Source organism: Streptomyces sp. NPDC006923, assembly GCF_040635655.1.
Classification (GTDB): domain Bacteria; phylum Actinomycetota; class Actinomycetes; order Streptomycetales; family Streptomycetaceae; genus Streptomyces.
In genome coordinates, this window is the sequence record NZ_JBEYIF010000008.1 from 327158 (window position 1) to 423634 (window position 96477).

General features: G+C 69.8%; 85 protein-coding genes and 1 pseudogene (1 of these 86 running past the window's edge). 36 read left to right on the top strand and 50 right to left on the bottom strand.

Translation table 11 applies throughout. The features are described 5' to 3' along the window. The 3 genes from ABZ707_RS19005 to ABZ707_RS19015 form a co-directional block, all read right to left on the bottom strand. A protein-coding gene (locus tag ABZ707_RS19005; protein WP_360175743.1) for a hypothetical protein crosses the window boundary here: on the bottom strand, positions 1-516 show its 5' end (the start). 684 nt of this gene lie to the left of the window's left edge; the window shows 516 of its 1200 coding nt (coding positions 1-516); the start codon lies at positions 514-516; the stop codon falls past the left edge of the window. Between the two features lie 248 nt (positions 517-764). Then, complete coding sequence (locus ABZ707_RS19010) at positions 765-1070, bottom strand: MarR family transcriptional regulator (RefSeq protein ID WP_360175746.1); 306 nt, start codon at positions 1068-1070, stop codon at positions 765-767. Between the two features lie 19 nt (positions 1071-1089). Further along, positions 1090-1698, bottom strand: a complete 609-nt coding sequence (locus tag ABZ707_RS19015; RefSeq protein WP_360175749.1) for a TetR/AcrR family transcriptional regulator — start codon at positions 1696-1698, stop codon at positions 1090-1092. A 194-nt stretch (positions 1699-1892) separates the two neighbouring features. Here ABZ707_RS19015 and ABZ707_RS19020 point away from each other — a divergent pair, with 194 nt between their 5' ends. Continuing rightward, positions 1893-3017, top strand: coding sequence for an alkene reductase (locus ABZ707_RS19020; RefSeq protein WP_360175752.1), 1125 nt, complete (start codon positions 1893-1895; stop codon positions 3015-3017). A 100-nt stretch (positions 3018-3117) separates the two neighbouring features. On the opposite strand, the gene ABZ707_RS19025 is transcribed toward ABZ707_RS19020, so the two are convergent. Continuing rightward, a complete protein-coding gene (locus ABZ707_RS19025; protein WP_360175755.1) occupies positions 3118-3978 on the bottom strand; it encodes a DUF427 domain-containing protein in 861 nt (286 codons plus the stop codon). Between the two features lie 211 nt (positions 3979-4189). Between ABZ707_RS19025 and ABZ707_RS19030 the strand changes: the two genes are divergently transcribed. Continuing rightward, the gene (locus ABZ707_RS19030; protein WP_360175758.1) at positions 4190-4789 is read left to right on the top strand and encodes an ABATE domain-containing protein; all 600 of its coding nucleotides are present in this window, start codon (positions 4190-4192) and stop codon (positions 4787-4789) included. Positions 4790-4862: 73 nt separating this feature from the next. Further along, the gene (locus ABZ707_RS19035; RefSeq protein ID WP_360175761.1) at positions 4863-5789 is read left to right on the top strand and encodes a pyridoxamine 5'-phosphate oxidase family protein; all 927 of its coding nucleotides are present in this window, start codon (positions 4863-4865) and stop codon (positions 5787-5789) included. Positions 5790-5835: 46 nt separating this feature from the next. Here the strand turns inward: ABZ707_RS19035 and ABZ707_RS19040 are convergent, their stop codons facing one another. After that, entirely contained in the window at positions 5836-6909 is a 1074-nt protein-coding gene (locus ABZ707_RS19040) for an iron chelate uptake ABC transporter family permease subunit (RefSeq protein WP_360175764.1), read from the bottom strand. Next, a complete protein-coding gene (locus ABZ707_RS19045; protein WP_360175767.1) occupies positions 6906-8006 on the bottom strand; it encodes an iron chelate uptake ABC transporter family permease subunit in 1101 nt (366 codons plus the stop codon). The genes ABZ707_RS19040 and ABZ707_RS19045 overlap by 4 nt, the downstream gene beginning before the upstream one ends. A gap of 24 nt (positions 8007-8030) precedes the next feature. Between ABZ707_RS19045 and ABZ707_RS19050 the strand changes: the two genes are divergently transcribed. Next, positions 8031-9080: an iron-siderophore ABC transporter substrate-binding protein gene (locus ABZ707_RS19050; RefSeq protein ID WP_360175770.1), complete on the top strand. Its 1050-nt coding sequence runs from the start codon at positions 8031-8033 to the stop codon at positions 9078-9080. Positions 9081-9168: 88 nt separating this feature from the next. Here the strand turns inward: ABZ707_RS19050 and ABZ707_RS19055 are convergent, their stop codons facing one another. The 4 genes from ABZ707_RS19055 to ABZ707_RS19070 all read right to left on the bottom strand — a co-directional run bounded on the left by ABZ707_RS19055 (position 9169) and on the right by ABZ707_RS19070 (position 11555). Further along, complete coding sequence (locus ABZ707_RS19055) at positions 9169-9900, bottom strand: 2OG-Fe(II) oxygenase (protein ID WP_360175773.1); 732 nt, start codon at positions 9898-9900, stop codon at positions 9169-9171. Continuing rightward, positions 9897-10517 carry a methylated-DNA--[protein]-cysteine S-methyltransferase gene (locus tag ABZ707_RS19060; RefSeq protein WP_360175776.1) on the bottom strand — a complete coding sequence of 207 codons (621 nt, stop codon included), beginning with the start codon at positions 10515-10517 and terminating at the stop codon, positions 9897-9899. Before ABZ707_RS19060 ends, ABZ707_RS19055 begins: the two co-directional genes overlap by 4 nt. Then, positions 10514-10987, bottom strand: coding sequence for a sigma-70 family RNA polymerase sigma factor (locus ABZ707_RS19065; protein WP_360175779.1), 474 nt, complete (start codon positions 10985-10987; stop codon positions 10514-10516). The genes ABZ707_RS19060 and ABZ707_RS19065 overlap by 4 nt, the downstream gene beginning before the upstream one ends. A 70-nt stretch (positions 10988-11057) precedes the next feature. Beyond that, complete coding sequence (locus ABZ707_RS19070) at positions 11058-11555, bottom strand: methylated-DNA--[protein]-cysteine S-methyltransferase (protein WP_360175782.1); 498 nt, start codon at positions 11553-11555, stop codon at positions 11058-11060. Between the two features lie 282 nt (positions 11556-11837). On the opposite strand from ABZ707_RS19070, the gene ABZ707_RS19075 reads away from it, so the two are divergent. Continuing rightward, positions 11838-12233, top strand: coding sequence for a hypothetical protein (locus ABZ707_RS19075; protein WP_360175785.1), 396 nt, complete (start codon positions 11838-11840; stop codon positions 12231-12233). 61 nt (positions 12234-12294) lie between these two features. Here ABZ707_RS19075 and ABZ707_RS19080 read toward each other — a convergent pair whose 3' ends face one another. Together ABZ707_RS19080 and ABZ707_RS19085 are read right to left on the bottom strand one after the other, a co-directional pair. Then, positions 12295-12933: a maleylpyruvate isomerase family mycothiol-dependent enzyme gene (locus ABZ707_RS19080; protein WP_360175788.1), complete on the bottom strand. Its 639-nt coding sequence runs from the start codon at positions 12931-12933 to the stop codon at positions 12295-12297. Then, a complete protein-coding gene (locus tag ABZ707_RS19085) occupies positions 12926-13840 on the bottom strand; it encodes an alpha/beta fold hydrolase (protein WP_360175791.1) in 915 nt (304 codons plus the stop codon). Before ABZ707_RS19085 ends, ABZ707_RS19080 begins: the two co-directional genes overlap by 8 nt. 87 nt (positions 13841-13927) lie before the next feature. Between ABZ707_RS19085 and ABZ707_RS19090 the strand changes: the two genes are divergently transcribed. The 3 genes from ABZ707_RS19090 to ABZ707_RS19100 all read left to right on the top strand — a co-directional run bounded on the left by ABZ707_RS19090 (position 13928) and on the right by ABZ707_RS19100 (position 15234). Then, the gene (locus ABZ707_RS19090; protein WP_360175794.1) at positions 13928-14566 is read left to right on the top strand and encodes a TetR/AcrR family transcriptional regulator C-terminal domain-containing protein; all 639 of its coding nucleotides are present in this window, start codon (positions 13928-13930) and stop codon (positions 14564-14566) included. Positions 14567-14753: 187 nt separating this feature from the next. After that, a complete protein-coding gene (locus tag ABZ707_RS19095; RefSeq protein WP_360175797.1) occupies positions 14754-15005 on the top strand; it encodes a DUF6400 family protein in 252 nt (83 codons plus the stop codon). Then, the gene (locus ABZ707_RS19100; RefSeq protein WP_360175800.1) at positions 14989-15234 is read left to right on the top strand and encodes a hypothetical protein; all 246 of its coding nucleotides are present in this window, start codon (positions 14989-14991) and stop codon (positions 15232-15234) included. The genes ABZ707_RS19095 and ABZ707_RS19100 overlap by 17 nt, the downstream gene beginning before the upstream one ends. Before the next feature lie 82 nt (positions 15235-15316). Here ABZ707_RS19100 and ABZ707_RS19105 read toward each other — a convergent pair whose 3' ends face one another. After that, entirely contained in the window at positions 15317-16288 is a 972-nt protein-coding gene (locus ABZ707_RS19105; RefSeq protein ID WP_360175803.1) for an SDR family NAD(P)-dependent oxidoreductase, read from the bottom strand. Positions 16289-16407: 119 nt separating this feature from the next. Here ABZ707_RS19105 and ABZ707_RS19110 point away from each other — a divergent pair, with 119 nt between their 5' ends. The 4 genes from ABZ707_RS19110 (at position 16408) to ABZ707_RS19125 (ending at position 21921) form a co-directional block, all read left to right on the top strand. Next, on the top strand, positions 16408-17325 hold the full coding sequence (locus ABZ707_RS19110; protein ID WP_360175806.1) for an AraC family transcriptional regulator: 918 nt from the start codon (positions 16408-16410) through the stop codon (positions 17323-17325). A gap of 213 nt (positions 17326-17538) precedes the next feature. Beyond that, complete coding sequence (locus ABZ707_RS19115; protein WP_360175809.1) at positions 17539-18144, top strand: ABC transporter ATP-binding protein; 606 nt, start codon at positions 17539-17541, stop codon at positions 18142-18144. Positions 18145-18357: 213 nt separating this feature from the next. Continuing rightward, positions 18358-19461: a terpene synthase family protein gene (locus ABZ707_RS19120; RefSeq protein WP_360175812.1), complete on the top strand. Its 1104-nt coding sequence runs from the start codon at positions 18358-18360 to the stop codon at positions 19459-19461. Positions 19462-19806: 345 nt separating this feature from the next. Beyond that, a complete protein-coding gene (locus ABZ707_RS19125; protein WP_360175815.1) occupies positions 19807-21921 on the top strand; it encodes a SpoIIE family protein phosphatase in 2115 nt (704 codons plus the stop codon). A 2-nt stretch (positions 21922-21923) separates the two neighbouring features. Here the strand turns inward: ABZ707_RS19125 and ABZ707_RS19130 are convergent, their stop codons facing one another. Next, the gene (locus tag ABZ707_RS19130) at positions 21924-22631 is read right to left on the bottom strand and encodes an SDR family NAD(P)-dependent oxidoreductase (RefSeq protein ID WP_360175818.1); all 708 of its coding nucleotides are present in this window, start codon (positions 22629-22631) and stop codon (positions 21924-21926) included. Between the two features lie 102 nt (positions 22632-22733). Here ABZ707_RS19130 and ABZ707_RS19135 point away from each other — a divergent pair, with 102 nt between their 5' ends. Then, the gene (locus ABZ707_RS19135; RefSeq protein ID WP_360175821.1) at positions 22734-23573 is read left to right on the top strand and encodes a helix-turn-helix transcriptional regulator; all 840 of its coding nucleotides are present in this window, start codon (positions 22734-22736) and stop codon (positions 23571-23573) included. 34 nt (positions 23574-23607) lie between these two features. On the opposite strand, the gene ABZ707_RS19140 is transcribed toward ABZ707_RS19135, so the two are convergent. After that, positions 23608-25095: a penicillin-binding transpeptidase domain-containing protein gene (locus ABZ707_RS19140; protein WP_360175824.1), complete on the bottom strand. Its 1488-nt coding sequence runs from the start codon at positions 25093-25095 to the stop codon at positions 23608-23610. Positions 25096-25774: 679 nt separating this feature from the next. On the opposite strand from ABZ707_RS19140, the gene ABZ707_RS19145 reads away from it, so the two are divergent. Continuing rightward, positions 25775-26860, top strand: a complete 1086-nt coding sequence (locus ABZ707_RS19145; RefSeq protein ID WP_360175827.1) for an LLM class flavin-dependent oxidoreductase — start codon at positions 25775-25777, stop codon at positions 26858-26860. Continuing rightward, positions 26857-27423 carry an FMN reductase gene (msuE, locus tag ABZ707_RS19150; protein ID WP_360175830.1) on the top strand — a complete coding sequence of 189 codons (567 nt, stop codon included), beginning with the start codon at positions 26857-26859 and terminating at the stop codon, positions 27421-27423. Before ABZ707_RS19145 ends, msuE begins: the two co-directional genes overlap by 4 nt. A gap of 105 nt (positions 27424-27528) precedes the next feature. On the opposite strand, the gene ABZ707_RS19155 is transcribed toward msuE, so the two are convergent. The 4 genes from ABZ707_RS19155 to ABZ707_RS19170 all read right to left on the bottom strand — a co-directional run bounded on the left by ABZ707_RS19155 (position 27529) and on the right by ABZ707_RS19170 (position 31259). Next, complete coding sequence (locus ABZ707_RS19155; protein WP_360175833.1) at positions 27529-28167, bottom strand: hemerythrin domain-containing protein; 639 nt, start codon at positions 28165-28167, stop codon at positions 27529-27531. A gap of 68 nt (positions 28168-28235) precedes the next feature. Next, on the bottom strand, positions 28236-28754 hold the full coding sequence (locus ABZ707_RS19160; protein WP_360175836.1) for a MarR family transcriptional regulator: 519 nt from the start codon (positions 28752-28754) through the stop codon (positions 28236-28238). A 172-nt stretch (positions 28755-28926) separates the two neighbouring features. After that, complete coding sequence (locus tag ABZ707_RS19165; RefSeq protein ID WP_360175839.1) at positions 28927-29997, bottom strand: MBL fold metallo-hydrolase; 1071 nt, start codon at positions 29995-29997, stop codon at positions 28927-28929. Between the two features lie 98 nt (positions 29998-30095). Next, the gene (locus tag ABZ707_RS19170; RefSeq protein WP_360175842.1) at positions 30096-31259 is read right to left on the bottom strand and encodes an NAD(P)-dependent alcohol dehydrogenase; all 1164 of its coding nucleotides are present in this window, start codon (positions 31257-31259) and stop codon (positions 30096-30098) included. Positions 31260-31881: 622 nt separating this feature from the next. Here ABZ707_RS19170 and ABZ707_RS19175 point away from each other — a divergent pair. Next, complete coding sequence (locus ABZ707_RS19175) at positions 31882-33348, top strand: aldehyde dehydrogenase family protein (protein WP_360175845.1); 1467 nt, start codon at positions 31882-31884, stop codon at positions 33346-33348. 137 nt (positions 33349-33485) lie between these two features. Here the strand turns inward: ABZ707_RS19175 and ABZ707_RS19180 are convergent, their stop codons facing one another. From ABZ707_RS19180 to ABZ707_RS19190, 3 genes are all read right to left on the bottom strand, one after another. Further along, on the bottom strand, positions 33486-34697 hold the full coding sequence (locus ABZ707_RS19180) for a S8 family peptidase (RefSeq protein ID WP_360175848.1): 1212 nt from the start codon (positions 34695-34697) through the stop codon (positions 33486-33488). Positions 34698-35069: 372 nt separating this feature from the next. Next, positions 35070-35696: a YceI family protein gene (locus ABZ707_RS19185; protein ID WP_360175851.1), complete on the bottom strand. Its 627-nt coding sequence runs from the start codon at positions 35694-35696 to the stop codon at positions 35070-35072. Next, complete coding sequence (locus tag ABZ707_RS19190; RefSeq protein WP_360175854.1) at positions 35693-36610, bottom strand: LLM class flavin-dependent oxidoreductase; 918 nt, start codon at positions 36608-36610, stop codon at positions 35693-35695. Before ABZ707_RS19190 ends, ABZ707_RS19185 begins: the two co-directional genes overlap by 4 nt. Before the next feature lie 112 nt (positions 36611-36722). Between ABZ707_RS19190 and ABZ707_RS19195 the strand changes: the two genes are divergently transcribed. Beyond that, the gene (locus ABZ707_RS19195; RefSeq protein ID WP_360175857.1) at positions 36723-37175 is read left to right on the top strand and encodes a MarR family transcriptional regulator; all 453 of its coding nucleotides are present in this window, start codon (positions 36723-36725) and stop codon (positions 37173-37175) included. A gap of 69 nt (positions 37176-37244) precedes the next feature. Here ABZ707_RS19195 and ABZ707_RS19200 read toward each other — a convergent pair whose 3' ends face one another. From ABZ707_RS19200 to ABZ707_RS19210, 3 genes are all read right to left on the bottom strand, one after another. After that, entirely contained in the window at positions 37245-38297 is a 1053-nt protein-coding gene (locus ABZ707_RS19200) for an ABC transporter permease (protein ID WP_360175860.1), read from the bottom strand. A 285-nt stretch (positions 38298-38582) separates the two neighbouring features. Beyond that, positions 38583-39482, bottom strand: coding sequence for an alpha/beta hydrolase (locus tag ABZ707_RS19205; RefSeq protein WP_360175863.1), 900 nt, complete (start codon positions 39480-39482; stop codon positions 38583-38585). A gap of 259 nt (positions 39483-39741) precedes the next feature. Beyond that, the gene (locus ABZ707_RS19210) at positions 39742-40695 is read right to left on the bottom strand and encodes a LysR family transcriptional regulator (RefSeq protein WP_360175866.1); all 954 of its coding nucleotides are present in this window, start codon (positions 40693-40695) and stop codon (positions 39742-39744) included. 122 nt (positions 40696-40817) lie between these two features. On the opposite strand from ABZ707_RS19210, the gene ABZ707_RS19215 reads away from it, so the two are divergent. Beyond that, the gene (locus tag ABZ707_RS19215) at positions 40818-42236 is read left to right on the top strand and encodes an MFS transporter (protein WP_360175869.1); all 1419 of its coding nucleotides are present in this window, start codon (positions 40818-40820) and stop codon (positions 42234-42236) included. Positions 42237-42254: 18 nt separating this feature from the next. Next, a complete protein-coding gene (locus tag ABZ707_RS19220) occupies positions 42255-42737 on the top strand; it encodes a pyridoxamine 5'-phosphate oxidase family protein (RefSeq protein ID WP_360175872.1) in 483 nt (160 codons plus the stop codon). Between the two features lie 79 nt (positions 42738-42816). Here the strand turns inward: ABZ707_RS19220 and ABZ707_RS19225 are convergent, their stop codons facing one another. Then, positions 42817-43725, bottom strand: coding sequence for a LysR family transcriptional regulator (locus ABZ707_RS19225; protein WP_360175875.1), 909 nt, complete (start codon positions 43723-43725; stop codon positions 42817-42819). Between the two features lie 138 nt (positions 43726-43863). On the opposite strand from ABZ707_RS19225, the gene ABZ707_RS19230 reads away from it, so the two are divergent. Both ABZ707_RS19230 and ABZ707_RS19235 read left to right on the top strand, forming a co-directional pair. After that, a complete protein-coding gene (locus ABZ707_RS19230) occupies positions 43864-44835 on the top strand; it encodes a DMT family transporter (protein ID WP_360175878.1) in 972 nt (323 codons plus the stop codon). Between the two features lie 7 nt (positions 44836-44842). Continuing rightward, entirely contained in the window at positions 44843-46147 is a 1305-nt protein-coding gene (locus tag ABZ707_RS19235) for an MFS transporter (RefSeq protein WP_360175881.1), read from the top strand. 25 nt (positions 46148-46172) lie between these two features. Here ABZ707_RS19235 and ABZ707_RS19240 read toward each other — a convergent pair whose 3' ends face one another. From ABZ707_RS19240 to ABZ707_RS19250, 3 genes are all read right to left on the bottom strand, one after another. Continuing rightward, positions 46173-47126, bottom strand: a complete 954-nt coding sequence (locus ABZ707_RS19240) for an endonuclease/exonuclease/phosphatase family protein (protein WP_360175884.1) — start codon at positions 47124-47126, stop codon at positions 46173-46175. Between the two features lie 315 nt (positions 47127-47441). Continuing rightward, positions 47442-48038 carry a dihydrofolate reductase family protein gene (locus ABZ707_RS19245; RefSeq protein ID WP_360175887.1) on the bottom strand — a complete coding sequence of 199 codons (597 nt, stop codon included), beginning with the start codon at positions 48036-48038 and terminating at the stop codon, positions 47442-47444. 109 nt (positions 48039-48147) lie between these two features. Further along, on the bottom strand, positions 48148-48837 hold the full coding sequence (locus tag ABZ707_RS19250) for a helix-turn-helix domain-containing protein (RefSeq protein ID WP_360175890.1): 690 nt from the start codon (positions 48835-48837) through the stop codon (positions 48148-48150). Positions 48838-48962: 125 nt separating this feature from the next. Here ABZ707_RS19250 and ABZ707_RS19255 point away from each other — a divergent pair, with 125 nt between their 5' ends. Continuing rightward, positions 48963-49919 carry an NAD(P)-dependent alcohol dehydrogenase gene (locus ABZ707_RS19255; protein WP_360175893.1) on the top strand — a complete coding sequence of 319 codons (957 nt, stop codon included), beginning with the start codon at positions 48963-48965 and terminating at the stop codon, positions 49917-49919. A 78-nt stretch (positions 49920-49997) separates the two neighbouring features. Here the strand turns inward: ABZ707_RS19255 and ABZ707_RS19260 are convergent, their stop codons facing one another. Next, positions 49998-50312 (bottom strand): alpha/beta hydrolase, encoded by a 315-nt coding sequence (locus ABZ707_RS19260; RefSeq protein ID WP_360175896.1) that lies wholly within the window; start codon positions 50310-50312, stop codon positions 49998-50000. An 89-nt stretch (positions 50313-50401) separates the two neighbouring features. On the opposite strand from ABZ707_RS19260, the pseudogene ABZ707_RS19265 reads away from it, so the two are divergent. After that, a pseudogene (locus ABZ707_RS19265) lies at positions 50402-50674 on the top strand (transcriptional regulator); the annotation flags it as partial. Positions 50675-50717: 43 nt separating this feature from the next. On the opposite strand, the gene ABZ707_RS19270 reads toward ABZ707_RS19265, so the two are convergent. From ABZ707_RS19270 to ABZ707_RS19300, 7 genes are all read right to left on the bottom strand, one after another. Beyond that, on the bottom strand, positions 50718-51740 hold the full coding sequence (locus ABZ707_RS19270; RefSeq protein WP_360175899.1) for a LacI family DNA-binding transcriptional regulator: 1023 nt from the start codon (positions 51738-51740) through the stop codon (positions 50718-50720). 58 nt (positions 51741-51798) lie between these two features. After that, positions 51799-52860, bottom strand: a complete 1062-nt coding sequence (locus ABZ707_RS19275; protein WP_360175902.1) for an ABC transporter permease — start codon at positions 52858-52860, stop codon at positions 51799-51801. Further along, positions 52857-53834, bottom strand: coding sequence for an ABC transporter permease (locus tag ABZ707_RS19280; RefSeq protein ID WP_360175905.1), 978 nt, complete (start codon positions 53832-53834; stop codon positions 52857-52859). Before ABZ707_RS19280 ends, ABZ707_RS19275 begins: the two co-directional genes overlap by 4 nt. Next, positions 53831-55441 carry a sugar ABC transporter ATP-binding protein gene (locus ABZ707_RS19285; RefSeq protein WP_360175908.1) on the bottom strand — a complete coding sequence of 537 codons (1611 nt, stop codon included), beginning with the start codon at positions 55439-55441 and terminating at the stop codon, positions 53831-53833. Before ABZ707_RS19285 ends, ABZ707_RS19280 begins: the two co-directional genes overlap by 4 nt. A gap of 97 nt (positions 55442-55538) precedes the next feature. Beyond that, complete coding sequence (locus ABZ707_RS19290; protein ID WP_360175911.1) at positions 55539-56624, bottom strand: ABC transporter substrate-binding protein; 1086 nt, start codon at positions 56622-56624, stop codon at positions 55539-55541. Positions 56625-56931: 307 nt separating this feature from the next. Continuing rightward, positions 56932-60261 (bottom strand): LamG-like jellyroll fold domain-containing protein, encoded by a 3330-nt coding sequence (locus ABZ707_RS19295; protein WP_360175914.1) that lies wholly within the window; start codon positions 60259-60261, stop codon positions 56932-56934. 170 nt (positions 60262-60431) lie between these two features. Next, a complete protein-coding gene (locus ABZ707_RS19300) occupies positions 60432-61028 on the bottom strand; it encodes a DNA starvation/stationary phase protection protein (protein ID WP_360175917.1) in 597 nt (198 codons plus the stop codon). Positions 61029-61291: 263 nt separating this feature from the next. On the opposite strand from ABZ707_RS19300, the gene ABZ707_RS19305 reads away from it, so the two are divergent. After that, positions 61292-62488, top strand: coding sequence for a sialidase family protein (locus tag ABZ707_RS19305; protein ID WP_360175919.1), 1197 nt, complete (start codon positions 61292-61294; stop codon positions 62486-62488). A gap of 78 nt (positions 62489-62566) precedes the next feature. Here ABZ707_RS19305 and ABZ707_RS19310 read toward each other — a convergent pair whose 3' ends face one another. From ABZ707_RS19310 to ABZ707_RS19340, 7 genes are all read right to left on the bottom strand, one after another. Further along, positions 62567-62761 carry a hypothetical protein gene (locus ABZ707_RS19310; protein WP_360175921.1) on the bottom strand — a complete coding sequence of 65 codons (195 nt, stop codon included), beginning with the start codon at positions 62759-62761 and terminating at the stop codon, positions 62567-62569. Positions 62762-63006: 245 nt separating this feature from the next. Continuing rightward, positions 63007-64128, bottom strand: coding sequence for an acyl-CoA dehydrogenase family protein (locus ABZ707_RS19315; protein ID WP_360175924.1), 1122 nt, complete (start codon positions 64126-64128; stop codon positions 63007-63009). After that, positions 64125-65312: an acyl-CoA dehydrogenase family protein gene (locus ABZ707_RS19320; RefSeq protein ID WP_360175927.1), complete on the bottom strand. Its 1188-nt coding sequence runs from the start codon at positions 65310-65312 to the stop codon at positions 64125-64127. Before ABZ707_RS19320 ends, ABZ707_RS19315 begins: the two co-directional genes overlap by 4 nt. Next, positions 65309-66277 carry an NADPH:quinone oxidoreductase family protein gene (locus ABZ707_RS19325; protein WP_360175930.1) on the bottom strand — a complete coding sequence of 323 codons (969 nt, stop codon included), beginning with the start codon at positions 66275-66277 and terminating at the stop codon, positions 65309-65311. Before ABZ707_RS19325 ends, ABZ707_RS19320 begins: the two co-directional genes overlap by 4 nt. Before the next feature lie 330 nt (positions 66278-66607). Continuing rightward, positions 66608-66880, bottom strand: a complete 273-nt coding sequence (locus ABZ707_RS19330; protein WP_360175933.1) for a DUF5133 domain-containing protein — start codon at positions 66878-66880, stop codon at positions 66608-66610. Positions 66881-67094: 214 nt separating this feature from the next. Continuing rightward, complete coding sequence (locus ABZ707_RS19335) at positions 67095-68393, bottom strand: alpha/beta fold hydrolase (RefSeq protein ID WP_360175936.1); 1299 nt, start codon at positions 68391-68393, stop codon at positions 67095-67097. A gap of 193 nt (positions 68394-68586) precedes the next feature. Continuing rightward, the gene (locus tag ABZ707_RS19340) at positions 68587-69558 is read right to left on the bottom strand and encodes a ferric reductase-like transmembrane domain-containing protein (RefSeq protein WP_360175939.1); all 972 of its coding nucleotides are present in this window, start codon (positions 69556-69558) and stop codon (positions 68587-68589) included. A 225-nt stretch (positions 69559-69783) separates the two neighbouring features. Between ABZ707_RS19340 and ABZ707_RS19345 the strand changes: the two genes are divergently transcribed. Continuing rightward, on the top strand, positions 69784-70467 hold the full coding sequence (locus tag ABZ707_RS19345) for a hypothetical protein (protein WP_360175942.1): 684 nt from the start codon (positions 69784-69786) through the stop codon (positions 70465-70467). Between the two features lie 137 nt (positions 70468-70604). Then, a complete protein-coding gene (locus tag ABZ707_RS19350) occupies positions 70605-71270 on the top strand; it encodes a sigma-70 family RNA polymerase sigma factor (protein WP_360175945.1) in 666 nt (221 codons plus the stop codon). Positions 71271-71366: 96 nt separating this feature from the next. On the opposite strand, the gene ABZ707_RS19355 is transcribed toward ABZ707_RS19350, so the two are convergent. The 4 genes from ABZ707_RS19355 to ABZ707_RS19370 all read right to left on the bottom strand — a co-directional run bounded on the left by ABZ707_RS19355 (position 71367) and on the right by ABZ707_RS19370 (position 75805). After that, positions 71367-72587, bottom strand: a complete 1221-nt coding sequence (locus ABZ707_RS19355) for an MFS transporter (RefSeq protein WP_360175948.1) — start codon at positions 72585-72587, stop codon at positions 71367-71369. After that, positions 72577-73854, bottom strand: a complete 1278-nt coding sequence (locus ABZ707_RS19360; RefSeq protein WP_360175951.1) for an ATP-grasp domain-containing protein — start codon at positions 73852-73854, stop codon at positions 72577-72579. Before ABZ707_RS19360 ends, ABZ707_RS19355 begins: the two co-directional genes overlap by 11 nt. Further along, positions 73851-74918 carry a pyridoxal-phosphate dependent enzyme gene (locus ABZ707_RS19365; RefSeq protein WP_360175953.1) on the bottom strand — a complete coding sequence of 356 codons (1068 nt, stop codon included), beginning with the start codon at positions 74916-74918 and terminating at the stop codon, positions 73851-73853. Before ABZ707_RS19365 ends, ABZ707_RS19360 begins: the two co-directional genes overlap by 4 nt. A gap of 146 nt (positions 74919-75064) precedes the next feature. Next, positions 75065-75805: a class I SAM-dependent methyltransferase gene (locus tag ABZ707_RS19370; RefSeq protein WP_360175956.1), complete on the bottom strand. Its 741-nt coding sequence runs from the start codon at positions 75803-75805 to the stop codon at positions 75065-75067. A 266-nt stretch (positions 75806-76071) separates the two neighbouring features. On the opposite strand from ABZ707_RS19370, the gene ABZ707_RS19375 reads away from it, so the two are divergent. Then, positions 76072-78876 carry a BTAD domain-containing putative transcriptional regulator gene (locus ABZ707_RS19375; protein WP_360175959.1) on the top strand — a complete coding sequence of 935 codons (2805 nt, stop codon included), beginning with the start codon at positions 76072-76074 and terminating at the stop codon, positions 78874-78876. Positions 78877-78954: 78 nt separating this feature from the next. Here the strand turns inward: ABZ707_RS19375 and ABZ707_RS19380 are convergent, their stop codons facing one another. After that, a complete protein-coding gene (locus ABZ707_RS19380) occupies positions 78955-79647 on the bottom strand; it encodes an RraA family protein (protein ID WP_360175962.1) in 693 nt (230 codons plus the stop codon). Positions 79648-79962: 315 nt separating this feature from the next. Here ABZ707_RS19380 and ABZ707_RS19385 point away from each other — a divergent pair, with 315 nt between their 5' ends. From ABZ707_RS19385 to ABZ707_RS19395, 3 genes are all read left to right on the top strand, one after another. Then, the gene (locus ABZ707_RS19385; RefSeq protein ID WP_360175965.1) at positions 79963-81396 is read left to right on the top strand and encodes an aldehyde dehydrogenase; all 1434 of its coding nucleotides are present in this window, start codon (positions 79963-79965) and stop codon (positions 81394-81396) included. A 634-nt stretch (positions 81397-82030) separates the two neighbouring features. Beyond that, entirely contained in the window at positions 82031-82798 is a 768-nt protein-coding gene (locus ABZ707_RS19390) for an NPP1 family protein (protein WP_360175968.1), read from the top strand. Between the two features lie 392 nt (positions 82799-83190). Continuing rightward, on the top strand, positions 83191-84375 hold the full coding sequence (locus tag ABZ707_RS19395) for an L-dopachrome tautomerase-related protein (RefSeq protein ID WP_360175971.1): 1185 nt from the start codon (positions 83191-83193) through the stop codon (positions 84373-84375). A 131-nt stretch (positions 84376-84506) separates the two neighbouring features. On the opposite strand, the gene ABZ707_RS19400 is transcribed toward ABZ707_RS19395, so the two are convergent. Further along, entirely contained in the window at positions 84507-86090 is a 1584-nt protein-coding gene (locus ABZ707_RS19400; RefSeq protein WP_360175974.1) for an ATP-binding protein, read from the bottom strand. A gap of 271 nt (positions 86091-86361) precedes the next feature. Here ABZ707_RS19400 and ABZ707_RS19405 point away from each other — a divergent pair, with 271 nt between their 5' ends. The 6 genes from ABZ707_RS19405 (at position 86362) to ABZ707_RS19430 (ending at position 96346) form a co-directional block, all read left to right on the top strand. Next, positions 86362-86799, top strand: a complete 438-nt coding sequence (locus ABZ707_RS19405) for a response regulator (protein ID WP_360175977.1) — start codon at positions 86362-86364, stop codon at positions 86797-86799. Between the two features lie 420 nt (positions 86800-87219). After that, positions 87220-88878 (top strand): ThuA domain-containing protein, encoded by a 1659-nt coding sequence (locus ABZ707_RS19410; protein WP_360176024.1) that lies wholly within the window; start codon positions 87220-87222, stop codon positions 88876-88878. A 184-nt stretch (positions 88879-89062) separates the two neighbouring features. After that, positions 89063-91552, top strand: coding sequence for a PQQ-dependent sugar dehydrogenase (locus ABZ707_RS19415; protein WP_360175980.1), 2490 nt, complete (start codon positions 89063-89065; stop codon positions 91550-91552). Between the two features lie 193 nt (positions 91553-91745). Then, positions 91746-93440: an ABC transporter ATP-binding protein gene (locus ABZ707_RS19420; protein ID WP_360175983.1), complete on the top strand. Its 1695-nt coding sequence runs from the start codon at positions 91746-91748 to the stop codon at positions 93438-93440. After that, complete coding sequence (locus ABZ707_RS19425) at positions 93437-95215, top strand: ABC transporter ATP-binding protein (RefSeq protein ID WP_360175986.1); 1779 nt, start codon at positions 93437-93439, stop codon at positions 95213-95215. Before ABZ707_RS19420 ends, ABZ707_RS19425 begins: the two co-directional genes overlap by 4 nt. A gap of 69 nt (positions 95216-95284) precedes the next feature. Continuing rightward, complete coding sequence (locus ABZ707_RS19430; protein ID WP_360175989.1) at positions 95285-96346, top strand: iron-siderophore ABC transporter substrate-binding protein; 1062 nt, start codon at positions 95285-95287, stop codon at positions 96344-96346. The last annotated feature ends 131 nt before the right edge of the window (positions 96347-96477 follow it).

The following is a 96477-nucleotide window of genomic DNA, read 5'->3' on the forward strand; positions in this document are numbered from 1 at the left end:
GTGGTGGAACTTGGTGGGCCGTCCCGGCATGACCTCAGTCAGTCCGTCGACGATGGACTCCGCCTTGCGGTGTTCGATCATCTCGTAGAGGTTCGCGTAGCGGTACAGGTGGTCGAAGTCCTCCAGCACACCGAACTGGTACGCCTGCTTCAGATACGGGTCCGGCTCCATGCGCGCCACCCAGGCGGTCAGGTCCACTGCCACCTGCTCATACGCGATGGTCGTCTCCAGCACCGACGACACCCCGGGCAGCAGCCAGTTCACCGCCTTCTGCTGCTGTGCCTCGATGTAGCGCGTCCTCGCCAGCTTCCGCTTCACCTCCGGGTCCGGCGTATGCCGCGCCATCTGATGGCTGAAGATGATCGCCTCGACCTCGATACCGTTCATGGTGATGATCCGGCAGCGGGTGTACGGATCGCACCGGTCGGGGTCGATCGGCTGCACGTTCAGTTCACGCCAGTTGCGTACCTGGCGATCCAGCGGAATGCCCCGTTCTTGCAGGGGATTGAAGGTCACGGTGTGTCTCCTTCGAGTGGGTGGGAAAGCCCCACCAAGCACCGCCGACGCATCGCGTCCGGGGGCGTGCACGGGGGTAACCGCATGCTCCGATGTCCCCGCGCGGCGGGCCACTCCTCGCACCCATGCAGGTCGCCGAGTCGCTCCAGCGCACCATCATCCGCCGCCCCGGTCACCCACCGGAGGCGCGCGGCGCCTCCGCGACCTCGGCCGCACCACCGCCGTCGCACCGGCCGCCCGGGGCTATGTCACCGGGAGACGGCCAGCCGTTCAAGAATCGCCAGGACAGCCGCGTGGTCCGCCGCTCCGAGTGGATCCACCAGATGTCGCCGGACGGCAGCCGCGTGGACCGGACGGGCCTTCTCCGCGGCGCGGCGCCCCTCATCCGTGACGACGACGTCCACACCGCCGGCCGCGGGCTCGCGGGTTGTCAAACCGCGTTCTTCCATCCGAGTGAGGTGATGGGACAGCCTGCTGCGATGGAAGCCCATGAGTTCGGCCAAGCGGCTCTGCCGCAGCCGCCCGCCGCCCGTCTCGACCACACGGGTGAGCACGCCGAAGTCGGGGTCCGAATCAGCCGAGGGCGCCGTCGCGGCCGGCCCGCAGGATCTCGTCGGAGAGCTCGGGCCGCACATGACGTACCGCGCGGGCCAGCATCAGCCCGCCGACCAGCTCGCTGAGCAGCCGGACGGCCCTGCGGCGCGCCTCGTCCGGATCGGGCCGCTGCCCCTTCTCCTCCGCTTCACGCAGGAACTCGGCGCTGAAGCCGGCGAGGTAACCCTCGACGCCTTCGGCGTACGCGCTCTGTACGGCGTCGGTGTGCCGTCCGGCGTCGGTGACCAGGGAGGCGGAGGGGCAGCCGCCGTCCTCGGCGTCGCGGTGCGCGGTGGACAGGTATCCGGCGACGACCCGTTCCAGCGGCGAGCCGGCCTCACTCGGACCCTCCTCGACCGCCCGGGCCAGGCTTCCCAGCGAGGCGGCGAAAGAGGCGCCGCACACCTCCATGGCCAGGTCGTTCTTGGAGGCGAAGTGGTTGTAGAAGCCTCCGTGGGTGAGTCCCGCTTCCTTCATCAGCTCAGCGATGCCCACCGCGTCTATGCCCTGCGAACGAAACATGCGGCCCGCCGCTTCGAGGATGTTCTGCCTGTTGCGGGCCTTGTCCTCCTTGGTGATCCGCGGCATGGCCGTCCTCTCGCGTCTCTCGATTTGACCATTTTAATGACGCCTCTCATCATACTTATTATTACAATGATGCCCATCATCAATAGTTCCGGGGCTGCGGGTGCGCTCCCGTCGACCTCGGCGGCCCGAGCCGAGGCGGGCGCCTCATGCCCCCTCGCCCGGACATACCCGGACGCCGTACCAGAAGGATCCGCATGACCACCCAGCCCCAAAAGTCCACCGTCCAGCCCCTGCTGGAGCCCGTCCGCCTGGGCGCGCTGGAGCTGCGCAACCGCGTCGTCATGGCGCCCATGACCCGCGCCCGCGCCCACAACGCGGAACTGGCTCCCACCGATCTGCACGCGACCTACTACGCGCAGCGCGCCGGCGCCGGCCTGATCGTCACCGAGGGCACCTGGGTCAACGACACGGCGATCGGCTACATCAACGTGCCCGGTATCTACACCGACGCGCAGACCGCTGGCTGGGCGAAGGTCACCCGAGCCGTCCACGAGGCGGGCGGACGGATCGTCTCCCAGCTCGGCCATGTCGGCTCGGTCACACACCCCGATCACCTCGGCGGACGCCTGCCCGCCGGACCGTCGGCTGTCAATCCCGGCGAGAAGTCCTTCACCCCGACCGGGATGAAGGACACCGTCACCCCGCGCTCTTTCACCGCCGCCGAGATAGCCGACACCATCGCCGCCTACCGGCACGCCGCCGGGAACGCCCGCCGCGCGGGGTTCGACGGACTGGAGATCCACGCTCAGGGCGCCCACCTGATCCCCCAGTTCCTCAACCCCCGCCTCAACCAGCGCACCGACGCCTACGGAGGCAGCGGCGAGAAGCGGGCCCAGTTCCTCCTTGACGTCCTTGACGCCGTCAGCGGCGTATGGGGCAGCGACCGCGTCGGTGTGAAGCTCTCCCCGTACTGGACCGGCGGAGCCTTCACCGCGGACGAGGAGACGCTCGCCGACTACGACCGGCTGCTCAAGAAACTCAACGACGGCAACCTGGCCTACCTGCACCTCCTGGGCACCGCCGAGGCAGCCACCGGCGGCGCCGAGGAGCGCTTCGCCCCCTTCGCCCGCTACCGCACGCACTATCAGGGGCACATCATCGCGAACCTCGGCTTCACCCAGGCCACCGGTGACGAAATCCTGGCGCACCGGATCGTCGACGCGGTGTCTTTCGGCGCCCCCTTCATCGCCAATCCCGACCTGGTCGAGCGATTCGCCCGGGGGTACCCGCTGGCCGAGGGCGACCGGGACACCTACTACGCCGGTCACACCGAGGGCTACACCGACTACCCCGTTGCCACCGCGACGGGGCGCGAGTAACAGCGGCTGATGGCCTGTCGGCCGCACGGCGGACTCGGTGATGGATCACGCCCGTGCGGCGGAGCCCGGTCGGCCACCCGCACACCGGCCGGACGAGGGATCAGCGGGTGCCGGCCTCGGCGGTGTCCAGGCCCCGGTCGATACCGTGCGCGACGACATGCTGGCCCGGTTCCGGTTCCAGGCGCTTCCCGTCGAGACAGACCTCGACCAGATCAGGCTCGAAGGACACCATGTCGTTGATGCGGCCGACTTCGGTGTAGGCGTCCCGATACGACCATGCCGCGCGGTGCACACCACCGATGTCGTAGTAGTCGCAGAGGCCCTTGTAGGGACAGAACGTCTGCCCTTCCACGAGTTGCGGACGGCTCTCGTCGATGTCCGAACGGGGAACGTACCAGCGCGGCGCGAATCCGGACTCGTACAGCACGACCGGGTGCTCGGAGCGGGCCACCAACTCGCCTTCGGAGCGGACTTCCAGCACCCGGGACGTGTCGCGGATGTCGATGCGGTGGTACTGGTCCGCGGCATGTCCCAGGATCCGCTCGTCCTCCTCGTAGAAGGCGTCCATCGCCCGCCAGGCGAAGGCGATCCTGCCGCTCAGCTCGCGTGCGTGCTCCGGCAGGCCGGTGAACTCCCAGGCCGCACGCTCGGCCGTACCGTCACCGGCCCGCACGGCGTACCAGGAGGTGTCACCGAGGTCCTTGTGGCGGGTGATCCGGTCGCTCGCCATCAGCGCGTCGGCCCGTACACCCGAGCGCGGGAAGTACGCCACCGGGTAGCGCCCCGGCTCGTGCAGCAGGATCACATCCTCGCTGTCCGCGATCCACGCGCCACAGAAAAGCACACGCATCCGCCGGCGCAGCGGCTCGGCGAACAACAGCCGCTCGGGCAGCGGATCAGGTGTCAGAAACCGTCCGATCCGGCTGGAGGACAGCGGGCCCTGCTGCCATGACAGTCCCATGACCGCTCCTTCCATCGGCGGGTCCGAGGCTGCCCGTTGTCCAGGATGCACCCGGTGGGTGGTCTGCGCGACCCGACATGACTAATGCATAAGATGACGCAACAGCCATTACTTTCGAGAGGCAACGCCACCCCGGCGATCGAATCCACCCTGAGACAGCCGCAGGAATGGATCACTGGACGCCACGCCACCTAATGGTTACTATCCCAGAATGGGCATTAAGGTGAGTGTCGAGGAGTTGCAGGCGGCGGGCTTCCCGATGGGAGGTGAGCCATTGGTCGCCCTGGATCTGGCGGACACGGTCATGACCGTCAGGGACCCCCCGGTCGATCTGATCGGCGACCCCGCCGCCAGTACCGCCTGGTGGACCATCCAGGCACGTCGCCTGCCGCTCGGCCCCACCCCCGATCCCATCGCGGTACGGCGGCTGCGTACCGCCGTCCGGGATGTGCTCGACGCCCAGGTGCGAGGCCGCGCGGCCGACCCGGCCTCGGTGGAGGACATCAACGCGACGGCGTCCTCGGTCCCGCGCAGCCCGCGCCTGGTCACTACCGGACAGGGTGCGCGCCAGGAGACCCGCTGGCATGTCGAACACGGCGGGAACGCCGCGCTCGCGGCCATTGCCGGTGAGGTGATCGGGCTCCTGGCCGACCCCGAGCGACTGGGGCTGGTGCGGATCTGCGAGAACCCGGACTGCTCGATGCTGTTCCTCGCCGAGAACAAGCGCCGCAAGTGGTGCGTGGGCACCATCTGCGGGAATCGTGCCCGAGTCGCCCGCCACTACGGACGCACCCACTCCCTGGACACCTGAGCTCGCAAACCGCCGGCCGTCCCGCAAGGCGCACGGCAGAGCGGTATCACTCACGACATCGCGAGGAGAGACGATGACCACCACCGGGTTTCACGAAGGCGAACGGGCGGTCCAGCTCCGGGCCGGAGTCCGGACGGACGCCACACGCTTGGAAGGAATGCTCAGGCCCGCCCGTCTGAGCGGAGGAATGGCCACCTTCCTGTCCCAGCGCGACCTGGCCTTCATCACCGGCCGGGACCGCTCGGGCCGGTTGTGGACCTCCCCCCTCCTGGGCGCGCCCGGCTTCCTCGACGGCCGGAACGACACCCTCCTGAAGACCCATGCCGCACCCGCGGAGGGCGACCCGCTTTTCGATCTTCCCGCCGGTCAGGAAGTGGGCCTGCTGGTCATCGACTTCGCCCTCCGGCGCCGGGTCCGGGTCAATGGCACGCTGACACGGTCCGAGCGGGACGGACTGACGATCGAGGCCGATCAGGCATTCGGCAACTGCCCTTCCTATATCCAGAACCGCACGATCCTCGTGGCGGATGCGGGCGCGGACGCGGTCGCTGAACCCGCGGCCGGCACGGAGACGGATGGGGTGCTCACCGCCGACCAGAGGCATCTGATCACCGGCGCGGACACCTTCATCCTGGGAACCACACACCCCACCCGTGGCGCCGACACCTCCCACAAGGGCGGATCCCCCGGCTTTGTCCGGATCGACGGGGACACCCTGTGGTGGCCCGACTACTCCGGCAACAACATGTTCAACAGCATGGGCAACATCGCGGTCGACCCCACCGCGTCCCTGCTCTTCGTCGACTTCACCACGGGAAGAGCCGTATATCTGTCCGGTACCGCGGAACTGCGGTGGACGGCCCTCGGCTCCCCCGGCGACGACGATGGTACGGGCCGTCAGGTCCGCTTCCACCCGGAGCGGGCCCTCACCGCCACGCTCGCTCTCCGCGCGGACCACGAAATCGGCCGCTCGCCGCACAATCCGCCGCTGAGGGGCTGAGACACCGAGCACGTCCCGCCGTTCCGCGCCGCGCACTGTCGGCGCGCTACCGCTGCCGCGCCACGAGCCACAGCAGATAGAGACCGCCGATCGCGCCGGTCACCAGGCCCACCGGTATCTGGAACGGGGCGAGCAGATGCTGTGCCAGCAGATCGGCGGCGGAGAGCATGGCCGCACCCGTCAGCATCGCCGACGCGATCGGAACACCAGGCACGCGGACAATGCGGCGCGCCAGTTGGGGGGCCGCGAGGGCGAGGAATCCGATGGGGCCGGCGACAGCGATGGCCCATCCGGCGAGAACCACGCCGAGCAGCAGACTCACCGCGCGGACCCGTGCGACATTGATCCCAAGAGCACTCGCGGTGTCGTCGCCCATCTCGATCTGTGTGAGGGGTCGGGTCAGGGGCACGGTGACGGCCGCCAGTAGTGGCAGGGCAAGGGCCAGCGGGAGAACGTACGGCCAGGTGATGGCGTTGAGGCTGCCGAAGGTCCATGCCTTGGCCTCCTCCGCCGACTCGATGTCGGCGCGGGTGATGAGGAAGTCGTTGACGGAGGCCAGCATGGCGCCGACGGCGATGCCCGTGAGCAGCAACCGGTTGCCCGCCACGCCGCGGGAGGCGGTGAGGAGGTAGACGGCTGTCGCGGTCAGAAGCCCGCCGAGCACCGAGCCCGCGCCGATGCCGAGGCTCGCGGAGTCGCCCCCGGTGAGGATGACGACCAGGGCGCCGCTGGCGGAGCCGGTGGTGAAGCCGATGACGTCCGGACTGCCGAGCGGGTTGCGGGACAGACTCTGGAAGAGCGCCCCGGACAGCCCCAGCGCCGCGCCCACCAGCAATGAGGCGCTCACCCGTGGAAGCCGCTGGTCAAGGATGATGAAGCGGTCGGCAGCCGCTCCGTGGCCCAGCAGAACATCGACCACCTGGGACGTCCGGATGGTGTACGTGCCGGTGAAAAGCGCGAGCCCGGCCGCCGCGCCGCAGACCACCACGAGGAGGGCGGCGACGAGGGCCGCCCTGGGCGCGTAACGCAAGGAGATACCACCGGGCAGGCGCAGCACCGCACGCGAACGGGTTGGTACGGCACGGGCATCCGCTGTCGCGCGGCTCTGCCCCGGGCTCACGCGTGCACCGCCTTGCGGCGCGCGACGAGCCACAGCAGCACCGGGGCTCCGACGAAGGAGATGACGATACCGGCCTCGATCTCCCCGGGTGGTGCGATCACTCGGCCCACGATGTCACCGGCGAGCAGAAGCGCCGCCCCGCCCGGTGGCGCGAAGGCCAGGAGCCACCGCAGGTCCGGGCCCAGCATCAGACGCAGGACGTGCGGTACGACCAGGCCGACGAAGCCGATGGGGCCCGCGGCCGCGGTGGCGGCGCCGCACAGCAGCATGATGGCGAGGAAGCCCGCGGCCCGCACCCGGGCCACACGCAGTCCGAGCGCGGCCCCTTTTTCGTCGCCCAGCGCCAGGGCGTTGAACGCGGGCCCGAGTACCAGGGCGATCAGCGCCCCGACCGCGATGAAGGGCGCGATGGCGACCAGGGCCGTCGTACCGCGGTTCTCCAGTGAGCCCACCACCCAGAAGCGGTAGGAGTCGAATGCCTGCGTGTCGAACATCGTCAGAGTGCCGGTGCAGGCGGCAAGCGAGGCCGACAGCGCGGTACCCGCCAGGACGAGCCGGGTGTGCTGGCCGGCGGCGCCGCTCCGTGACGTGAGTGCGTGGACGAGCACTGCCGCCAGGACGGCCCCGACGAAGGAGGAGTAGAGGTAGCCGGTGATCCGGGTGATGTGGAAGACGGAGATGGAGACGACGACGGCGAAGGAGGCACCGGCGTTCACGCCCACAAGTCCGGGCTCCGCGAGGGGGTTGCGGGTGATGGCCTGCATCACCACTCCGGCCACCGCGAGGGCCGAGCCGACCATGACGGCCAGCGCCGTCCGGGGCAGGCGCAGTTGCCATACGATCACGGCGCCGGGGCTGCCGTCGTGGTGTATCAGTACGCGCCACACCTCGGCGAGGGGAACGCTGCGCGCGCCCACGCCGAGACTCACAAAAGCCAGAATCGCCGCTACGGCGCAAGCGAGCACGAGCCCCGCCAAGCGGGCCCTGCAGCGGTTGTGTTGGCCCTTGCCCCGTATACGCGGGGCGTTCCCACGGTGGAGGTGAGCGCCATCCGGAATGTGATCCACCGCATGATGGACCCGCCTGTTTTTCAGCACTTAGGTAAGCCTAAGCTAATAAACGTGAACCGAATCAGTGATCTGCCTCTCAACCGCCTCCTGGGCGGCCTCGCCCTGGCGGGCGCCCTGCTGCTGACCGGCTGCTCGGCCGACGCGACAACCGCCAGGACCACCGGCGCCCCGACCGCCGCCGCCGCGGCCAAGACCACCCATACGGCGCCCCGAACTCTCCCCGCCGGTATGGGCAGCGGCAAGCAGGACAATGTTTTCCCGCGCACGGTCGGGCACTTCGAGGGCAGGACGACACTCAAGGCCCAGCCGAAGAAGGTCGTGGTCATCTCCACCGGCCAGGCAGACGCGCTGCTCACCCTCGGTACCGTGCCCGCCGGTTCGACCCGGGGCGACGGCGCCGATCTCATTCCGCGATATCTCAAGGACGGCTTCCCTCAGGACGCGGCCCAACTGGCTCGCGTCAAGGACGTGGGCTCCCGGTTCGAACCGAGCCTGGAGGCCATCGCGAACGTCAAGCCCGATCTGATCCTGATGAACATCGCGGGCAAGAAGGCCAAGGCGCTCTACGGTTCGCTGTCCGCCCTCGCTCCTACCGTCGCCACCCGGGGAACCGGGCTGTACTGGAAGCAGGACTTCCTGCTCGTGGCCGACAGCCTCGGCAAGACCCAGCAGGCGCAGAAGATCCTGGACACCTTCCAGAGCGACGCCGCACGACTGGGCCAGTCCCTCGACAAGCCCGTCACGGTGTCCTTCCTCCGGCTCAACGGAGACCGGCTGCGTGTGTTCGGCGTCCCCTCCTTCACCGGCACCATCGCGGAGGACGCCGGTCTCGGACGGCCGCGGTCACAGCGGTTCAACGACACCTCACAGGACATCAGCAACGAACAGCTCGACCGGGCGGACGCCGACTGGCTCTTCTACGGAGTCCAGGGCGGCGCGGGCAAGACATCCGCATTGACCGAGGCACCCCTGTGGCCGAGCCTCACCGCCGTCGCGAACAAAACGGCCGTGGCGGTGGACGACGATGTCTTCTACCTCAACACCGGCCCCACCGCTGCCCGCCAGGTCCTCACCACACTCCAGGACCGTCTGCGGCCCTGACGGCGGCCACCACCGTGAACACACCGGCACCTCGGGGCAGGTCTTCCGATCGGCCCCGAGCACGGTGTGACTCCGGGTGTTCATCGGATCAGGCGGCGTCGTGGAAGACGAGGCCGAGGGTGTGACGGCGGCCCGAGCGCACGGCGGACACGCCGTGGCGGACGGGGGCGGCCGACCACCCTCGCTTGGACCTCACCGGCCGGTCGCGGGTGGTGAAGATGAGCCCGTGCCCCTGGGGAACAAGGGTGGCCGTCGCCCGGGACTGTGCCCGAGGGCGCTGCTCGACCAGCAGGAACTCGCCGCCGGTGTGGTCCTCACCGGGCGCGTTCAGGTTGATGACGACCTGGAGCGGGAAGACCTTGTCACCGAAGACATCGCGGTGCAGGGCGTTCCAGCCGCCCGTCTCGTAACGCAGCAGGATGGGTGAGGGCCGTTCCTGGCCGGCCCGGTGGCAGATCTCCAGCCACTCCTCGAGCGAGTCGGGCCATTCCGCTTCGCGGCCGAGTTTGGCGTACCAGTCCCGGGCGATGGGCAGCAGCCGGGGGTAAAGCGCTTCGCGCAGCCGCCGCACCGGGTCGGGGAAAGGCCGGTCGAAGTAGCGGTACTCTCCCTCGCCAAAGCGATGACGCCGCATGTCGACCGTTGCCCGGAACAGATCGGCCCTGTCGTACAGCTGGGTGATGTCCGCGCACTCGCCGGGGGTGAGCAGCCGCGGCAGCAGCGCGCATCCGTAGTCGTTGATCTCGTCAGTGACCGCGGGCCAGTCGGCACCGCCGATCCGCCGGGCGAAGGTGTCCTTCGTGTTCCTCATGGTGGTCATGCCGCTGCCTCCAGGGTGAGCAGGATGTTCTTGGCGTCCTTGCCACCGACGTACTGCCCGGCGGTGCCGTCGGAGCGCACCACCCGATGGCAGGGCACGATCAGCGGCAGGGGGTTGGTGGCGCAGGCGGTACCGACGGCGCGGACCGCCCGGGGGCTGCCGGAGGCAAGAGCGACCTGCGCGTAGCTCTGTGTGCTTCCGTAGCCGATCTGAGGGAGGTGGCTGAGGACTTCGCGCCGGAAACCCCTGCTCAGGCGCCAGTCCAGCGGGAGGTCGAAGCGGGTGCGGCGTCCTGCGAAGTACTCGTCGATCTGCCGGGCCGCTTCGTCGAGTCGTGCGGGTGCCAGCAGGACGCGCGGGCTGATGGTGTCGGAGAGCTGCTGGAGTACCGCGGTGTGGTCCTGGACCGCGTAGGCGATCTTGACAAGTCCCTGCTCGGTGGCTGCCAGCAAGAGGGATCCGACCGGGGTGTCCACGGTGCGGTAGGCGACGTCGAGAATGCCCTCCTGCTGTGCCTTCGAGGCGAGTACCGCTCGCAGGCGCGTCATGGCGTCGTTGTCATAGCGGGGCAGCGCCGCGAAAACGCGCTCGTTCTCGGAGTCCGGTGCGTTCGTCACCTTCGGGTCGCTCCCATCTGATCGTTGCCTGTGGAATATCTGCTGCGCAGAGACTTGATCCCGTCGGCCGCCGCCCGGCGCGCGGCGTCCGTGCTGCCACCCGTCAGGGCGGCGATCTCTTTGTAGGGCAGCCCGGCCACGTAGTGGTAGGCGACCGATTGCCTCTGCCGGTCGGGGAGTTCCTTGAGCGCCTGCCACAGGTCACCGTCCCAGTCCTGTGGCCGGCCGGTGCGGCTCGGGTGCTCGGGCAGTTCCTCGACGGGAAGGGGCCGCCGGGCGTTGGTCCGGGTGATGTCGATCGCCTTGCGGTGGGCGACGGTCACCAGCCATGCCTCCATATGGGTGTCGTCCGGCAGGCCCGGGTATGCCTTCATCGCCGAGAGGAACGTCTCTGACCAGGCGTCGTCCGCGTCGTCCGGCCCGAGAACGGCGCGGACGACACGGAGCACCATGGGTCCGTGGTCAGTCACGATCTGTTGGAAGGGTGGCTTCGTCACATCTGGTAAACGATCCAGCGGCGCCGAATGTGAGACGGACACTTCAGAAAAGCCGGTCGGCCGTGTCCCCGGCGGGCTGCTCCAGATCCAGCAGGCGGCGCTTGCGATCGAGACCGCCCGCGTAGCCCACCAGCTTCCCGTCGGCACCGATCACCCGGTGGCAGGGGATGAGGACACAGAGCGGGTTGCGGCCGTTGGCGGCGCCCACCGCCTGGGCGAGCGACGGATCCCCCAACTGACGGGCCAGATCACCGTAGGACCGTGTCTGCCCATAGGGAATCTGCCGGAGCAGTTCCCATACCCGCCGCTGGAACGCGTCTCCGGCCGGGGCCAGTGGCAGGTCGAAGCCGCGCCGCTCACCGGTGAAGTACTGGCCGAGCTGCCGCCGGGTCTCCTCGAAACGCTCATCGCTTCGTGTGCCGAGGGCTTCGGCCGCCGGACGCCCGCGGTGACGCTCGAAATACAGGCCCGTCAGCGCGTTGTCCTCGGCGACCACGGTGAGACCGCCAAGAGGCGAGTCAATGATCGTATGGGTCCTCATGGCGTTGATTTCCTTTCCTGGATGCCCGATCCACATCAATCGGTGCTCACAGGCCGTAGACGCGTCGGCCGTACGAAACGTGAGATCGAACGGCCCGCAGGCGCGCTTCTCCGGCGCGGCGGCCTCCCCAGATGCACACGGCCCGGCTTCGGAGGAAAGTTGGTGGTCAGGGGCTCATTGAGCCTCCTGCCGGAGTGCGATCCAGGCCACGGCCCGGGGTCTGCTCGGGAACGGCCTTCTCGGGAGGCCTCGCGACCAACGCGACCAACACGAGGTGCAGCCATGCTGATCATCGGGCTTCTACTGGTGGCGGCGACCGCCGCTTTCACAGCACTGCTCATCGCCTTCAACCTGTCCGGAGGGCCCGACTACGCGGTGACGCTCTTCGGTATCCAGCCATTCACGATCAATGTGCTGGGCGCCTTCCTGAGCGGGATCGCCCTGATGCTGATTTTCGGTCTCGGACTCTGGCTGATGCTGGGCGGGGCGGCCCTGATCGTCCGCCGCAGCCGGAGGCGCCGCACAACGCGCCACGCGGTGACCGAGCGCGATGAACTGAGGGACCGGCTCGACCGCCCTCGTCCGGAGGCACCCCCGGCGGATTCCCCGGGGAGCGGCGCCGCGCCGGGCTCGCGTCGTCCGGCACACCGCTTTCACCTCCTGAAACACGGACACTGAGGGCCGTCCCGCACTCACACCTCGTCGCGGGTGGGGTCCGCGCTTGGGCGGCAGTTCGCGGTCACAGCCGGGCCCGCAGAACGGCGGTGCCACTGCCGGTGAGCCGGGGCAGGGCGTGGCGTCGGCCGGCGAGTACGGAGACGAGGTGTTCGGCGGTGCCGGCGATGTCGAGGTCCTGGTCGCCGGGGTGGTGCCAGTCGGTGTCGGTGGTGCGGAGGGTGAGGCCGCGGGCTCGGGCCCGGGCGGGGATGAACGGGTTGGGGATGGTGGTTTCGATCTTCAGGACGGCGTTGCTGACCTCGGGAGCGACACGGGCCGGTCGGCCCAGGGCGAGAGCGATGTCGAGGTGATGGACGGTGTGGTCACCGAGCATGAGCGGGGTGGGCAGGAGCCGTCCGATGCCGCGGGGACGTGCCCGGGCCCGGTCGAAGGCGTCGAGCAGCTCCCGCGGAGTGTGGCGGCCGGCATGGCGGCGGGAGAGGTCCTCGTTGGCGCTGTCGAAGGAGCCCCGGTGGCTGCCCATGGCGACAAGCAGCCTCCGCAGCGGAAGCCGGAGTCCGAGGACGAGGTGGGCAAGGACGTCCTGGTTGGTCCACCCGGCGCACAGACTGGGGCGGCGCCACTCTTCGTCGGTGAGGCTGTGCGCGAACGCCGAGAAGTCGTCGTCCTGGCGGGCCAGGAGCGCGGTGTGATCAGTCACGGCCGGCCTCGCTGAGCGCCGCCGGCCTCAGATGCCGGGTCAGGAAGGCGACTTGGTCGCGGATGATGCCGTCCACGAGCGGCGGGTGGTAGACCTCGAAATGGTCGGCCGGGTAATGCAGGGCGGTGCCCCGGGGCGCGCGCTGTGCCGTCCTTACGGCTATCCGCGGGTCCATCAGGGTCTCGCGGTCGGAGACGCAGACCAGGAGCGGAGCCTGGATCGACGCGGCCCTGCGGGAGGCGTTGAGCCTGATCAGTTGCAAGCCGACGGCGGCGGTGACGCGGTTGTCGAACGACGCACCGGGCGGAACCATGCCGTACCAGCCGTCCTTGGCACCGGGCGCGGTGACGATCGCGGTGGTGCCTGGCTCGTCGACGATGGGAACGTAGCGGCGCGGCAGCCGGAGCGCGGCGCGGACCAGATCGCCGGCGACGGGGACGATGAGCCTCGCCATGGCGGCGAGCCCCGAACTGGTCGCGGCGTTCCTGGTGTCGGCGACGGGACACTGCACGACCGCGGCGGCGAGCTCGGGGTCGTCGGCCGCCGCGAGCAGTACATGGGTGGCACCCAGGGAGGTGCCCCACAGGGCGACACGGGCGGGGTCGACACGCGGGTCGCGGCGGACGAAGTCGAGCGCCGCGTCGATGTCGGCCCGCTGACGGGGGATGGAGATCTGCTGCCGGGGCGTGCCCTCGGAGGCGCCGAGGTGACGGAAGTCGAACGAGAGCGTCACCATCCCGGCGGAGGCGAAAGCCTGCTCGTACTGGTCGAGCCGCATGTCGTGGGTGGCGCCGAAGCCGTGGACGAGGACCACGGCCGGATGAGGACCGTCGCCCGCCGGACGGGTGATCCACGCGGCGCATCGCTGCCCGTGGGAAAGGAACGAGGTGGTGCGGGTTTCGGGCATGGGGGTGTCCTTGAGGAGCGGATACGTACATCGTACGTGTAGTAGATTCAGTCACGTACAACGTACGTGTCAAGCAGGGAGTCGATCATGAAGGCCCGGTTCACCCTGGCGGAGATCCAGCAGCACGCGCTGGCCATCGTCGATCGCGAGGGCCTGGCCGGGCTGACGATGCGCTCCCTGGCGGCGTCGCTGCACACCGGCCCGATGACGCTCTACAACTACGTCAAAGGCCGCGAGGCGCTGGAGGAACTCGTGGTCGACGCCGTCGCCGCCCGCGTGGACACACCGGCCCTCACCGACGACTGGGCCGCTGACACGCGGGCCGCGGCCGGCGCCCTCTGGCGCACGGTTCGTGCGCACCCGGCCGCCGTGCCCCTCGTCCTCACGCGCCGCACCTCCAGTGCGACAGGTCTGGCCCCGGCCGAGGCCCTGGCCTCCGCCCTCACCCGCTCAGGTCTCGCCGACGCCGATCTGCTCGCCGCCTTCCGGGCCGTCATGGCCTTTGTCATGGGGCTCGCCCAGGCCGAAGTCGCCGGCCCGCTCGCGCCCGAGGGCGCCGCGGCCGCCGAGGCAGAGCGCATCGGCGCCCTCACCGAGGGCACACTCCCGGCCCTCTCCCGGCTCAGCTCCGTCAGCGCCGCCCACGCTCACGAGGAATTCGACCGGGGCCTCGCCCTCGTCCTCGCGGGGATCCAGCAGGCCGCGGAGGCGCGCGTCGGCACCTGACCATGAGGTATGTCACAGCGTCGCGAGCGGGCCCTGTCCCCCGGCGGGCCCCGGCGCGGCCAACGGCCCACCACTGCCGGTCGGTTCCCGTCATGCCCTGTCCAGGCGCACGGCCCCGGGCCGCGCGGGGCGGCTCAGGGCCTCTGGTAAGAGTAGGGAGTTCCGTCAGCCCACCGGAAGTCTCGCCATGGACCAGGACCACACCACCGGCCTCATCCCCTTCACGATCGACCTGACCTTCGAGGAGGCCAGGCGACGGGCCGAGTTCGTGACAGCGATCGGTCCCGACTGGGATCCGATGGCCGCCCTGCGGGCCCAGGACGAGGCATACGCGCTCCTCTACTCGGGCCTGGACGCCGAGCAGCAGCACACCTATGACCTGCTGGTGACGGCCGGGGTGCTGCCGGGAGAGGAGCCGGGCCGTGCGGCTGCCGATTGATCCGCGGGCGGACCTCGCCCGCCGCGCCTGGGTGGCCTGCCCCGTCTGCGACGACGCACGCCACTGTGCGGCGTGCGCGAGCCGTCGTAACTGCGCTCAGCACTGGCGCTATCTGATCTCCAACGACGGGCCGGTCATCCACGTCCAGTGCCCGCGATGCGCGCACCTGTGGTCCCTGGACACCCGTCCCGCCGTCACCTGCCGCGACGGCGCGGCCCCCCGCCCCTGACCACCGTCCACGCGGCCTCGGTCGTCCCCGGCGTTCACACCCGTCCCGCCGATGACAAGGTGGGCCCGGTCGGCGGGTGCGGTCAGCGGAGGGCCTTGGTGACCGTTCCGGCGGCGTAGTCCCAGAGTCGGTCCGCCGCCTGGTGGTCCAGCGCGTGAGCGGCGACACCGCCGGGCCGCTCCTGAGGCCCCTCGACGGTCCGCGCTTCCTGATTGTCCTCGAAGTACCGTCCGGTCACACCGTTGAGCAGCGGTGACGCGGCGAGCAGTACGGATGTCGCGGCGCCCTGGGCGGGCTCCTTGTAGTAGGGCTGCGGGATGATGTTGCCCTCGTCGTCAATGGCGCCCAGGGCGCGCATGGTGTCGTCGTCGATGTGGCGCTGGAGATTCGTGCTGATCCAGCCGGGGTTGAGCGCGTTGGCCGTGATCCCGTCCGAGGCCCAGCGCCCGGCCCCCACAGCGAACAGCACGTCCGCGGTCTTGGACTGGCTGTAAGCCGTCCAGCGGTCGTACGGGCGCCGCTCGAACTGCGGGTCCTCGAAATCGAACGCGGCCGTCAGGTGCGCACCGGAGCTGACGATCACGACACGGGCCGAGCCCGCCGAGCGCAGATTGCCGTGCAGCGCGGTGGCCAGGGCGAAGTGGCCGAGGTAATTGGTCGCGAGCTGCAACTCCCAGCCCTGGGCGGTGACCAGGCGCTCCGGGACGGCCATGATCCCCGCGTTGGCGACGAGGATGTCGAGGGGACCCTGCCAGGCGCGCGCGAAGGCGTCGACCGACGAGAGATCCGCCAGGTCGAGCGCCGCCACCCGCACGGACCCGGCCCCGGGCACGGCCGTGAGGTCACGGACGACCTCCTCGGCAGAGGCCGGGTCGCGGGTGGCGACCGTCACCTCTGCTCCGGCGGCGGCCAGGGCCCGGACGGTCTCGACACCGATACCGGAGGCGCCCCCGGTAACGATCGCGCGACGTCCGGTGAGGTCCACACCGTCGATGACTTCGGTGGTCGTGGCGTGCGAGTGGAACGGCGTGGTCAGGAGGTCGTGGTCGTACATGTGACGTCGCTTTCGGAGGGAACTGTTGGGGCTTGTCCTTGACGCTACCGACCACGCGGTGGACGATCTATGGCAGAGAGTCCGACAAACTTGCTCGATCGTCCAGCAGGAGGGCGTCAATGGATCCACTGGAGGATGTGCTGGCGCTGCTGGACACCAGAAGCCATCTCTCCTCGAGCCTGCTGGCGGGAGGAGAGTGGGCCGTGTGTTTCGACGCACCGTCCGGGGTGAAGTTCAACGCCGTCCGGCGAGGCCACTGCCACCTCGAAGTCGAGGGGATCGGCGAGCCGATCGCACTGGCGGCCGGAGACTGCTATCTGCTCACCCAGCCCCGGCGGTTCACACTGCGCAGCGGCCCCGAGGCCGTAGCCGTCGACGCCGAGCGCATCTACGCGGCGGCCGAGGACGGCATCGCGCGGGCGGGCAATGGCGACGGCGACGTGCTGCTCGTGGGCGGCCGTTTCTCCTTCGGTGACCGGGCACGGACACTGCTGCTGGAGGGTCTTCCCCCCGTCATTCACGTACCTGCGGGAACACCACAGGCCGAGACCCTGCAATGGGCGCTCACCCAGATCGACCAGGAGTTGCAGCGCAGGCCGATGGCCTCGACGCTGGTTGCCGAGCATCTGGCAGTCGTGATGCTCATCCACATCCTGCGCCTGCACCTCGCCCGTGAAACGAACGCGGCGTCGGGCTGGCTGGCCGGCCTCGCGGATCCGGTGGTGGCCGCGGCCCTGACCTCCATGCACCACCGGCCCGAGCATCCCTGGACGGTGGCCGAACTGGCGCGGGCCGGTGCGGTGTCCCGGTCCACCCTCGCCGCACGGTTCAAGGACACGGTCGGCAGTGGGCCGCTCGACTACCTCACCCGGTGGCGCGTCGAACTCGCCTCCCGTCATCTGCGGCAGGGCACGGGCACGATCTCCGCCATCGCCCGCGCCGTCGGATACAGCTCCGAAAGCGCGCTCAGCACTGCCTTCAAGCGGGTCACCGGCGTCTCCCCCAGGGACTACCGCAACGCCTGCCAGACGACGTGAGCCCTCGGCACACGCCGCCGCCCGTGCGGGTGCGGAGCCCGGGGCGTTGTGACCCCGGCTGCATCACCACGCCGTGACTCGGCCGTCCCCTGCCGAAACCCCTTCACCGCATCGAGTGATGAAACCGCACGGCCGTTGACGCGCCGTTTCCTTGTCATCGGATTTCCGGTTGAGATGCCGAGCGTACTTACTGGTTCGGCACTGGGGGTCGGAATGGAAGTGAGGGACCTGCATCACGCCTACCGTCGGCGCGAGGTCCTGCGGGGCATCAATCTGGACCTCGCATCCGGCGTGCTGGCCGGGATCGTCGGCGAGAACGGCGCGGGCAAGACAACCCTGTTGAAGATCCTCGCCGGCGAACTGCGTCCGCTTCGCGGCACGGTGCGCCACCAGGGCCGGTTCGGCTACTGCCCCCAGGATGTGGTGCTCAACGACGCCCTCACCGTCCGTCAGCACCTCGACTTCTTCAAGACCGCCTTCGCGCTGCCCGATCTGCGTCACGCCGAGGAGATCATGGAGATTCTGCGGTTCTCCGAGTATGCGGACGCCCGCGCCGGAGTACTCAGCGGCGGCACCCGCCAGAAGCTGAACCTCACTCTCGCCCTGATGCACGACCCCCAGGTGCTGCTGCTCGACGAGCCCTACCAGGGCTTCGACTGGGACACCTACCAGCGGTTCTGGGACCTGGCCGGCCGGCTGCGCGACGCCGGCCGCTCCGTCCTCGTGGTTTCCCATCTCGCCTACGACACCGAACGCCTCGACGAGCTCTGGCGCTTGGACTCGGGCGCTCTGTGTCAGGACACGGCGGGGTCCGCGTGAGAGATCTGACGCCTTCCGGCAACTGGCTCACCCGGATCACCCCCCGCAGAGCAGGAGCGCGGGCAGGACCAGGCACGAAATCGGCCTCGAACCCATACGCGGCCCAAGCCCACCGGTCACCCAATCGGAGGATATTAGTGTTATCTACGACTGGCCGAAGTACGGGTGCCGCATGCTCACCACCAGGATTTCCCCATCCTCGAAGGAGCAGCCATGAGCAGTAGCGCCTCGGAGACGGTCCAGTCCGGTCCCCTGACACGGCCAAGTGGTGCGCCGCGCTTCTACTATCCCCTGCCCATGCCGGAGATTTCCCACATCCCTACGGATGTCGCGACGCGGGTCGCCGCCTGGAAGGAATCTTACGGATTCCGCGAGGAAAGTCCGGCGTCCCACATCCCGGGCACCATCCTGACCTGGTCTCTCGGCAGGTTCTCCACGAAGGAGACCAACAAGGCGGTGCTTTACGGCATTGGCTGCCTGATGGAATGGGCGCTCGCCCTCGACGACGATGTGCTCGATCACGCCGAGGCCCGCAGCCGGCCCAGTGAACTCATCCGCCTCGTATGCGAGATGATGCGCGTTCTGGAATCCCCGGGATACCACGCCCAGGGCGGCCAGAACTTCTTCATCGCGGCAGGACATGACGCCATGGAGCAACTGCGCGCCGAGTGCACGCCGACACAGATGGACCGACTGAGCGCAGGACTGCGGCGGTTGCTCACCAGCGCCGTGCACAAGCTGCATACCGAAGAACCCAGCGAGGACGAGTACCTCTCCCTGCGTTTTCAGGACTTCGGCAGCTCCGTCTACGCCGTTTTGATCGACATGTGCGGACCGGCACCGACGCCGGACGAGGAATGGAACTCACCGGCGGTCCAGGCCGCCGTCGAGTGCGTAACTTTGTTGTGCGCACTGGAGAACGACATTTTCTCCTTCCACAAGGAAAAATCGGAGGGCCAGCCGGCTCCCAACTTTCTGGATGTCCTGCAAACGAATCGCGGACTCTCGTTCGACGAGGCCGTCGCCACGACAGTGGAGATGCGCGACCGCCTGATGCTTCTTTTCCTCCGCCTGCGGGAGCGCCTGATGCCCTCGGCCGGGGCGCCACTGCGGAATCTTGTCGAGCACCTCGGCCATCTCGTCATCGCCAATACCGAAGTCACCCTGTGCGCCCCGCGCTACAACCCGCCGTCCACGCGAACGCTCGCACTGGAAGACGTCATCAAGACGCCCGCGTGCTGGGCACCGTCACCGTCGACCACCGATCCCAGCCCGCTCCCGTACCCGAGCATTTCCTGGTGGTGGGACCACTGCTGAAGGCGCCCCCCAAGGGGTCCCGCAGACGGTCGGCGACGGCGTCCGAAAACCGGTCTCCGCCAGGTCGCGCGGGAAGTCGGCCGTGCCGGAGCGATCACCGCTTCGGGTCTGCCCCGGCCGGCAATCCCAGGATGCCTCTCACCCATTCGGGTATTATGGTCCGCATATGCCTGATGTCCGATGTGGTCGGCTCGACGGCCCTCTGACGGAGCCGGACGGTGACTCGCGGCGCCGCCGACAGGCGCGCACGCGGTCGGAATCGACAGTCCGGCACCACTGGCCGGCCTCCGCAGAGTGCCTCCGCCGACGGAGGCACTCGCTTCTTTCCGCGTCACCTGGGGTGGCATGAGCGTCGGAGACCACGAAGCCCGCACCGCGGCGGAAGTCGATCAAGCCCTGGCGGAGTTGGTACGGGCCACGGGCGCGCACATTGCCGCCGTGTATTTCCTGGTGCCTGAGGACCAAGTACTGCGCATGGCCGTGGTGACGGGCGTGTCCCAGAATGTCGCCAGTCCGTGGTCCCGGGTGGCGCTGGCCGCGCCCGTTCCGGTGGCCGAGGCGGTGCGCGAGAAGCGGCCGGTGTGGGTGGCCACGCACACCGAGCTGGCCCATCGTTTCCCGCGTACGGCGCTCGCGCTGCCCTATCACGTGGCCCTGAGCGTCGTGCCGCTGTTGTCCGGAACCACCTGCTGGGGCGCCGTGCTGCAGATATGGCCCGGTACGCGGGCACCCGAGCCCTCCCCGCAGGAGACACGGGCGACCGACGAGTGCTCCCGCCGCATCAGCCGCCTGCTGCGGCTGGCCTCGGAGGACGGCCATCCGCTGCGGTCCACGGAGCTGCGTACAGTGGGCCCGCCTCCGACCCGGCACGAACAGCCCGGAGCGGAGCTCACAGAGCGCTTCCCGGAAGGCATGTGCGCCCTGGACCTCACGGGCCGCATCACATTCCTCAACAGCAAGGCCGCCGAACTGCTGGGCGGCAGCCTCCGGGATCTGCTGGGAGCCAGGCCCTGGGACGTCCTGCCCTGGCTGCACGATCCCATCTACGAGAATTCCTACCTGGCGGCGCTGTTCAGCCGACTCCCCACATCCTTCATCGCTCTGCGGCCCCCCGACTACTGGCTGGTCTTCACCCTCTATCCCGACGCCACCGGCATCAGTGTGCGCATCACACCCACCGAGGCGCCCAGCGAGGATCACCAGCCGTTTCTCACCCCGCCGACCGCGGCGCAGGCCCGCCCCGGCGCCCTCTTCCATCTGCTGCATCTCTCCTCGGCGCTCACCGAGGCCGTCGGGGTCAGGGATGTGGCCGAGGCGGTCCTCAACCAGATCATGCCCGTCATCAATGTCCAGGGTCTGGCGGTGCTCACAGCTGACGAAGGAAGGCTCCAGGTCATCGACGCCCGCGGTTTCCCGGAAGGAGTCGCGGAGTATTTCGACGGCCTTCCGCTGACCACGGAGGCCGCCAGCCTGCGGGCCATCCGGACCGGTGTTCCCGCGTTCTACGCGAACACCGAGGAACTCCGGTACACCTATCCGCACATCGACCTGTACGCGAACATGGCCGCTTTCGCCTACCTGCCGCTCTTCGCCTCCGGCCGGACCATCGGCTGCTGCGTGCTGGGCTACGACCAGCCGCATCCCTTCTCGCCGGAGGAGCGCGCCGGTCTCACCTCACTGGCCGGTGTGATCGCGCAGGCGCTGGAGCGGGCCCGGCTCTTCGACACCGAGAACCAGATCGCCCGGGGTCTGCAGGCCGCTCTGCTCCCGCACGACCTGCCGCGGATCCCCGGCCTGGAGGTCGCCGCCCACTATCTCCCGGCGACCCGGGGCATGGACATCGGCGGCGACTTCTACGACCTCATCCGCCTGGACGACACCTCGGCCGCCGCCGTCATCGGTGATGTACAGGGCCACAACGTGAATGCCGCCGCTCTGATGGGACAGGTCAGGACCGCCGTCCACGCCCACGCGAGCGCGGGCGCTCCTCCGGACGAGGTGCTCGCGCGCACCAACCGCCTGCTGATCGATCTGAGGTCCAACCTGTTCACGAGCTGTCTCTACGCCCATCTGGACCTGCGGCACAACCGGGCCCGTCTCGCGGCCGCCGGCCACTTGCCACCGGTGCTGTGCCATGGCGACGGCCATACGGAGGTCCTGGACATACCGACCGGACTGCTCCTCGGTATCGAGCCGGAGGCCGAGTACAGCACCGTCGATGTCCCGCTGCCCCCCGGCGCCGTCCTCGCCCTCTACACCGACGGCCTGGTGGAAGTGCCGGGGACAGATCTGGACATGACCATCAAAGAACTCGCTGCCCAGCTCGCGGAAGCACAACCGCAACCGCTGGATCTGCTCGCGAAGAAGCTTGTCCAGCACGCCAGGCGGACCCAGCGATCCTTCCGCGGCAGCGACGACATCGCCCTCCTGCTCATCAAACCGGAGAAGCACGGCGGCTGACGTCACCAGGGGACGGGGCCCTCGGCGTCGAAATGGCCTCCGGTGGGGCCGTCGGGGCCCACCTGTGCCATGCGGACGATGATCGCGGCGCCCTGTTCGACGGTCTGGGTGCCGGTGTTCCCGTTCAGGTCGGTCTTGGTGTAGCCGGGGTCCACCGCGTTGATCCGCATCTCCGGGAACGCCTTCGCGTACTGCACCGTGATCATATTGAGGGCGGCCTTCGACGCCGGGTAGGCGACGCCCGGATAGGCGTAGGTCGGGGTGCCCTGCGCGGTGACCCTGGCCAGTGAGGCCAGACCGCTGCTGACGTTCACCACGACCGGGGCCGCGGAGCGCCGCAGCAACGGCAGGAACGCGTGGGTGACGCGCACCGTGCCGAAAACATTCGTCGCGAACGTCCGCTCTGTGATGTCGGCCGTCACATCGGCGGCGCCGATCACATGGTTGCCGGCGTCCCGGCCCTCGACTCCCGCGTTGTTGATCAGTACGTCCAGGCCGCCGCCGGCCTCGACGACCCGGGCCGCGGCGGCGACGGACGCGTCGTCGGTGACGTCGAGAAGGATGGCACGGGCCCCCAGCCGCTCGGCGGCGAGGCGTCCCCGCTCCGCGTCCCGGCTGCCGATGTAGACGGTGTGGCCCGCGGCGACGAGCTGACGGGCGGTCTCATGGCCCAAGCCCTTGTTCGCTCCGGTGATCAGTGTTGTTGTCATGCCTCCACGATCCGGCGGCAAAAGGGGATCAGCCAGGCGTCTGGCCTTCCTGGGACTACGGGTACCAGGAAGGCGAGCGGCCGGCGAGGCACACTGCTGGGTATGGCAACGGCGGAATTCGGAAAGACGGTACGGCGCTGGCGCGACCGGGTCTCACCCGAGGCGTCGGGCCTGCCCACCGGTGGAAAACGACGCGCTGCGGGACTGCGCCGTGAGGAATTGGCCATGCTGGCCGGGATCTCCGTCGACTACGTCACCCGCCTCGAACAGGGCCGCGCGTCCCACCCGTCGGCACAGGTCGTCGAAGCCCTGGCTCGGGCGCTGCGGCTGTCGGTCGAGGAGCGAACGCACCTGTTCCGGCTGGCCGGGCTGGCGCCGCCGGGCCCGGAGACCATCCCCACCTACATCACGCCGAGCGTCCAGCGGCTGCTGGACCGGCTGACCGGGACCCCGGTCGCGGTGTACGACGCGTCCTGGACGCTCCTGGTGGCGAACCAGCCGTACGCGGCGCTGATGGGCGATCCGTCCGGCTGGCGCGGCATCCAGCGCAATGGCGTGTGGCGCAACTTCCTTGGCCCGGCCGGTCGCGTGCTGCTCACCCCGGAGGCCCGGCGCGCGCTCGAAGCCACGTTGGTGGCCGACCTGCGTGTGGCCGCCGATCACTATCCGGCCGACCAGCGGCTGCGCCGGCTGGTCGCGGAGCTGCGGGCGGGCAGTGACCGGTTCGCCGCGCTGTGGGACGCCGGTGCCGTCGGCCGTCACGAGGCGGCGCGCAAGACCATCGACCATCCCCATGTGGGCACCCTGACGCTGGACTGCGACGTGCTCACCGTGGAGGGCAGCGACCTGCGCGTCATGGTCTACACGGCCGAGCCCGGCACCCGGGAGGCCGATCGTCTGGCCCTGCTCACCGTGCTCGGCACCCAGGCGCTCGTCGGGTAGCCGGGCGCCGGCCCCCTTGCGAGCGCTCGACGTGTCATCCGATGACGTTCTTGAGGAATGTCGCCGCGATGGGCCCCGCGTCGGAACCACCCGACCCACCGTCCTCCAGCAGCACCGCCCAGGCAAGATTCCGGTCACCCTGGTAGCCGATCATCCAGGCGTGCGTGCGCGGCGGGGTCTCGGTGCCGAACTCGGCCGTGCCCGTCTTCGCGTGCGGCTCACCGGGGAGGCCCTTGAGGGCCTCGGCGGCACCCTCGGTGACGGTCGCGCGCATCATGCCGCGCAGCGCGTCGACGACTCCGGCGTCCAGCCGGGAGGGGGCTACGTACCGGTTCTTCACGGCGTCGGGCACCAGGGTGGGTTGCTTGAAGACGCCCTCCTTCACCGTTGCCGCGATCGAGGCCATCACCAGGGGCGACGCCTGCACCCGGGCCTGTCCGACGGTGGCGGCGGCCTTGTCGTTCGCGCTGCCGGCGACCGGGACGCTGCCGTCGTACGTCGTGGTGCCCACGTCCCAGGTGCCGCCGATACCGAACGCCTTCGCGGTGTCGTGCAGGGTGGACTCGGACAGCTTCGCGCCGGAGTTGACGAAGAAGGTGTTGCAGGAGCGCGCGAAAGTGTCCCGGAAGGTCGATCCGGCGGGCAGTGTGAACTGGCCCTGATTTTCGAAGCGCTGACCGTTGACGATGGCGAACTTCGGGCAGTCGGCCCGGTCCGACGGCTTCATCCCCTGCTTCAGCAGAGCGGCGGCCGTCACCACCTTGAAGGTGGAGCCGGGCGGATAGCGGCCCTCCAGCGCACGGTTCATCCCGGGTGGCATGTTCGCGGCGGCGAGGATCCGGCCACTGGAGGGGTCGATGGCGACGATCGCCGCGTTCTTCTCCACTCCGGCCAGGGCCGCGGCGGCGGCTCGCTGGACCCGCGGATCAATGGTCGTCCGCACCGGCCTGCCCCGGCTCGCCCCGGCGCCGGTGAGCGTCTTCACCACATGGCCGGACTTGCGGTCCCTGATGACGACCGACTTCGACAGGCCCGAGCTGCCGATGAGCTGTCTGTCGTAGAACGCCTGGAGGCCCGACACCCCCCTGCCGGTCCTGAAGTCGACAACGCCGACGAGAGAGGCGGCCTCCAGTTCCTCGCCGTTCTTGTCGAGGATGGCGGCGCGGTCTCTCAGCTCAAGAGCGAGCGTCTGCCCCGGCACCATCTCCGGATGGACCGTCTCGGTATGGAATTCGACTTTCCATTTTTCGGCCCGCCCGACGGCCTTCGCCTGTGAGTTCCACGAGTAGTCACCCGCCCCGGGAATAGTCATCTTCACAGTGAATGGAATGTCGACTTCCCCATCCGCCTTCCTTTCACCGGCACCGGCGCTGATCTCGGTCTTCGACGGCTCAAGGTTCGTCATGACGGATGTGATCAGCGCCTCGGCCTGGTCCGGGGTGTTTGTCACCCGGCCGGCCCGCCGTGCGTCGCCCGCCTCCCAGGCATCGAAGAACTTTTCGAACTCGGCTGTCGCGGCCACCACTTGAGGGTCGTCCGGTTCGGCCGTCAGAGTCGAATATCCCCAGTAGGCGATTCCCGACGTCACGGCGAGCGCGGCGGCCCCCCAGACAATCGTTTGGGATCGACGCCCGCGATACGACGAGTAGCCACCATGGCTGCCGGAATGCGTCATGAGCCCCAGGTTATGCCAGGACGCTCTCCCGGCCACTCCCCCGCACGCGGCGCACAGAACAGCCCAGGAGTACGGAGAAATCATTTCCCCCGAAAGGCGCTGACCGGCCGGAGTCGCAGGTAAGCAGCCGGCGGAGGGGATCTCCGGTCCAGGGGTTGTCCCGTAATCCCTGGTGGATCAGCGAGGGATCCCTGAGGGCACAGGCTCCCACCGCGCGAGGGGTGCCCACGCCTCACCCACGCCACCGGCCACCGATCCCTCCCCGCGCCCCAGACCGCCACCGGTCATGCGCCACGAGCGGCCGCAGGACATCCGGAAGCCCGTTCCGGCCGGTGGAAGCGTCTTTGACCAGCCTTCACCGACGACATACAATTCGTTGCACAACGAACTACTATCCGGCGGCTTCGGTCATCCGATGCTCCGGGCCAGGTGCCGGCCGCGGAGGCGGTCCCGTCCGTCGGCCTCGCCGACCGGCCGTGAACCAGCCCTCTCCCCCTCGCACCCCATCCGTAGAAAGGCGGCCACCATGGCCTTCGAACTCGGCATCTTTCACTTCGGTGAACTGACACCGGACCCCACCACGGGCATCCCACCACGACCGGGTGCCCGGCTGCGTGAGCTGATCGAGCAGGCGACGGCGGCCGACGAGGCCGGCCTGGACGTGTTCGCGGTCGGTGAGCACCACCGTTCCGACTTCGCGGTCTCGGCTCCCGCCGTCGTACTGACCGCGATGGCCGAGAGGACCCGGAACATCAAACTGTCCAGCGCGGTGACCGTGCTGAGTTCGGACGATCCCGTCCGGGTCTTCCAGCAGTTCGCCACGCTGGACCTGATATCGGAGGGACGCGCCGAGATCATCGCCGGGCGCGGCTCGTACACCGAGTCGTTCCCCCTCTTCGGCTACGACGTGAGCGACTACGCGCAGCTCTTCGCGGAGAAACTCGATCTGCTGCTGCGGCTGCGCAGCGAGCATCCGGTCACCTGGCGGGGCTCCCTGCGGCCGGCCCTGCGGAACGCGGACATCAGTCCGCGACCGGATCGCGAGCTGCCTGTGTGGGTGGCGGTGGGCGGGACACCGGCCTCGGTCGTACGGGCGGCCAAACTGAACCTGCCGCTGTCGCTCGCGATCATCGGCGGCAGCTACCGCCAGTTCGCCCCCTTCGTCGATCTGTACCGCAAGAGCGCGAAGGACTTCGGTCACGACGCGTCGAAGCTCAAGGTGTCGATCAACTCTCCCGGCTTCGTGGCCGCCACCCGACGTGAGGCCATCGATGTGTCGCACCCGTATTTCCAGGCGGGCTGGATGGCCAACCACCACCAGCGCGGCCAGGGTGTGCCGATGCCGCGACTGGCCTATGAAGCGCAGGCGAGCGGCGCCGGGGCGTTCTTCCTCGGCAGCCCCCAGGAGATCATCGACAAGATCATGGCGCAGTACGAGATCTTCCGTCACGACCGCATGATGATCCAGATGGGATTCGGTGACGTGCCCCAGAAGGAGATGCTCAGGTCCATCGAACTCTACGGCGGCGAGGTGGCACCGGTGGTGCGCAAGGAGATCGCCGCTCTCCAGGAGTCGGCCGCACGGGCTTCGGGACAGGAACCGGTGGCATGAGCGATGCACTGCGCGTCGTCGCCCTGGTCGGCACCGTGCGCTCCCCGTCGAAGACCAAGGCCCTGGTGGAGCTGATCCTCCGGACCATCGCCTCCCGGACCCCGATCGATGCACGGATCATCGAGGTCCACACCCTCGGCCCGGGGTTCAGCGGAGCCCTGGAGCGTGATCAGCTCGACGCGTACGCCGAGGACGCCGTGCGGGCCGTGGAGAGCGCCGACCTCGTCATCGCGGCGACCCCGGTCTTCCGCGGCTCATACACCGGCCTGTTCAAACACTTCGTCGACTTCGTGGACCAGTACGCCCTCGCCGCCAGGCCCGTGATGCTCGCCGCGACGGGTGGCAGCGACAGGCACGCGCTGGTCATCGAGCACGCCCTGCGGCCTCTGTTCGCCTTCCTCCAGGCATGGACGGCACCGGCCGGGATCTATCTGAGCGCCGGTGACTTCGACGGCACCACGATCCTCAATCCCGAGGTGTACGAGCGGGTCGAGATGGCCGTCGACGACGTGGTGCCGGTCGCGAAGGCTCTGGCCGCCGGGCGGCATTCGCTTCCCGGCTGACCCGGCCGGTTCTTCACCGGCCCAGCACGGAAGAGACCCCCGCACAAGCAGGCCGTGCGGGGGCCGCCTCCGGTGCCCGCACGGCCTGCTGAACCCCTGCGGAGTTCAGACGTGGATCCCGAGCCGGTCCAGCGGGCCGACGAGCTCGGCCTCCTCGTAGTCCAGGTGGGAGGTCAGAATCCGGTCGAGGTGATCCGTGCGGCTCCGGACGTCCCCGATCGTGCCGTCACCCCGGACGAGTGCGACCAGGGCCTTGTCCAGTGCGGTCAGCGCGTCGGCGATGATGTCGTGCTCCGCCTCCAGCCGCCGCACCACCGGCCCGAGCGATGCCTGGCGGGCCTCCAGCTCGGGGAACATGACCTGGTCCTCGATGGTGTGGTGGGTTGTGAGAGTGCGGCAGTAGCCCGCGCAGAAGGAGCCCAGCGTCCAGTAGTTCTGCCGCAGGGTGAGGCTGTTGATCAGCGATCGCGTGGCGGCGGGATCGCTCGCGCCGACCGCGATCTGCGCCACCGCGTCCTGGATCTGCGCCATCTCCTGACGGAGCCCGGCGTGGATACGTATCAGCCGTGCCCCGGTCCCACCGGGGTACGGCTCCGAGGGCGCGGTCTCCGCGGCGGAGGCTCTGGGCGCCCGGGGGCGGGTGGCCTCGTCCAGGGACCCGCCCGGCCGCAGTCCGCTGTGTTCGCCGGACGCGGCGGCAACGGCGGCAGGGGCGGGTTCTCTCGGGCTGTCCAGGTCGGTCATGGGTCGGTACGTTCCTTTCACGGGCATGGATGGCGGGCCCGGGAACACACCGCGCGTACCCGGGAAGGTCAGACTTCGGCGCCGGGCTCGTCCACGCCGAGGGTCTTCCAGATCTCACTGAGGGACTGAAGCTGCTCCGCGCTGAGCTTGTCGAGGAACTCCTTGCGCAGGTTGGTCAGATGGACCTTTCGCGCGCGGCGGTAGGCGGTACGGCCGGCCGCGGTCAGCACCGCGTCCATCCCGCGCGCGTCGGTGGGGCACTTCTCGCGTGCCACATAACCCTGGCGTTCGAGGTCGTCGACGATGCGGGTCAGCCCGCTGCGGCTGATCAGCAGGGAGGAGGCGATGTCCTTCATCCGTACCCGGCCCTCGGGAGACTCCGCCAGGCACAGCAGCACCTCGTAGGAGGACATCGCGATGCGCTGGCTGTCCAGGAGCTTCCGGTCGAGGGTGCGAAGCAACTGCAGGTGGGTGCAGAGGAAGCCGAGCCACACGTCCCTTTCGGTCGTGCTCAGCGGCCTGGACGGAGAGAGTGCTGCCGACGGGGACGGCTCGGCCCCTTCCCGCGACGCGCCGTCCGCTTCCACGGTCCCGGCCGGCGCTCCTTCATGGGCAGAAAGATCCACAACCACTCCAATCATTCGTTACTCAACGAATTGTACGGCCGGGGGCAGGTCACTCGGACAGGGCGCGGGAAGGGGCCGCCGGGGCCGGGAGGCCGTGGATTCCGCGCTCTCCCGGCCCCGGCGAGTCCCGGGTTCAGGACTCCTGCGGGATGATCCGCTTCTCGAACCCGGTGACCATGCCGTACTCCAGGCGGAGCGCCTCAAGGATGGAGTAGGCGTGGTACTTCGTCATCACGTCGGCGCCTGCCAGGCGTTCCGCCCAGTTCTGGCCGTTGTCGGTGACCTTCTCCAGGGTCTTCTTGGTGACGTAGTTGGTCATCTCGTTGAAGTAGTTCTCCCACAGCACCCAGGCGTTGCTGAAGCCGTTGCGCTGGATGAACTCCATGTCTTCCGCCTGGTCGAACGCCTCCTTGGCGAACTCGACGATGTCGTTGGTGTACGCGCGGGAGGCGACGGCGTCCTCACGGGTGCCCCAGCGGTTGACGTGTCCGGAGACGACGGCCTTGAAGTCGTAGTCCAGGATCCAGTCGTGGGCCTCGGCCCAGCCGCGGATGTTCTCTGAGGCGTCGCAGTGCTTGAAGGCGCTCCAGCCGGGGCTGATGATGTCGATGGCGGCGAGGACCTTCTGCTTCGGCGCGTAGATGAAGATGTTGCCCGGAGTGTGATTGACACCCTTGTAGTCGAGTTGCAGCTTCACACCGCCCACGTCGAGGGTCTCGTTGGTGGAGAACGTCTCGGTCGGCACGGGCAGCCCCCGGCCGCCGCCCAGGTCGGGCCAGCGCTGGATCATGTCCCGCGTGTACTCGTGGGAGATGACCTTCACATCCGGTCCGAAGATCCCGGCGGCGCCGATGTGGTCGGAGTGCCAGTGGCTGTAGATGAGGTGGGTGACCGGCGCGTCCGTGACCTCCTTGATGGCCTTGAGCATGTTCGTGCCGAGAAGCGGCGGGGCGTCGACCACGACGACTCCGCTGCCCGTCACGACGAACATCGCGTCGTAGGCACCCGAGGTGACGTAGTGGACGCCGTCGTTGATCTCCTCGACGTGGTAACCCTTGGCGAGACGGTCCGGAAGGAACAGGGCGCCGTAGGAGTCGGCCGGTATGGGGCGGTAGTCCGCGAGGGTGTTGAGCGGCATTCCGGCCGCGCCGATCCCGTAACGGTCGGTCGGCTCGCCGGGCTTGTTCTGCTGGTGGTCGTTCATGGCTGTTCTCTCTTGGGTGAGTCGGGCAGCGGCTGGGGTGTGTCGCGAAAGTGGCGTCGTCCGCCCGCAGGGCGGGGCTTCACCACACGCGACGGCCGCTACGAGTGGATACGCAGGACCGGCTTGATGACCTTGCCGCTGCGGGTGTCGGCGACCGCCTGGTTGATGTCGTCGAAGTCGTAGAAAGCGACGAGGCGGTCGAAGGGGAACTCGCCGGCCTTGTAGAGGTCGATGAGCCGGGGGAGGAAAAGCTGCGGGACGGAGTCGCCCTGGGCGATTCCGCGCACCGTGCGGCCACCCAGAAGGGTGTTCATGTCCACCTGCGCCCGGGTGCCGGCGGGGGCCCCGCCGATGAGGGCGGCGGTGCCCAGCGGGGCGAGCGCGTCGACGGCCAGGGTGAGCATCTCCGGCCGCCCGGTGATCTCCAGGACATAGTCCGCGCCGGTGCCGGTGATCTCGGCGATGCGGGCCGCGGTGTCCTCTTCCTTCCCGTTGACCGTGTGGGTGGCGCCGAGTTCGGCGGCCAGGGCCAGCCGCTCGGGAATGACGTCCACCGCGATGACGGAGGCGGCGCCGGCCACACGTGCGGCCATGACCGCGGCCAGACCGACCGCGCCGGCCCCGATGACGACCACGCTGGATCCGGCGGAGACCCGGAGCGAGTTCAGCACCGCTCCGGCGCCGGTCTGCATGCCGCAGCCGAGCGGACCGAGCAGCTCCAGCGGCACACTGTCGTCGACCTTGACCACATTGCGCTCGGTGGCCAAGGAGTGTGTCGCGAAGGACGACTGGCCGAAGAAGTGCCCGTGGACCGGGGCGCCTTCGGCGTCGCTCAGGGCGTTGGTGCCGTCGAGTCGCGAGCCGCCGAAGTTGATGGGAAAGGCCGACTCGCAGTACGTGTACTGGCCGCGCAGGCAGGGGCCGCAGTGGCCGCATGCCTGGTACGACATGATGACGCGGTCACCAGGGACGACAGTGGTCACACCGCTGCCGACCCGCTCGACCACTCCCGCGCCCTCGTGTCCCAGGACGGCGGGCAGCGGAGTCGGCAGGGCCTGGTCGCGTACGTGCACATCGGTCTGGCAGACGCCGGTGGCGACGACTCTCACCAGCACCTCGTCGGGGCGCAGCGCCGTATCGAGTTCGAGTTCCTCGAAGAGGAAGGGGCCGCCTCCGTCACGGACCACGGCCGCTCTGACGGCCTGTGACGAAGGGGTGGAACGGCTGGTGTGCGGGGAGGGAGAGCCCTCTTCTGCCGCCATGGTGATTCTCCAAACCGGATGTCCGCGACACTGCCAGGTGCGGGTGCGTTCCTGGGCGGGGCGGGGGTCCATCAGCCACTGCCGCGGACCTGAGAAGTGAACCTGCGATGGCCGACGTGCTGCGCTCCCCAGGGGCCGCACCGTCCACCATCTAGTTCGTTGTGCAACAAACCATAAGTCGCCGCCGGGCACTCGTCAAGCCGCGCCCGGAGCCCCCTCCCCCACCGCCCCCCCCGTCGGGCCTCCCCCCAGAAACAAGGGGGACCACTCAGCGAGGCGCCAGGAAATACGAGTGCTACCATTCGTTGCGTAACGAACGATCTCCAGAGACTATGGTCCTCCTGCCAGCGAATATCCAGCTCCGCCCGCCATAGAAATCCAAGAATCCGGCGCACGGTGAGCTGGCTACTCCCAGGGCGCGTCGGCGCTGTCCGCCCGACTGCGGACGAGCCGGCACGGTGGGCTGCTGGAGGTCCGGAACCCCGGGAGCGGCACCGGACCGGCGCGCACGGAAGCGCACACACTCTCGCGTTTCGGTCACGCCCCGAACGGACGCCCCACGCGGCGGACAGCCGTATCCACTCACCATCCACCGGCACACTCACTGCCAGGAGACACCTTCATGTCCCCCTCTTTCCCTCGCCCGGTACACGCTCGGAATCTCATCGACGGGGCCTGGACTGACTCCGCCAAGTCCACCGAATCGCTCAACCCCGCGACCGGGGCGGTGCTGGGCACCTTCGCCGACGGAGGTGCGGACGAGGCCAGGGCCGCCATCGACGCCGCCCGGCGCGCTTTCCGCGCCGGTGACTGGGCCCGCGACCGTGATCTGCGCGCCACGGCACTGTTCGAGCTGGCCGACAGGATGACGGAACGGCGCGAGGAACTGATCGAGCTCCTCTCCCTCGAAAACGGAAAGATCCTTCCCGAGGCCACTCTGGAGATCGATCTGACCATTTCCAAGATCCGCTACTACGGAGCGCTGGCCCTGACCGACTCGGGCCGGGCCGCCGAGGTCAAGCCGGGCCTGTACTCGATGACACTGCGCCAGCCGGCCGGGGTCGCCGGGGTCATCGCCCCCTGGAACTCCCCCATGATCCTGTCCGTACGCTCCTTCGCACCGGCCCTGGCGGCCGGCTGCACCGTCGCGATGAAGCTGCCGGGCCAGACCGGCCTCACCAACGGGCTGCTCTACGAGATCCTGCGGTCCACCAGGAGCCTGCCCGCCGGGGTGGTCAACACCTTCACCGAATCCGGCAGCGCGGGTGCCCGGCTGCTTGTCGCGGACCCCGGCGTGGACGTGATCAGCTACACCGGCAGCACCGGGGTCGGACGGAGCATCATGTCCGACGCCTCCCGGCACCTGAAGGGCGTATCACTCGAACTGGGCGGCAAAACGCCGATGATCGTCTTCGACGATGCCGATCTCGACGCGGCCGTACCCGTCCTGACCGCGGCGATCACCACGTTCACCGGCCAGTTCTGCATGACCGGCAGCAGGATTCTGGTCCAGCGGGGCATCGCCGACGAGCTGCGCACCCGGCTCTCGGCCGCGCTGGAATCGGTACGTGTGGGACCGGGCACCGACCCGGCCAGCCAGATGGGCCCGCTGATCGACAAGGCGAACGCCGAACGTGTGGACCGGATCGTCGCTGACGCCGGTGCCTACGCCAGCATTCTGGTACGTGGCGGTGTCGTCACGGAGGGCCCGCTGGCCGCGGGCGCCTTCTACCGTCCGAGCCTGGTGGAGACGGACGACGTCCAGCTCCCCATCGTCCAGCAGGAGGTCTTCGGGCCTGTCGCCACCTTCGAGGTCTTCGACGACGAGGCCGACGCGATCGCGCGTGCCAACGCCACCGATTACGGGCTTGCCGCGAGTGTGTGGACCCGCGATGTCGACCGGCCGCTGCGGGTCGGCCGTGAGCTGGAGGCCGGCACGGTCTGGGCCAACACCTGGGCCGTCATCGTGGACCAGATGGAGGAAGGCGGCTTCAAGCAGAGCGGAGTCGGCCGCCTCAACGGGGTGCGCGGACTGGAGGAGTTCCAGGAGACCAAACACATCGTCCACCCCGCTCCCCGCGCCGCCTGATGCCCCGTGGCGGCCGGCCTCGCGCGGTTCGGCCGCCGACCGGGAGCCGGGATGTCCGGTGCCACGCGGAAGTCCCGCCGCTCGGGCCCTGAGCGGCGGGACTCAAGCACGAGGCGTGTACGCCTCGCGAAGCGCTGTTACGGGACGAGCCTGAGCAGCTTGTTGGGCGAGCCGGAGCCGACGCCGGACAGGACGTTGGACGTCGCGCCGTTGGTCAGCGCGGTGGCCACGGCCGCCGGCGAGGCGCCGGGGTGGTTCGTCAGGTAGATGGCGGCGGCGCCGGAGACGTGCGGGGCGGCGAAGGAGGTGCCGTCGCCGGTCAAGGTGGCCGTGTCGGAAGTGTTCCAGCCCGCCGTGATGGCGGACCCGGGAGCGAAGATGTCCACGGTGGAGCCGTAGTTGGAGTACGAGGCCCGCGCGTCCGTCCTGGTGGTGGCGCCCACGGTGATCGCCGTGGGCACACGGGCGGGCGAGTAATTCGCCGCGGGGGCACCCGCGTTGCCGGCCGCGATGGAGTAGGTGACCCCGGACGCGATCGAGTTCCTCACCGCGTTGTCGAGCGTTGTGCTGGCTCCGCCACCGAGCGACACATTGGCCACGGAGGAAGCGACATGGTTGGCGGTTATCCAGTCCACGCCCGCGATGACACCGGCGGTCGTACCGGAGCCGTCATTGCCGAGGACCCGCACGGCGACGATCTTCGCCTGCTTGGCCACCCCGTAGGTCGTACCGGCGACGGTTGTAGCGACGTGCGTGCCATGACCGTAGCCGTCCTGGGCGGTCGCGTCGTTGTCGACGAAGTCGTAGCCGTAGGACGCCCGGCCCGCGATCTGCTGGTGGGTGATGCGAACACCGGTGTCCAGGACATATACGGTTGTCCCGCTGCCCGCCGAATCGGGGTACGAGTAGGTGCCGTTCAGCGGGAGGTTCGCCTGGTCGACGCGGTCCAGGCCCCACGGGGCGTTGGTCTGCGTACCGGTGGCGTAGACCTTCTGGTCCTGCTCGACCGAGGCGACGGCGGGGTCGGCCGCCAGACGCTTGGCCTCCGTGGCGCTGAGGGTGGCGGCGTAGCCGTTCAGTGCGGACGTGTAGGTCCGGTTCACCTTGCCGCCGTACTCCGCGACGAGCTCCTTGCCCTGCGCGGCGGAGGCCTTGAAGCCCGCCGTCTTCTTCAGAGTGACGATGTAGCTGCCGCTGATCGCCTCGGCGGCGCCGGCGTGCAGGACTCTGCCCTCGGCCGGTGCGGCCTGGGCGGGAAGCGCGGTGCCTGCTCCGACGATCGCCGCCACGGTCGCCACTGTGGCGATTGCCGTGGCGAGCCGCCGCTGGGGGGTACGCGCTGCTGCCATGGAGTTGGTCCTCCTCGATCGGTGGCGCGCCGCTGTGCTGTGCGCGCTCAACTCGGCTGCGGCGTACGGGAGTCGGACGCCGCACAACGACGATGGACCGGGCCGTTCGAGGGCAACAAGGTGTATCCGGGAGATGTCATGACCCGGACATGGAGCGTTACGGTGCGTTTCCAGGGCGTCACAACTCGGCAATCAATCAGCCAAAGTCCCTTGGTGACTGGCCCTCAGATGCCGTGCACGAAAGGTGAGTTGTCGACCACCGGCGTGTGCGGGGTCCGGGCCCGGTACCCCGCGCGATGTGGGGTACGGCCGGCCATGGCCTTGCGGAGGCGCCGTACTGCTCCGGATCACCGTGAGGCGGCCGGGCTGTTTCTAAACCGCGAGCCGGCGCCCCAGGATCTGTTCGGCGAAAGGACGGACGTCGTGCTCGACCATGCTGATGTCCAGCTCGATATCAACCTCCGCCCCCACAAAGATCGTTGCTCCCGGCAGCGGCGGCAGCCCCGAGACTCCGAACTCGCGGCGGTCGACCCTGGCGCGCCCGGTGAAGGCCAGACGGCGTCCTCCTGTGAACGGGAAGATGTCCTCGCCAAGGAATTCACCGACGAGCGTCACCGGCCGGGTTGTACCCGCGATGGTGAGGTCGCCGTCCATGGACCAGTGACCGGCCTCGCGGCGGACGTTGTGACCATGGAACTCCATGACGGGATGGTTCGCGGAATCGAAGAACTCCGCCGAGCGGAGGTGCCGATCGCGCGCGGGCACCCCGGTGTCGACCGTCGCCGTGGCGACGCGCACCTCGGCGCTGGAGTCCTCGGCCGGGTCCGTGATGTGGAGAGTGCCCTCGACGTCCGAGAAGCGGCCGCGGACCCGCACAAACCCCAGATGCCGCGCGACGAATCCGACGCTGGAGTGCAGCGGATCGATGTGCCAGGTCCCGGTGGGCGGCGTGGCCGGGGTCACGTCGGTGGTCGCGGGATCGGTCGGCGAGACGGTCACCGCTGTGCTCCTTGGTCCAAGGGCTGACGAGGGAGCCGGACACGCGGGGCGACCTTCTCGGCGAAGAGTGCCGCCTGAGCCTCGCTGTCCGCGTTGACGGGCCAGAAGAGGAAGGAGTCAAAGCCCAGTTCCTCGCGGTACCGGAGCAGTGTGTCCACCCAGAATCCGGGCGGGCCGACAAGGTTCTGCCCCTCGAAGACGGGGCTGCCGTCACCCGTGATGGTTCCCATGACGTTGTAGATCCGCTGAACCGACCTCGGGTCACGGCCCGCCGCGGTGGCGGCCTCGTCGATCACCCGCTGAAGCTCCGGCACCCGCTCCGGCGGGGCGTAGCCGTTGGTGGGCAGCCAGCCGTCACCCAGCCGTCCGGTGATCCTGAGCATGCGGGGCCCGTAGGAGCCCACCATGATCGGGACTGGCTGGGCGGGAAACGGTCCCGGGTGCGCGCCGCTGATGTGGTGGTACTTCCCGTCGAAGCGTACGGAGCGCCGCGCCGGGTCGCTCATGGCCTTCATCACCTGCATGGCCTCCTCGAAGGCGCCGGTGGCCTGGGCCGGGCTGTACTGGGGTCCGCCGTACGCCGCGGTCGCGGGAGGCGCGGCTCCCGCGCCCACGCCGAGGACGACTCTGCCTCCGCTCAGGGTGCTGAGTGTGGAGGCGGCCTTGATCAGTTGCGCCGGCGGCCGCAGCACCGTGTTGGCGACGTTGGTCATCAAGGTCACGCGCCGCGTGGTGGCCGCCAGCGAGGTGATCAGTGTCCAGGCGTCGAGGAACTCCGGGTGGTAGAGGTGGTCCTGCACGCCGACGAAGTCGAGCCCGGACTCGTCCGCGCGGTGTGCCAGCCGACGTGCTGTTTCCAGGCCCGTGGCGGCGGGGTCGATGTTGAGTCCGACGGAACCGGTCGGGATTCCCATGGTCTTCTCCCTGCTGTGCGCGCCGGCTGTGTCGGCGCCGGCGCTCCGATGTATCTGCCGGTGCAACTATTGTGGGTACAGATATATTTCCCGGGTGGAGCGGAGCCGATGTATGCACGACGACGAACTGGACCGGCGGGCCCTGGGCGCATGGCGGGATTTCATCCTCGCGTACCACCACATCACCCGCGCGATGGAGCGGGAGATGAGTGAGCGGGCGGGGCTCACGTTGTCCCAGTACGACGTGCTGCTGCGGCTGTCGGAGTCGCGCGAGGGCAGGATGCGCATGAGCGACCTCGCCGACGCCATTGTCTACAGCACCGGCGGCCTGACCCGCCTGTTGGAGCGTATGGACAAGGCCGGTCTGGTGGAGCGGCTGCACTCGGCGGAGGACCGCCGTGTCGTCCATGCCGTGCTCACCGACGACGGGCGCCGCCGGCTCGCCGAAGCCTCACGCATCCACCTCGAAGGCATCAGGCATCACTTCACGCGGTACCTGCGGCCCGAAGAGGCGCTGCCCGTCAGTGAGTTCATGCACCGGGTGCACGGTGCCGCCCGGAGGTGACGCGGCAGGCGCACGCGGGCGGACCAAGGGCGGAAGCACTTGGTCCGCCCGCCTCCGGAACCGGCTCGCTCAGTGCCCCTCCGTCCGGCGCCCCAGGGCCCTCTCGCGGTACCGGAGACCGATGACGCCTGCCAGCGTCCAGGCACTCAGTACCGCCACGGCCCTGGCCACACCGTCCCCGTGAAAGAACGCCAGGCCGTTGACGGCCCGCACCCCCACCCCGACGGGCAGGACGAAGGAGAACGGGTGGAGCCAGCCGGGAAGGAAGTACGCGGGCAGACTCCCACCGCTGGTCGCGTTGCCGAGGGTCATGAACAACACTGCCGCACTGCTGGAACCGACAACACCAAAGGTGCGTACAAGGGTCATGGTGGCGGCCCCTACGGCGAGGGCGACCAGTGCCACCAGACCGGCGACACCGAGAAAAGGCGCGGGCAGTACATCGAAGGCCCGGACCACGGCCGCCACGACCACTCCACCGCCGGCCCCGAACACGGCCAGGCTGGCAAGCCGTTGGCGCAACGCGATGCGGGGCGCCAACTGGTAGGTCATGATGCCGAACAGATAGCCGGACAACACCAGGCCGAATGTCGTGTAGAACACAACGAGTCCACGGGTGTCCCGGGGTGATGCCGGGACGACATCGAGGCTCTCCGGCCTTTCGCCGTCGGTGGCGGCCCGGGCGAAGGCGTCCGTCACAAGGCCGGTGACCGACGGACCGTGCGCACCGGCGTAGAGCACCCGAGGACCGGCCGCGGCGCGTGGCTCGTAGACGGCGAAGACCTCGCCGTGCTCGACGGCGGCGCGCCCCGCGCTCTCGTCCGGCAGCGCTCCGACCTGGAAGGCATGGGGAGCCCGGTCCCTCAGCAGTGCCTCCATGCGCTCCGCGTCGGCAGCCGTGCCGACGACCGCGACGGGCAGATCGCGCGGCACCGGCGCGTGGAAGGCGGCGAGATACACACTGATGAAGATCGCCCCGATCACCACCACTATGGCGACCGGCGCGAACACCGCTCTGTTTCCGCTCAGCCCCGTCCGGACAGGAGCGGACCCGATGTGGCGCCCCATGGCGGGCAGGGAACGGTCCTCGGTGCCGCGGGTTCCGATGGGCGTGACGGGCATGTCGTGGTCCTTGCTGGTGAGCGAGCCGGGCCGAGCGCGAGGGCTTCCGACGTCGGTGAAGCGGAAGGGGAGAGCCTCATCGGCGGAGAAAGTGAGCCCGACAGCGAGACAGGATGTTTAGTTCGTTGCGCAACGAACTATACACAGCTCGTCGTGCGCCACACCCGGCCGGTGAGGCGCACGCCGGGGAGGCGCGGCTACGGCCTGACACCGGAAAAGGGCGCCCGACCAGGACCGAAGCCCGTCAGGCGCCCCTTCACCACATCCGCGGATCGGTCCTCGGCGTCAGCGCGATCCACGGACCGAGCAGATCGCCGAACCGATCACCGAGGACACGGCGTCCGGATGAGAGATGAGCGTCAGGTGAGAACCGCCCTGGAACTTCGTGACCTTGGAGTGCGCCCGTCGCGCCATCATCTCCTCGGACTCCGGAGTGATGATCTGGTCGCCGGTACTGATGAAGTACCAGGAAGGGATCTTCCTCCACGCCTCGTACTTCGACGGTGTGCTGAACGCCGCGCTGGAGGCGGCCCGCTGCGTGGCCCAGAGGTCGGCTGCCTGACCGGCCGGCAGGTCCCCCGCGAAGTTCTTCAGGAAGACGTCCTTCTTCAGGTACAGGTCCGCCGCGCCACTTGGCGCTCCCGGATACGGCACCTTGTCGTACAGCTCCTCGGGAGGGGACGTGTTGAGGGCCGATGTCTCGCCGCTGAGTTCTCCGGTGGTCTCGCCGATCGCCGGCGCCGCGGCGTCGACGTAGACAAGAGCCTTGACGTTGTCGGTCTGGGCCGCCGCGTTGGTGATGACGGAACCGCCGTAGGAGTGGCCGGCCAGCACGACCGGGCCCTTGATGGTGCGGAGGAACTCGGCGACCGTCCGGGAATCGCTGGTGAGATCCCGCAGTGGGTTGCCGATGGCACGTACGGGATAGCCTGCCTCCCGCAACAGCCTCACTTCGCCGCTCCAGCTCGAGGTGTCGGCCCAGGCGCCGTGGATGAGGACGACGGTGGGCTTTCCCGTCTTCGGTGCCTTGCAGTCCGCGAGTTCCGATACGAGCGACGTGGAGGCGTTGTGTTCTTGGGCCGCGGACGCGCTCGATGTCGTCAGCGCGGCGGCTGTGAGACATGTGCAGAGCGACGTGACGATCGCGGCGAGGCGCAACGAACTGCGCGACACGTGGCAGGCCATGGAAGAACCTCCCGGCTTGTAGCTGCGTCACTGGGGCAGACGCCGTGGGACTCATAGTGGGGCGCGGCGCCGCATCCGGCGAGCCGGAGATCTCCGGCCGCCACAGAGCGGCCCGCGCCGTGCTGACCACGGCGCACTCCTTCCGGCACGAGTCCCGCGCCGGAAGAGCCGCACCCCGTGTCACCGGCGGGCAAGGAGACCGTTGTCCCCGATGGTGTAGGCCATCCAGGTGGCCGCATGGATGACCCGGGACGACGCGTCACAGGGAAATGGCTCCGTCCCCAGCGCGCTGGAAGGGCACCGCAGCGCGACGATCGCCCCGCGCGGCGTCCCGCACCACCTCAAGCGCGGTGCGCGCGAAGACCCGGACGGCGCCGGTGTTGTCCCCGGCCCGCCACACCAGGCCGTATCCGATGGGATCGGCGTCCTCGAACGGCAGATACGAGACACCGGGCCGGGTGTAGTACGTGGCGGTGTGCGCGGCCGACAGCAGCGCTCCCCTGCCGCCAGCGACCAGCATGAGGGCCTCCTGCATATTGGTGACCGCCGGGCCCCGGCCGATCGGTCTGCCGCTGGGCGTGTGCGCCGGCACCTGGTGCTCCAGGCGGTAGTCCGGGACCTCGCCGGCGATGGTCAGCAGCGGCACACCGGCCAGGTCTTCGAGGGAGACCTTCTCTCCCTCGGACAGCGGGTGCGCGCTGGAGATCGCCAGTACGCGCTCCTCCATGAGCAGCGTGGGCCCCCCGCCCAGATCCTTCTCACGCACGGGAAGTTCCGAGAGCTGGACGTCGAACTCGCCCTTGCGCAGCTGCCCGAACGGGTCCGAGAGCGGCACCTCGCAGATCTCGACGCCCAGCTCCGGGTGGCTGGCGCGCAGCGCCTCCGCGGCCTTCATCACGATCTCCCCGGCCGGCGGCCCGGAGAACCCGACATGCAGCACCCCGTTGATGACGCGCGCGGCCGCGGCGGCCCGCGCGACGGCGGCCTCCACCGCGCGGTGGTGCGGTTCGAGGTCGTCGCGGAGCTGCCGGCCCAGGGCGGTGAGGGCGACGCGGCGGCTCGTACGGACGAACAGCGGGGCGCCGACGCGGCGCTCCAGACGCTGGATGAGCTGGCTCACCCTGGCCCGCGACAGACGCAGCCGGTCGGCCGTACGGCCGAAATGCAGCTCCTCGGCGAGGATGAGAAAGCATTCCAGTTCAACGCGTTCCATGGATGTCCCCAGATCGGTAAGCCTGGCTGAACGAACGTTGCGGCCTTCCCCGTTGTTCCCTTCCCCGGGGCTGATCGATGGTGGTGGGGCCAAGAACTTCCCTACACCATCGAGGAATTCAGATGAGTGCGCGTGACTGGGGCGTGCTGTTCGTCCTGTGCGGTGCGATCTTCCTGGAAGGCATCGACGTGGCCATGCTCAATGTGGCCCTGCCGTCCATCCGCTCCGACCTCGGCCTGTCCACCGGCGAGCTGCAGTGGGTGATGAGCGCGTACGTCCTCGGCTACGGCGGTTTCATGCTGCTGGGAGGGCGGGCCGCCGATCTCTTCGGCCGGCGCCGGATGTTCGTCTTCTGGCTCACCGTCTTCCTGCTCTTCTCCGGCCTCGGCGGATTCGCCACCGACGGCTGGACGCTGATCGTCGCGCGATTCGTCACCGGCGTCGCCGCCGCCTTCATGACCCCGGCCGGGCTCTCGATCATCACGACGAGTTTTGCCGAGGGCCCGCAGCGCGACAAGGCCCTGCTGGTCTACTCCGGCACCGCCGCGGGCGGCTTCTCGATCGGTCTGGTCGTCGGCGGGCTGCTCGCGGCGGCCGACTGGCGGTGGGTGTTCTTCGCCCCGGTCGTCCTGTCCTCCGTCATCCTGGCCGCCGCGCTCGCGCTCCTGCCGCGCTCGCCCCGGACGGACCGGGCCGGACAGGGCGTCGACCTGGCCGGATCGGTCAGCATCACCGGCGCCATCGTGCTGCTCGTCCTCGCCGTCGAACGCGCCTCTCACACGGGCGTCGGCTGGACACTCGGGACATTGGCGGCGGGTCTGGTCCTCCTCGCGGCCTTTGTCGCCGTCGAGCGGCGCTCGCCCTCCCCGCTCGTGCGCCTGGGCATCCTCCGCAACAGTTCGCTGGTCCGGGCCAACCTCGCGGGGCTGCTGTTCGCGGCCGGCTTCTTCGGGTTCCAGTTCATCGTGGTGCTGTACCTCCAGGAACTGCGCGGCTGGTCGACGCTGCAGACGAGCTTCGCGATGATCGTCATCGGCATCGACGCGATCCTCTCGCCCACACTCACCCCCAGGCTGGTGCGCCGGTTCGGCAACGCCAAGGTGATCTCCGGCGGACTGCTGCTGGCCGCGCTCGCGTACGCCCTGTTCCTGCCCGTCGGGGCGGACTGGACGTATCCGGTGATGTTCCCGGCGCTGATCACCCTTGGCCTCGCCTTCGCGCTGGCCTACGGCCCTCTCACCATCGTCGCCCTGGACGGTGTCGAGGAGCGGGAGCAGGGGCTGGCCGGCGGCCTGCTCTACACCTCCTTCCAGTTCGGCGCCGCTCTCGGGCTCTCCACCGTCACCGCGGTCAATGTGGCGGCGACCGATTCGGACGCGCCGGCGGACCTGCTCGACGGCTACCACGCCGCCCTGGTCGTCCCGCTCGCCGCCGCTCTGCTCGCCCTCCTGGTCAGTGTTTTCGGGCTGCGGTCGCCGAGGGGCAAGGCACTCGCACACGACGACGTCCCGGGCCGGGCCGGCACACCCGCTCCCCACTGATCGCGCAAGGAGCCGTTCATGACCGCCAAAGCCACTGACTTCGCCGACATCAGAGAGACCTTCTTCAGCTATGTCCGCAGTATCAAATACGCCACGATGATCACCGTCGACGGGAAGAACCGCCCACGGGCCCGGGTGCTGCTGCCGGTCTGGGAGGTCGTGGACGGCCGCCCGATCGGCTGGCTCGCCGCCTACCGGACCCTCGTCAAGACGGCACATCTCGCGGGCAATCCGCACACCACGTACTCGTACTGGAGCCCCCGTCAGGATGCCGTCTTCGTCGACAGTCTCTCGGCCTGGGCCGAGGACAAGGAGACCAGACAGCATGTCTGGGATCTGTACCTCAAGGGCGGTCCGCCGGGGGTGGGTTACGACCCGGTCCAGTACTGGCCCGGCGGCCCCGATGATCCCCAGTACCACGTGATCCGTATCGATCCCTGGCGGATCCAGCTCGTCCGGGGCTCGGACCTGAGCAGCACCATCTGGTATCTCGACGGCTGAGCCGATGCGTCCGGCAGGCGGCGGTCCCGGTCGCCGGGGTGGTGTGCCGGCGCGGGCGCCGACCGTGACCGGGCCCTCGTCAGCGCCCGTCGCGCTGAACGGCGGTCGCCTCGCGCAGGGCGTCGAGCAGTCTGCGCACGGCGGGCTGGACGGGCGTCGTGTCCCGTACCGCGGCGTAGATCGTTCTGACCGGCTCCGGGTTGCGGATCGGGCGTACGACCACACCGGGGTGGCGGCTGCCGAGACCCATGTCCGGGATCAGGCTGACACCGAGCCCGGCGGCGACAAACCCCTGCGCCGTGGCGTAATCGCCGCTCTCCACCACGAAGTTCGGACTGAAACCGGCCGCACCGCAAGCGTCGAGAACGGGGGCGAGACAGGGGCCCGGCTGATCGTTGCCGACCCATGGCTCGTCGGCGAGATCGGTCAGATCGAGCTCCTGCTTGGCGGTGAGCCGATGCCCCTCGGGCAGCACGGCGAAGTACCTGTCGTCGAGCAGACGCACGAACCGGATGCCATCGACGGAGAGCTGTGCCGGAGGCCGGACCACCAGCGCTATGTCTGCCAGCCGGTCCCGCACTTCCGGCAGCGGGTCCTCGGGATCGCTCAGCTTCAGTTCGACCTGTACACCGGGCCGCCCGCGACGGAGCGCCGCGACGGCGGGCGCCACCAGAGTGGCGCCCGCCGTCGCGAAGTAGCGGACCACCACCCGGCCCGTGCGCCCGGCCCGCAGCTCGGCCAGCGCCACCTCCGCCTCGGCGAAGTGCCGGTCGATGACGGCCGCGTAATCGGTGAGCAGCCGCCCGGCGTCCGTCGGGCGCACGCCTCGGCCGGTCCGCTCCAGCAGGGTGATGCCTGCTTCCTTCTCCAGCACGGCCATCTGCTGGCTGACCGCCGAGGGGGTGTATCCGAGATTCCGTGCCGCCGCGGTGACCGATCCACTGGTGACCACCGCCCGCAGCAACTGCATACGCCGTCTGTCGAGCATATAGAAGAGCTTAACTCTTCCTCCAGATCTTTTCGCTTGTCTTACAGCAGCCATCAAGGCACCGTACGACCAGGACCCCTTGGACCACCTGCCGGGAGGCGGACAGTGCTCAGCGGCTCACGCGGAACTCTCCTACGTATGGCGGTCCTCGCCCTCCTGTGGGGGTCGGGCTTCCTCTGGATAAAAGTCGCCCTCGACGGCGGTCTGTCGCCCCTCCACATCACCGTCATCCGGTGCGCGCTGGGAGCGCTGGTCCTCCTGGTGCTGGCGCGGTCCGCCCGCCAGCGGCTGCCGCGCGACCGCAGGACATGGGGCCATCTCGTCGTGGCCGCCTTCTTCTGCAACGCCCTGCCGTTCTTTCTCTTCAGCTACGGCGAACAGACCGTCGACTCCGGTGTCGCCGGTGTCCTCAACGCCACAACTCCCCTGTGGTCCTTCGCCATTGGGGTCGTACTCGGCATGGAGCGCGGCTTCCGTCCGCTGCGGCTGACCGGCCTCCTGCTCGGCTTCGCCGGCGTTCTGCTCATCTTCGCGCCCTGGCACCAGACCGGCCTGACCGGCAGGGGCGCGCTGGCCCTCCTCGCGGCGGCTCTCAGTTACGCCGTGGCCTTCGCCTATATGGCCCGCCATCTCATCGGCCGGGAGACCGCCCCGCTTGCCCTCTCGGCGGCCCAGCTCGTCATGGCGACCGGGCTGACGATATCCGTCCTCCCCGCGGCTCCCAGCGCCCCGGCCACACCCACACTCACCGCGTGGATCGCCGTCGTCGTGCTGGGCATCTGCGGCACGGGCATCACGTTCCACCTCAACTCCCAGCTCATCGCGGACGAGGGCCCGACCGCCGCCGCGACCGTCGGCTATCTGTTACCGGTGGTCTCGGTGGCCCTGGGCGCGATCGTGCTGGACGAAGAGCTGGGGCTCCGCGTCATCGCGGGGATGGCCGTGGTGCTCCTCGGTGTGGGACTGACGCGCGGCCGGAAACACAGCCCCGGTCCTGCCGCCGAGGTCACCACCGCACAGCGGCGAGGCACCGGCTCACCGAGCGAAGCGATCTCCGGATCAACCACCGGATCAACCACCGGAACGACCACCGGATCAACCACCGGATGAACGGATCATGCAGTCCAACTCCCCCTGGCGGAACGCCGACTTCCGCGCACTGTTCACCGCGACCAGCCTCAGCCAGTTCGGCACCAACATCGGCTATGTCGCCGTCCCTCTCATCGCCGTGTCCGCTCTCGACGCGGGCCCCGGCCAGGTCGGCGCGCTGGCCACACTGAGCACCGTCGCCTTTCTCCTCATCGGTCTGCCCGCCGGAGCGTGGGTGGACCGGATGCGCCATACGCGGGTGCTGATCACCGCGGACCTGGCACGAGCGGTGCTGTCCGCCTCCGTCCCGCTGGCCTGGTGGCTGGACACCCTGTCCCTCTGGCAGTTGTATGTCGTCGTCGTGCTGAACGGCTGCGCCACCGTCTTCTTCGACGTCGGCTCGCAGAGCGTGCTGCCGAAACTGGTCGGCCGTGACGGTCTGGTGCAGGCCAACTCCGCGGTGATGACACTCATAGCCGTCGGCAATGTGGCCGGACGGGGTGCGGGCGGCGGGCTCGTCCAGCTCCTCACGGCGCCCGTGGCCGTGGCGTGCACCGCCGTGAGCTATCTGGCCTCTGCCCTGCGCCTCGGTGTCATCCGCGGCACGGCGTCCCCCGCGCCGCCGCCCGGCCGGCCCACCCGGCTTGCGGCGCAGATCGGAGAAGGGCTGCGCCATGTCTTCGGCAACAGGGAGCTACGGGCTCTCGCGCTGACCGCGGCCCTCACCAACTTCGGCTACCAGATCATCAACACCATGCTGCCCGTGCTGTTCGTCCGCGAACTCGGCCTCTCCGCCGGGGCCCTGGGGCTGTTCTGGGCCGTGGGCGGAGTCGGTCTGCTCCTCGGCGCCCGGTGCGCCCGCCCCGTCGCCCGGCGTCTGGGGTACGGCCGCACTCTGGGCCTCGCCGGGCTGTGTCTGGCGCCCGCCGGATTGCTCATACCGCTCATCGACCGTGGCCCCTGGCTGTGGGCGGCGGGATTCGGCTGGACGCTGGCGATGTTCAAGACGGGGATGGACAACGTGCTCGGTGTGAGTCTGCGGCAGCACATGACAGCCGATTCCCTCCTCGGCCGTATGAACGCCACCTTCCGCTTCCTGCTCACCGGCTCTCTCGCCATCGGCTCCGCCGTGGCGGGCGTGATCGGCCAACTGGCCACCGTGCACACCACGCTGTGGGTGGGCGGCGCTGTGGTGGCGACGGCTTTCCTGCCCGTCTTCCTCTCTCCGGTCCGCACCCGCCGGGAACTGCCGCAGGACGGCGTTCAGCCGGAGCGTCCGGTACGAGAACGATCCTCCGCCGTGCGATGCGCCGCACCGGACGCCCCGGGCTGATCCACGAAGGCCGACGGAAGAGCGGCTAGTCAAATCCGACGCGGGCGGCGATGGGCAGGTGGTCGCTGCCCGTCGCGGGCAACGACCAGACACGTGCCACGCCGCCCGAGCGCACCATGATCTGATCGATCCGGGCCAGCGGAAAGGACGCGGGCCAGCTGAACGCGAACCCGGAGCGTGGCGTGTTCAGTCGGTCGGTGACCGGAGCCAGACCGCGGTCGTCCACCGTGCTGTTGAGGTCTCCGAGCAGAATCACCCTGTCCAGCCGTTCAGCGGCCAGCGCCGCCCCGAGCAGAGCGGCGCTCTCGTCCCGCCTCGCCGAGGTGAGGCCCCCACTCAAACCGATACGAACCGACGGAAGGTGGGCGACATACACTGCGACATCGCCGTGCGGAGTCCTGGCGGTCGCTCTCATCCCACGGTCCCAGCCCTCCTCGATGCCCTCCGGCCTGATGTCCACCCGTCGCACATCGACAAGAGGGAACCTCGACCACAGTCCAACCGTCCCCACGGTCGCGTGATGGGGATAGTCCGGCGCCAGAGCCGCCGCGAACTCCGGCAGGGCGGGCGGTGTCAGCTCCTGCAGAGCGATGAGCCCGGCTCCGGGCCCGAGAAGCTCTCGGGCAGTGCCCGAAGGATCCGGGTTCTCATCGCTGACATTGTGCTGGACCACGGTGAGGTCCGGCGCCGGTCCCGTACGGGAAACCAGCAGGCCACCGAAGAGACTGACCCAAGCCACCACGGGCAGCAACGACGCGCAGAACACGACGACCGATCGGCGCAGCAAGGCCAGAAGGAGGAGGACCGGGACGCTCAGCCCGAGCCAGGGAAGAAAGGTCTCAAGAAGACTTCCCAGCCTGCCGGCCTCATTCGGCACCGCGGTGTGGAAGACCAGCAGACTTGCCACCAGCACAGCGAGCAGGACCGGGACACGGTCCCACATCCCCTGACCGAGGAACCGCGAACGGGACCTCACCATGCCTGTCCCCATGCCGCCCTTCCCGCCTGTCCCCGTCCGCGCGTTGCCGTGCGGCCCACGCGTGTCACGGCCACGAACACGAGCCGCACGATACGACGACGCCGGGACCGCCGATCCGGTTCCCGGCCGCGCCTCGCCACGCGGAGCGGAGACACGTGCGTACCGCCGTACGGGCCGGGGCCCGGTGCGCAGCTCGGCCCGTACGGCGGCGAGACCTGCGGAGACAACCGGGGCCCGGCGGACGCGCCGGCCAGAACGAGCGGGCGCCCCCGGGATCACCCGGCGGCCACGGTCGGCCCCGGCACCGGACCCGGTCTATGCCTTGGCGACCGGCCGGTAGGTACACACATTCACACCCGCGCCGCTGGTGACGGTGGAGACCAGTTCCAGCGTGCGCAGCACACCGTCGTCGAGGAAGATCCGCTTACCGCCGCCGAGCAGGACCGGCATGATCATGAGCCGGAGTTCGTCGACCAGGCCCTCACTCAGGAGAGTACGTGCGAGCGTGGGGCTCCCCATGACCAGCAGGTCGCCGCCGTCGGTCCCGTGCAGTTCCCGGATGTGCCCGATGGCCTTGTCACCGGGGATGCGCGTGGTGTTCTCCCATGTCAGCCCGGTGTCGTCCAGCGTTCTGGAGACGACGTACTTCGGGATGGCGTTCATCCGGTCGGCGAACGGGTCACCGGCCCGCTCGGGCCACGCGGCGGCCATCGTCTGCCAGGTGCGGCGCCCGAACAGCAGCGCCCCGGCATTGGTCATCGCGTTGTCGAAGGCTCCGCCCACCACCTCCGGGTCGAAGAACGGGTGCGACCAGCCGCCGTGGGCGAAGCCGCCGTCGGTGTCCTCCTCGGGTCCGCCCGGCGCCTGCACAACGCCGTCCAGGCTCATGAATTCACTGATCACCACGCGCATGGGGACCGCTCCTGTTCCTCGTTGGGGAGTTACGGTGACTGAGACCGCCGCGACGCTCCGAAATCATCGCGGCCACTCGATCACACGGTGGTGATCCGGGCCACATGGTTCAGTGTTGTTGCGGGGGCTCATGGATCCGGCGGAGTTCCAACGGCGCGGGCCTGGGCAGGGGTTCGGCGTGGTCGGCCCGGAAGGACTGGAGGAGATAGGCGACCAGTCGCCGTGACGCGGCCAGTGAGACCTCGGGCGACTCTCCTTCAAGACCGCCGTTGGCGAGCAGCAGGAGGGTGATGTCGCTGCGGTCGAAGTCCTGGCGCAGCTTCCCGGTCTCCTTGGCGCGCCGCACCAGTTGGTCGATGCCCTCCTCGGCGCGGGCGCGTTCGCGGTCGTAGTCGGCGCTGCCGGGGAACTGCGAGAGGAACGCACCGGTGAAACCGCGGTCGACGGCCTGCATCGTGCACACCCTCTCGATGACGGAGCAGAACCCCCGCCAGGGATCCGGGTCCTCCAGCGCCTCGTCGAGCACCCCCAGGCAGAGTTCCATCTGCTCGGCGAACGCCTCGGTCACCAGCGAGGCACGGGTGGGAAAACGCCGGTAGAGGGTGGCGACGCCGACACCGGCCCGCCGGGCGATCGCCGAGATGGGCACGTCGATCCCGTGAGCGGCATAGGCATCGCGGGCGGCCCGGAGAATGCGCTCGCGGTTGTGCCGGGCGTCGGCGCGCAACTCCCTCGTCGCGGGGCCCCGGTCGGAACCGGCGGCGTCGGCCTCTTCCTTTTGAGAGGGCTGAGCAGGCATGTCTCTCACTTTAACGGAAGTGGAGGGGAGCAACCGGTTACGCCGTTAGCCTGGAAATCCAAGTGGCGGCCTCCACCACTTGTGTGTGCCGCACCGGCACCGGGCAGCAGAGAACAGGACCAGACATGAACGAGATGCGCGCGGCGCTCTACGACCGGTACGGCCCCCCGGAGGTGCTGTACGAGGGCAGAGTCCCCGTACCGGTCCGCAAGCGGGGCGAGGTACTGGTGCGGGTTCACGCCGCCAGTGTCAACGGGGGCGAACCGTACGGACGGGCCGGACGGGTGCCTCTGGTGACCGGCCGCCGCTTTCCCAAGCGTACGGGGATCGACTTCGCCGGTGAGATCGCCGAGGTGGACGCGGCCGTCAGCGGGCTGCGCGAGGGTGACCGGGTATGGGGCGCACTGCCGCGCCGGTTCGGCAGCGCGGCCGAGTACGTGGCCGTCCACCCGAGGCAGGTCTCCCTCGCCCCTGAGAACCTCACTTTTGAACAGGCCGCCTCTCTTCCGGTCGGCGGCACGACCTCCATTACGGCGCTGCGTGTCAAGGCGCGGCTCAAGCCGGGTGAACGTCTTCTGGTGCGTGGCGCCGGCGGCGGAGTCGGCAGTGTCGCCGTCCAGCTCGGCAAGGCACTCGGCGCCCATGTCACCGCGCTGGCGGGCCCGAAGAGCCTTGATTTCGTCAAGGACCTGGGGGCGGACGAGGCCATCGGTCACACCACCACTCGCCTGTCCGACCTGGGCACCTTCGATGTCGTCATGGACACCGTCGGCACCGGGCACCGCTCCTTGCGGCGGCTGCTGGCGCCGGGCGGACGCATGGTGGCCATCGCCTTCGACGTCCATCACATACCTGCCAGTGTCGGCTACATTCTCGTCTCCGCCGCCCACGGCCCGCGCAGGGTGCGCTTCTTCAGCGGCAACCCACAGCGTGAGCTGTTCGCAGAGCTGACCCGGTACGTGGAGAGCGGTGCCATCCGCCATGTGGTGGACACCGTGCACCCGCTTGCCGGCATCGCCGCCGCCCACCGGGCTCTGGAGGCCGGTGGTGTACGGGGAAAACACATCATCCGGATCGTGTGACACCGCCGCCATCAGCGACCGCGCGGCCTCGGAACCGCCGTCGCGCCCCTATCCGTGTCAGTCGGGTGAGCGGGGCGGCTACGGGGTGTTTGCCGGGGCACCGTCCCGTACGGAAGGGGAGCCGGCCAGGTGCTTGCCGAAGAATTCGGTGAGCTTGGCGACGGCGGGGGTGACATATGCGCCCTTGTCGTACAGGTCGATGTGGGTGGCGCCGTCGATGACGACCAGTTCCTTGGGCTCGGCCGCCTTCTCGATCGCTTCCCGGCTGAAGTAGGCGCTCTCCGCCTCCGAACCGACGATCACCAGCAGGGGACGGGGCGAGATGAGCCGGATCATCGCGTACGAGTCGTACTGGGCGAGCAGGTCGACGCCGCGCAGCACCGCAGCACCCATCCCTGGTTCGCGCGGGGGTGGTGGCCGCGCGGGGTGCGGTAGAACTCGAATGTCTCGCGGAACTGCCTGGTGGCGGTCTCCAGCAGTTCCTCGGCGTTGTCGAGTTGTCGCTTCAGGACCCCGACTTCCGGCGGTGGTGGGGCGCCCACCATGTCGCCGGCCCGGGCACGGGCACAAAAGTCCTGCACCATCCGATCGCAGGACAGCTCACCCTCGACTGGTCCTTTCTCACCTGCACCACCGATCCCGACCAGCAGCTCATCACCCTGACCGCCGAGCCCGGCACTCCCAGCCACGACCGTTTGAGCATCCTCGCTTCATGGACCGAGCGATCCGCCGGCCACTCCGCGCCAGACCGCTGAGACGGACCGCGCCGGCCGCCCGGCCCGGCGGCTCGCACCCGCCCTACGCGGCAGGCGGCCGGACGGCGGTGGATTCGCGGACGACGAGGCGGTATCCGGGCCGGGGCCGCCTGGGCTCGGGCAGGGCGGACCCCGCGAGCCGTTCGACGAGAATGTCGACGGCGAGCCGGGCGATGGCCTGTTTGTCCGGTGCGATCGTGGTGAGGGTGGTGGCGCCGTAACGGCACTCCTCGATGTCGTCGAATCCGATGACGGCCACGTCCTCGGGGACCCGCAGTCCGCGTTCGGTGAGTGTGCGCATGGCGCCCATGGCGATGAGGTCGTTGTAGGCGAAGACGGCGTCGGGCTGTTCGCCGCGGTCCAGCAGTGCCGCCATGGCCGCGGCGCCGTCCCCCCGCCCGTATCCGTCGGTGACCACCACCAGGGCTTCCTCGGGTGTGACACCGGCCGCGGTCAGTTCCTCGCGCCAGCCACGCAGCCGCAGATGCGCGGGCTGGCGCTCGCGGCCGGTGCGTGAGCCCAGGAACGCGATCCTGCGGTGGCCCTGGTCGATGAGATGCCGCACCGCGGTGCGGGCCGCCGCGACGTTGTCGATCGCGATGTGGTCGTAAGGGGCCTCGTACTCCCGCTCGCCGAGCAGCACCAGCGGCGCCGTCTCGGTACGGGCCATCAGGTCCTCGGTCTCCAGGTGGATCGGGCTGAGGATGAGTCCGTCGATGACATGGGACCGGAATCCCTGGCTGACCAGGAGTTCCTTCTCCCGCAGCCCGGCGGTGTGATCGACCAGGACGGTGTAGTCGTGCCGCGCCGCCGCGTCGACGACCGCGCCCGCGAGCTCGGCGAAGTACGGGTTGCCGAACTCCGGGACCGCCAGCGCGATAATGCCGGTGCGGCCCTTGCGCAGATGGCGGGCGGTGAGGTTCGGGCGGTAGCCGAGTTCATCGATGGCCTGCTGCACTTTGGCCCGCATCTGGGGCGTGACGTGCTGGTAGTTGTTCACCACGTTCGACACGGTCTTGATGGAAACGCCCGCCCGCTGCGCAACGTCCTTGAGGCTGACGCCCACGGCACTCCTTGGTTCGACATGGCTCAGTTCGGCATGACCCGGCCGGGTCCCGGCCGGGTCAGGTGGATCCGCGGCCTCGCGCGAGACAGCGCTGCGCCACAACGACGACAATAAGGAAACCGCCGCTGACCACCGATTGGTAGGAGGAGTTGAGCGAGCCGATCTGGTTGATCAGGTTCTGGATGACGGCCAGCAGCAGCACACCCCAGAGGGTGCCGCTCACCGTACCGGCACCGCCTATGAGCAGGGTGCCGCCGATGACGACGGCCGAGATCGCGTCGAGCTCCATGCCCACACCGACGATGGTCACGCCGGAGGAGAGCCGGGCCGCGCTGAGCGCTCCGGCGAGTCCGGCCAGCAATCCGCTCAGGGTGTAGACGAGGATCTTGGTGCGGGCGACGGGCAGGCCCATCAGAGTCGCGGCGTCGCCGCTGCCGCCGACGGCGAACAGCGTCTGTCCGAATGAGGTGCGCTGGAGCAGCAGGCCGCCGGCGCCGAACAGCGCCAGCGCGATCAGGACGGGATGGCCGAAGCCGCCCACGCTGCCCTGACCGAGTTCGGCGAAAGCGGAGCCCTTGGGTACCAGATAGGTGGTCGCGCCCTCGTCGGTGACGGCGAGCAGCAGGCCGCGCGCGGCGAGCAGGGTGGCGAGTGTGACGATGAACGGCGCCATTCCGGCGCGTGCCACGAGGAGTCCGTTGAGCAGGCCGATGCCACCGCACACCACGAGGGGCACCAGCAGCGCGGGCAGCAGTCCCCACTGCGAGGCCCAGGCCGCGAGCACGCCGCCGAGCGCGAATACGGACCCGACGGACAGGTCGATGCCACCGCTGATGATGACCAGGGTCATCCCGAGGGCGACCACGGCCAGAAAGGACGCCTGTACGGTCACACCGCGCGCGTTGTCGAGGGTGGCGAACGTCGGGTAGACGTATGAGGCGACGAGCACGACGGCCAGCAGCACGGCGAGGACACCCTGGCGCCGGACGAGTCCGGCGAGGCGGCGCACCCCGCCCGGCCCGGTACCGGCCGCCGGTGGTGGTGTGATGCTTCCGGGCGCGGCGGTCCCCGGGCCCGGGGACCGCGTCCCGTCCATGGGGACGGATGTGGTTTCGTTCATCGGGACCGACGCTCCCGGGCGACATAGACAGCGGCCACGATGATGGCCGCCTGGGCGATCTGAGCGGTGGAGTCGGGCAGGTCGTGCTTGACGAGAGTGGCCCGGAGCAACTGCATCAGCAGGGCTCCGGCGACGGTGCCGAGCACACGTACGGAGCCACCGCTGAGCGGGGTGCCGCCGACCACGACCGCGGTGATGGCGGAGAGTTCCATCAGAGTGCCGAGGGAGGAGGGATCGCTCGCGGTGAGCCTGGCGGTGGCGAGGATGCCGGCGAGCGCGGCCAATACGCCGCAGAGCACATACACCCCTGTCAGAACACGGCGGACCGGCAGTCCGGCCAGCGCGGCGGCGGACCTGTTGCCTCCGACGGCGACAAGCCGGCGGCCGAACGTGGTGCGCCGCACCAGCAGGGCGACGGCGACGGCAAGCACTCCGGCGATCAGGACGACCAGGGGGACGCCGAGGAAGGAGCCGGTGCCGAGCGCCAGCACATCGGGGTTGACGATCTGTTTGAGCCGGCCGTCGGCCACCACCAGGGCCAGCCCCCGGCCGCCGACGAACAACGCGAGGGTGGCGACGATGGGCTGTAGCCCGATCACCGAGACGAGCGCCCCGTTGACCGCTCCGACGACCGCGCCCGCGAGCAGTGCGACGGCGAGCGCGGGCACCAGCCCGTAGCCGAGATAGAGCGGCAGCAGCGCGGTGGCGAGCGCCATGGTCGAGCCGACGGACAGGTCGACGCCCTCGGTGCCGATGACCAGGGCCATCCCGAGGGCCACGATGACGACGGGGGCGACCTGGACGAGCTGGGTACGCAGATTGCCGGCGGTCATGAAGTGGTCGGTGAACAGCGCGTTGAAGAGCAGCAGCACCGCCACGGCCATGTACACGCCGTACTCCTGGTACCAGGAGGGATCGCGCAGCCGCGCGAACGCGCTCGCCGGCGGCGAGACGGTGGCCTGGGCCTGGGTCATCGGGGGTCCTCCTCAGCGGCCGGTGTCCGCTGCTCGGGCGCCGGCGGCCGGTCGGCGAGCACGGCGAGGAGCCGGCTCTCACTCACCTCGTCGCCCACCAGCTCGCCCGCCGGGGCGCCGCCGCGCAGCACAAGGATCCGGTCGGCGCCCTCGACGAGTTCCTCGATGTCGGAGGAGATGAGCAGCACGGCGAGGCCCTCCCGGGCGAGTTCGTCGATGAGGCGCTGCACCTCGGCCTTGGCGCCGACGTCGATGCCCCGGGTGGGTTCGTCCAGCAGCAGCACTGTGGGTTCCAGGCAGAGCCAGCGCGCGAGCAGCACCTTCTGCTGGTTGCCGCCGGAGAGTTCGCCGACCTTCTGTTCCGGGCTGGACGCCTTGATCCGCAGGCGTTTCACAAAGATGTCGACCACGCGGTCCTGCCGGGAGCGGGAGACGATTCCGGCGCGGGAGAGGCGGGGCAGGGCGGCCAGCACGATGTTCTCGCGCACGGAGAGCCCCGGGACGATGCCTTCGGCCTTGCGGTCCTCGGGCAGCAGGCTGATGCCCGCGCGGACGGCGCCGGCGGAGGTGAGCCGGCGCAGCCGCCGTCCGCCGACGGTGAGTTCCCCGGCGTCCAGGTCGAGGGCGCCCGCGAGTGCCTTCGCCGTCTCGCTGCGGCCGGAGCCCAGGAGGCCGCCGAGGCCGAGTACCTCTCCCGCGTACATCGACAGTGAGACGCCGTGGAGCCGGTGGCGGGCGGCCAGGCCGGTGGCGGTGAGCACCGGAGCGCGGGCGGCGTCGTGCCCCTCGGCGGCGAAGCTGGTCACGCCGGTCCGCCTGACCTCGGACAGGTCCCTGCCGAGCATCATCGACACCAGCCGCATCCTGTTGATCCCGGCGAGGTCGCCGGTGTGGATGTGGCGGCCGTCGCGGAGCACGGTGACCCGGTCGCAGATCCGGTAGAGCTCGTCCAGGCGATGGCTGACATAGAGCACGGCTGTGCCGCGTGCGCGTAGCTGGGCGATGACCCGGAAGAGGGTCTCTACCTCGCGGGGTTCCAGTGAGGAGGTGGGTTCGTCCATGACCACGACACGCGCGTCGAGGGAGACGGCCCGGGCGAGCGCGACCATCTGCTGGGTGCCGAGTCCGAGCCGGCGCAGGGGGCTTCGGGGATCGACGCGTATGCCGAACCCGTCGAGCAGTCCGACGGCCTCGCGGTTCATCCGGGCGAAGTCGATCAGCCCCAGCCTGTTCCTCGGTTCGCGGCCGAGGAAGATGTTGCGCGCCACGCTCATCAGCGGGACGAGGTTCACCTCCTGGTAGACGGTGGAGATGCCGGCTCGTTGTGCCTCGGAGGGACGGGCGAACCTCACCGGCTCGCCCGCCATGCGCAGTTCTCCCCCGTCGGGGCGGTAGACGCCGGTGAGCACCTTGATGAGCGTGGACTTGCCCGCGCCGTTCTCCCCGACAAGGGCGTGGGTCTCCCCGGCGCGCAGGGAGAAGGAGACGTTGTCGAGCGCGCGGACGCCCGGGAACCGTTTGCTGATTGAGCGCGCTTCGAGCACCGCGCCGGTCCCGGCGGGCGCGTCCTGCCGCCGTTCCTGGGGGTGCGATTCGGGTGGTGCCATGGGTCGTCTGGCCTTCCGCTGTCCAGAGGGATGGCGCCGGCGGCCGCCGTGACGGTCGTACGGGGCACAACGGCGGTGGAGGAGCCGGGCGCGTGGATCAGTAGGCTCCGCCGAGCGACGCCTTGGCGTTGGACTCGTCGTACGCGCGGTCGCTGATGATGACGTTCTCCGGGATCTGCTCACCGGCATAGAACTTCCGGGCGGTGGCGAAGGCCAGTGGTCCGAAGCGGGGGTTGGACTCGATGACGGCGTTGTACTCGCCGTTGACGAGGGCCTGGACCGCGTTGCGGGTGCCGTCGACGGAGACGATCTTCACGTCCTTGCCGGGCTTCTTCCCGGCCGCCTTCAGCGCGGTGACGGCGCCGAGGCCCATCTCGTCGTTCTCGGCGTAGACGGCGGTGATGCCGGGCTTGGACTGGATGAGCTGCTCCATCACCTGCTGGCCCTTGTCGCGGGCGAACTCCCCGGTCTGCTGGGCGACGATCTCCAGCCCGGGGGCCTCGGCCGCGATCCGGTCGACAAAGCCCTTGGTGCGATCGGTCGTGACGTTGTTGCCCGAGGCGCCGAGCAGGATGGCGACCTTGCCCTTGCCGTCGGTCGCCTTGATCATCGCGTCGGCCGCGCGCCTGCCCTGCTCCACGAAATCGGAGCCGAGGAAGGCCACATAGTCCTCGCAGGCGGTGGAGTTGACCTTGCGGTCGATCGTGAGGACGGGCACCTTCTTGGCGGCGGCGGCCTTGAGGGCGGGCTCCAGACCGTCCGAGTTGAGCGGCGCGACGATCAGGAACTGCGCGCCCTGCGCGAGCATGTCCTGGATGTCGCTGATCTGCTTGGAGAGCTGCGACTGCGCGTTGGTGGTGAGCAGTTTCCCGACTCCGACCCTGGCGGCCTCGTCCTTGATGGACTGGGTCTCGGCGATACGGAAGGGGTTGGCCTCCTTCTCCGACTGGGAGAAGCCGACCACCGCGTCCTTGAGGTCGAGCGCGGGCGCGCCGTACGTCCGGAGCGAACAGCCGCGACCTGAGCCGCCGTCAGGAGTGGTGGCCGCCTGTGCTTCCTGACCGCTGTCACCGCTGTCACCGCCGGTGGTCTCCGACTTGGCACATCCGGAGGCGGCCAGTGTGGCGGTGGCGGCGAGGAGGCAGGCCGCGGCGAGGGTACGGGATCGGCGCTGGGTCATCATGCTCGGGACGCTCCTTGACGGGATGACCGCACGCCGTCCGGCGTGCGTCGGGGCATGGCGGAACGATGTGCGGGCCGGGTCCGCGGCCGGCTTCGGCGCACGCTCCACGCCCGTGTCGAACTGGGTGACACCACGGTCGTGAGAGCCCGCGCGGCCTGTCCGCGACTCGGTTTACAACGTTATATATGCGGTGTGACACAGGCGGCAAGAGAGCGGTGGACGCCTTTCCACAATGTGCCGGCGCCCGGGTGCCGGGGGTGTTCCCGGCGGCACGGACTCCCGTCCGCGCCGCCGGGGCCTTTCCCGCCTACGGCGTGTCGCCGTCGTACAGCGCGGTCACCTCTGCGGCGGTGAGCGCCGTGTCGTACACGCGCACCTGGTCGACCGCGCCGTTCCAGTAGTCGCCCTTCTGCCGGGCGTACTGGGCACGGCCGACGGAGAGCGGCCCTGTGCTGACATCGGCCGGGCCCGCCTCGGCGGTGGCCGCGACCTCGCCGTCCACGTACAGCGTCAGCAGGCCGGCCTCGCGGACTCCGACGAGGTGGTACCAACGGCCCAGTTCCGGAGCCGTCTCCAGCCGGGCCCGGTGGCCGCCCGGCGTGCTGAAGGCGAACGCGCCCTGCCCGTACTGGAGATAGAACGGATTCTCGACGCGCCGGCCGTCCTGGCTCACCGCCGTCGCGTAGTTGCCGGGCAGTTCGTCAAGGGTGACCCAGGCCGACACCGTGTAGTCCTTCGTGGTGTCGACGACCGGGCCCCGGGTCTCGGCGTACTGTCCCTGACCGTTGAACCTCAGGGCGGAACCCCGGACTCCGGGGGTCCAGGCCGCGCCCTCGGTGAGTGTGAGATCGCTGCGGTTGGGGCCACTGTCGCGGGCTGTGCCGCCCTTGCCCTCGTCCAGCGCCCAGTCGCCACCGCCGCGCAGCGCCTCACGGTCACCGGCGGCGGCACCGGCCGCGATGACCTGCTGGTTGATCCGCCGCACCGCGCGCGCGTCGACCTTGATCTCCCTGCGGTCGTACGTCCACAGCCCGTTCAGCTCATTCTCCAGGTCGGTGACCTGGGTGTAGACCGAGCCGGAGAGTTCGGCGGCAGCGGCGGCGAGGTAGTACGTACGGGTGTTGTCGACGTAGGTGGCCGTCAGCGCGGCCTTGTCCGCGACCCCGCTGTAGATCGCGGCGGGCGCGCCCGGCCACATGTGCCCGGGCGTGCGGAGGGTGAATCCGCCGTGCTCGCCGTCCATCGCGGCCCGGCGGTCGTCCGGGAAGGGCGCGTCGTTGTTGAGGTAGTCGTGGTGGTCGATGATCTCGCCCTTGCCCGAATCACCCTTCGACGAGCAGCAGTTGACGCCGCTGTGCGCGTTGACGACACGGGAGGGGTCGGCTGCCTTGACCGACTCGGCGATCCGCCCGGTCTCGGTCCTGTCCCATTCGCCCCAGCCCTCGTTGAAGACGATCCAGCCGCCGATCGAGGGCGCGTTGTGGAGCTGTTTCATCGCCTCCCGGCCCTGGGAGAGGAACGCCTGCCGGCCCTGCTCGTCGGTGATGTCGCCGGAGACGAAGTCCTGCCACACCAGCAGGCCGAGCCGGTCCGCGTGGTAGTACCAGCGAGGCGACTCCACCTTGATGTGCTTGCGCACCGCGTTGAAGCCGAGGTCCTTCTGCGCCTTCAGGTCGAAGGCGAGCGCCGCATCGCTGGGCTGCGTGTACAGGCCGTCCGGCCAGAAGCCCTGGTCGAGCATGGCGAGGGAGAAGAACGGCTTTCCGTTGAGTACGAGCTTCTGGTAGCCGCCGACCTTCTTGATCCCGAGGGAGCGCATACCGAAGTAGCTGCCGACGGTGTCGGTGGACCGGCCGTCCGTCAGCGTCACATCGAGGTCGTAGAGGTAGGGCGTGTCCGGGGTCCACAGCCGCTGATTCCTGACCGGCAGACTCAGCTCGCGGTTGGCCGGTCCGCTGACGGTCCCGACGATGTCGCCGCTCCGGTCGCGGGCGACGGCCTTGATACGGGCCCCGGGCGAGGCCGTGCTGGAGTTGACGGTCAGGGCGAGGGCGCGTGCGCCGATGTCGGGGGTGGTGGTCAGGGTGTCGATCGAGACGGGGGCGACCGGCTCCAGCCATACGGTCTGCCAGATGCCGGAGGACTCGGTGTAGACGATGCCGCCCGGGTTCTGGGACTGCTTGCCCTTCGGCTGGTCCGGACCGGTCACATCGGTGACCGCGACGACGATCTCCTGGGGGCCGCTGCCGCGCAGCGCGTCCGTGATGTCGGCGCCGAATCCGGTGTAGCCACCGGTGTGGTCGGCGACCCGCACTCCATTGACCCAGACCCGGGCCTGGTAGTCGACGGCACCGAAGTTGAGTTTCAGCCGCCGGCCGCCGTCGCGCCCCTTGCCCACGGACCAGTCCCCGGGCACCGTGACGAGCTTGCGGTAGAACATGTGGTCCTCGTGGCGTTCCAGCCCCGAAAGCTGGGATTCCACGGGAAACGGCACGGTGATCCGCTCGTCGAGCTTCTGACCGAAGACGGGCTGCTCACCCTCGGAAGCGGCGGCGAACTCCCAGGGGCCGTTGAGGTTCTTCCACTGCTCGCGCACCTGCTGCGGCCGGGGATATTCGGGCAGCGGACGGTCGCGGTTGAGCCTGTCGCCCCATGGCGTGGTCAGCCGGTGCGTGGAACGGTTTCCGGCCGTACGGCTGATCTCCGGGACCGTCTCACCGCCCGCCCGGAGGCCGCCTTTCCCGTCGTACGCGACGCGGACCCGCTGGTTCTTCTGCACCGGGGCCGCCAGTGTGACGACCAGGGACTTCGGGTCGCCGGACGCCCTGGCGACCGATGTGAGCGGCATCGGCGTGGTGTCGGCCTCTATGGCGAGGTGGTCCTTGACCCCGCCGGTGTTCGCGACGGTGTCCTGGAACGTGGCCCGGACCCGCAGTCCGTCCTCGGTGACGCTCAGCGCGACCGGATACACCTCGAAGTCCGCCGGCGGGGTGAACGCCTCCTCGGGCACAAGCTGCTTCTTGAGATTCGCGCTCGACCAGCGCAGGAACATATTGGCGCCGCCGGTGTCCTGGAACATTTCCAGCCGGAATTCGTGCGCCTCCCCGGCCCGCAGCGTCACCGGCTCGCTGGTCTGCTCGTTGTCCCAGTCCGGTATCCAGTGGTCGATCACCGTCTCGCCGTCTATGTACAGCCGGAAGCCGTTGTCACCGCTCGCGGCGAAGGTGTACTCCCCCGTCTCCGGCGCCTCGACGCGGCCGGTCCAACGGGCCGTCGTGTGTTCGGTCCTGCCGGTCATGGATTCGAACGTGCCGGTGAGCGCGGGGAAGTTGACATCGGGGTCGAGCGCGACTCCGCCGAGTTCGGCGAAGTCCCGGGCGCCCGGGGCGGACATGCTGAAGTACTCGCCCTTCAGCCCGTGCACCTCGGGTGCCGGTTCACGCGCGGTGGACGAGCTGACGGAGGCGGTACGGGAAGGAGCGGCAGCGGCCGGAACCAGCGTGGCCCCGACGGGGAGCAGCAGCGCGGCGGCACAGGCCAGAGCCCTGAACAGGCGCCGGGGGCTTAACGGTTGTCGATGCAAGGCGTCGTCCTTGTCGGATACCGCGGTGCCCCGTCCCTGTGAGGCCCCGCACATAACCGAACATTGAGCCACAGCGCCAAACGCATAACAACGGTCGCGCACCCACAATTTTCAACGATGCAAAATCGCTTCGGCCGGGGTGCCGGCAGGGCCTGTCGGCCGCGGACGGTACATACCGCGCCTTCGGCCCGGAACGAGTACGGAACGGGATCAGGCGGCCGGACTCACACCCGTACGAGGGGTGTGTCCACGAGGTGCTCGGCCAGGAACCAGCACTGGAGCTCGCCGGTGCGGATCACCTCGGAGACAAGGAGGTCATTGGTGCCGTCGTCGCCGAGTTCCTCCGTGCGCGCCGCGATGTCGTGCGCCTCGATGAGAATGATCTCGTGCGCCTCCAGAAGGCGCGACAGCATGGCAGGCACTTCCTCGACACCGTCCGGAGGCCGGGGCACGGAGGTGATCTCGGCGGCATGCCGCGGGTCTCCGACGGCCACACCGCCGAGTGTCTGCATTCGTTCGGCCAGGGCGTCCACCAGTTCGAGCTGCTCGCTCGCGTGCTTGTCGAGCAGGAGATGGAGCTGGTAGAAAGTCGCTCCCCGCATCAGCCAGTGGTGCTTCTTGTACAGGGCGTAGAGCATTTGTGTATCGGCCAGAACCCGGCTCAGACGCTGGCAGGAGTACATTCGCGCGTCGTGCGACAGCCCGAGCGGGAATTGTTTGACGGTGCCGAATTCCTGAATGACGCCGCTCTTCTGGTGAAGCCAGGGCTGGCTGCTCTGCTGAGATTTTGGCTTCTGCTTCGTTCCTCTGTTCTCGCTCATCGCATTACTCCCCGGAACCGCTTCCGCGGCGGAATCATGGCACAACACCTGGTCATGCCGGCGGCACCTGAACTCCCGTTTCATGCTACTGAGACGGTGCGATTCCGGCCTGTCGGGAGAGGCCGCATCCGGGTGACGCGGGCCGACGGCTTCGCCGGTCGCCGAGGGCGGCCTCCGACGCGTGGCGTTGGCCCCGGACGGCCTCACCAGTGGATACGTTCCCCCCGGACACGCGGACCGCTTCCCCCAAGGAGACGACGGACATGACAAGGCCGTATGGCGTCGGGTTCAGCCGCCGGACGCTGCTGTCGCTGGTGGTCACGGCGATCGCGCTGATGGCCTCTCAGGTCTCGGCGCCGGTGGCGCACGCGGGACCACTCTCCTGCCGGTCCTCCGTGCCGTACCGCTCGGGCGACGGCGGCTATCACACGTTCCGGGTGCCGGCCGCACTCCAGGTGCCGGGCGGCGCGCTGCTGGCCTTCGCCGAAGGGCGGCGAAATTCGGCCGCGGACGACGGGGACATCGACCTGGTGCTGCGGCGCTCCCTGGACAGGGGCTGCACCTGGCAGCCGCTGCAAGTCGTCGCCGACGCGGGGCGCGACACCGTGGGCAACCCGGTGCCGGTGATTGATCCGCGCAGCGGGGACGTGGTGCTGGTGACCTGCCGGACGATCGGCCCGGCGACGGAGCGGCAGGTGAGGAACGGGGCCGTGCCCGGCTCGGTGCGCCGGGTGTACGTACAGCGCAGTACCGACGGCGGCATGACCTGGTCGGAGCAGCGGGACATCACCGGATCGGTGAAGACTCCGGAATGGCGCTGGTACGCGGTCGGCCCCGGTCACGCGGTGGCCCTGCGGCGGGGTCCGCACCGCGGCCGGCTGCTGGTGCCGGCGAACCACAGCCTGTCCGGGTCCGGCAAGATCGGAGCGCACTCGATCTACAGCGACGACGGCGGGCTCACCTGGCGGGTCGGCTATGTGACCGATGCTTCCGCCGGGCCTCTGGAACTCAACGAAAGCACCCTCGCGGAGCTGCCGGACGGCAGGGTCTACATCAACACCCGTGAGCACAGCAGCCGTCCACGGGGAAGCCGCGCGGACGCCTACAGCTCCGACGGCGGCGCGACGCTGTCCGTGCCCTTCCGCGCGCAACCGCAGCTCACGGGTCCGGTGGTCCAGGGCAGCGTGATGTGGGTCCCCGGTCCGTCCCTGACCGGGCGGCTGCTGTACTCCGGTCCCGCGGACGAGACCCGGCGGATCCGTATGCAGGTACGCGCGAGCGACGACGGCGGGGAGTCATGGCGACCGCTGTGGACGGCGTCGGAGGACCCGGCCGGTTACTCGGATCTGGTGCGGATCCGCGCGGGCGTGACCGGTCTGCTGTACGAGACTGGCTCCCCCTCGTACCACGAGACGATCCGGTTCGCACTGCTCCCCCCGCCCTTCACCGGGTCCCTCTGAGGTGTGTCGCGAAAGCGCCGCCCCGCACTCCGGGCGGGGCGGCGTCACCTTCGCAACACACCCGAGGCCGTGCCCAGTTCACGGGTTGAGGCCGCTGACCACCCCGGCGGTGGTGGAGATGCCGTTCGCGATGGTCGGCGCCATGCTGGTGCCCGCGAGGAAGAACCCGAGCAGTACGCAGACCGTGGCGTGCGAGAACTTCAGTCCGCCGGTGCGCATGAAGATCACCGCGAGGACCACCAGAAGCAGTACCAGTGAGATCGAAATAGCCATGGACAACCTCCTCCGCCGCACTGGAATCGCGGCATTCGGCGGCCAGTGTGGCGGAGGAGAAGGTCCGTACGGCCGACTGGCATGGCCCCCGTACGGGTGGTTGTCCGCGGCGGCCCCGGTTGTGGACACCAGTCACACCGGGAAGCGTTCGAGCCCCGCAAAGCCGTCCGAATCAGGAGGCCGAAAGCGCGCCTTCGGGCCGGTCTTCGGCCATCAGCCGGGCGGCGCCGGTGCGCGACGAAGTCCTACGGCTCCGGCAGCGCGGCCAGTTCCGCCAGTGCCTCCCTGTGCCGGCCCGGTGAACCGAGCGCGATCTCATCGGACTTGGCGCGCTTGAGGAAGAGATGGGCGGGGTGCTCCCAGGTCATTCCGATCCCGCCGTGCAACTGGACGCACTCCTCGGCCGCGTGTACGGCCACCCGTCCGCAATAGGCCTGCGCCACGGCCACGGCGAGGGGGGCCTCCAGGCCCCGGGTGGCGAGCGCGTCGGCCGCGTTGCGGGCCGCGGCGCGCGCCGAGACAACCTCCAGCCACAGCCCCGCCATTCGGTGTTTCAGCGCCTGGAACGAGCCGATGGGGCGGTTGAACTGGTGCCGGTCGCGAGTGTGCCTGACGGTCTCCTCCAGACACCACTCGGCGATGCCGAGCTGTTCGGAGGCGAGCAGCCCGGCCCCGGCCAGCAGCCCACGCCGCACGGCCGTTTCCGCCGCGGGGCCTTCGGCGATACGGACCCCGGCGCCCGCGCCGACGGTGACGGCCGCGAGGGGACGGGTCAGGTCGAGCGGGGTGAGCGGCTCGACGGTGACCCCGTGGGCGGCCGTCTCGACCGCGTACAGCCCGTCCTCCCCCAGTACGAGCAGGACGTCGGCGCGCTGGGCGTCGGCGACTCCGCTGACCGTGGCGCCCGTTGTCGCGCCGACGGGCAGTGGCGCGTGGGGAGCGGTACTGAACGGCAGGGCCAGTACGGCGACCCGATGACCGTGGGCGAGCGCGGTGAGCAGCCCGGCGACATCCGTGTTCTCGGTGTCGCAGGCGAGCAGCGTCTCGGTCGCCATCACCGAGCTGGTCAGACAGGGCGCCGGCGTGACGTTCCGCCCCAACTCCTCCAGCACGACGGCGGCCTCACGATGGCCGGCGCCCTGGCCGCCCAGGATCTCCGGGACCAGCAGTCCGGCCGCGCCGATGTCGGCGGTGAGCGACGTCCACAGTGCGGAGTCGTACGGATCGCCCGACTCGGCGCGGACAAGCGCCGCCGATACACCGCCGCGGTCGCTGAGCAGCGACCGTACGGCCGACCGCAACTGGTCCTCGGTGTCGGAGTAGAGCAGATCCGGGGCGGCGCCGGAATGGGGTGTCCGCGTCTTCATCGGGCCAGGTCCTTCCATGCGGCGTCCTTGTCGTTGCGTGGTTCCGCGGGCAGACCCAGGACGCGCTCGGCGACGATGTTCAGCAGCACCTCGCTCGTACCGCCCTCGATGGAGTTGCCCTTCGAGCGCAGATAGCGGTAGCCGGCGTCGCGACCGGTGAAGTCGACCAGTTCGGGCCTGCGCATGGTCCAGTCGGAGTACAACAGCCCCTCCCCGGCGAGGAGTTCCACCTCCAGTCCGCTGATCTCCTGGTTGAGCCGGGCGAAGGCGAGTTTCAGACCGCTGCCCTCGGGGCCGGGCTCGCCCGCGGCGAGCCGCTGGCGCAGCCGCTCCCCGGTCAGACGGGCCACCTCGGCCTCCACCCAGAGGGTGAGCAGCCGCTGATGGAGATCGTGGGTGCGCAACTCGGGCCGCTCGCGCCAGGTGCGGGCGACCGGGCCGATCATGCCGCCCTCGCGCGGCAGCGGGGCGCCGCCGATGGACACCCGCTCGTTCATCAGGGTGGTCTGCGCGACCTTCCAGCCCTCACCCACCTCGCCGAGCCGGTGCGCGTCGGGGATACGTACGTCGCTGAGGAACACCTCGTTGAACTCGGCCTCGCCGGTGATCTGGCGCAGCGGCCGTACCTCGACGCCGGGGTCGGTCATGTCGCAGAGGAAGTAGCTGATGCCCCGGTGTTTGGGCAGGCCGGGGTCGGTGCGGGCGATGAGGATGGCCCAGCGGGCGAGATGGGCGCTGGATGTCCAGACCTTCTGCCCGTTGACGATCCAGTCACCGGACGGGTCGTCGCGCACCGCGCGGGTGGCGAGCGCCGCCAGGTCCGATCCGGCGCCGGGCTCGCTGAAGAGCTGGCACCACACCTCCTCGCCGACCCACAGTGGCCGCAGAAAGCGTTCCTTCTGTGCCCGCGTACCGAAGCGCAGGATGGTCGGCGCGGCCATGCCCAGGCCGATTCCGATCCGTCGCGGGTCGTTGTCGGGCGCCCCGGCCGCCGCCAACTCGGCGTCCACCACGGCCTGGAGTGAGCGCGGCGCGTCGAGTCCGCCGAGCCCGGCCGGATAGTGCACCCAGGCCAGCCCGGCGTCGAAGCGCGCCTTGAGGAAGTCGGTGCGATCCGTGTGGGCCGGCGGGTGGGAGGCCAGCAACTTGCCGGTCAGGAGGCGCAGTTCGGCGGCGTCGGTCATCGGCCGTCGCCCTGCGGGAGGACAACCACACGGCCGGTCGTGACGCCGTCGGCGACCCGCTGGACCGCGTCCGCCCCGCCCTTCATCGCCACGCGCTCGCTGATCAGCGGTTTGATCGCGCCACGGGCCGCGAGTGCGGTCAGTTCCTGGTGGCAGCGCGCCACGGCGGCCGGGTCCTGTGCGCGGTAGAGGCCCCAGTGCAGACCCATGACCGAGTAGTTCTTCACCAGCGCGTGGTTGAGCGCGGGGCTGGGTACGGTGCCGCTCGCGAAGCCCACGACCACGATGCGGCCTTCGAAGGCCACGCATCTGGCGGACTGGGTGTAGGCGTCGCCGCCCACCGGGTCGTAGACGACATCCGCGCCCCGGCCTCCGGTCGCCTCCTTCACGGCCGCGACAAGGTCGTCCGTGCGGCGGTCGACGACCAGATCACAGCCCAGTTCCCGGGCGACCCGGGCTTTCGCCGGTCCTCCCGCGACACCGATGACGGTGGCTCCTGCCGCCTTGCCGAGCTGTACGGCGGCGCTGCCGACCCCGCCGGCCGCCGCGTGCACGAGCAGGGTCTCGCCGGCCCGCAGGCCCGCCCGCCGGTGCAGGCCGAACCAGCCCGTCTGGTAGCCGATGTGCAGAGCGGCCGCCTCGGCGTCGTCCAGTGACTCGGGCGCGGGCAGGACCGCCGCCGCGTCGGCGAGGACATACTCGGCGAGACCGCCGTCCGGCAGGGCGGGCGTCGCGATGACCCGGCGCCCGTCCGCTGTCTCCGCGCAGACCTCCACACCGGGGGTGAAGGGCAGTGGCGGCCGCACCTGGTACTGGCCGCGGCAGAGCAGGGCGTCGGGGAAGTTGATGTTCGCGGCACGGACCAGCAGCCGGATCTGTCCCTCACCGGGCTCCGGCCGCTCCACCGTTTCGAGCCGCATCACCTCGCTCGGCTCGCCGTTCCGGTGCACTCGCCATGCCTGCATTTCGGAGCCTCCACCTGTGGGCCACTACCGCGGTCTCCCGCATACTAAGCGGTCGCTTGCCCACGTGGAACACTTCCGGTGCCGACTCGGCGGCCGGGCCGTACTGGTGCGGCGTGCCGGACACAGGACGCCCTTCCACCAATCGCGCAGGACACAACAGCGCCACCGCCGCGTCTGCCACGGGCCGGGGAACCGGTCCGGGCGCAGTAGCTCGCAGCGGTGGCGTCATAAGAGAGAAGCAATCGATCGCACAGAACACACCGAACGCACCGGCACACCAATGGCCGGACCACGACCCAGTGTTGTGGGCGCGCCCGGCGAAGCCGTCAGTCAGTCGTGGGCTCCGGGCCCGACGCTCTCCGTACCGTCCTGGAAGGTACCGTCCTGAAAGACCGGGACAGGCCGCGTCCGGCGAAGGTACGCCTCCGCCTTGAGGATCGCCTCGCGTGCGGTCCGCTGGCCCATCAGCACACACAGCGTGTACGCCACGTCCTCGAACCGCCTGCGGGTGGTCTCGTCCAGTGGATCCGCGAGAACCAGCCGCTCCCACTCCCGGTAACGGCGCAGCAGATCGACGACCAGATGTCTGTCCGGTAGCAGCATGTGCACCACTCCCAGCGTCGGAGTCCGCCCGTTCACCGAGGACCCGGTACGCCCGGCTCACGAAAGCGGTACGGCGAGGACCGGCGCGCACAGCGGGACACCAGTCCCCTGAAAGCCATGCTCCCACCAGTGCGCCGCATCCGCACTCCGGTGCCCGGAACCCCGGGCCGCCGGCTATGTGCGCCCGCGGGGCCCCGGGCATGCGGGCCGGGTGTCACAGCTCGTCCCGCGCGAGTGCCAGCAGCCGGTCCAGGACCCGCGGTCCGCTCGCCCGTACCCCGTCGTGCTCGTACTCGTCGGTCACCCAGGTGCGCAGCCCTCGGATGCCCCGCGCCGTACGCAGGGAGTGTTCCGTGTCGACATACATGTCGTCGTGGTAGACGGCGGCGGCGACCGGGACCTCGTTGGCGGCCAGCCGGCCGGCGTCGTAGAGCTGGGGCCAGTCGGTGCGGGCGGCGAGCGTCTCGGCGGTCTCGCGCAGCGGTCGCAGCGCCGGGTCGCTGTCGAAGTGCCAGGGGTGCACGCTTTCGCCGGTGAAGTACAACGGCCCCTCCCCCGCCAGGGTCTTGTCCGCGTCGAACCGGGCGAACTCGGCACGGACCCGCTCGGCGGCCCAGGAGGTGGACCGGTTGCCCTGCGCGTAGATCGCTTCGTGGAGCACGGCGTAGAGCGGATGGCCCGCGTACGAGAGGGCCGATGCCACGCCCTCCTGGAAGGCGTCCGAGAGTGCCTGGCCGCCCGCCGTCCGGACAAAGGCGTTCTCCAGCAGATAGTGGAGCTGATGGCTGCCGTCCCCGGCGCCGAGCATACCGCCGAGGGACTGGAATGCCTCGGGTGTGAGGGTGTATCCGGTGGGCAGGACGGTGCGGTGTTCGGCCAGATGCGCGGCGATGCGGCGGGCGCGGCCGATGTCCTGCGGATAGCGGGCGTAGTGCGCCTCGACCTTGCGCGCGATCCTGGGATAGGCCGCGCGGTAGACCTCGTCGGCCGTGGCGTCCAGGGAGGGCAGACCGCCGGTGATCAGTACCGCTCGCAGGCCCTCCGGAGCGGCGGAGAGATAGCGGGTGGCGCAGAAGCCGCCGAAGCTCTGGCCGAGCACCGTCCAGGGGGCGCCGCCGGTGAGCTGCGGCCGGATGGCCTCGCAGTCGCGGACAATGGAGTCGGCGCGGAAGTGCGCCAGGTAGTCGGCCTGTTGGCGCGGGCCGCCGCGCAGGGGCAGGGTCTGCCGGTTGGCGGGAGTGGAGAGTCCGGTGCCGCGCTGATCGAGAAGGAGCACCCGGAATTCCTGGAGTGCGCGGCCCAGCCAGGCCTGCCGGCCGACGAACCGGCGCGCGCCGAAGCCGGGACCGCCCTCCAGATACACCAGCCAGGGCAGGTCCGCGTCGGCCTTCGCACCGGCGACGACCTCGCGGGCGTACAGCTCGATGCGCTCTCCCGACGGGTCACCGTGATCCAGCGGGACCGTGAAGCGGTGGTCGGTGAGGACGACGCCGGGCTGGTGATAGCTGGTCAAAGGTGCTCCTGTTCTCGGGCGCCCCCGCCGGGGCAGTGACGCCGAACAGTTCAGCACATCGTGGCCCGGCGTTCGCGCGGAGGGCCGAGCGGCTCGCGGCGGGCCGGGAGCCCGGGCCGGGGCGGGGCGGGGCCGGCTGCGCCCTTCGCGCCGGGCGTGGACGGACCGCCCGGACGCCCCCCGTCCGCCGTGCTCAGTCCTGGTGGTGGCTGGACGAGGTGTCCTCGGGAGGTATGGTCCGTCCGCCGTCATTGCCGCTGATGACAACGGCGAGGAGCCCCGCGATCACGGCCGCCGCGGCGAGGCGTCCGCCGAGGCGCAGTGTCCAGCCGCTCTTCGAACCGGCGGCACCCGGGCGGGTCAGCCGTTCGGAGCGGCGCGCGGGACGCAGCAGCCGTATCAGCAGGAGCGCCGCGATGGGGAGTTGAAGCAGCCAGATGGTGGTGCGGAACCAGCCGTCGTACCAGACGTTCGTCCCGTACAGGAGGGTGTGCCACACGCTCAGGACATAGACGACGATGACGAATCGGTGCAGAACGCGCCATGTCCTGGGGCCGATGCGGTGCCGGACGTAGAAGAGCAGGCCGAGCGGGACGGCCACATAGAGCGCCGCCTGGCCGACGGGGATGGCGATCTGGCCGGTCCCTGAGGTGTAGCCGCCCGGTACGAACGCCTCGACGAAGGCGGTGTACAGCCGGGAGTACCAGCGCGAGGTGTCGTGCCGCACCAGCTCCGCCGCGAACAGCAGTGCGTGCGCGGCGATAAGCGCGATCGTGTTGAGACTCGTGGTGCGGTGGAGTCGCTCCAGGCCCGGACCGGACAGGGGCAGCCACCGCGGGCGGGGCCCCGAGAGCAGCAGCCCGAGGACAACGGTGGTCCAGGCCCACAGGAGCGCCGCCCAGCCGAACGCCTGGCTGAGGAAGTACATCCAGAAGCCGCCGACGTCGGCCATGAAGGGCATCACGGTCACGGTCGACGAGGTCTTCGCCTTGATACGGGCATAGAGCAGGGCGAACACGGCGGCCGTCACAACGAGGGCGATCAGGCCGTCGGGGATGGACGCCCTGAGGTCCGACCGGAGTGTGATCCGGCCCGGCTGCCGGCTCGTGGCGGTCGAGGGCCGACTGTCCGGCTCTGGTGCGGCGGGCGCGGGTGGCTGCTTCATCTCTGCGGCCTCTTCGATGACGTCGGCGGGTGGGAGTGCGTTGTTGGCGGGCGGTCACACGTGTGCGTCACCCAGGAGTCGGGCGCCGCGAGGGAAAAGTTCCCGGCATCTCCATGTGACATGGATCACACGATCTGGGTGTCGTCCTATAGCGGGCGAACCATCGACGTATCCGGATCACCGGCTCTTTTCCGCTGCTCCGCCACGGGTGGCACGATGACGGCCATGAGAGCCGGGGCCTTATTCCGCCTCACACGTGCCGTGGTCTTCGCGGCCGTGTGTGTTGTGGTGTCCGGCCTCGGTCACGCGCTCCAGTCCGGTACGCCACTGCCGCTGCCGGCCCTCGCCCCGGCCTTTGTCGCGATGAGCGGGGTCGGCTGGTGGCTGGCGGGAAGGGAGCGCGGTGCGCTTCTTGTCGCGGCTGTGAGCGCGGCCGGTCAGGTGGGGATGCACGGCCTGTTCAGCCGGCTGCACCCCTGTCTGCCGCACGGAGTGACTCTTCCGGACGGTCTCTTCGGAAAGGGCCGTTCCGCGGCCGGGCCGGTCCACTCGCATCATGGGAGCACGGGCGAATCCGGCATGGATCTGGCCGGTTCCTGGGCGCCGCTGATAATCCCCGACCTTCCCTCGCTGACCTCCGGCATGGCCGCGGCGCATCTGGTGGCGGGGCTGCTGTGCGGCTGGTGGCTGTGGCGAGGCGAGGCGGCGGTCCGCCAACTCGGCCGCTCGCTGGCCCTGTTCGTCTGTGCGCCACTGCGGCTGGCCTGGTCCTTGCTGTCCAGGACCGGACACCTCCCGCCACGGCCGGCGAGCCGTACGCCCCGCCGGCCGTACCGACGCCCGAGCCGTCCTGTGGTGCTCCAGGGCATCTCCCGGCGTGGACCACCTCCTGTCCCGCTCTGCGGCTGACCCTTCGCCCGGCCGTTCACCGGCCGGAGGGTCCGCACAGTCATGCCGGTCACCGGCCGCGTCGCGGCGGACCGGCCCACTGAGGGAGCCGCGCCGTGTCCCGGTACGGCTCCGCGAGGAGCGAAGGACCAAGCGTGATGTTTTCTCCACCGATCTCCACAACGGGCCGGGCGACCGGCGCGCGCCCTGCCGCCGGGTCCCGCGCCGGGCGGACCGGCGCCGGATCACAGCTCCGCGACGGGCAGATCACCGCGTGGGCGATGGCCGCGGGAAACGGTGACCGGGAGGCCGCCGAGCGTTTTGTACGGGCCACGTACGACGATGTACGACGGTTTGTCGCCCATCTCAGCGCCGATGTTCCCGGGGCCGACGACCTGGCCCAGGAAACCTATCTGCGTGCTCTGACCAGTCTCACGAGGTTCGCCGGCCGGTCCTGCGCCCGCACCTGGCTGCTGTCGATCGCGCGTTGTGTGGTGATCGACCGCTACCGCAGCGCGGCGGCCCGGCCCCGGCTCGCCGACACCGCGGACTGGCAGACGGCGGCCGAGCGCGCCCAGCCACGTCATGCGCCCGGCTTCGACGAAGCCGTGGCGGTGTTCGCCGTGCTCGACACGATGGACGGGCCACGGCGGCAGGCCTTCGTACTGACGCAGATACTGGGGCTGTCGTACGCCGAGGCGGCTCTCGCCGGTGACTGTCCCGTCGGTACCGTCCGCTCCCGCGTCGCACGGGCGAGACGTGACCTCACCTCGGTGTGGCGGGCGGACGAGGCGCTCTGCCCGCTTTCCGGTCCCGCCGTGTGACCACGGCCGCTTCGCGGCGGGCGGTCGCTTTCCGAGCGTCCTCCGGAGGACCGGTGCGCGTCGTCCCCAACGGCGCGCGCCGGCCGCCCGCACGGCTCACAAGGACGACGACCGCGCGGCCCGGGTGCGCCGCGCCGTGACACCGGAGCGAGCGCGGCGCATGGCCGAGGTCAGCAGCAGGGGCAGCACCACACACTGGAGCGACACCGCCAGCCAGAACGCCTCCGCCCTGCCCGCCTCTTCGGCCATCCCGTAAAGCTGCCCGCCGACCACACCGCTGGCGAACGCTCCGATGCCCGCCGCCAGCCGCTGGCGGCCGAACACCACGGCCGGCTCGGCGGACGACCTGGCCAGCGCCTCCAGATCGTTCTTCAGGAAGAGGACGATCTCGCCGAGGCAGATCAGCGCGGCGCCCGCGCCGATCCCCGCACGCCCGCCCCAGGCGATGGCCGCGGTCCCGGCCGCCATCGCCGAGAAACCCACGCGCATCGCACTCGGATAGCTGAGTCCGGCGATCCAGCGCGGAAGCAGCGGCTGCGCGATCACGATGAGGCCCGCGTAGGCCATCAGCACAATGCCGTAGAACGACGCGGAGGTGCGCGGGACGGCGTACAGGGCCAGATAGTGCTGGAAGAACATGAACACATACACACTCACGACGGTCACCACGAAGGGCAGCAGCGCGTCGGCCGGGCGTCCCGCCGACGACTCGGCGCCGGACGGCACACCGCTCGGCCGGTCCGTACGGGGCAGCGCGGCATGCCCGATTCCGACGGCGGCGAACACCGCGGTCACCACGGCGAACAGGACACCCGGCGAGCTCAGGACAAAAGGCGCCGCCACCGGTGGTCCGAGCGCGATGCCCGCGTTGAACGCCGCACCGCTCAGGGACAGCAGCCGGGCCCGTTCCGCCTCCGGGGCCCCGGCCACCAGATATGCCTTGTTCGCGGGCAGATACAGGGCCGCGCCGCAGGAGACCAGCAGCAGGGCGCCGACCGCGACCACGGGACTGCCGAGCCCGGGCACGAACGCGCCGAACCCGGCCGTGCGTACGGCCAGCGCCACCAGCATCGTGCCCCGCAACCCGATCCGCCGGGCCAGCGCGGCCCCCGCCACACCACCGGAGAACTGCACCAGCGAAGCGACCGCGAGCACCACACCGACCGTGCCGAGACCGAGCCCGAGCCGGTCGTGCAGCAGCACCGACATGTACGGGAGTACGGCGAAGCTGCCCAGGGTGATCAGGAACGAGGCGGCCAGCAGGAATGTCCGCGGGCCGGCCGGCAGTCCCCGGCCGGCCCCTGGCTCACGGCCCACCGTCGGCCACTGAACCCCCGGGCACAGCGTGGCCGGCCAGGGCGGCGCCGGTGGCGAGGAGGGGACGCACACCCCCGGCGGCGCTCAGCGCCCGGTGCAGGGCCAGCTCCGCCGTGGCCGCCTCCGCCAGCACCATCCCGGTGCAGCCACGCTGGTCGTCCACGTGCGGCACCGCGTCCCCGGGTGCTTTTGTCGGGTACCACCGCACGCCGCCAGGACAGTCCGCCAGTTCGCCGAGCCCTCGCCAGCCCGTCAGGACGCCGGGGCGCGCCGCGTAGACCAGGACGAATCCGGTGGCGGGGCCCGTATGGCCGAGCGGCCCGTCCATGAGCCCGGGACGGCGCCCGAGGGCGACGCTGATCATCGCCTCGTACACGTTCGTACGCAGAGAGCGGCAGAGTGCCTCTCCCACCAGGGCTCCGCCGATCCTGCGGTTGATCTCCACCAGTTCGGGGCCCTCGGTGGTGAGGATGAACTCCACATGGGCGAACCCGTCATGATGACCGGCCGTGTACAGCACACGGCCCACCCAGTCCTCGATCGCGGTCAGCTCACCGTCCGGCAGGGCGACCGGGAAGGCCGCGGCCTCCTCCCGTACCAGTGGTTCACGTGAGGTCTGCCGGCTGAGCACACCGAGCAGCCGGGTGTCGCCGGCCCAGCTCAGTGTCTCCGCGCTGTAGAGCGGCCCGGCCAGGAAGGGCTCCGCGAACAGCTCCCCGGCGAGCACCTGTTGGGCGGCTGCCAGGAGTGCGGCGCGCAGTGCGTCCTCGTCCCTGACCACCCAGACATTGCGGGAGGAGGTGCCGGCGGAATCCTTGAGGACGGCCGGCAGGCCGGTCCCGCGCAACACCGCGGCGGTGGCGCCCTCCGGGTCCGGCGGCAGCCGCACCGCACCGCTTTTGCTCAGCCCGTGGCCATGCAGAAGATCACGCACCCGGGACTTGTCACGCAGCAGCCGGACCGCCGCCGGATCGGGCCCCGGCAGTCCGAACTCGGCCGCGAGGTCGGCGGCCGGCACGCTCCAGGTGTCCGTGGTATTGAGGAGGCCGGCGAGATCGGGCAGGGCCGCCAGCGCACGGCGGGTCGCGGCCTCGTCGAAGGTGTCGACATCGACCACGGAGAGGGCGCCGTCCGGCAGTGTGCCGAGCTCGTGCCGGTACACGGACCGGTCGCGGGTGAGCAGACACAGCCGGTGCCCGGCGGCGGAGGCGGCGTCCGCCATCCGGCCGAGCCCGAAGGACAGAGATTCCAGCGCGGCAATGGTCATGACGGCTCCGTTTCCGCTGTGCCGGGCATCGGATGGGACCGGCGTGCCCACTCCATCACCGACCAGGGGGGTGAGAGTTCGTCCAGTGTCTGGATACGGCGCGGTCGCAGGGTACGGCGGTCGAGGGCCTCGCGGTGCCGGGCGAAGACCCGTTCCGTATAACGGTGTCCGGTGTCGGCGCCGATGACGAGATGCTGCCGTCCCGGGTCGTGGGCCGCCTCCCAGGAGGCGACCAGATGGGCGGCCCCGGCGGAGAGACCGGCGAAGACGGCGTGCTCCCGCAGGAGGCCGACCGCACCGGCCATGGCATGGCGGAAGTCCACCCAGTGCAGGGTGTCGTAGAGATCGTGGCGGACGTTCCCGAAGGGGATGGAGCTGCCGATCCCGGCGATGATGGCGTCCGGATCGCTGAAGCGTTCGCTGCCGAAGGTCACACTGCCGAACGGCTGGATGCCGACGAGGCGCACCTCGCGCCCCGAGTTCCGCAGCGCCCCCGCCAGCCCTCCGGTGGACGCGCCGGTGCCCACGGCGCCGACGACGGTGAGTGCGTCCGCGCCGGGCAGCGCCGCGGTGACCAGGTCGGCGAACTCGCGGTATCCCGCGTAGTGCACCGCGTCGTGGTACTGCCGCATCCAGTGGTAGTCAGGCCGGCGGGCCAGCAGGCCGTGTATGTGGCGTACGCGCCGTTCCTGGTCGAGCCGGAGGCTCTGCGAGGGCGGCATCTGGTCGACCGTCGCGCCCAGGACCTCCAGTTGCGCCCGCATCACGGCGTCGACGGTGGTGGAGGCCACAATGTGACAGCGCAGCCCGTAGCGGTGGCAGGCCATCGCGAGGGCCAGGGCGTAGATGCCGCTGGAACTGTCGACGAGTGTCTGACCCGGCACGATGCTGCCGCGCCGCAGCAGTGTGCGGACGGCGCCGAGCGCCGCGTAGACCTTCATCGTCTCGAAGCGCGCGAACACCACACCGGCTCCCAGCCGGACAAGATCGGGTGCCTTCATCGCGTCGGTGATGTGCTCGTGGACGGGTGCGGCGGCCATGGTCGGGGTGGGCGGGGCGGTCATCGGACAGCTCCCCGCCGGGTGGCGGACCGGCTGGTGTACTCGTGGTGCGGCGGCATGACGTACGGATCCTCCTGGGCTGCGGGTGCCGGTGTCGGTGATCCACGCGCGGAACCCCGGTGGTGCGCGGCAGGCGTGCCGGGCGCCGCTCATTTCTTGGTCCCCCGCACGATCAGGCGCCGGGAGTGCTGGTCGTACGCGGCGCCGTCGAAGCCTCCGAAGCACTCGACGCCGGTGAACCCGGCCGCCACGAACAGATCGTGCAGTTCGGCTCCGCTGTAGAGGAAGGAGGTGAGGGAGGCCGTACGCGCGGTGGAGCCGCGCACCAGGGTCCAGTCGGTCCTCAGCCGGCGCCAGCCGTCGAGCACGGTGTCCCGCTGGACGACATACGCACCGTCGGGCAGCTCCACCACCTGCGGCCGGCCGATCCAGCCGGCCAGGACCTCCTTGCCCATCACATCCACCAGGAGCTGTCCGCCCGGCGCGAGGCTCTCGTATGCGTTGCGCAGCACCTGGAGGTTGTCGTCCGGCTCGTCGAAGTACCCGAAGGACGTGTACACGTTGAGCACCACGTCGAAGGTGTGCGGCTCGACGTAGGAGGCCATGTCCGCCCTGACCAGCCGGGCGTCGGCCCCGGCCCGCGCACAGGCGGTCCGCGCCCGGTCCAGCATGGCCGGACTGAGATCGACGCCGGTGACGTCGTATCCGCGCCGTGCCAGCGGAACGAGGAAGAGTCCGGGCCCGCAGCACAGGTCGAGCACCCGGGAGCCGGGGGGAAAGTCCAGAAGCGGGGATGACGCCACCAGATCGGCGACCGCCTCGCCCCGGTCGGCGGAGAACATCGTGGGCGCGAAGTCGGACCAGAGGGAGTCGTCCTCGTACCACTTCACAACCGCAGCCTCCTTGGGGGCTCAACGGCCCCTGACGCGCGTCCAGTTGACGTCCGGAGCGTGCGCCCCGTCCGGCCTTCGCCTCAGTAGTCGGGCGGCACCGCGCCCCAGTTCCCGCCGACCGGAAATCGCGGCGCGGCCGGGTGTCCCGGCCGGCCCCGCGAGGGCATGTGGCCGACTCTGCGAAAAACCTTGGCCAAATCTTGAATTGGCTGATCGGACCGGCTGCCTGAACACTGGGCTCTTCACACGGGGGGAGAGCCGGGATGGCGGTGGAGTTCAGCTTGCTGGGCGGCGTCGAGGCGCGTGCCGACGGCCGGCCGGTGGAGCTGGGGCATGCCCGGCAGCGGTGGGTGCTGGGGGCTCTGCTGGTCGATGCCAACAAAGTGGTGCCGGTCGCCCAGCTCCTCCAGCGCGTCTGGGGGGACCGGTCTCCACAGCGGGCTCCCGGGACGCTCTACAGCTATCTCTCCCGGCTGCGCCAAGCCCTGACGTGCGCCCGGGAAGAGGTCCGTATCACGCGGCGGTCCGGCGGCTATGTCCTTGAGGTCAACGCGTCCGCCGTGGATCTGCACCGCTTCCGGCACATGGTGGAGCAGGCCCGGACGACCGAGGACAGCGAGCGAGCCGCGGCGCTGTTCGAGCAGGCCCTCGGTCTGTGGCGGAGCGAGGCCCTGCACACCCCCGACACCCCGTACTTCAACGCCTTGCGGGAGACGCTCTGCCAGGAGAAATTCGCGGCCGAGCTGGATCTGGGCGATGCCGGACTGCGGCTCGGCCGCCACACCTCGCTGCTGGCCGACCTCTCCGCACGCGCCGAGACGCATCCGCTCGACGAGCGCCTGGCCGGACAGCTCATGCTCGCCCTGTACCGCAGCGGCCGCCCGGCCGACGCTCTCCACCACTACCACCAGATGCGCTTACGCCTGTCCGAGGAGCTGGGTACCGATCCCGGCGTACTGCTCCAGCGGATGCACCAGCAGATCCTCACCGCCGACGAGGCACTCGCCACCGGCGCCGGTTCCACGCCGGGACCGGCAGCGGCGGCGGTGCCGCGTCAACTTCCCCCCTCGCCACCGGTGTTCACCGGCCGGACCCAGGAACTCGAACAGCTCACCGCTGCCCTCGACGCCCAGCGGAGCGGGCGGAGCGTCGCCGTGGTGATCTCGGCGATAGGCGGGATCGGCGGGGTCGGCAAGAGCTGGCTGGCGATGCGGTGGGCGCACGAGAACGTGGAACGATTTCCCGACGGCCAGCTCTATGTGAACCTGCGCGGCTTCGATCCGTCCTCGGAACCCCTGCCCACCACCGTCGCCCTGCGGGGGTTCCTCGACGCGCTGGGCGTCGACCCCGACGCCGTCCCGATGGATCCGCAGGCACAGTCCGGGCTCTACCGCAGCCTGGTCGCGGACAGGCGCATGGTGATCGTGCTGGATGACGCCCGCGACGCCGACCAGGTCCGCCCGCTCCTGCCGGGCAGCCCCTCGTGCACGGTGCTGATCACCAGTCGCGACCGCCTCACCTCCCTGGTCACCACCCATGGTGCCGGACCTCTCACCCTCGATGTCTTCCAGGAGGACGAGGCACGCGAGCTGTTCGACCGCCGCCTCGGTACGCCCCGGGTCGCGGCCGAACCCGAGGCCGTCAGCGCCCTGTTGGAACACTGCGCGAGGCTGCCCCTCGCCCTGGGCGTGGTGGCGGCCCGGGCGGCCACCCATCCCGGCTTCCCACTCGCCGTGCTCGCCGAGGAACTGCGCGAAGCCACCGGCCGTCTCGACGTACTGGATGTCGGCGATGTGACCGTCAGTCTGCGCGCGGTCTTCTCCACCTCCCACCGCGCCCTCACCCCTGGGGCACAGCGGCTGTTCGCCCTGCTGGGGTCGGTGCCGGGGCCCGACATCGGCCTGGCCGCCGTCGCGAGCCTGGCCGGCCTCGCTCCGGCCGGCGTCCGGGCGCCGCTCGGCGAGCTGGAAGCCGCCCATCTGGTCCAGCAGCACCGTCCGGGCCGCTACCGGATGCACGATCTCATCCGGCTGTTCGCCGCCGAGGCGGGCGGTCGGGAGGTGGACACCGACGCCGCGCTGACCCGGCTGATCGACTTCTATCTGCACACCGCCTTCGCCGCCAACGAGCTGCTGGACGGCCCGCACAGCCCGTTCCAGCCCGAGTTGCTCCCCCCGGCCCCGGGCTGTTCCCCGCTCCGGCCCGCGGACACGGCCGACGCTCTGGAGTGGTTCGACACGGAACGTCCCTGCCTGCCGGCGGTCCAGGGCCTCGCTCTGGCCCAGGGTCAGTACGCCCAGGTGTGGCGACTGGCCTGGACACTGGTCTCCTACCATGTGGGCGGCCATCACCTCCAGGACTACCTCACCGTCTGGCGCAGGGCCCTCACCGCAGCCGAGCGGCACGGGGACTCCCCCGCGCCCAGGGCCCTCGCCCACTGGCGGCTGGGGCACGCCCGTACCCAGAGGGGAGAACACAACGAGGCTCTCGACCATCTGAACCTCGCCCTCAGCCTCTCCGAGCAGACCGACGACATCGCGGGCCAGGCGCATGTCCACCGCACCCTCGGCTGGGCCTGGGAACAGTGCGGCGACGACGAGCGCGCCCTCCACCACGCCATCCAGGCGCTGCGGCTGTACCAGACGCTGGACAACCCGGTGTGGCAGGCCAATCAGCTCAACGCGGTGGGCTGGATGCATGCCCAGCTCGGCCGCTATCCGGAGGCGCTGTCCTACTGTGAGCAGGCCCTCGCCCTCTTCCGCAAGGACGGACGCCCCGGTGACGAGGCGTCAACTCTGGACAGCCTCGGCTACATCGCCCATCACACCGGCCGGTACCCCGACGCGCTGGACCACTACCGGCAGGCCCTGACCCTCGTGCGCGGTCTCGGCAACCCCCACGACGAGGCCGACACCCTCACCAACCTCGGTGAGACCTACCACGCCATGGGCCGGTCCGCGGAGGCCCGCGACACCTGGCGGCAGGCCCTGTCCCTGTACGAGATCCAGCGCCGTACGGCGGCGGCCCAACGCCTCAAGGACCGGCTGGAACTCTCCCCGGAGACCTGAGCGCAAGCCGGTCGCGGCCCGGAGTGAGTGCCGGACCGCGGTATCGGCCGCGGTGAACGGCGCCGTCGCCGGACCCGTCTACTCCTCGATGGCCCCGCCGATCCGCCGGAGGTGCCGGCGGAAGGTGTACGCCGGATCCGCCGCGCGCCGCGCCAGATAGTCGTCGAAGGCCGTCTGCCGGCGCAGGGTCTCACCGGCCCCGATCCGGCGGGCCTGTTCGCGCTCGGTGTCGCGGATCCGGTGTGCCGTCGCCAGCACCTCGTCGGCGCGCTCCGCGGCGACGAACAGCACCCCGTCCTCGTCGCCGAAGACGATGTCGTCCGCGCTCACCAGGTGCGGCCCGAACCGCGCCGACTCCAGGGCCTCCGGCTCTCGTTCGTCGAGCCGTACCGGGCCTGGCGGGTAACTGCCGTAGCTGAACACCGGCAGCCCGATCGCGGCCAGTTCGGGGGAGTCCCGGTGCAGCCCCCAGATCACCACGCCCGCCACCCCTGTCGCCTGCGCCTCCAGTACCGCGAGGTCGCCGACGCACGCCTCGTCCCGTCGCCCACCGTTGTCGATGACCAGTACGTCGTCGGGCTCGGCCCGGCCGAACGCCTCCAGGAACACGTCCACGCTGCCGTAGTGACGTACCGGCAGCACACGTCCGGCGATCCGGTGTCCGCCGACAACCGCGCCGATACCGGGCGGCACGACGCGCAGCGGCACGCCGGCGCGCACGCAGGCGTCGGCCACCAGTGGCGTGGACAGGTCGGCGAAGCTCTTCAGCACGGCGGTCTCCCTGGCTCGGTGCGCCGGCGCCGGCGGGCGCACGGACGCGGTGGGCGGCGCCGAGATCCTAACCGCGGTCGGACCGGCTCGGCCATGTCGGCGGGACAGCCGCAGGCTGCCCCTCCCCCGGTCGGGGCACGGCCGGTGCGCGCCCTTTGACGATCTGGTTAGTCACCCCGGTAAAAATCGCGCCGCCACGTCGATACGACCGTGATCAGCCGACGAGACATGGCCGTATCAAACGGGTCTCGCACATGCGGTACGGTTGACTAACCAGTTAATTCGGCTGGTAGAGAGCGATGAGAAGAGAGCCTGATGACCGTGTACGACAAACTCTTCATCGGCGGCGCGTGGGCGGCCCCGGTGACCGGCGAACTGCTGGAGATCCGCTCACCCCACGACCAGTCCCTGGTTGGGCGGGCCGCGCAGGCGTCCCCCGCCGATGTGGACCGCGCCGTGGCCACGGCCAGAAGGGCCTTCGACGAGGGGCCGTGGCCGAGGCTGACGCCGCAGGAGCGCCAGGGCTTCGTCAAGCGCTTCAACGATCTCCACACCCGGCGCGCCACGGAGATCGCCGCGCTGATCACGTCCGAGAACGGCACTCCGGCGTGGTTCACCTCGTCCCTGCAGTCACAGCTTCAGGAGCAGACCAACGCGTACCTACGGGCCGCGGAGGACCTCGCCTGGGAAGAGCGGGTGGCCGGTCCGGCCGGAACGTCCGTCCTGGTCCGCCGTGAACCGGTCGGCGTGGTCGCCGCGGTCATCCCGTGGAACGCACCCCATCAGTCGGCGCTGGTGAAAGTCGTCCCGGCGCTGCTGGCCGGCTGCACGGTCATCCTCAAGGCATCGCCGGAGACCGCCCTCGACGCGCTGCTGCTGGCCGAGATCTTCGAAGCGGCGGGCTTCCCGCCCGGCGTGATCAGTGTGCTGCCCGCCGACCGCGAGACCAGCGAGTATCTGATCTCCCACCAGGACGTCGACAAAGTCGCCTTCACCGGCTCCACCGCGGCGGGACGCCGGATCGCCTCCATCGCCGGGGCACAGCTCAAGCGCGTCAGCCTCGAACTGGGCGGCAAGTCCGCCTCGATCATTCTCGACGACGCCGACCTGGAGCAGGTCGCGGCGGCGGTTCCCTTCCTCGCCTTCGGCAACAACGGCGAGTCGTGCGCCGCCCACACCAGGCTGCTCGCTCCGCGCAGCCGTTACGAAGAGGTCGTCGGCCTCGTCAAGGCCGCAGCGGAGAAGGTCACCGTCGGGAACCCCTCCGACCCGCAGTCCTTTGTGGGCCCCCTGGTCACCAAGGCGCAGAAGGAGCGCGTCGAGTCCTACATCCGGAGCGGGATCGACGAAGGCGCACGCCTCGTCGTCGGCGGCCCCGGCACACCGGAGGGCCTTGAGGCCGGCAACTACGTACGTCCCACGGTCTTCGCCGATGTCGACAACGCCATGCGTATCGCCCAGGAGGAGATCTTCGGTCCCGTGCTCGTCGTCATCCCCTACGAGGACGAGGACGACGCCGTACGCATCGCCAATGACTCGCCGTATGGTCTGAGCGGTGGCGTATGGACGAGCGACCCGGAACGCGGCCTCGCAGTCGCCCGGCGCATCCGCACCGGCACCTTCCTGGTCAATGGCGCCTCCTTCGGCTTCGACGCCCCCTTCGGCGGCTACAAGGCCAGTGGCATCGGCCGCGAATTCGGCCCTGTGGGTCTCGGCACCTACCTCGAACACAAGACGATCAGCATGTGACGCCACGGAGGCCCCGGGCGGGACAGCCTGCCCGGTCCCCCTGCCCCGGAACCGGCCGCCGCGTCCGGCGCCCAACGGGGAGGAGCCGGCGGGGCACGAGGAACCGTCACGGTAAGGGTGGGGGCCTGGGCTCCCCCGAGCGGCCAAGGCCCCCACCCAGCTTTGGGATCCGCCGGCGACTGGATCCCGCTGACGGTGTCTCTCATCTCTTCCAACTCCGGCCACCATGGCGTCGGATGACATCCACCGCGAACTTTTTTTCGCCGGCCCTGCGGGCCACCGGATCCCAACAGCGCGCGCATGGGGGCATTTCCGGCGATCCGCGGTTTCAACGCGGACCTGGCCATCACCACGCACACACGGGCACAAGCAGCACCGGACGCGCCACCGGGACAGCCGCCGGTGCGCGCCTGGGCTCAACTCTGCCCGCGGCAGCTTCACTTCAGCCCTCACTGCCGTCACACTGCCCTCAGCAGGCAACTCCGGCCCAGATCATCCACCCCCCTGTATTGGCTGATCTTTCATCGCTCCGACACCTGTGAACGCTCGGCGTGTCAATGCGGGCCGGTGAGGCTGAGCTGGGCATGCCAACCAAGCCGTGCGCCCCCACGCCGCGGTCGATCAGGAGGACGTAGTGAAGAAAAGCTCACGCATCCGCAAGGTCTCACTCACGATCGCCAGCGCCTTCGCGCTGGTCATCGCCTTGCCGGGCAGCGCTCTCGCCGATCCCCCGCAGGCCCTGCCCGCCAACGCGGACGGAATGGAGCAGACGTTCCAGCCGGCGTACGACTACGACACGGACGGCTGCTACCCCACTCCGGCCATCGGCCCCGACGGGACCATATCCCCGGGACTCAACACGACCGGGGCCGTCAACGGCTCGTGCCGTGACTCCTGGGACCTGGACAACACCAACGGCTACGCGCGCTACAAGTGCAACAACGGCTGGTGCGCGATCATTTACGGCCTCTACTTCGAGAAGGACCAGGCCGTGGCCGGCAGCGGGCTCGGCGGCCACCGCCACGACTGGGAGCATGTCGTGGTGTGGGTGCAGGACAACGAGGCCAAGTACGTCTCCACCTCCGCCCACGGCAATTTCAACATCCAGACCCGTGACCAGATCCGCTGGGACGGCACGCACCCCAAGATCGTTTACCACAAGGACGGCGCGGGCACGCACTGCTTCCGTCCCGCCAACAACAACGACGAGCCGCCGGAGAACCACTACCACGGCTGGCAGTTCCCCCGGCTGGTCGGCTGGAACGGCTACCCCGCCGGGCTCCGCGACAAGCTGAGCCAGGCCAACTTCGGCAGCGCCGTCTTCGGCCTCAAGGACGGCAACTTCAACTACCACCTCGAACGGGCCAAGCCGGCGAACATTCCGTTCGACCCCAACGCCTGACCTCAATGACGTACGGCGCCGGAGGGCGGACGCGGCACATCAGCGGCCACCCGCCCTCCGGACCGCCGGTGCGTACGCGCTCCCGGCCCACCGCTGAGCGGTGTCGAGTTCCCGGGCCGGCTGCCCCGGGGAGACGCCCCCGGCAGCGGCCGTTCTCCCTTGGTGGCGGATCGTTTGCCGCCGGGATTCCGGTGTCCTATCGTCGGAGCAGGCCGCCGGGGCGGCACGCATCCGGAAGAAGCTCTGCCGTCCGCACCCCCACGCGACCCCCGCCGACAGGCCGGAGGAGGGCAGGAAGAGCGGCGCCGCACCACGCTCCGCGGACGGCTCGGCAGACGCGTTCCCGTTGGGAATCAGCATCCTGATCGCCTCCTCAAAGGAATGGCGGAGACATGCTTCTGCGACGACGCCACACCCTCACAACGGTGGCCGCCCCCGTGGCGCTGGCCCTGTTGCTGTCCGGCTCCACCCTCAACGCCTCCACGGCTCTCTCAGCGGCCTCCGGACGCGTGACCAGTGAGCGGCTGGAGTCCGTCGCCGCCTTCGACGGTGCCATGCCGACAGGCGTGACCATCTCCCGCACGGGCCGGATCTTCGTCAACTTCCCGCACTGGGGAGACAAGGTCCCGTACTCGGTCGCCGAGATCCGCGACGGCAAGCCCGTCCCCTATCCGAACCGCGAAATCAATGTCGCGGACACCGGTGATCCCGCGGGTCACTTCCTTGGCGTCCAGAGCGTCGTGGTCGACGCCGCCGACCGGCTGTGGGTGGTCGACACAGGACGGATCGAATGGGCCGACGCCCCGGCCGGTGGGCCCAAACTGGTCGCGGTGGACCTGCGGACCAACAAGGTCATCCGCACCATCGTGCTGCCGCCACAGGTGGCCGGGCCGCTCAGCTTCATCAATGACGTCCGCTTCGACCTCACCCGGGGGAAAGCCGGCACCGCGTACCTCACGGACGCGTCAACGGACGGCCCGAACGGTCTGGTCGTGGTCGACCTCGCCACCGGCGAATCCCGGCGCCGGTTGAACAACGACCCGTCGACCCTGCCCGTGCCCAACTTCGTCCCCACGGTCGAAGGCCGGCCCATGCTCAACCGGCCGCCGAACGGGCCCACCAGTCCCATCAACGTCGGGGCCGACGGCATCGCTCTGAGCCCCGACGGAAAGTGGCTGTACTACTGCCCGCTCTCCAGCCGGACGCTGTACGCCGTCAGCACAGACGCGCTCACCGACTTCCGCCGCAGCGACGCGCAGGTCGCGTCGACCATCCGCAACCTGGGCACGAAGGGGATGTCCGACGGTCTGGAGACCGACAGCGCGGGCCGGGTGTACGGCGGTGACATCGAGCGCAATTCCCTGGTCCGCCGTGACACCGACGGACAGTTCCGCGTCCTGGTCCACGACGACCGGCTGATCTGGCCGGACACCCTGTCGGTCGGCTATGACCACTATCTCTACGTCATGGCCAACCAGCTCAACCGCCAAGCGGTCTACCACGAGGGTGTCGATCTCCGGCGCAAGCCCTACATGCTCTACCGCCTGAGGATCGACAGCGGCCCCGCTCGACGCTGAAGTGGTCCGGGCCACGGCAGCGCGTCCGCGGGCGCGTTACGCCAGGGCCGCCGTGGCCCGGGTCAGCCGCCGCTCGAAGCAGGACGGCGGACGGCGCCCCGTCCCGACCCGGCGGGCGATCCGTCCTCACCTCACTGGGACACCTGAGCGACAGCGCTGTCATGGCGGTCCAGCAGGGTGAAGACGACGCGCGCGCCGGGGCTGTGGGCGGGGTCGATCTCGATGGTGCCGCCGTGGTATTCGACGATCTTTCTGCACAGCGCGAGGCCGATCCCGTTTCCGGGGTACTCCTCGCGTGTGTGGAGCCGCTGGAAGACCACGAAGACCCGCTCCGCGAACTCCGGCTCGATGCCGATGCCGTTGTCCGTGACGGCGAACTCCCAGGCCCCCTCTGTCCGACGGGCGCCGAGATGGATACGGAGCGGGCGGTCCGGGGAACGGAATTTGATCGCGTTGGTGATCAAGTTCTGCAGGAGCATGCCGAGTTGGGTCCGTTCGCCCTCCAGCGTGGGCAGCTCGTCATGGGTGACGACGGCGTCGGACTCCTCGACGGCCATGCCGAGTGAGTCGAGGGTGTTCTTGAAGAGTTCGTCGAGGTCGACCGCGACATGATCGGTCAGCAGCCGTCCGACCCGGGAGAAGGCCAGCAGATCGTTGATGAGCCCCTGCATCCGGTTGGCACCGTCCACCGCGAAGGCGATGTACTGACGGGCGCGGTCGTCGAGCCGCTCGCTGTAGCGGCGCTCCAGCAACTGGCAGAAGCTGGCGACCTTGCGCAGCGGCTCCTGCAGATCGTGGGAGGCGACATACGCGAACTGTTCCAGCTCGGAGTTCGAGCGGCGCAGTTCGGCGGCCTGAGCGGCGAGGCTCGCCTGTGCCGTGTCGCGGAAGGCCAGTTCTGCCGCGAGTCCGGCGCGCATGGCGTCGACATCCGCGGCCAGCAGCCTGAGATCCGCCGGCCCGGAACCGGACACCACATGGTTGAAGTCGCCCCTGGCGACTCGCCGGGCGTCCGCCGACAGCCGTTCCAGATGCGTGGTCACGCCTCTGCGCAGCGCGACAAAGATCAGAGCCGTCAACGCGAGAATGACCAGGGCGATCGCGGTGAACGTCCAGTTGCGCAGGGACCGCGCGGCCTGCAGGTCGCGTCGCGCCTGGTCCCGCTCGGCCTGCAGATGCGTTTGCTGGTCGGCCATCGCGTCCCTGACGGCGTCAAAGGCCCTTCGCCCCTCCTCGGCCCGGTCCTGCGCCAGCGGAACCGGGTCGGCGGAGTCGGCGACCGGCTGAGCGATACGGGACTGCCAGCGCGCGGCCCGGTTCTCCACCTGGTCGAGATCCCGTTGGGCGGTGGTGTCGCCACTGAGGGCTCGTAGCTGCCGCACCGCGGCCTTCTGCTGCGCCAGACCTTCGCGGTACGGGGTGAGGAACTCGGGGCGGCCGGTTATCCCATAACCGCGGATCCCGGTCTCCTGATTGACCAGTGCGCTTTCGAGACGTACCGAGGCGATGAGCGCGGGAGAGGAGTGGTCGACAAGACGGTTGTTGATCGCCGTGGAGCGCGCGAAGATCCAGGCCCCGCACAGGACGAGTCCGAGCAGCAGGGTCAGCGCCCCGGTGGTGCCGATGCCCAGCCAGCGCCGGGTCGTCCATCCCGATGACACCGGACGCGGAGGGGTTCCGCCCCGCTCGGAGTCGTCCTGGCCCACGGTGTCCACGGCGTGCTCTCCTTTTGACCGAGCCCGGCAGGCATCCGGGCCGGAACAGCGTACCGGCGCACGACAACAACTGTTGTCGGGGGTGGCGCGCGGCACCTAGAGTGCTGATACGGGCCGACCGCCGCGGCTGCCCGGAGGCGGGTGCGGAGGAGTCCCGCAGCCCGGTGGGACAGGGGGCACAGACCGGCGAGGCGGCCGTCATCGCCGGCCACGACAGTCCCTCCCCACCTCTCACGTCCCCCCTCGACTCCCCGAACGCAGGAGCTCCACCGTGAACGCCTTCGCCGCCGACCGTCCCTACCGGATCTTCCTTGTCGAGGACGACCCCGCCGACGCGCTACTCATCGAGGACGCGCTGGTCGAACGCGGCATGGCCCGTACGATCACTCAGGCGACCGACGGGATCGCCGCCCTGGAATACCTGCGCGACGCGGGCAACGAACGTCCCGACTTGATCGTCCTCGATCTGAACATGCCACGGATGAACGGCCGGGAACTGCTCGCCGTCCTCAAGGACGACCCGGCTCTCGGCTCCATCCCCGTCGTGGTGCTGACCACCTCGGCCGCGCCCGACGACATCCAGGACGCCTACCGCCAGCACGCCAACGCCTATGTGACCAAGCCCGTCAACCTCGACGAATTCATCAGCGCGGTCCAGGGCATCGACACCTTCTTCCTCGACACCGCCGCGAAACCGCCCCGCGGCTGAGCGTTCCCGGTGCGGCGGAAAGCGCCGGAGGCTCCCGTCCGCCTGAGCGGGCGGGGGTCCTGGGCTGTCCGGCGGAATATTCCGGTGACCCATTCCGCCGATGGTGGGGGTCTTCCCTGACCGGGGTTCACCCGATCTCCTTACGCCATTGTTTTTGTCATGGCGTAAACAATCATTGGTCAGTTCGGTGCCGCCCCTTGACCGTCCAAAACCTCCGATGTTCACTACGTCTGACGCAGTGGCCGCCCCCTCGTCAGCAATCGTCAGTCATCACCCGTCACCCCCGGGATCCGCGGCCCCGTTCCGCCTGTACCCGTACCTCAGCCGGCGCCTCCGGGCGCTCCGAGAGAGGACTGGAAAGTGCGCCTTGTGTCCCGCACCGCGATCGCGCTCCTCCTGTCTTTCCTGTCCCTGGCCGCCATGGCGCAGTCGCCCCGGGCCGCCGAGGCTTCCGCCGCCGCGCCGCTGACCAAGGTCCTGGTGTTCTCCAAGACCGCGGCATTCAGGCACTCGGCGATCCCCGCCGGCGTCGCCGCCGTGCGACGCCTGGGCGCGGCCAACGGTTTCTCCGTCACCGCCACCGAGGACGCGGGCGCGTTCACCACCGCCAACCTGGCGCAATACCAGGCGGTGATCTGGCTCTCGACCACCGGGGACGTCCTGAACCCCGCGCAGCAGACCGCCTTCGAGACATACATCGGCGCGGGCGGCGGCTTCGTCGGCGTCCATGCCGCCGCCGACACCGAGTACGACTGGCCCTGGTACGGCGGGCTCGTCGGCGCGTACTTCGCCTCGCATCCGGCGACCCAGCAGGCCACCGTCGAGATCGAAGACCGGTCGTCGGCCTCCACCAGTCATCTTCCGCAGCGCTGGACCCGGAACGACGAGTGGTACGACTACCGCGTCAATCCACGCTCGGCGGTGAAGGTGCTCGCGAGCCTCGACGAGTCGTCGTACAGCGGCGGCAACATGGGCGATCATCCGATCACCTGGTGCCAGAACTACCGCGGCGGGCGTTCCTGGTACACCGGGCTCGGCCACACCGAGGAGTCGTACACCGACCCGGCCTTCACCGCCATGCTGCTCGGAGGCATCCAGACGGCCTCCGGGGCCCGAGCCGCGGACTGCCGCCCGGAGAACGGCTACACCCCCTTGTTCGACGGCACCCAGGCCGCCCTCGACCGGTGGCGGCAGGCGGGCCCCGGCGGATTCACGCTGGCGGACGGCACCCTCACCTCGGTCGGCGGCATGGGACTGCTCTGGTATCCGGTGACGCCGTTCAGTGACTATTCGCTGAAGGCCGACTGGATGATGCCGGGCGACGACAACGGCGGTGTGTTCATCGGATTCCCCGATCCCCAGGGCGATCCCTGGCGGCCGGTCGATCTCGGCCACGAGATTCAGATCGACGCGACCGACGCCGATCCGACCCGTACGACGGGCAGCGTCTACAGCTTCAAGGCTCCCGACACGGCCGCGCGGACGGCGGCGCTCAACCCGCCGGGGACCTGGAACAGCTACGAGATCTCCGTGCACGGCCGCCATGTCGAGATCTATCTGAACGGCGTGAAGATCAACGACTACACCAGCGCCCGGGACATCGCGACGGGATACATCGGCGTACAGAACGACGGCGCCGGAAACGACATCAGCTATCGCGACATCAGGATCAAACAGGACACGGCACCCGCCGCCGACCTGGCGCGGAACCGTCCGGTCTCGGTCTCCAGCGTCGAGCCGGGCAGCTCACACGTGGGCGCCAACGCCGTTGACGGCGATCCCGCGACGCGCTGGGGCAGCGCCCATGCCGACCCGCAGTCGATCACCGTCGACCTCGGCGCCGTCCGTACGCTCCAGCGGGTCCGGCTGACCTGGGAGACGGCGTACGCCAGGGCGTACACGGTCCAGGTCTCGCCGGACAACGTGACCTGGCGAACCGTCCACACCACCACGGCGGGCGACGGCGGTCTCGACGACATCGCCGTGAGCGGCACCGCTCGCCATGTCCGGGTCCAGGGCACCGAGAGAGCCACCCAGTGGGGCTACTCGCTGTGGGATCTCGCCGTGCTCGGAAACTGACGACACCACTCGCACATCGCCCGGTCGCCCTCCCGGCACCGCGGCGCGGACACCGTACTCGAAACCGAGTCATCGATCGACCTGTCCCCGGGGGCCGGTGAGCGTCGGGCCGACTGCCTGTGGCCTCCGCCCACCAGGCCATCGGGGCATCCCCCACCCGCGATCGGCCCTTGGAGGTGCCGTGTTGTCGCGCGCCGTTTCGTTGTTCGTCGCACTGTTCACCCTGTCCGCCCTGCTGCTCTCGCCCGGCACCGCCGCCGCCGCGCCGCGGGCCGCCGCCGCTCCCCCGCCGACGGGCGGATTCGAAAAGGTCAAACTCGACAGCGGACTGCAGATGGGAGAGCCGATCGAGCTCGCCGTACTGCCGGACCAGAAGGTCCTGTACATCAACCGGGGCACCACCGCCTCGGGCGGCCAGGTCCGTGTCTACAACCCCGCCACCCAGTCGACGACGGTCGCGCTCACCCTGCCGCTGGACGCCCGGTTCGAGGACGGCCTGATCGGCATCACCCTGCATCCCCGGTTCGCCAGTACCGGCTGGGTCCTGCTGTTCTACTCCCCGAAGGTGACTCCGCTGGTCAACCGGATCTCCCGGTTCACCTTCGACCGCACCACCAACACGATCCCGGCCGCCAGCGAGGACATGATCATCGAGTGGCCGACCGAGCGGGAACTGTGCTGCCACTCCGCCGGCTCCATGTCCTGGGACAGCGCCGGAAACCTGTACTTCGCGGTGGGTGACAACACCAATTCCGGCGGCGACTCGGCGGGCATGGCCCCCATCGACGAACGGCCGGGACGCAGCCCGCAGTACGACGCGCAGCGCACCTCGGGCAACCCCAACGACCTGCGCGGAAAGATCAACCGGATCCATCCCGAGGACAACGGGACCTACACCGTCCCCGACGGCAACCTCTTCCCGAGGGGGACCGCGCGGACGCGCCCGGAGGTCTATGTCATGGGCGTGCGCAATCCCTATCGCGTCTGGGTCGACAAGAAGGCCGGCAACACCCTGTACTGGGGCGAGGTGGGCCCCGACGCCGCCGCGACCGTCGCCAACCGGGGCCCGGCGGCGTACGACGAGTTCAACCGCGCCACCGGCCCGGGCAATTACGGCTGGCCGTACTGCGGCGGGCCCAATGTGAGCTACAACGACTGGGACTTCGCTGCCAACGGACCGCGCGGCTGGTTCCCCTGCGGGGGCACGGCCGGGCCGGTCAACAATTCCCCGCGCAATACCGGAATCCAGCAACTGCCGCCCGCCAAGCCCGCTCTGGTCTGGGAGCAGCACGGCGGCAGCAAGGAGTGGCCGCAGCTCGACAATCCCGGCGGCTGCGGTTCGCCCAATCACACGGAGGTCTACCACTACGACGCCAATCTCGCCTCCGACGTCAAATGGCCTCAGTACTACGACAACAAGCTGCTGATCTCCGAGTACTGCCGGAACTGGATCAAGGAAGTGCAGTTCAGCAACGGCAATCCGGCCACCGGCACTCCGACCGCCATCGAGCCGGTACTCGACGGAATGCGCTTCGTCCACCCGATCGACTCCGAATTCGGTCCGGACGGCTCGCTGTATCTCCTCGAATACGGCAGTGGCTATTTCTCGGGAGCGGAGGACGCCGGCCTCTACAAGATCAATTACGTCCAGGGCGGCCGGTCTCCCCTCGCCAAGGCGTCGGCGGACCGGGACAACGGCCTCGCGCCGCTGGCCGTGACGTTCTCCAGCGCCGGCAGCAGCGATCCGGACGGCAATCCGCTCAGCTACGCCTGGGACTTCACCGACAACGGCAGCACCGACTCCACGGCGGCCAACCCCGTCTTCACCTATCCCGCCAACGGAAGCTTCCAGGCGAGACTCACCGTCAGCGACGGCACCGGCCGGACCGGCACGACGACCGTCCCCGTGGTGGTCGGCAACAACCGTCCCTCTCTCACCATTTCCTCCCCACCGGACGGTGGCGCCTACGAGTGGAACGAGAACGTGACCGTCACCGCGTCCGCGACCGACCCGCAGGACGGCCCGATCGACTGTTCCAAGGTGATCGTCCGGATCGCCCTGGGCCATCAGGAACACGCTCATGAGGTCGCCGAGGGCACCGGCTGCTCGACCACGTTCAACACCGGTCCCATCCACTCCGGGCTGGATGCCACGCAGTTCTATGTGGTGCGCGCCACCTACACCGACAGGGGGGCCGCCGGCACGGTACCGCTGACCGGCGAGCGGCAACTGACGCTGTGGCCCAAGCGGTGGCAGGCGGAGCACTTCGTCCAGCTCTCCGGGCCTCAGATCATCACGGCGGCGGGAGCCGAGGGCGGCAAGCGGCTGGGCGACGTACAGAACAATGAATGGGTCCGGTACCACCCGGTGAGCCTCAAGGGCGTGACGGGGCTGAAGGCGCGGGTCTCTTCGGACAAGGCCGGCAATGTCGCGACCTTCCGCTACGACTCCGTCACCGGTCCTGTGGTCGCTCGGGTGACGGTGCCGAACACCGGCGGCTGGGAGACATATACGGAGATCAGTGTGCCGGTCACCGGCGCCGACGAACGGCCGCGCGACCTCTACGTGGTCTTCACCGGCGGCTCCGGTGCCATTCTCGATCTGGACAGCTACACCTTCACCGGCCCCGGTGTGAGCCGTCCGCTCACCGGCCGCCGGGCCGACGCGCCGTAACAGGAGGACAGCCGCCGGCCGCACGTCCCGGTCCCGCTCGTGCCCACCCGGCGCGGGCGGGACCTGCCACGGCTCAGCGGCACCGGGGATTCACACTCCCGCACCCCGGTGGTCCAACCGTGCGCACTTAGTCTAGCCTTACCTAAGTTGTCAGCGGTCCGAAGCTGCTGCGCCGCGGGTCCGGAGGGGTGCGATGGGTACTGGCGGTCCGTCGGGACGGGACGTCCTGAGAGGCGCGGTGAAGGGCCAGCGGCGCGATGTCGTGCTCGGCTCGGTGCTGGGCGCGGGACACCAGGCCGGTGAGGCGCTGGTCCCGGTGCTCATCGGTGTGGTGATCGACCGGGCCGTCGCCAGGAGTGACGGCGGCGAACTCCTCCTGTGGGTCGCGGTACTGGGCGTCGTCTACATCGGGCTGTCCTTCAGCTTCCGTTTCGGCGCGCGGGCCGGCGAACGCGCCGCCGAAGTGGCCGGGCACCAACTGAGAGCCGAACTGGTCCGGCGGGTGCTGCATCCGTCGGGCGGCGCGGACGACGGACGGCTTCCCGGCGCCCTGACCAATATCGCGACCGAGGACGCCCGGCGCGTCGGAGCCGTGAACATGGCTCTGCTGACCGGACTTGCGGCCCTGACGGGCCTCCTGGTCAGCGCCGTACTGCTGCTGCGGATCTCCCTGCCGCTCGGCATCACCGTCCTGCTGGGCACGCCGCTGCTGCTCTGGCTGGGCCACCTTCTGAGCAAACCGCTGGAGCGGCGCAGCGAGGCGGAGCAGGAGCGGGCCGCGCACGCGTCGGGCATCGCCTCCGACCTGGTGGCCGGGCTGCGGGTGCTCAAGGGCATCGGCGCGGAGTCGGCGGCAGTGGCCCGCTACCGGCGCACCAGCCGCGACTCGCTGACCGCCACGCTGCGCGCGGCGCGTGCGGAGGCCGGGCAGAACGGCATGGTGCTCGCCCTCACCGGCGCCTTCATCGCCGTCGTCGCGCTCGTCGGCGGCCGGCTGGCCGCACGGGGTGACATCAGTCTGGGCGAGCTGGTCTCGGCGGTCGGACTGGCGCTGTTCCTGCTCGGTCCGCTCTCCGAATTCTCCTGGGTCAACTCCGAGTTCGCTCAGGGGCGCGCCTCCGCCGCCCGGATCGCCGATGTCCTGGCGGCCCCGCCCGGCGTGGCTCCCGCTACCGGGGTGCTGCCGCGTCCCGTCGAGGGACGCGTACGGCTGCGCGGTGTCTCCTACGGCACCCTGCGCGATGTCGATCTCGACGCCTCGCCCGGCGAGGTGGTCGGAGTGGTCGCGATCGATCCCGCGGACGCGACGGCGCTGCTGCGCTGCCTGGGCCGGCAGGGCGATCCGCACGGTGGCTCGGTCGAGTTGGACGGGGTGCCGCTGGCCACGCTGGATCCCGCGGACGTCCGTACCGCGATCCTGGTGGCCGAGCACGACGCGCACCTGTTCGAGGGCAGCCTCATCGGCAATGTCTCGGCCGCCACGTCCGATTCCGCCGGTATCGGGCGGGCGATGGCCGCCTCGGGCGCGGACGAGGTGGCGAAGACGCTGCCGCTGGGCGGCGACACCAAGGTGACCGCGCGCGGCGGTTCGCTCTCCGGCGGCCAGCGCCAGCGTGTCGCGCTGGCCCGGGCGCTGGCGGCGGATCCGCCCGTCCTGGTGGTGCACGACCCGGCCACCGCCGTGGACGCGGTCACCGAGGCCACGATCGCCGCCGGGATCCGGGACGTCCGGCGGAACCGCACAACGATCATGGTGACCACCAGCCCGGCGCTGCTGGCGGTCACCGACCGAGTCGTACTGGTGGAAGGCGGCAGGGTGGCCGACACGGCCCTACACGCGGATCTCGTCCGGAAGCACGCCGACTACCGCGCGGCGGTGCTCTCATGACGGGCCCGGCCGGGGCGGGCCGGGAGCTGCTGCCGACCGCCACTCCGGCGCGCACCCGGCGCGCGGTGGGTGAACTCCTCCGCCCGCACCGCCGCCTGGCGCTCGGCGGCTTCGCGCTGATGGTCGCCGCCACCACCGTCGGCCTGCTCACCCAGCCGCTGCTCGGGCGCATCGTCGATCTGGCCGCCGCCCGGCGGCCCGCCGACGCCATCACGCTGCCGGTGGTCCTGCTGGTGGCGGTCGCCGTCGTGCAGGGCGTCACCACCGGCTTCGGCCTGTCCCTGATCTCCCGGCTGGGCGAGACGGTGCTCGCCCAGTTGCGCGAGCGATTTGTCGAACGCGCGCTGGGGCTGCCCCTGGAACAGGTGGAGCGGGCCGGATCCGGCGATCTGACCGCACGGATCACGGGTGATGTGTCGCTGATCGCCGGGGCCGTGCGCAACGCGCTGCCGGAGCTGGCCCGTTCCCTGCTCGCCATCGTCCTGACCCTGGGCGCCCTGGCGGTACTGGACTGGCGCTTCCTGCTCGCGGCGCTGATCGCGGCGCCCGTCCAGATACACACCGCGCGCTGGTACATACGGCGCGCCGTACCGCTGTACGCGGAGCAGCGCGTCGCGGTCGGCGCGCAGCAGCAGCAACTGCTCGACACCATCGGCGGCGGTTCCACCGTGCGGGCCCTGCGGCTGGAGAAGGAACACACCGAGCAGGTCACCAAGCGGTCCTGGTCCGCCGTCGAGGTGACGATGCGCGGGGTGGGGCTGGTGCTCCGCTTCTACAGCAGGCTGCACATCGCCGAGTTCGCCGGTCTCACCGCGGTCCTGGTCACCGGCTTTCTGCTGGTGCGCGCCGGGGCGGTGTCCATCGGTACGGCGACGGCAGCGGCGCTGTACTTCCACAGCCTGTTCACTCCCGTCAACGCCGCTCTGGTGCTGCTGGACGATGCCCAGTCGGCCACGGCCGGTCTCGCCCGCCTGGTCGGAGTGGCCGATCTGCCGCTCCCCGGACAACCGGAGCGGCCCGCGGTCCCCCGCGACGCCTCCGTCACGGCGACCGGTGTCGGCCATGCCTACCAGGCAGGGCACCCGGTGCTCCACGAGGTCGGTCTGACGCTTCGTCCGGGCGAACGGGTGGCCCTGGTCGGCGCGAGCGGCGCGGGCAAGACGACCCTGGCCAAGCTGGTCGCGGGCATCCACCGGCCCACCGCCGGGACCGTCCGGCTCGGCGAGGTGGACCTGGACGACCTGGGCCGGGCCGAGGTCCGCCGTACGGTCGCCCTGATCACCCAGGAGGTCCATGTGTTCGCCGGGCCGCTCGCCGACGACCTGCGGCTGGCCCGGCCCGAGGCGACGGAGAACGATCTCCGTGACGCCCTGGAGAAGGTCGACGCGCTGTCCTGGGCGGAGGCGCTGCCCGACGGGCTGGCCACCGTGGTCGGCGACGGGGGGCACAGGCTCAGCAGTGCGCAGACCCAGCAGCTCGCGCTCGCCCGGCTGATCCTCGCGGATCCGCCCGTCGCCGTCCTCGACGAGGCGACCGCGGAGGCGGGCAGTTCAGGCGCGCGCGTCCTGGAGAAGGCCGCCGCCCGCGCCGTGGACGGCCGTACCGCACTGATCGTCGCCCATCGCCTGACCCAGGCGGCGAGCGCCGACCGGATCGTCGTCATGGCGGCCGGGCGCATTGTCGAGACCGGTACGCACGACGAACTCCGGGCAGCCGGCGGACGGTACGCCTCCCTGTGGGAGGCGTGGTCGGACACCCGCGACACCGGCTTGTAGTACTCCTCGTCCCGTTCGCTGTCACAGGAACCCGCCGTAACAGAAATCCCGACTCAGAAGGAATTCCCGATGTCCCGCCCTCTCACAGGCCCCCGGCTCGCCGCCGCGCTCGCCTCCGTCCTGCTGCTCTTCGGCACCCTCACCGCCTGCGGGGGTGACTCGGCCCCGGAACCGGCCGCGACCGCGAAGAACTCGGCCGGTGACACCGCCTACCCGGTCACGATCCCGCACAAGTACGGCACCACCACGATCCCGTCCGAGCCCCAGCGGATCGTGACCGTCGGCCTGACCGACCAGGACGCCGTACTGGCGCTCGGGAAGGTGCCGGTCGGCACCACCGAGTGGCTCGGCGGCTACCCCGGCGCCATCGGCCCCTGGGCCAAGAACAAGCTGGGCGGCGGCGCCGTGCCGACGGTGCTCAAGGACACCGGCACGGGCCCGCAGGTGGAGAAGATCGCCGCGCTCAAGCCCGATCTGATACTCGCCCTGTACTCGGGGCTGACGAAGGAGCAGTACGAGACGCTGTCCAAGTTCGCTCCGGTCGTCGCCCAGCCCAAGGAGTACAACGACTACGGCATCCCGTGGCAGGAGCTGACGAAGTCGGTCGGCACGGCGCTCAACAAGGGCGACGAGGCGGAGAAGCTCGTCAAGGACGTCGAGGCGAAGTTCGCCGCGGCGGACACGGCGCACCCGGAGTTCACGAACTCCACCGCGTTGATGGCCACCCCGTACGAGGGCACGTTCGTCTACGGCAGCCAGGACGCCCGTTCGCGGATCCTGACCGACCTCGGCTTCAAGCTGCCCGCCGGACTGGACAAGGCGATCGGCGACAAGTTCGGCGCCAACATCAGCAAGGAGCGGACCGATCTGCTCGACCAGGACGCCATCGTCTGGATCGTCGGCGATCCCGCCAAGGATCCCGCGAAGCTGCACAAGGACGCGTCCTACGGGGACCTGGGCGTGGTGAAGAACGGCCGTGAGGTCTTCATCAAGGAGAGCGGCGACTACGGCAACGCCACCTCGTTCGTCTCCGTCCTCAGCCTGCCCTATGTGATCGACCGGCTGGTGCCGCAGCTCACCGCCGCCGTCGACGGCAAGCCGGCCACCAAGGTCGAGCAGCCCGCCGGCTGACCCCCGGGGTCATACGGAAGGGGGCGGGGCCGCGAGTCATGACGGTGTCCTCGGCGAAGGCGGCAACCGCTTGCAGATATGCAGCCTCGACCGGTCCGTGGTCGTTGGTCGTGTCCTCAGCGCCGATGTAG

Bases quoted from the DNA above. Each gene is read 5' to 3' on its own strand.
- ABZ707_RS19320 (WP_360175927.1), bottom strand. From the start codon at position 65,312: ATGACCGACGCCGCCGAACTGCGCCTCCTGACCGGCAAGTTGCTGGCC.
- ABZ707_RS19235 (WP_360175881.1), top strand. From the start codon at position 44,843: ATGCAGTCCAACTCCCCCTGGCGGAACGCCGACTTCCGCGCACTGTTC.
- ABZ707_RS19035 (WP_360175761.1), top strand. From the start codon at position 4,863: ATGACCACCACCGGGTTTCACGAAGGCGAACGGGCGGTCCAGCTCCGG.
- ABZ707_RS19115 (WP_360175809.1), top strand. From the start codon at position 17,539: ATGGAAGTGAGGGACCTGCATCACGCCTACCGTCGGCGCGAGGTCCTG.
- ABZ707_RS19090 (WP_360175794.1), top strand. From the start codon at position 13,928: ATGAAGGCCCGGTTCACCCTGGCGGAGATCCAGCAGCACGCGCTGGCC.
- ABZ707_RS19420 (WP_360175983.1), top strand. From the start codon at position 91,746: ATGGGTACTGGCGGTCCGTCGGGACGGGACGTCCTGAGAGGCGCGGTG.
- ABZ707_RS19190 (WP_360175854.1), bottom strand. From the start codon at position 36,610: ATGGGAATCCCGACCGGTTCCGTCGGACTCAACATCGACCCCGCCGCC.
- ABZ707_RS19085 (WP_360175791.1), bottom strand. From the start codon at position 13,840: ATGCCCGAAACCCGCACCACCTCGTTCCTTTCCCACGGGCAGCGATGC.
- ABZ707_RS19375 (WP_360175959.1), top strand. From the start codon at position 76,072: ATGGCGGTGGAGTTCAGCTTGCTGGGCGGCGTCGAGGCGCGTGCCGAC.
- ABZ707_RS19210 (WP_360175866.1), bottom strand. From the start codon at position 40,695: ATGGAACGCGTTGAACTGGAATGCTTTCTCATCCTCGCCGAGGAGCTG.
- ABZ707_RS19305 (WP_360175919.1), top strand. From the start codon at position 61,292: ATGACAAGGCCGTATGGCGTCGGGTTCAGCCGCCGGACGCTGCTGTCG.
- ABZ707_RS19225 (WP_360175875.1), bottom strand. From the start codon at position 43,725: ATGCTCGACAGACGGCGTATGCAGTTGCTGCGGGCGGTGGTCACCAGT.
- ABZ707_RS19015 (WP_360175749.1), bottom strand. From the start codon at position 1,698: ATGCCGCGGATCACCAAGGAGGACAAGGCCCGCAACAGGCAGAACATC.
- ABZ707_RS19290 (WP_360175911.1), bottom strand. From the start codon at position 56,624: ATGATGACCCAGCGCCGATCCCGTACCCTCGCCGCGGCCTGCCTCCTC.
- ABZ707_RS19175 (WP_360175845.1), top strand. From the start codon at position 31,882: ATGTCCCCCTCTTTCCCTCGCCCGGTACACGCTCGGAATCTCATCGAC.
- ABZ707_RS19055 (WP_360175773.1), bottom strand. From the start codon at position 9,900: ATGACCACCATGAGGAACACGAAGGACACCTTCGCCCGGCGGATCGGC.
- ABZ707_RS19360 (WP_360175951.1), bottom strand. From the start codon at position 73,854: ATGACCATTGCCGCGCTGGAATCTCTGTCCTTCGGGCTCGGCCGGATG.
- ABZ707_RS19310 (WP_360175921.1), bottom strand. From the start codon at position 62,761: ATGGCTATTTCGATCTCACTGGTACTGCTTCTGGTGGTCCTCGCGGTG.
- ABZ707_RS19095 (WP_360175797.1), top strand. From the start codon at position 14,754: ATGGACCAGGACCACACCACCGGCCTCATCCCCTTCACGATCGACCTG.
- ABZ707_RS19350 (WP_360175945.1), top strand. From the start codon at position 70,605: ATGTTTTCTCCACCGATCTCCACAACGGGCCGGGCGACCGGCGCGCGC.
- ABZ707_RS19205 (WP_360175863.1), bottom strand. From the start codon at position 39,482: ATGGCCTGCCACGTGTCGCGCAGTTCGTTGCGCCTCGCCGCGATCGTC.
- ABZ707_RS19330 (WP_360175933.1), bottom strand. From the start codon at position 66,880: ATGCTGCTACCGGACAGACATCTGGTCGTCGATCTGCTGCGCCGTTAC.
- ABZ707_RS19020 (WP_360175752.1), top strand. From the start codon at position 1,893: ATGACCACCCAGCCCCAAAAGTCCACCGTCCAGCCCCTGCTGGAGCCC.
- ABZ707_RS19245 (WP_360175887.1), bottom strand. From the start codon at position 48,038: ATGCGCGTGGTGATCAGTGAATTCATGAGCCTGGACGGCGTTGTGCAG.
- msuE (WP_360175830.1), top strand. From the start codon at position 26,857: ATGAGCGATGCACTGCGCGTCGTCGCCCTGGTCGGCACCGTGCGCTCC.
- ABZ707_RS19070 (WP_360175782.1), bottom strand. From the start codon at position 11,555: ATGAGGACCCATACGATCATTGACTCGCCTCTTGGCGGTCTCACCGTG.
- ABZ707_RS19280 (WP_360175905.1), bottom strand. From the start codon at position 53,834: ATGACCCAGGCCCAGGCCACCGTCTCGCCGCCGGCGAGCGCGTTCGCG.
- ABZ707_RS19410 (WP_360176024.1), top strand. From the start codon at position 87,220: ATGGCGCAGTCGCCCCGGGCCGCCGAGGCTTCCGCCGCCGCGCCGCTG.
- ABZ707_RS19025 (WP_360175755.1), bottom strand. From the start codon at position 3,978: ATGGGACTGTCATGGCAGCAGGGCCCGCTGTCCTCCAGCCGGATCGGA.
- ABZ707_RS19255 (WP_360175893.1), top strand. From the start codon at position 48,963: ATGAACGAGATGCGCGCGGCGCTCTACGACCGGTACGGCCCCCCGGAG.
- ABZ707_RS19250 (WP_360175890.1), bottom strand. From the start codon at position 48,837: ATGCCTGCTCAGCCCTCTCAAAAGGAAGAGGCCGACGCCGCCGGTTCC.
- ABZ707_RS19145 (WP_360175827.1), top strand. From the start codon at position 25,775: ATGGCCTTCGAACTCGGCATCTTTCACTTCGGTGAACTGACACCGGAC.
- ABZ707_RS19325 (WP_360175930.1), bottom strand. From the start codon at position 66,277: ATGCAGGCATGGCGAGTGCACCGGAACGGCGAGCCGAGCGAGGTGATG.
- ABZ707_RS19220 (WP_360175872.1), top strand. From the start codon at position 42,255: ATGACCGCCAAAGCCACTGACTTCGCCGACATCAGAGAGACCTTCTTC.
- ABZ707_RS19425 (WP_360175986.1), top strand. From the start codon at position 93,437: ATGACGGGCCCGGCCGGGGCGGGCCGGGAGCTGCTGCCGACCGCCACT.
- ABZ707_RS19365 (WP_360175953.1), bottom strand. From the start codon at position 74,918: ATGACCGCCCCGCCCACCCCGACCATGGCCGCCGCACCCGTCCACGAG.
- ABZ707_RS19135 (WP_360175821.1), top strand. From the start codon at position 22,734: ATGGCAACGGCGGAATTCGGAAAGACGGTACGGCGCTGGCGCGACCGG.
- ABZ707_RS19200 (WP_360175860.1), bottom strand. From the start codon at position 38,297: ATGCCCGTCACGCCCATCGGAACCCGCGGCACCGAGGACCGTTCCCTG.
- ABZ707_RS19275 (WP_360175902.1), bottom strand. From the start codon at position 52,860: ATGAACGAAACCACATCCGTCCCCATGGACGGGACGCGGTCCCCGGGC.
- ABZ707_RS19125 (WP_360175815.1), top strand. From the start codon at position 19,807: ATGAGCGTCGGAGACCACGAAGCCCGCACCGCGGCGGAAGTCGATCAA.
- ABZ707_RS19340 (WP_360175939.1), bottom strand. From the start codon at position 69,558: ATGAAGCAGCCACCCGCGCCCGCCGCACCAGAGCCGGACAGTCGGCCC.
- ABZ707_RS19155 (WP_360175833.1), bottom strand. From the start codon at position 28,167: ATGACCGACCTGGACAGCCCGAGAGAACCCGCCCCTGCCGCCGTTGCC.
- ABZ707_RS19180 (WP_360175848.1), bottom strand. From the start codon at position 34,697: ATGGCAGCAGCGCGTACCCCCCAGCGGCGGCTCGCCACGGCAATCGCC.
- ABZ707_RS19240 (WP_360175884.1), bottom strand. From the start codon at position 47,126: ATGGTGAGGTCCCGTTCGCGGTTCCTCGGTCAGGGGATGTGGGACCGT.
- ABZ707_RS19295 (WP_360175914.1), bottom strand. From the start codon at position 60,261: ATGTGCGGGGCCTCACAGGGACGGGGCACCGCGGTATCCGACAAGGAC.
- ABZ707_RS19130 (WP_360175818.1), bottom strand. From the start codon at position 22,631: ATGACAACAACACTGATCACCGGAGCGAACAAGGGCTTGGGCCATGAG.
- ABZ707_RS19430 (WP_360175989.1), top strand. From the start codon at position 95,285: ATGTCCCGCCCTCTCACAGGCCCCCGGCTCGCCGCCGCGCTCGCCTCC.
- ABZ707_RS19030 (WP_360175758.1), top strand. From the start codon at position 4,190: ATGGGCATTAAGGTGAGTGTCGAGGAGTTGCAGGCGGCGGGCTTCCCG.
- ABZ707_RS19385 (WP_360175965.1), top strand. From the start codon at position 79,963: ATGACCGTGTACGACAAACTCTTCATCGGCGGCGCGTGGGCGGCCCCG.
- ABZ707_RS19300 (WP_360175917.1), bottom strand. From the start codon at position 61,028: ATGAGCGAGAACAGAGGAACGAAGCAGAAGCCAAAATCTCAGCAGAGC.
- ABZ707_RS19110 (WP_360175806.1), top strand. From the start codon at position 16,408: ATGGATCCACTGGAGGATGTGCTGGCGCTGCTGGACACCAGAAGCCAT.
- ABZ707_RS19105 (WP_360175803.1), bottom strand. From the start codon at position 16,288: ATGTACGACCACGACCTCCTGACCACGCCGTTCCACTCGCACGCCACG.
- ABZ707_RS19230 (WP_360175878.1), top strand. From the start codon at position 43,864: ATGGCGGTCCTCGCCCTCCTGTGGGGGTCGGGCTTCCTCTGGATAAAA.
- ABZ707_RS19345 (WP_360175942.1), top strand. From the start codon at position 69,784: ATGAGAGCCGGGGCCTTATTCCGCCTCACACGTGCCGTGGTCTTCGCG.
- ABZ707_RS19260 (WP_360175896.1), bottom strand. From the start codon at position 50,312: ATGGGTGCTGCGGTGCTGCGCGGCGTCGACCTGCTCGCCCAGTACGAC.
- ABZ707_RS19170 (WP_360175842.1), bottom strand. From the start codon at position 31,259: ATGGCGGCAGAAGAGGGCTCTCCCTCCCCGCACACCAGCCGTTCCACC.
- ABZ707_RS19165 (WP_360175839.1), bottom strand. From the start codon at position 29,997: ATGAACGACCACCAGCAGAACAAGCCCGGCGAGCCGACCGACCGTTAC.
- ABZ707_RS19395 (WP_360175971.1), top strand. From the start codon at position 83,191: ATGCTTCTGCGACGACGCCACACCCTCACAACGGTGGCCGCCCCCGTG.
- ABZ707_RS19120 (WP_360175812.1), top strand. From the start codon at position 18,358: ATGAGCAGTAGCGCCTCGGAGACGGTCCAGTCCGGTCCCCTGACACGG.
- ABZ707_RS19285 (WP_360175908.1), bottom strand. From the start codon at position 55,441: ATGGCACCACCCGAATCGCACCCCCAGGAACGGCGGCAGGACGCGCCC.
- ABZ707_RS19215 (WP_360175869.1), top strand. From the start codon at position 40,818: ATGAGTGCGCGTGACTGGGGCGTGCTGTTCGTCCTGTGCGGTGCGATC.
- ABZ707_RS19195 (WP_360175857.1), top strand. From the start codon at position 36,723: ATGCACGACGACGAACTGGACCGGCGGGCCCTGGGCGCATGGCGGGAT.
- ABZ707_RS19075 (WP_360175785.1), top strand. From the start codon at position 11,838: ATGCTGATCATCGGGCTTCTACTGGTGGCGGCGACCGCCGCTTTCACA.
- ABZ707_RS19315 (WP_360175924.1), bottom strand. From the start codon at position 64,128: ATGAAGACGCGGACACCCCATTCCGGCGCCGCCCCGGATCTGCTCTAC.